This is a genomic window from Rhodococcus sp. DMU2021 (genome assembly GCF_019641445.1).
GTDB classification, from domain to species: Bacteria; Actinomycetota; Actinomycetes; order Mycobacteriales; family Mycobacteriaceae; genus Rhodococcus; species Rhodococcus pyridinivorans.
This window is the reverse complement of the sequence record NZ_JAIFKB010000010.1, coordinates 1-115,343: the sequence shown is the minus strand read 5'-3', so window position 1 is coordinate 115,343 and position 115,343 is coordinate 1. Positions and strand designations below refer to the sequence as shown.

The 115,343-nt window shown below is 70.9% G+C and carries 95 protein-coding genes, 1 tRNA gene, 1 rRNA gene, 3 pseudogenes and 1 riboswitch (1 of these 101 running past the window's edge); of the genes and pseudogenes, 40 read left to right on the top strand and 60 right to left on the bottom strand.

Annotation, left to right across the window (positions count from 1 at the left end):
• The 4 genes and pseudogenes from istA to K3M35_RS15375 all read left to right on the top strand — a co-directional run.
• A pseudogene (gene istA, locus K3M35_RS15390) lies at positions 1-388 on the top strand (IS21 family transposase) (it extends 1,210 nt beyond the left edge of the window).
• Positions 385-1,156 (top strand): annotated as a pseudogene (istB, locus tag K3M35_RS15385) (IS21-like element helper ATPase IstB). The pseudogenes istA and istB overlap by 4 nt, the downstream one beginning before the upstream one ends.
• 516 nt (positions 1,157-1,672) lie before the next feature.
• On the top strand, positions 1,673-2,014 hold the full coding sequence (locus K3M35_RS15380; protein ID WP_019289557.1) for a hypothetical protein: 342 nt from the start codon (positions 1,673-1,675) through the stop codon (positions 2,012-2,014).
• A gap of 595 nt (positions 2,015-2,609) precedes the next feature.
• Positions 2,610-3,071 carry a DUF5994 family protein gene (locus tag K3M35_RS15375; RefSeq protein WP_019289558.1) on the top strand — a complete coding sequence of 154 codons (462 nt, stop codon included), beginning with the start codon at positions 2,610-2,612 and terminating at the stop codon, positions 3,069-3,071.
• Positions 3,072-3,363: 292 nt separating this feature from the next.
• On the opposite strand, the gene K3M35_RS15370 is transcribed toward K3M35_RS15375, so the two are convergent.
• The 3 genes from K3M35_RS15370 to K3M35_RS15360 form a co-directional block, all read right to left on the bottom strand.
• The gene (locus tag K3M35_RS15370) at positions 3,364-3,600 is read right to left on the bottom strand and encodes a hypothetical protein (RefSeq protein ID WP_064062091.1); all 237 of its coding nucleotides are present in this window, start codon (positions 3,598-3,600) and stop codon (positions 3,364-3,366) included.
• An 822-nt stretch (positions 3,601-4,422) separates the two neighbouring features.
• On the bottom strand, positions 4,423-5,886 hold the full coding sequence (locus K3M35_RS15365; protein WP_217579765.1) for an NAD(P)/FAD-dependent oxidoreductase: 1,464 nt from the start codon (positions 5,884-5,886) through the stop codon (positions 4,423-4,425).
• 96 nt (positions 5,887-5,982) lie between these two features.
• On the bottom strand, positions 5,983-6,747 hold the full coding sequence (locus tag K3M35_RS15360) for a precorrin-3B synthase (protein WP_064061908.1): 765 nt from the start codon (positions 6,745-6,747) through the stop codon (positions 5,983-5,985).
• Positions 6,748-6,821: 74 nt separating this feature from the next.
• Here K3M35_RS15360 and K3M35_RS15355 point away from each other — a divergent pair, with 74 nt between their 5' ends.
• The 3 genes and pseudogenes from K3M35_RS15355 to K3M35_RS15345 all read left to right on the top strand — a co-directional run.
• On the top strand, positions 6,822-7,238 hold the full coding sequence (locus K3M35_RS15355) for a PPOX class F420-dependent oxidoreductase (RefSeq protein ID WP_064061917.1): 417 nt from the start codon (positions 6,822-6,824) through the stop codon (positions 7,236-7,238).
• Positions 7,239-7,243: 5 nt separating this feature from the next.
• Positions 7,244-7,744 (top strand): DapH/DapD/GlmU-related protein, encoded by a 501-nt coding sequence (locus K3M35_RS26660; protein WP_217579764.1) that lies wholly within the window; start codon positions 7,244-7,246, stop codon positions 7,742-7,744.
• Between the two features lie 78 nt (positions 7,745-7,822).
• Positions 7,823-8,044, top strand: a pseudogene (locus K3M35_RS15345) (glutathione peroxidase); the annotation flags it as partial.
• 45 nt (positions 8,045-8,089) lie between these two features.
• Here the strand turns inward: K3M35_RS15345 and K3M35_RS15340 are convergent.
• From K3M35_RS15340 to K3M35_RS15330, 3 genes are all read right to left on the bottom strand, one after another.
• Positions 8,090-9,460 carry a metallopeptidase TldD-related protein gene (locus tag K3M35_RS15340; RefSeq protein ID WP_217579763.1) on the bottom strand — a complete coding sequence of 457 codons (1,371 nt, stop codon included), beginning with the start codon at positions 9,458-9,460 and terminating at the stop codon, positions 8,090-8,092.
• On the bottom strand, positions 9,457-10,968 hold the full coding sequence (locus K3M35_RS15335) for a TldD/PmbA family protein (RefSeq protein ID WP_220666649.1): 1,512 nt from the start codon (positions 10,966-10,968) through the stop codon (positions 9,457-9,459). Before K3M35_RS15335 ends, K3M35_RS15340 begins: the two co-directional genes overlap by 4 nt.
• 62 nt (positions 10,969-11,030) lie before the next feature.
• Positions 11,031-11,795, bottom strand: a complete 765-nt coding sequence (locus tag K3M35_RS15330) for a TSUP family transporter (protein ID WP_033098288.1) — start codon at positions 11,793-11,795, stop codon at positions 11,031-11,033.
• Positions 11,796-11,900: 105 nt separating this feature from the next.
• Here K3M35_RS15330 and K3M35_RS15325 point away from each other — a divergent pair, with 105 nt between their 5' ends.
• Genes K3M35_RS15325 through K3M35_RS15310 form a run of 4 tightly spaced genes read left to right on the top strand, consistent with a single transcriptional unit; the run spans position 11,901 to position 16,473 of the window.
• Positions 11,901-12,443, top strand: a complete 543-nt coding sequence (locus K3M35_RS15325) for an FxsA family protein (RefSeq protein WP_006550013.1) — start codon at positions 11,901-11,903, stop codon at positions 12,441-12,443.
• Between the two features lie 18 nt (positions 12,444-12,461).
• On the top strand, positions 12,462-14,072 hold the full coding sequence (locus K3M35_RS15320; protein WP_232512248.1) for an amidohydrolase: 1,611 nt from the start codon (positions 12,462-12,464) through the stop codon (positions 14,070-14,072).
• Positions 14,069-15,697, top strand: coding sequence for an apolipoprotein N-acyltransferase (lnt, locus tag K3M35_RS15315; protein WP_220666648.1), 1,629 nt, complete (start codon positions 14,069-14,071; stop codon positions 15,695-15,697). The genes K3M35_RS15320 and lnt overlap by 4 nt, the downstream gene beginning before the upstream one ends.
• The gene (locus K3M35_RS15310; protein ID WP_006554797.1) at positions 15,697-16,473 is read left to right on the top strand and encodes a polyprenol monophosphomannose synthase; all 777 of its coding nucleotides are present in this window, start codon (positions 15,697-15,699) and stop codon (positions 16,471-16,473) included. The genes lnt and K3M35_RS15310 overlap by 1 nt, the downstream gene beginning before the upstream one ends.
• A 91-nt stretch (positions 16,474-16,564) precedes the next feature.
• On the opposite strand, the gene K3M35_RS15305 is transcribed toward K3M35_RS15310, so the two are convergent.
• The 5 genes from K3M35_RS15305 to K3M35_RS15285 all read right to left on the bottom strand — a co-directional run bounded on the left by K3M35_RS15305 (position 16,565) and on the right by K3M35_RS15285 (position 21,626).
• A complete protein-coding gene (locus K3M35_RS15305) occupies positions 16,565-17,560 on the bottom strand; it encodes a diiron oxygenase (protein WP_006554798.1) in 996 nt (331 codons plus the stop codon).
• Complete coding sequence (locus tag K3M35_RS15300; protein ID WP_217579760.1) at positions 17,557-18,471, bottom strand: prephenate dehydrogenase; 915 nt, start codon at positions 18,469-18,471, stop codon at positions 17,557-17,559. The genes K3M35_RS15305 and K3M35_RS15300 overlap by 4 nt, the downstream gene beginning before the upstream one ends.
• Positions 18,468-20,639: an aminodeoxychorismate synthase component I gene (pabB, locus tag K3M35_RS15295; RefSeq protein ID WP_220666647.1), complete on the bottom strand. Its 2,172-nt coding sequence runs from the start codon at positions 20,637-20,639 to the stop codon at positions 18,468-18,470. Before pabB ends, K3M35_RS15300 begins: the two co-directional genes overlap by 4 nt.
• Before the next feature lie 8 nt (positions 20,640-20,647).
• Entirely contained in the window at positions 20,648-21,028 is a 381-nt protein-coding gene (locus K3M35_RS15290) for a chorismate mutase (RefSeq protein WP_019289573.1), read from the bottom strand.
• A 259-nt stretch (positions 21,029-21,287) separates the two neighbouring features.
• Positions 21,288-21,626 carry an RNA polymerase-binding protein RbpA gene (locus tag K3M35_RS15285; protein ID WP_006554802.1) on the bottom strand — a complete coding sequence of 113 codons (339 nt, stop codon included), beginning with the start codon at positions 21,624-21,626 and terminating at the stop codon, positions 21,288-21,290.
• Between the two features lie 232 nt (positions 21,627-21,858).
• Here K3M35_RS15285 and K3M35_RS15280 point away from each other — a divergent pair, with 232 nt between their 5' ends.
• Positions 21,859-22,200 carry a hypothetical protein gene (locus K3M35_RS15280; RefSeq protein WP_006554803.1) on the top strand — a complete coding sequence of 114 codons (342 nt, stop codon included), beginning with the start codon at positions 21,859-21,861 and terminating at the stop codon, positions 22,198-22,200.
• 24 nt (positions 22,201-22,224) lie between these two features.
• Here K3M35_RS15280 and K3M35_RS15275 read toward each other — a convergent pair whose 3' ends face one another.
• On the bottom strand, positions 22,225-22,812 hold the full coding sequence (locus tag K3M35_RS15275) for a hypothetical protein (protein ID WP_033098325.1): 588 nt from the start codon (positions 22,810-22,812) through the stop codon (positions 22,225-22,227).
• A gap of 541 nt (positions 22,813-23,353) precedes the next feature.
• Here K3M35_RS15275 and K3M35_RS15270 point away from each other — a divergent pair.
• On the top strand, positions 23,354-45,403 hold the full coding sequence (locus K3M35_RS15270) for a non-ribosomal peptide synthase/polyketide synthase (protein WP_220666646.1): 22,050 nt from the start codon (positions 23,354-23,356) through the stop codon (positions 45,401-45,403).
• A gap of 33 nt (positions 45,404-45,436) precedes the next feature.
• On the opposite strand, the gene K3M35_RS15265 is transcribed toward K3M35_RS15270, so the two are convergent.
• Positions 45,437-46,006 (bottom strand): zeta toxin family protein, encoded by a 570-nt coding sequence (locus K3M35_RS15265; protein WP_006552790.1) that lies wholly within the window; start codon positions 46,004-46,006, stop codon positions 45,437-45,439.
• Complete coding sequence (locus tag K3M35_RS15260) at positions 46,003-46,389, bottom strand: ParD-like family protein (RefSeq protein ID WP_220666645.1); 387 nt, start codon at positions 46,387-46,389, stop codon at positions 46,003-46,005. The genes K3M35_RS15265 and K3M35_RS15260 overlap by 4 nt, the downstream gene beginning before the upstream one ends.
• 206 nt (positions 46,390-46,595) lie before the next feature.
• Here K3M35_RS15260 and K3M35_RS15255 point away from each other — a divergent pair, with 206 nt between their 5' ends.
• A complete protein-coding gene (locus tag K3M35_RS15255; protein WP_220666644.1) occupies positions 46,596-47,666 on the top strand; it encodes a methyltransferase domain-containing protein in 1,071 nt (356 codons plus the stop codon).
• A gap of 69 nt (positions 47,667-47,735) precedes the next feature.
• Entirely contained in the window at positions 47,736-48,101 is a 366-nt protein-coding gene (locus K3M35_RS15250; protein ID WP_220666643.1) for an HNH endonuclease, read from the top strand.
• 16 nt (positions 48,102-48,117) lie between these two features.
• Here K3M35_RS15250 and K3M35_RS15245 read toward each other — a convergent pair whose 3' ends face one another.
• The 5 genes from K3M35_RS15245 to K3M35_RS15225 form a co-directional block, all read right to left on the bottom strand.
• On the bottom strand, positions 48,118-48,663 hold the full coding sequence (locus tag K3M35_RS15245; protein WP_217579756.1) for a hypothetical protein: 546 nt from the start codon (positions 48,661-48,663) through the stop codon (positions 48,118-48,120).
• 1,108 nt (positions 48,664-49,771) lie between these two features.
• Positions 49,772-50,704, bottom strand: a complete 933-nt coding sequence (locus tag K3M35_RS15240; protein ID WP_220666642.1) for a TAXI family TRAP transporter solute-binding subunit — start codon at positions 50,702-50,704, stop codon at positions 49,772-49,774.
• Positions 50,701-52,128, bottom strand: coding sequence for a HAMP domain-containing sensor histidine kinase (locus K3M35_RS15235; protein ID WP_220666641.1), 1,428 nt, complete (start codon positions 52,126-52,128; stop codon positions 50,701-50,703). The genes K3M35_RS15240 and K3M35_RS15235 overlap by 4 nt, the downstream gene beginning before the upstream one ends.
• Before the next feature lies 1 nt (position 52,129).
• Positions 52,130-52,786, bottom strand: a complete 657-nt coding sequence (locus K3M35_RS15230; RefSeq protein ID WP_006552782.1) for a response regulator transcription factor — start codon at positions 52,784-52,786, stop codon at positions 52,130-52,132.
• 15 nt (positions 52,787-52,801) lie between these two features.
• Positions 52,802-54,184, bottom strand: a complete 1,383-nt coding sequence (locus K3M35_RS15225; RefSeq protein WP_006552781.1) for an MFS transporter — start codon at positions 54,182-54,184, stop codon at positions 52,802-52,804.
• Positions 54,185-54,369: 185 nt separating this feature from the next.
• On the opposite strand from K3M35_RS15225, the gene K3M35_RS15220 reads away from it, so the two are divergent.
• Positions 54,370-54,588 carry a hypothetical protein gene (locus K3M35_RS15220; protein WP_231912079.1) on the top strand — a complete coding sequence of 73 codons (219 nt, stop codon included), beginning with the start codon at positions 54,370-54,372 and terminating at the stop codon, positions 54,586-54,588.
• Between the two features lie 98 nt (positions 54,589-54,686).
• Positions 54,687-55,178 (top strand): redox-sensitive transcriptional activator SoxR, encoded by a 492-nt coding sequence (gene soxR / locus K3M35_RS15215; RefSeq protein ID WP_016696413.1) that lies wholly within the window; start codon positions 54,687-54,689, stop codon positions 55,176-55,178.
• Positions 55,179-55,188: 10 nt separating this feature from the next.
• Here soxR and K3M35_RS15210 read toward each other — a convergent pair whose 3' ends face one another.
• Both K3M35_RS15210 and K3M35_RS15205 read right to left on the bottom strand, forming a co-directional pair.
• Positions 55,189-56,073: an alpha/beta fold hydrolase gene (locus K3M35_RS15210; RefSeq protein WP_220666640.1), complete on the bottom strand. Its 885-nt coding sequence runs from the start codon at positions 56,071-56,073 to the stop codon at positions 55,189-55,191.
• Between the two features lie 13 nt (positions 56,074-56,086).
• On the bottom strand, positions 56,087-56,320 hold the full coding sequence (locus tag K3M35_RS15205) for a hypothetical protein (protein WP_094980430.1): 234 nt from the start codon (positions 56,318-56,320) through the stop codon (positions 56,087-56,089).
• A gap of 138 nt (positions 56,321-56,458) precedes the next feature.
• Between K3M35_RS15205 and K3M35_RS15200 the strand changes: the two genes are divergently transcribed.
• A complete protein-coding gene (locus K3M35_RS15200) occupies positions 56,459-57,493 on the top strand; it encodes an NAD(P)H-binding protein (RefSeq protein ID WP_220666639.1) in 1,035 nt (344 codons plus the stop codon).
• A gap of 9 nt (positions 57,494-57,502) precedes the next feature.
• Complete coding sequence (locus tag K3M35_RS15195) at positions 57,503-58,246, top strand: VIT family protein (RefSeq protein ID WP_039958188.1); 744 nt, start codon at positions 57,503-57,505, stop codon at positions 58,244-58,246.
• A gap of 72 nt (positions 58,247-58,318) precedes the next feature.
• Here the strand turns inward: K3M35_RS15195 and K3M35_RS15190 are convergent, their stop codons facing one another.
• Complete coding sequence (locus tag K3M35_RS15190; protein ID WP_006552774.1) at positions 58,319-58,525, bottom strand: hypothetical protein; 207 nt, start codon at positions 58,523-58,525, stop codon at positions 58,319-58,321.
• 130 nt (positions 58,526-58,655) lie between these two features.
• Between K3M35_RS15190 and K3M35_RS15185 the strand changes: the two genes are divergently transcribed.
• Positions 58,656-59,852 (top strand): Fic family protein, encoded by a 1,197-nt coding sequence (locus K3M35_RS15185; RefSeq protein ID WP_064852252.1) that lies wholly within the window; start codon positions 58,656-58,658, stop codon positions 59,850-59,852.
• Positions 59,853-59,897: 45 nt separating this feature from the next.
• On the opposite strand, the gene K3M35_RS15180 is transcribed toward K3M35_RS15185, so the two are convergent.
• Positions 59,898-60,122: a DUF2188 domain-containing protein gene (locus tag K3M35_RS15180; protein ID WP_039585957.1), complete on the bottom strand. Its 225-nt coding sequence runs from the start codon at positions 60,120-60,122 to the stop codon at positions 59,898-59,900.
• A 154-nt stretch (positions 60,123-60,276) separates the two neighbouring features.
• On the opposite strand from K3M35_RS15180, the gene K3M35_RS15175 reads away from it, so the two are divergent.
• Together K3M35_RS15175 and K3M35_RS15170 are read left to right on the top strand one after the other, a co-directional pair.
• Positions 60,277-61,317, top strand: a complete 1,041-nt coding sequence (locus tag K3M35_RS15175; RefSeq protein ID WP_094980427.1) for a tyrosine-type recombinase/integrase — start codon at positions 60,277-60,279, stop codon at positions 61,315-61,317.
• A 79-nt stretch (positions 61,318-61,396) separates the two neighbouring features.
• The gene (locus K3M35_RS15170; protein ID WP_094980426.1) at positions 61,397-62,836 is read left to right on the top strand and encodes an NAD(P)/FAD-dependent oxidoreductase; all 1,440 of its coding nucleotides are present in this window, start codon (positions 61,397-61,399) and stop codon (positions 62,834-62,836) included.
• Positions 62,837-62,891: 55 nt separating this feature from the next.
• Here K3M35_RS15170 and K3M35_RS15165 read toward each other — a convergent pair whose 3' ends face one another.
• The 3 genes from K3M35_RS15165 to K3M35_RS15155 all read right to left on the bottom strand — a co-directional run bounded on the left by K3M35_RS15165 (position 62,892) and on the right by K3M35_RS15155 (position 65,215).
• Positions 62,892-63,341, bottom strand: a complete 450-nt coding sequence (locus tag K3M35_RS15165) for a PaaI family thioesterase (protein WP_094980425.1) — start codon at positions 63,339-63,341, stop codon at positions 62,892-62,894.
• Between the two features lie 118 nt (positions 63,342-63,459).
• Positions 63,460-63,945 (bottom strand): hypothetical protein, encoded by a 486-nt coding sequence (locus K3M35_RS15160; protein ID WP_071935079.1) that lies wholly within the window; start codon positions 63,943-63,945, stop codon positions 63,460-63,462.
• Positions 63,946-64,498: 553 nt separating this feature from the next.
• Positions 64,499-65,215 (bottom strand): hypothetical protein, encoded by a 717-nt coding sequence (locus tag K3M35_RS15155; protein ID WP_006552766.1) that lies wholly within the window; start codon positions 65,213-65,215, stop codon positions 64,499-64,501.
• 196 nt (positions 65,216-65,411) lie between these two features.
• On the opposite strand from K3M35_RS15155, the gene K3M35_RS15150 reads away from it, so the two are divergent.
• From K3M35_RS15150 to K3M35_RS15120, 7 genes are all read left to right on the top strand, one after another.
• Positions 65,412-66,830: an iron ABC transporter permease gene (locus K3M35_RS15150; RefSeq protein WP_024101093.1), complete on the top strand. Its 1,419-nt coding sequence runs from the start codon at positions 65,412-65,414 to the stop codon at positions 66,828-66,830.
• On the top strand, positions 66,827-67,963 hold the full coding sequence (locus K3M35_RS15145) for an iron chelate uptake ABC transporter family permease subunit (protein ID WP_019289597.1): 1,137 nt from the start codon (positions 66,827-66,829) through the stop codon (positions 67,961-67,963). Before K3M35_RS15150 ends, K3M35_RS15145 begins: the two co-directional genes overlap by 4 nt.
• The gene (locus K3M35_RS15140) at positions 67,960-68,832 is read left to right on the top strand and encodes an ABC transporter ATP-binding protein (RefSeq protein ID WP_094980422.1); all 873 of its coding nucleotides are present in this window, start codon (positions 67,960-67,962) and stop codon (positions 68,830-68,832) included. Before K3M35_RS15145 ends, K3M35_RS15140 begins: the two co-directional genes overlap by 4 nt.
• Positions 68,833-68,910: 78 nt before the next feature.
• Positions 68,911-69,321 carry a BlaI/MecI/CopY family transcriptional regulator gene (locus tag K3M35_RS15135; protein ID WP_220666638.1) on the top strand — a complete coding sequence of 137 codons (411 nt, stop codon included), beginning with the start codon at positions 68,911-68,913 and terminating at the stop codon, positions 69,319-69,321.
• A 13-nt stretch (positions 69,322-69,334) separates the two neighbouring features.
• Positions 69,335-70,285 (top strand): M56 family metallopeptidase, encoded by a 951-nt coding sequence (locus K3M35_RS15130; protein ID WP_006552761.1) that lies wholly within the window; start codon positions 69,335-69,337, stop codon positions 70,283-70,285.
• A 71-nt stretch (positions 70,286-70,356) separates the two neighbouring features.
• Positions 70,357-71,808, top strand: coding sequence for an NADP-dependent phosphogluconate dehydrogenase (gndA, locus tag K3M35_RS15125; protein WP_006552760.1), 1,452 nt, complete (start codon positions 70,357-70,359; stop codon positions 71,806-71,808).
• Between the two features lie 4 nt (positions 71,809-71,812).
• Complete coding sequence (locus tag K3M35_RS15120) at positions 71,813-72,712, top strand: DMT family transporter (protein ID WP_220666637.1); 900 nt, start codon at positions 71,813-71,815, stop codon at positions 72,710-72,712.
• Here the strand turns inward: K3M35_RS15120 and K3M35_RS15115 are convergent.
• Complete coding sequence (locus K3M35_RS15115; protein WP_051121633.1) at positions 72,666-73,307, bottom strand: bifunctional 2-polyprenyl-6-hydroxyphenol methylase/3-demethylubiquinol 3-O-methyltransferase UbiG; 642 nt, start codon at positions 73,305-73,307, stop codon at positions 72,666-72,668. The two genes, K3M35_RS15120 and K3M35_RS15115, sit on opposite strands and share 47 nt — an antisense overlap.
• Before the next feature lie 304 nt (positions 73,308-73,611).
• Between K3M35_RS15115 and K3M35_RS15110 the strand changes: the two genes are divergently transcribed.
• From K3M35_RS15110 to K3M35_RS15085, 6 genes are all read left to right on the top strand, one after another.
• On the top strand, positions 73,612-75,015 hold the full coding sequence (locus K3M35_RS15110; RefSeq protein ID WP_019289600.1) for a hemolysin family protein: 1,404 nt from the start codon (positions 73,612-73,614) through the stop codon (positions 75,013-75,015).
• Positions 75,012-76,130 carry a hemolysin family protein gene (locus K3M35_RS15105; RefSeq protein WP_006552756.1) on the top strand — a complete coding sequence of 373 codons (1,119 nt, stop codon included), beginning with the start codon at positions 75,012-75,014 and terminating at the stop codon, positions 76,128-76,130. The genes K3M35_RS15110 and K3M35_RS15105 overlap by 4 nt, the downstream gene beginning before the upstream one ends.
• Positions 76,127-77,065, top strand: a complete 939-nt coding sequence (locus tag K3M35_RS15100; protein WP_006552755.1) for a hypothetical protein — start codon at positions 76,127-76,129, stop codon at positions 77,063-77,065. The genes K3M35_RS15105 and K3M35_RS15100 overlap by 4 nt, the downstream gene beginning before the upstream one ends.
• 66 nt (positions 77,066-77,131) lie before the next feature.
• On the top strand, positions 77,132-79,315 hold the full coding sequence (locus K3M35_RS15095) for a malate synthase G (protein WP_006552754.1): 2,184 nt from the start codon (positions 77,132-77,134) through the stop codon (positions 79,313-79,315).
• A gap of 142 nt (positions 79,316-79,457) precedes the next feature.
• Positions 79,458-81,191 (top strand): substrate-binding domain-containing protein, encoded by a 1,734-nt coding sequence (locus K3M35_RS15090; protein WP_220666636.1) that lies wholly within the window; start codon positions 79,458-79,460, stop codon positions 81,189-81,191.
• Between the two features lies 1 nt (position 81,192).
• Positions 81,193-82,350, top strand: a complete 1,158-nt coding sequence (locus K3M35_RS15085) for a metallophosphoesterase (RefSeq protein ID WP_006552752.1) — start codon at positions 81,193-81,195, stop codon at positions 82,348-82,350.
• A 135-nt stretch (positions 82,351-82,485) separates the two neighbouring features.
• Here the strand turns inward: K3M35_RS15085 and gcvP are convergent, their stop codons facing one another.
• From gcvP to K3M35_RS15030, 11 genes are all read right to left on the bottom strand, one after another.
• Positions 82,486-85,338: an aminomethyl-transferring glycine dehydrogenase gene (gene gcvP / locus K3M35_RS15080; RefSeq protein WP_220666635.1), complete on the bottom strand. Its 2,853-nt coding sequence runs from the start codon at positions 85,336-85,338 to the stop codon at positions 82,486-82,488.
• Between the two features lie 162 nt (positions 85,339-85,500).
• Positions 85,501-85,596: riboswitch (glycine riboswitch) on the bottom strand.
• Positions 85,597-85,713: 117 nt separating this feature from the next.
• A complete protein-coding gene (locus K3M35_RS15075; protein ID WP_006552749.1) occupies positions 85,714-86,340 on the bottom strand; it encodes a MerR family transcriptional regulator in 627 nt (208 codons plus the stop codon).
• A gap of 239 nt (positions 86,341-86,579) precedes the next feature.
• Positions 86,580-87,053, bottom strand: a complete 474-nt coding sequence (locus K3M35_RS15070; protein ID WP_220666634.1) for a bifunctional nuclease family protein — start codon at positions 87,051-87,053, stop codon at positions 86,580-86,582.
• A gap of 148 nt (positions 87,054-87,201) precedes the next feature.
• Positions 87,202-87,939, bottom strand: a complete 738-nt coding sequence (locus tag K3M35_RS15065; protein WP_006552747.1) for a MerR family transcriptional regulator — start codon at positions 87,937-87,939, stop codon at positions 87,202-87,204.
• Positions 87,939-88,400: a glycogen accumulation regulator GarA gene (gene garA / locus K3M35_RS15060; RefSeq protein WP_006552746.1), complete on the bottom strand. Its 462-nt coding sequence runs from the start codon at positions 88,398-88,400 to the stop codon at positions 87,939-87,941. The genes K3M35_RS15065 and garA overlap by 1 nt, the downstream gene beginning before the upstream one ends.
• Before the next feature lie 155 nt (positions 88,401-88,555).
• A complete protein-coding gene (gene gcvH / locus K3M35_RS15055; protein ID WP_220666633.1) occupies positions 88,556-88,960 on the bottom strand; it encodes a glycine cleavage system protein GcvH in 405 nt (134 codons plus the stop codon).
• A gap of 42 nt (positions 88,961-89,002) precedes the next feature.
• Positions 89,003-89,764, bottom strand: coding sequence for a DUF881 domain-containing protein (locus K3M35_RS15050; protein ID WP_064061534.1), 762 nt, complete (start codon positions 89,762-89,764; stop codon positions 89,003-89,005).
• A gap of 2 nt (positions 89,765-89,766) precedes the next feature.
• Positions 89,767-90,126: a small basic family protein gene (locus K3M35_RS15045; RefSeq protein ID WP_006552743.1), complete on the bottom strand. Its 360-nt coding sequence runs from the start codon at positions 90,124-90,126 to the stop codon at positions 89,767-89,769.
• Positions 90,123-90,986, bottom strand: a complete 864-nt coding sequence (locus tag K3M35_RS15040) for a DUF881 domain-containing protein (protein WP_220666632.1) — start codon at positions 90,984-90,986, stop codon at positions 90,123-90,125. Before K3M35_RS15040 ends, K3M35_RS15045 begins: the two co-directional genes overlap by 4 nt.
• 4 nt (positions 90,987-90,990) lie before the next feature.
• Positions 90,991-91,593, bottom strand: coding sequence for a CDP-alcohol phosphatidyltransferase family protein (locus K3M35_RS15035; protein WP_024101103.1), 603 nt, complete (start codon positions 91,591-91,593; stop codon positions 90,991-90,993).
• A gap of 111 nt (positions 91,594-91,704) precedes the next feature.
• On the bottom strand, positions 91,705-92,322 hold the full coding sequence (locus tag K3M35_RS15030) for a CoA pyrophosphatase (RefSeq protein ID WP_220666631.1): 618 nt from the start codon (positions 92,320-92,322) through the stop codon (positions 91,705-91,707).
• Positions 92,323-92,519: 197 nt separating this feature from the next.
• Between K3M35_RS15030 and K3M35_RS15025 the strand changes: the two genes are divergently transcribed.
• Complete coding sequence (locus K3M35_RS15025; RefSeq protein ID WP_220666630.1) at positions 92,520-93,545, top strand: phosphotransferase family protein; 1,026 nt, start codon at positions 92,520-92,522, stop codon at positions 93,543-93,545.
• A 40-nt stretch (positions 93,546-93,585) separates the two neighbouring features.
• Positions 93,586-93,981: an MmcQ/YjbR family DNA-binding protein gene (locus K3M35_RS15020; protein ID WP_024101105.1), complete on the top strand. Its 396-nt coding sequence runs from the start codon at positions 93,586-93,588 to the stop codon at positions 93,979-93,981.
• Positions 93,982-94,002: 21 nt separating this feature from the next.
• Here K3M35_RS15020 and K3M35_RS15015 read toward each other — a convergent pair whose 3' ends face one another.
• Both K3M35_RS15015 and K3M35_RS26170 read right to left on the bottom strand, forming a co-directional pair.
• Complete coding sequence (locus K3M35_RS15015; RefSeq protein WP_006552737.1) at positions 94,003-94,419, bottom strand: VOC family protein; 417 nt, start codon at positions 94,417-94,419, stop codon at positions 94,003-94,005.
• 122 nt (positions 94,420-94,541) lie between these two features.
• A complete protein-coding gene (locus K3M35_RS26170; protein WP_259444071.1) occupies positions 94,542-94,763 on the bottom strand; it encodes a hypothetical protein in 222 nt (73 codons plus the stop codon).
• On the opposite strand from K3M35_RS26170, the gene K3M35_RS26905 reads away from it, so the two are divergent.
• A complete protein-coding gene (locus K3M35_RS26905) occupies positions 94,708-94,914 on the top strand; it encodes a hypothetical protein (RefSeq protein ID WP_374107766.1) in 207 nt (68 codons plus the stop codon). The genes K3M35_RS26170 and K3M35_RS26905 overlap by 56 nt on opposite strands.
• On the opposite strand, the gene K3M35_RS15005 is transcribed toward K3M35_RS26905, so the two are convergent.
• On the bottom strand, positions 94,841-95,857 hold the full coding sequence (locus K3M35_RS15005) for a YafY family protein (protein ID WP_220666628.1): 1,017 nt from the start codon (positions 95,855-95,857) through the stop codon (positions 94,841-94,843). The two genes, K3M35_RS26905 and K3M35_RS15005, sit on opposite strands and share 74 nt — an antisense overlap.
• Positions 95,858-95,983: 126 nt before the next feature.
• Between K3M35_RS15005 and K3M35_RS15000 the strand changes: the two genes are divergently transcribed.
• On the top strand, positions 95,984-96,379 hold the full coding sequence (locus K3M35_RS15000; RefSeq protein ID WP_006552734.1) for a RidA family protein: 396 nt from the start codon (positions 95,984-95,986) through the stop codon (positions 96,377-96,379).
• A 516-nt stretch (positions 96,380-96,895) separates the two neighbouring features.
• Here K3M35_RS15000 and K3M35_RS14995 read toward each other — a convergent pair.
• From K3M35_RS14995 to K3M35_RS14910, 18 genes are all read right to left on the bottom strand, one after another.
• Positions 96,896-96,969, bottom strand: a tRNA-Pro gene (locus tag K3M35_RS14995).
• Positions 96,970-97,066: 97 nt separating this feature from the next.
• Entirely contained in the window at positions 97,067-98,497 is a 1,431-nt protein-coding gene (gene der / locus K3M35_RS14990; protein ID WP_019289613.1) for a ribosome biogenesis GTPase Der, read from the bottom strand.
• Positions 98,494-99,156 carry a (d)CMP kinase gene (cmk, locus tag K3M35_RS14985; protein ID WP_039585988.1) on the bottom strand — a complete coding sequence of 221 codons (663 nt, stop codon included), beginning with the start codon at positions 99,154-99,156 and terminating at the stop codon, positions 98,494-98,496. The genes der and cmk overlap by 4 nt, the downstream gene beginning before the upstream one ends.
• Before the next feature lie 32 nt (positions 99,157-99,188).
• Positions 99,189-100,355, bottom strand: a complete 1,167-nt coding sequence (locus tag K3M35_RS14980; protein ID WP_174556323.1) for a pseudouridine synthase — start codon at positions 100,353-100,355, stop codon at positions 99,189-99,191.
• A gap of 10 nt (positions 100,356-100,365) precedes the next feature.
• A complete protein-coding gene (gene scpB / locus K3M35_RS14975) occupies positions 100,366-100,998 on the bottom strand; it encodes an SMC-Scp complex subunit ScpB (protein WP_064061547.1) in 633 nt (210 codons plus the stop codon).
• A gap of 143 nt (positions 100,999-101,141) precedes the next feature.
• Positions 101,142-102,038 (bottom strand): ScpA family protein, encoded by an 897-nt coding sequence (locus K3M35_RS14970; RefSeq protein ID WP_081263487.1) that lies wholly within the window; start codon positions 102,036-102,038, stop codon positions 101,142-101,144.
• 5 nt (positions 102,039-102,043) lie between these two features.
• On the bottom strand, positions 102,044-103,027 hold the full coding sequence (locus K3M35_RS14965; protein ID WP_064061543.1) for a ParA family protein: 984 nt from the start codon (positions 103,025-103,027) through the stop codon (positions 102,044-102,046).
• 134 nt (positions 103,028-103,161) lie between these two features.
• The gene (gene xerD, locus K3M35_RS14960) at positions 103,162-104,133 is read right to left on the bottom strand and encodes a site-specific tyrosine recombinase XerD (protein ID WP_064061544.1); all 972 of its coding nucleotides are present in this window, start codon (positions 104,131-104,133) and stop codon (positions 103,162-103,164) included.
• A 3-nt stretch (positions 104,134-104,136) separates the two neighbouring features.
• On the bottom strand, positions 104,137-104,763 hold the full coding sequence (locus K3M35_RS14955; RefSeq protein WP_006552726.1) for an NUDIX hydrolase: 627 nt from the start codon (positions 104,761-104,763) through the stop codon (positions 104,137-104,139).
• Between the two features lie 5 nt (positions 104,764-104,768).
• Positions 104,769-106,523, bottom strand: a complete 1,755-nt coding sequence (locus tag K3M35_RS14950; RefSeq protein WP_024101113.1) for a CTP synthase — start codon at positions 106,521-106,523, stop codon at positions 104,769-104,771.
• A gap of 159 nt (positions 106,524-106,682) precedes the next feature.
• Positions 106,683-107,633, bottom strand: a complete 951-nt coding sequence (locus K3M35_RS14945) for a copper transporter (protein WP_019289621.1) — start codon at positions 107,631-107,633, stop codon at positions 106,683-106,685.
• Positions 107,630-108,814, bottom strand: coding sequence for a putative cytokinetic ring protein SteA (gene steA, locus K3M35_RS14940; protein ID WP_006552723.1), 1,185 nt, complete (start codon positions 108,812-108,814; stop codon positions 107,630-107,632). Before steA ends, K3M35_RS14945 begins: the two co-directional genes overlap by 4 nt.
• Before the next feature lie 85 nt (positions 108,815-108,899).
• On the bottom strand, positions 108,900-110,669 hold the full coding sequence (gene recN, locus K3M35_RS14935) for a DNA repair protein RecN (protein ID WP_006552722.1): 1,770 nt from the start codon (positions 110,667-110,669) through the stop codon (positions 108,900-108,902).
• A 1-nt stretch (position 110,670) separates the two neighbouring features.
• A complete protein-coding gene (locus K3M35_RS14930; RefSeq protein ID WP_006552721.1) occupies positions 110,671-111,615 on the bottom strand; it encodes an NAD kinase in 945 nt (314 codons plus the stop codon).
• Positions 111,612-112,436, bottom strand: coding sequence for a TlyA family RNA methyltransferase (locus K3M35_RS14925; RefSeq protein WP_064061545.1), 825 nt, complete (start codon positions 112,434-112,436; stop codon positions 111,612-111,614). Before K3M35_RS14925 ends, K3M35_RS14930 begins: the two co-directional genes overlap by 4 nt.
• A gap of 1 nt (position 112,437) precedes the next feature.
• Positions 112,438-112,668 (bottom strand): hypothetical protein, encoded by a 231-nt coding sequence (locus tag K3M35_RS14920; protein ID WP_019289625.1) that lies wholly within the window; start codon positions 112,666-112,668, stop codon positions 112,438-112,440.
• A 52-nt stretch (positions 112,669-112,720) separates the two neighbouring features.
• Positions 112,721-113,752, bottom strand: coding sequence for an HAD-IIA family hydrolase (locus tag K3M35_RS14915; protein ID WP_064061546.1), 1,032 nt, complete (start codon positions 113,750-113,752; stop codon positions 112,721-112,723).
• A complete protein-coding gene (locus tag K3M35_RS14910; RefSeq protein WP_006552717.1) occupies positions 113,749-114,306 on the bottom strand; it encodes a M48 family metallopeptidase in 558 nt (185 codons plus the stop codon). The genes K3M35_RS14915 and K3M35_RS14910 overlap by 4 nt, the downstream gene beginning before the upstream one ends.
• Before the next feature lie 6 nt (positions 114,307-114,312).
• Between K3M35_RS14910 and K3M35_RS26900 the strand changes: the two genes are divergently transcribed.
• On the top strand, positions 114,313-115,200 hold the full coding sequence (locus K3M35_RS26900) for a hypothetical protein (protein ID WP_064061548.1): 888 nt from the start codon (positions 114,313-114,315) through the stop codon (positions 115,198-115,200).
• Positions 115,201-115,247: 47 nt separating this feature from the next.
• Here K3M35_RS26900 and rrf read toward each other — a convergent pair.
• Positions 115,248-115,343, bottom strand: a 5S ribosomal RNA gene (rrf, locus tag K3M35_RS14905); the annotation flags it as partial.

Genomic DNA, 115,343 nt, shown 5'->3' with positions numbered 1-115,343 from the left:
CGAAGACCATCCGCAGGAACCGGGCGGTGCCCCGAAGCCTCCGATCCCGAGGGCCCGTTCGGCGGCCGAGGCCCGGTTCCTCGATCTCGGTCCCGGCGCGCACGCCTGGCTGATCGCCGCCTCGGCGGCCGGCGCGGTCCGGATCCGCGCGAAGATGACCACCGCGGTCGAACTGGCCGCGTTCGTCGTCGTCGGCACCGTCGACGCCGCGTTGGCGGTCGCCGCCGAGGTAGGCCGGTTCGCCGAGTCGGACCTCCCGGCGATCGTCGCCCACCATGCCGACGCCCCCTCCAGTGGGAATGTCGTTGCCGACGAGTCCCATTCGGTCCAACCCGGCACCGGTGCCTGGGCCGGATTCGGCACCACGGCGGCGGGAGCAGGATCGTGAACCCGACTCCGCCGCCGCTGTCCGAGGATCTGGTGGCGGTGCTCAAACGGATGCGTCTGCCCTATCTGCGTGCTGCCGCACCGGAGGTGCTGGCCACCGCGAAGGCGCAGCGGTGGGATCCGGCCGAGGTCCTCAAGGTTCTGCTGGACGAGGAGATCCGGGGCCGGGACGAGGCCACCAGGGCGATGCGCCGCAAGAGCGCCGGTCTTCCCGCGGGCAAGACCTTTTCCTCCTGGCGCGAGACGGATTCGTCGATCCCGCTACCCACCCAGCACGCACTGGCGACGTTGGAGTGGGTGCATCGCGCCGAGAATCTTGCGGTCAGCGGGCCGTCCGGAACCGGCAAGACCCACTTCGTCGAGGCACTCGCGCATGCGGTCATCGACGCCGGGATGCGGGTGTCGTGGTTCAGTCTCGAATCGTTGACCGCGGCGATCGGGCGGGCTGCGGTGGACGGATCGATCACCAAGGCCATCACCCGCATCACCCGGGCCGAGTTGATCGTCGTCGACGACATCTTCGATGCTGCCCTCCGGTCAGGCCGCCGCCGAGGCGTTCTACCGTCTCGTCGATGCTGCCTACGAACGGCGCAGCGTGGTGGTCACCAGCAACCTGCACCCCTCCGGCTTCGACACGATCATGCCGAAAACCCTCGCTACCGCCGCGGTCGACCGACTGCTGCACCACGCCCATGTGGTCATCACCGAGGGCACCTCGTTGCGACTGCAGGACGCCACCGCCGGACGCGGGGTGATGCCCTTGGCCTGACCTGCCGCGGGAGATCAGTTGACCGCCGGCAGGGAGATCAGCTGTCCGCGCACAGGGACGCAACATGTCCGCCTACAGGGACGCCCTCATGTCCCTTGACAAGAGGAACACGCATGTTTCCGATCCACGGTGAGGGGGCACACGGTCGGTACCCAGGCCGGTCTATCCGGAGAGCTCAGCTCGGGGAGGCATCGCCAGTTCAACCCAGCAGCTGGCGATGCCGTCTTCGCACTCGTGCACCCGCACCAGCCTCCTCGAAACCTGATAAACAAACGTGAACTGCTGCGTCCATTCCGACCAGGACGATGAGCAAAAGCAGCATGTGAGCTTTCAGCGAATTCAGGAGTTCATTGCTCACTGCTGCACCTGGTCTCGGCTGATCGGCGAGGCTTCCACGACAGATGATTCGCTCGTACCACTCCCCTTGGTGGTGGGCACCGATGCAGTTCGGAGTCGGAGCCCCGTTCCACGGAAGTCCCGCTTGATCCGGAGATGTTCCACCGACGAGGAGAGACCATGAGTTTGGTGTACTACATCCTTCCCGACGGTCGTGAAGCCGGCTACGGAGTCGCCGCCGAATGCGACGATCCTCAGTGCCATCAGCTGATCGACCGGGGACGCGGGTATCTGTGCGGGGACAATCCCCTCGGGCGTAAGGAGGACGACGAAGCGGGGTGCGGCAACTACTTCTGCCTCGTGCATCTGCCCGACCACCGGTGCCCGGTGCCGGGATGCGATGTGCCCTGCGATGACGCGTTGCCGTGTTCGCTGGTGCGTGGTCACGATCGGCCGCACCGGAACACCACCGCCCGGCCACGCACGCGTACGCGTCGACGCTCACCCCCGAGACACCCGTGACCACCTCACACACCCGCGCTTGTCCCACCTCGATACCTGAGGGCGGTGCCCACACACCGGATCGGAGAATTCGCCGGGCCGCATCCAGCGCCGAGACGGCCGTCGCAGGCGTGGGCCGTCGCTACGGCGCGGGCCGTCGCTACGGTCCTTCCGCCGGTGGTGTCGTCCCCGGACGGGCAGGTCCCGCCGAGGGATGCGACCTGACCGGCTCTCCCGCAGGCCGACGCTGCGCCTTGGCGGTCTGTGCGCTGGCCGCCACGTGGGCTCTCTCGCGGTGTACCGGGCCACGGTGTGCCGATTGCCGACCACGTGACCGTGGTGACGGTAGGCTGAAGGTGCCGGGGCCTGAAGTGCGAGACCATGCCCGGTCTCGTCGGCGCCGTCGATATGAGCAGGCCGCTCTGCGGCCCAGTCAGGAGCGTCGCGATGACGCTGCACCACGCCCGGATCCGCTCGGATCGCTCTTTCTCTCGTTACCCCGCCGGACCTCGGCGACTGCGCGGTGATTGTCGCGAGTACCGGGTCCGGTGGACAGCCGCCACGGACCTCGGATGCCGGCACCGGCCTCCATCCGGACCCGACACGGGAGTATGACATGAGCAGACTTCCGCGGCGCCTGTTCACCAATCGTGACCTGGGGCGTTTCCGCGCTGCCGCCGACGGTGGACAGCCCTTCGACGCCCCGACCCGCACGGTGCGGCTGCTTCTGCGCGACCCCGACGAGCACTCCGCCGGCGTCGACGGCGCCTGGTGGCCGCGGGGCGACAATGTCACCGCCGAACTCCACAACCTGGTCTCCGCACTGACCTCCCGCCTGGGACGAACCGAACGGATCGCCTTCGACTGGAATGCCCTGAGCATCTCCCAGCGAGGTATCGATCCTCCGGACGGTCTCGACTTCGTCGGACCGGCACCGGATCAGCCACGCAACCAGATGTACGTTTTCGGCCGGAACGGAACCTGCCTCCGGTTGTTGATCATCGAGCCCATGCTCGATGCCGATCGAGCGTACGAAGACATGCAGAAGACCGTGGCACCGAATACCGAACAAGCCTGAGCAACCTAGGTGTTCGGTCATCGACAGACCCTCGCGGTGCTGCCGTGTCACCACGACAGGCCTGAATGTGCGTAGCGTTCATCCGGTCCTACCAGCTCCCAGCCGAGGATCACACCCGCACACCGAAGACCACCGGGGATTCGGACCCGCGACGAACCCATCCGCCTCCAGGTGAGGATCTGCACAGCTGAACGAAAGGCGCCGGACGATGCCCATGCTCCCCATGATCGAGGCAGTGCTGCGGACCCATTACCGCCTCCTCCGAGTCCCGCTGGCGGTATTCGAGCAACACCTATCTCGTCCTGCCGGGCAGGGCTCTGCCGTGCATTCGGCCTGCCGACAAGTACTGATCACGTGTGACCGCACGGCCGCGCACGTTCTGCGTGACGGGACGGCCGGCCATGCCGCCGACCGGACCGAGCAGCGCCACACCGCCGACCGCCACGCTCACGCCCGGAAACAACACGACCGAGACCTGCGGGACGCAGCAGTACTCGACGAGCACCGCCGTCGATTCCTCGACAGCCACTACCGGGCTGGACACACCTTGCCACCGGCCCATTCATCGGAGACACCACCGAAAGCCGCCAACGGTAGCGTTGAACAACGATGATCCCCGATATTCGGATGTGCGCTCCGGGGGCCTCCCGCACCGAGAACCGCCAACGATCTGAAGGAATGCGCAGACGAGGGGATCTCCCGTCACGAGATACGGGCAGTGCACCTCATCCTAAAATCCACAAATAGGCTGTAGGTTCTCGCCCAACTTGTCAGTCGTGCAGCAGCGCGTGGACCCGCGGCGTTCCGACTTCGTGTCCGTCAGGGATTCTCGCGAACTTGCCGGAATCCTCAGAAATTCCGACCCCGTCTCGCTGCGCACCTGCCCTGAACTGGGGAAACGCGGAGATGAGGGCGCCCTACCGACACGAAATCTGAAAATGACACGTTCCGGCGTGTGACGTCCTGGTGGTGGTGTCGGTCGGAGCCAGGGAACTACGGGCGTGAAACTAACGGTGAGCAGGTAGGTGGCGGCACCGGCGCATCCGGTGACAGTCACCGCTGTTGATGAGGTCCGTGGCGTCCGCATCACCGGAGGCAACCCGCGCTCATCGTCGGCCCGGGCTCCAACAAGTCGCCGGTCTACGTGCCGAAATGCACGTAGACCGCGGGGACCTGCGTGCCTTCGGCACCGTCGGGGGAGCGCAGGGTGCGGCGCAGCATGTCGTCGGTGTTCTTCGGGATGCGCCTGCTGCCGCGCGCGGTGTGGCGGCGTCTGCCGCGCTGACCGTCGGCGTGCAGTTCTCGTCGCCACGCGGCGTGTCACGACGACAACTGCACGTTCGAGAGGCGGTCAGCTGCGGCGGGATTCGAGCAGCCGCAACCAGATCTCGCTGATGGTGGGGTAGGACGGCACCGCATGCCACAGGGCGTCCAGCGGCACCTTCCCGACCAGGGCGATCGTGGCGGCGTGGACGAGTTCGGCGACCTCCTGGCCGACGAAGGTCGCGCCGACGAGGGTGTCGGTGGCCCGGTCGACGACGAGCGCGGCGTGGCCGGCGTAGTCGTCGCGGGCGAGCGAGGCGCCGGCGACATCGATGTCGGCCTCGAGGACCTCGACGTCGAGTCCGTCGGCGCGGGCCTGCTCGGCGGTGCGGCCGACCGCGGCGATCTCCGGGACGGTGAAGATCACCTGCGGGACCTGCCCGTGGTCGGCGCTCGCCCGGAACCGTGACCCGTCGGTGGGGCGGTTCTCGGCGCGGGCGGCGATGACGTCCCCGCACACCCGCGCCTGGTATTTGCCCATGTGGGTCAGTGCGGCGCGACCGGCGATGTCCCCGACCGCATACAGCCACTGGCCGTCGACCCCGTCGACGGTGAGATCGTCGGCGACGGTCACCTTCCCGTCGGTCAGGCCGACAGTGTCGAGACCGAGCCCGTCCACGGCGGGGCAGCGGCCGGCGGCGACGACGATCTCGTCGACCTCGAGAGTGCTGCCGTCGGACAACTCCACGGTGGCGGGACCGCCGTGGATGCGGCCGACGCCGGTGTCCTTGACGTCGGGGCGCTGCACCGAGCGGATCTCGGTGCCGTAGCGCACATTCAGGCCCTTGTGGGCCATGCGGGTGGCGACGCGTTCGGCGGCGAACGGCTCCACGCGCGGCAGCAACCGGTCGCCGCGCACCGCGAGGGTGAGTTCCTCGACGCCGAGTTGCCGCAGCCAGGTGGCGGTTTCGCAGGCGACGACACCGCCGCCGACCACCAGCACCCGGCGGGGGACCTCGAGCAGATTCGTCGCATCCCGGGAGGTCCACGGCAGCGCGTCGCGCAGACCGGGCAGGTCCGGGATCGACGCGACGGTGCCGGTGGCCAGGACGACGGCGTGCCGGGCCTGCAGGCGACGCTCCCCGTCGGCACCGGAGACGGTGATGGTGCGTTCGCCGGCGAGGCGGCCGCGGCCGCGCACGACGCCGATACCCGCGCCCTCGGCCCAGTCCACCTGGGAACTGTCGTCGCGGTTGTGGGTGAAGCTGTCGCGGCGGGCGAGTACGGCCGGTACCTCGACGCCGTGGGCGCTGATCTTGTCGGCGACGCCGGGCATGTTGCGGGCGGTGGTGAGCACCTGAGTGGGGCGCAGCAGGGCTTTGCTGGGCATGCAGGCCCAGTAGGAACATTCGCCGCCGACGAGTTCGTGTTCGACGAGCACCGCGGTGCGGTCGCTGCCGGCGATGGCGTACTGGGCGGCGTTCTCCCCGGCCGGGCCCGCGCCCAGGACGATCACGTCATAGCTGTCGGATTCCGCTGTCGGACCGCTCATCCGTCCACGATAGGCGCGGCCGAACCGTCGGCGGGCCGGATCGGGGGCGACGGTCCGGTTCGCGAAGTCCGCCCGTTCGTGCAGGTCAGCGGCGGCTCAGCGCAGATGCGGGGAGTCGGCGTCGAAGATCAACCCCATCGGGGCGAGCACCCGCACCACCTGTTCGGCGGTCCACTCGTCGAGATCGCACAGCAGCACCGACCGCCACGGGGTGACGATCACCGAACGTTCGACGGCGGCGAGGAATTCCGCCAGTCGTGCGGGAAGGATCCCGCCGGGCAGCCCGCCGGCGAGGGTGACGGCCCCGTCGGGCTGGTCGAGCCACCCGATCGGTGGCCGCGGCTGCTCCGGTACCGGTTCCGGATCCCCGGTGGGGTCGGTCGGTGGGGTGAGCAGCGCCTCGGCGGCGTCCTGCGGGTCGACGCGCACCCCGGTGTCGGCGCCGTCGCGGATCACCGCGAAGCGGCCGTCGGGGCGGGCGAGGACCGCGACGGTGGGGGCGAGGGCGACGATGTCGCCGGTGCCGTCGTCGAGCCCGAGGACGGTGCCGGCCGCCACGGGCCGGTCGTCCAGGCGCGCGATCACCGTGGCGGTGAGTTCGCGCAGGTCGTGGTGTCCGCCGATGCGGCCGCTGAGCGGGGAGACGAGAAGCCGTGCGCGGGTGGGCACGTCGACGGTGAGACCGGCGGCGGTGACGGCCGCGCTGATCGCGGCGCGGTCGCCGCGCACCCGCAGCTGGGCATGGGCGGTCAGGTGCAGTTCGCCGCCGCCGTGGGTGTGGGCGAGTTCGGCGAGCAGCTGCACCTGCGCGGAGGTCAGGTGCCCGGCGGGCAGGTGCACGTCGACAGCGGTATCGGCCATGACTGCCAGCGTAGAACGCGGCGCCGGGGGGACGAGCGGTGCCGTGAGACCGGGCGGTTTGTAGGGTGGTGGCCATGCCCGAGTCGACGACCCCCACCTTCGCGGACCTCGCCGCCGCCAAGTTCGTGCTGCTGACCACCTACCGCAAGGACGGCAGCGCGGTGGACACCCCGGTGTGGGCGGCGCCCGACGGGAACCGGCTGCTGGTGTGGACGGTCGCCGACGCCTACAAGGTGCGGCGACTGCGCCGCGATCCGCGGGTGTCCCTGGCGATCTGCGACGCGCGCGGCAACCCGAAGTCGGCGGCGGTGCCCGGCACGGGGGAGGTGCTCGACGCCGACGGCTCGGCGCACGCCCGGTCGGTGATCGCCCGCAAGTACGGGCTGCTCGGCCGGGTCATCGTCGGCGCGAGCGTGGTGCGCCGTGGCCGCACCGGCACCGTCGGGTTGGCGTGTGCGCTCGATCCCGCCGACGACACGGCAGGCCGGTAGACGTCGTGGCGCGCTCTCACACCTACCGGTCCCAGGCGATCGCGGTGGCGCTCGCGAGCAACCCGCTGATCTCCGGTTCGAGTCGCTGGAAGTGGTTGCGCCGCGCCGGTGTCGACGCCGCACCGCCGAGCCTGATCCACACCGGCGTGGTGGTGCAGGGCCTCGGCCGGCTCACCCTCGGCGCGGACTCGTTCGTCAACCACGGCTGCTATTTCGACACGGTCGCCGACATCACCCTCGGGCAGCGGGTGTTCCTCGGCGACCACGTGCGGGTGCTCACCAGCAGCCACCGCATGGGCACCGCCGAACAGCGCGCGTCGACGCTGACGGGGGAGCCGGTGACCATCGGCGACGGCGCGTGGATCGGCTCCGGTGCGGTGATCATGCCGGGCGTGAGCATCGGCGCCGGTGTGGTGATCGGCGCGAACTCGCTGGTGACGAAGGACTGTGCCCCACACACGCTGCATCTGGGCAGCCCCGCCCGGCACGTCCGCGACTTGGACTGACCCCGCACCGGCAGCCCCGCCCGGGTCGTCCGATCCCGTAGGGTCCGTGGTGATCTCGGCCTCACCTGCGGGGCCGCGCTCTACCGGCACCTGCGCGCCGAGGCTCCCGGTGATTTCGGGCCGCAGCACGGTTTCCTGTTCGAGCACGTGAGCAAGACCCGCCCCGAGGCGATCGGCACCGACGAGGTGAAGTGGAACTTCACCAAGTTCCTCGTCGACCCGCAGGGCGCGGTGGTGCGCCGCTTCGAGCCGACGGTCACCCCCGAGGAGATCGGCAAGGAACTCACCGACCTGCTCTGAGCCCCTACCGGTCCGGTCGATGGACGTCACCGACCGGACCGGAGGTCAGTGGGCGGCGCTGACCGAGGACATGTGGAAGTCGGGGATGCGCACCGGCGGCATCGCGGTGCGGGTGAACCAGTCCTTCCACTCCGGCGGCAGGGTGCGTTCGGTGGCGCCGATCTCGGTGGCGCGGCCGAGCAGATCGACCGGGGATTCGTTGAACCGGAAGTTGTTCACCGCCGCCCGCACCTGCCCGTCCTCGACGAGATACACCCCGTCGCGGGTCAGGCCGGTCAGCAACAGCACCGCCGAATCGACCTCCCGCAGGTACCACACGGTGGTCAGCAGCAGACCGCGTTCGGTGCGGGCGATCATGTCGTCCACATCGGCAGTGCTGCCACCGGTGAGCAGCAGATTCTCACCCGGCGCCGTGGGGGTGGCCCCGAATTCGGCGGCTGCGGCCCGCGGATACGCCAGCGCGTGCAGGGCGCCGTCGCGGAGCCAGTCGACCCGCGAGGCGCTCATCCCGGTGTCGAACACCGAGACGCTGTCGGTGGAGGCGGTGGCGACCACGAACGGCGCATAGCCCAATCCCGGCGCGGCCGGATCGGACGTCAATGTCACCGGCAGCGCCGCGATCTGCTCGCCGAGGCGGGTTCCGCCGGGCCCGGCCCACACCGACCGGCCTTCCTCGGCGCCGCGCCCGTCGAGGGACCACAGCAGCGGGATCATCAGGTCCGCGACCACCGAGGGTGGCAGCAGCGTCTCGTACCGTCCGGCGGGCAGGTCGACGCGGGTACCGGCCCAGTCCAGCCGCCGCGCCAGTTCAGCACGCAGCGGATCCATCGCGATGTCGGTGAAGTCGACGGTGCCGGCGCCGACCCAGGCGCTCGCCCCGGTCAGGCCGCCGCGTTTGCCGTTGATCTCGAGCGACCCGTCGCGCTGCACCCAGCGGCGCCGCACCCCGGTGGAGGTGCCCAGCCACATCGTCGTGGATTGGTGGTGGGCGAATCCGTAGAGGGCGTCGGTGTCGTCGAAGCCGGCGGCGAGCCCGTCGAGGAGCGGGGCGAAGACCTCGACGTCGGTGCCGACGGCCTCTTCGCCCCACTGCGGGTCGGTGTCGTCGCCGTCGATCAACGGCATCGCATCCGGTGCCGCCGGGGCCTGCTGCGCGGCCGCCCACGCCGCGGCAACCACCGCGCCGATGTCGTCGGCGTCGACGATCGGGGCGCTGACCACCCCGCAGTGTGCGCCGTCGGGGGTGCGGCGGATCGCGAGGATCGTGGCGCCGCGGGCACGGGCGGAGCCGTTGGTGGTCATCGAACTGCCGGCCCACCGCAGCGACGCCTCGGCACTGTCGGTGACCATCACGACGGTCTCGTCGGCAGGGGAGGTCGCCAGGGCGGTTTCGACGAGTCGGTCTCCGGGGATCATCGGCCACCTTCCTGCACCGTGTTGAGCACGTTCACGCCGCGCACCAGCACCGACGGGCAGCCGTGCGAGACGGACGCGACCTGCCCGGGTTGCGCCTTGCCGCAGTTCATCGCGCCGCCGAGCTGCCAGGTCGACGCGCCGCCGACCGCCTCGAGGGCACCCCAGAACTCGGTGGTCGACGCCTGATAGGCCACATCGCGGACCTGCCCGGCGAGCCGGCCGCCGCGGATCCGGTAGAACCGCTGCCCGGTGAACTGGAAATTGTGCCGCTGCATATCGATCGACCAGCTGCGATCACCGACGATGTACAGCCCGTCGTCGACCCCGGCGATCAGATCGGCGGTGCTGCGATCGACGCTCGGATCGGGTCGCAGCGACACGTTCGCCATCCGCTGGATCGGCACGTGATGCGCCGAATCGGCGTAGGCGCAGCCGTTCGAGCGGGCCACCCCGAGCTTCGGGGCGAACGCCCGGTCGAGTTGGTAGCCGACGAGCACCCCGTCCTTCACGAGATCCCAGGACTGGGCGGCGACCCCGTCGTCGTCGTAGCCAACGGTGGCCATGCCGTGCGGTTCGGTGCGGTCGGCGGTGACATGCATGACGTCGCTGCCGTAGCGCAGGCTGCCGAGCAGGTCGGGGGTGGCGAAGGAGGTGCCGGCGTAGGCGGCCTCGTAGCCGATGGCGCGGTCGTATTCGGTGGCGTGCCCGACCGATTCGTGGATCGTCAGCCACAGATTCGTCGGGTCGATCACCAGATCGGTGCGGCCCGGGATCACCGACGGGGCCTGCGCCTTCTCCGCGAGCTGCTCGGGCAGTTCGGCGAGCTCACGGCTCCAGTCCCACCACCGGTCCGAGGCCACATACTCCCAGCCGCGGCCGGCCGGCGGGGCCAGGGTGCGCATCGACTCGAAGGTGCCGGCCGCACGGTCGACGCGGGTCGCGTCGAGGTCGGAGTGGATCCGCACCCGCTGCTGGGTGATCGTCGACCCGGCGAGATCGGCGTAGAAGGTCTGCTCCTTGACCAGGGTCAGATTCGCGGCGACATGGTCGACACCGACGGCGTCCTGCAATCGCCGCGAACGGTCCTCGAGCACCGCGATGCGCTCGGCGGCGGGGACGGTGAACGGGTCGATCTCGTACGGCGAGACCCACACCGCGTCCCGGTGGACCGCTTCGTCGGCCCACTGCACCGGATCCCGGTTCAACGCGCGCAGGGTGCGGGCGACCGCGACGGCGCGGGCCGCGGCGTCGGCGGCGCCGTCCGGGCCGGGCACCGGATGCGACGCGAATCCCCAGGTGCCGTCGAGCAGCACCCGCACCGCCACCCCGCAGTCGCTGTCGTCCACCGCCGCCTGCAGGGCGCCGTCGCGCAGGATGCTCGTCCCGGTCCGGATCCGATGCACCCGCACATCGGCGTGACTCGCACCCGCCGCCCGCGCGACCGTCAGGCCCGCGTCGGCGGCCGCGTGCAACGGCAGGGCCAGGAAATCGTCGTCCACCGCATTCACCCGCCCACGGTAACGCCGGGATGTGCGGCATCGGGGTTGCCGCACCGAGCGTCTCGGGTGGCTCAGCCGAACTGTTCGATGCCGAGGCGGATCACCATGGCGATCACCACGACCAGCAACACCACCCGCACGAACCCGGCGCCGCGGGCGAGCGCCATCCGGGAGCCGAGCACCGAGCCGGCGACATTGCACACCGCCAGCGCCGCCCCGAGCGCCCACCACACGTGCCCGCCGACGGCGAACAGGACCAGCGCCCCGAGATTCGAGCCGAAGTTGAGCACCTTCGCCATCGCCGCCGAGGTGACGAACTCGCTGCCGAGCATCGCCGCGAACACGATGATGAAGAAGGTGCCGGTGCCGGGCCCGAGGATCCCGTCGTAGAAGCCGATCACCGCCGCGGCCGTGACCACGACGGTGGCCAGCCGCAGCGTGGACGGGCGGCGGGTGCTGCCGGTGCCGAGTTTCGGGCGGGCGGTGACGAACACCGCCACCGCGACGAGCACGACCATCACGATCGGGATGAACACCTCCCGGTCGATGAGCGAGACCGCCGCCGCCCCCGCCGCCGCGGCCAGCGCGGCGACCAGGGCGGCGGGGCCGAGCAGCGACCAGCGCAGCGGGATGCGCCGCGCGAAGGTCAGCACCGCCGCGCCGGTCCCGCAGATCGCGGTGAGCTTGTTCGTCGCCAGCGCCGCCTGTGGCGTCAATTGCGGGGCGACGAGGAACAGGGCGGGCAGCAGGATCAGCCCGCCGCCGCCGACCACCGCGTCCACCCAGCCGGCGGCTGTCGCGGCGGTCATCAGCAACGCCCAGTCACCTGCAGTCATGGCGGCCATTCGATCACGCGCCGCATCCGCGGGTCGGGTGCGGGAGCAAAACCGGTGGCCCGTTCGTTGACCGGACAGAAACCGCCGACGGAAGGAAGTCCCGCCGTGTACCCGTTGTTGTTCGTGCTCTACGTCGTGGCGGAGATCGCGGTGCTGGCCTGGCTCGGCTCCACCCTCGGAGCCCTGGCCACCGTGTTGATCTTCCTCGGTGTCAGCGCCGCCGGTTATCTCGTGCTTGCCGCCCTGGGTCGCCGCGCGCTGCGCAACCTCGGTGAGCTGCGCGGCGGCCGGGCGCCGCACGCGAATTCCCCGGAGCGGGTGCTCACCGACGGCGCGCTCATCGGCGCCGGCGCGGCCCTGGTGCTGATTCCCGGCATCGTCAGCACCGTGCTCGGGGTGCTGCTGTTGCTGCCGTCCCGCGCCGCGCTGCGTCCGGCGGTGCGCACGCTGGTCGCGCGGCGGGCCCGCGTCACCGGGTTCTCCGCGCAGCGGCTGGTGGTGGTCGACGGGCAGGTCGTCGATCACAGTGTCGTCGGTGGTGCCCCGCACCTGACCGGTGGTGCGGCCGTGACCGAGCAGGTCGACGACCGTGGCACCGTGCTCGAAGGGGAGATCGTGGAGACCCCGCGCCGCCGCGAGGAGCGGTAACGGGCAGACTGGGCACTCGTGAGCCCTGCACCGCACACCCAGCTTCTCGTCGGCGGCCGCATCTACAGCGCCAGCGCCCCCGATGCCACCGCGATGGCCGTCACCGACGGCACGGTCGTGTGGGTCGGGCAGGACCGGCCCGGCCGCGCCCTGCACCCGGACGCCGAGATCGTCGATCTGCACGGCGCGTTCGTCGCCCCCGGTTTCGTCGACACCCACGTGCACACCACCAGCCACGGCCTGGCGTTGACCGGGCTGGATCTGACCGACGCCGTCGACCGCGACGACGCATTGCGCCGGGTCCGCGCGCACGCCGATGCGCACGACGACGCGGTGATCTGGGGGCACGGCTGGGACGAGACCCGCTGGCCCGACCCGACGCCACCGACCACCGCCGACCTCGATGCCGCCGCCCCGGCCCGGCTCGTCTATCTCGGCCGGATCGATGCGCATTCGGCGGCGGCGTCGAGCGCGTTGCGGGCCGTCGCCGAACCCCTCGACGAGCTGGCCGGCTTCGATCCGCAGCAGCCGCTGACCGCCGCGGCGCATCATGCGGTGCGCGGCGCCGCCCGCCGCGGGCTGACCGCCGCGCAGCGTGCCCGCGCCCGCCTGGCGGCCCTCGACGATTTCGCCGCGCACGGTTACGTCGCGGTGCACGAATGCGCCGGCCCCGACATCTCCGGGCTCGACGACTTCACCGAACTGCTCGGCACCGACCATCCGGTGCAGGTACGCGGCTACTGGGGTCAGGCGGCGCGCACCGGCGAGGAAGCCGCGGAGCTGCTCGCCGAGACCGGCGCCGATGCCCTGGGCGGGGATCTGTTCGTCGACGGGTCGATCGGTTCGCACACCGCCGCGCTGGCCCGCCCGTACGACGATCTGCCGGACTGCTGCGGCACCCGCTATCTGACCGAGGACGAGCTGACCGCGCACGTGCGCGCGTGCACCTCGGCGGGCATTCAGGCCGGTTTCCACGTCATCGGTGACGCGGCGACCACCGCCGCGGTCGCGGCCTTCGAGGCGGTCGCCGCGGAGGTCGGGGGACCGGCGCTCGCCGCGCGCGGGCATCGGCTCGAGCACGTCGAGTCGTTGACGGTCGCGCAGGCGGAGGTGTTGTCGCGGTACGGGGTGATCGCGAGCATGCAGCCGAGCTTCGACGCCCTGTGGGGCGGGGCGGACGGGATGTACGCGCAGCGGCTCGGCGCCGACCGCGCCGCGGCGTTGAACGCGTTCGCGCCGCTGGCAGCGACCGGGCTGGCGTTGGCGTTCGGCTCGGATGCGCCGGTGACGGCGCCGCAGCCGTGGCCGATGCTGCGGGCGGCGGTGCACCACCGCACCGAGGGCAGCGGGATCTCGCCGCGGGCGGCGTTCGCCGCCGCGACCCGCGGGGCGTGGCGTGCCGGTGGGGTGCGTGACGGTCTGGCCGGCACCCTCGATCCGGGTGCGCCGGCGTCGTATGCGATCTGGGAGGTCGGGGAGCTGGTGGTCAGCGCCCCGAAGGATTCGGTGCAGCGATGGTCGACGGATCCGCGGTCCCGGGTGGCGCCGCTGCCGGATCTCGCCCCGGGCACCGCCGATCCGGTGCTGGTGCGCAGTGTGCACCGCGGCCGGGTCGTGTACGCGCGGTGACCGGCCGGCCCCTCGCGACGGTCACCGTGCGGGCGGTGCGTGTCGTCGCGCTGCGCGCGCTGCTGGCCGTCGTCGCGGGAGTGTTGCTGTTCGCGTCGTTCCCGCCGCGTCCGCTGTGGTTCCTCGCCCCCGTCGGGATCGCGCTCCTGGTCGGTGTATCGACTGCAGTACCGCTGCGGCGACGCGCCGGGTTCGGCTACGGCTATCTCGCCGGCCTCGGATTCCTGGTGCCGCTACTGCCCTGGATCGGCGTCTATGTCGGGCCGTTGCCGTGGTTGGCGCTCGCCGCCGCCGAGGCGGTCTTCGTCGGCCTGTTCGGGGCGCTGGTGGTGCACCTGCGGTCGCTGCCGGTCGCGCCGTTGTGGATCGCGGCGGCGTGGAGCCTGACCGAATGGTTGCGCTCGAGCGTCCCGTTCGGCGGGTTCCCGTGGGGTCGGCTGGCCTTCGGCCAACCCGACGGTGGGTTCGTCTCCCTCGCCGTCGTCGGCGGCGCCCCGCTGGTGTCGTTCGCCGTGGCCGCGACCGGCGCCGGGCTCGCCGCCCTCGCCCTGACCGCCTCCCGCCGTCCCCGCCCCGTGCGGGCCTGGACGGTGCCGGTCGCGGTGACGCTGCTCGGTCCGCTGCTCGCCGCGGCGGCGTGGCCGCTGGTGCGCACCGCCACCGACGAGTCGTCGACGGTGACGGTCGCGGCGATCCAGGGCAGTGTGCCGCGCCTGGGCCTGGACTTCAACGCCCAACGCAAGGCGGTGCTCGACAATCATGTCGCCCGCACCCTCGTCCTCGCCGAGGACGTCACCGCCGGACGGGCCCCGGCCCCGGATGTGGTGATCTGGCCGGAGAACGCCTCCGATATCGACCCGCTGCGCAACGCCGATGCCGCACGCGACATCTCCGCCGCGTCCGCCGCGATCGACGCGCCGATCCTCGTCGGGGCGGTGCTCGTCAACGACGACCGGACCACCACCAATTCGGTGATCGTGTGGGACGCGCAGACCGGTCCGGGGGAGCGGCACGACAAGAAGATCATCCAGCCGTTCGGCGAATACCTGCCGTGGCGGTCGTTCTTCCGGTTGTTCTCCCAGTACGCCGACCGCGCCGGCCATTTCGTGCCCGGCGACGGCGACGGCATGGTCACCGCCGGCGGCATCGACATCGGGGTGGCGACCTGCTACGAGGTGGCCTTCGACCGGGCGTTCCGCGACTCGATCGACGCCGGCGCGCAACTGCTGGCGGTGCCGACGAACAACGCCACCTTCGGCGACACCGAGATGACCTATCAGCAGCTGGCGATGTCGCGAGTGCGGGCCGTCGAGCACGGCCGGGCCGTGATCGTCGCGGCGACCAGCGGGGTCAGCGCGATCGTCGATCCGGCCGGTCGGGTGCAGCAGAGCACACCGTTGTTCGTGCCCGATGCCCTGGTGGCGCAGGTGCCCGTGCGCGCAGACGTTACGCTGGCTAGTCGGCTCGGAGTGGCGCCGGAGCTTGTGCTCTGCGCCGCGGCCGTGGCCGCCGCCGGTTTCGTCCTGGTGCGAGGACGGCGGGAGAAGGCCGGTGCGGCAGCTCGCACCAGCACCGGCGCAGCAGGAGCACCGGCCGGTGGCCGGTTCGACAAGGAGGACCTCTGATGGCAGCGGCGACGCCGGCCGGGAACGACAGCGCACCCAGCGCCCGCACCCTGGTGATCATTCCGACCTACAACGAGCGGGAGAACCTCGGTCGGATCATCACGCGGCTGCACGCTGCGCTGCCGCACACCCATGTCCTCGTCGTCGACGACGGCAGTCCCGACGGCACCGGTGACCTCGCCGACGACCTCGCCGCCGCCGACGAGCGCATCGCGGTGCTGCACCGCACCGAGAAGAACGGTCTCGGTGCCGCCTACATCGCCGGTTTCCGGTGGGGGCTCGAGCACGGCTACACGGTGCTCGTGGAGATGGACGCCGACGGCAGCCACGCCCCCGAGCAGTTGCACCTGCTGCTGGAGAAGGTCGACGCCGGCGCTGATCTGGTGCTCGGCTCCCGTTACGTGCCCGGCGGCACGGTGGTGAACTGGCCGTGGCACCGCGAGGTGCTCTCCCGCGGCGGCAACATCTACTCGCGTCTCGCGCTGGGGGTGTCGATCCAGGACATCACCGGCGGCTACCGTGCCTACCGCCGTGAGGTGCTCGAGAAGCTCGACCTCGACGCGATCGCCTCGCACGGCTACTGCTTCCAGGTCGATCTGGCGTGGCGCACCCTGCAGGCCGGATTCACCGTCGCCGAGGTGCCCATCACGTTCACCGAACGGGAAATCGGCGAGTCGAAGATGAACGGCAACATCGTGCAGGAGGCCCTCGTGCGGGTCACCGTGTGGGGGCTGCGCAGCCGTCTCGCGCGGTTGCGGGCACTGCTGGGCCGCTGACTCGGCCCGCGCGGCCGGGATACCAGGCGCTGTGCGGCCGAGGCGCTAGGCGCTGTGCGGCCGAGGCGCTAGGCGCTGTGCGGCCGAGGCGCTAGGCGCTGCGCGGCCACGGCCAGCGGGCGTCGAGTTCCTCCCCGAGCCCCAGTCCCGCGCACAGCCGGCGGATGGCGCTGCAGTCCTGCACCACCGGCCGGCCCTCGGTCACGGCGATGGTGTCGGCGACCAACTCGTCGCCGCCGGGGATGTTCTCGCGCGCGATGATCGCCGCCCAGGTGGAGGTGTCGGCGCCGGTGAACGCCGCGACCGCGGTACCAAGCGCGTCGAGCAGCCGCACCCGATCGGTGTCGTCGAGTTCGGTGAGCACCGCAGTGAGCAGCCCACCCGCGAGGGAGGCGTGGCACAGCTCGTCGCGGCGGTGCACCGCCACCGTCGCGCGGTTGACCGGTTGCAGCTCCGGGTCGGTGGTGAGCAACGCCAGATAGGCGCTGATCGAAGTCTCTGCAACGGTGGTGAACGCCAGCTGCACCAGCGCCGCGTCCCGCGGGGTCTCGGCGTGCGCGACCGCGGCGCGATGCTCGCGCACGGTCGGGCACGGCGGCAGCACCGACTCCTTCAGCGCCCAGCCGCGGCGGCGGCGGGTGAGCACGTTGGCCTGCTGGTGCATGAGGGTGTGGTACTGCTCGTCGACCATCGCCTGGAGCACCCCGGTGACCACCGTGTCGGACGGGCCGATACCGAAGGCGTCCTCGGTGATCAACGCGAAGCCGGGGTTGACGACGTGCTGTTCGATGTCGACGACGCTCTTGTTGTAGGCAATCCACGCCCAGGCCCGCAGCCGCGCCTGTTGTTGTTCGTCGAGCGCGAGATAACGCGGATGCTCGGCGAAGGGCAGCATCTGCTCGGGATAGTCGGCGCGGTCCGCCTCGAACAGCGCGTCGAGGTCGACCTCGGGTTTCTTGACGGCGGCGCGGCGCGGCCACGAGCGGGTCAGCCCGGCGATCACCGCGCTCTCCGCCGGATCGGACGGGTCGTACTGCGGGAGTTCCGGCGCGCGCAGCTGCGGGCCGGGGATGTCGGATTCGTTCATGTCCGGCTCCTTTCCTCGCTCGGACCGCCGACCGCGCCCGGATCGCGGGGCAGTGCCGCGAACAGCTGCCCGCACAGCTGCGCGGCGGCCGGTTGCCCGTCGCCGAGCGCGGCGCGGGCCCGGTCGAGCAGCGCCGCGAAGTCGGGCAGGGCGTCGGTGGCGGCGTCGAGATCGGCGACCGCGCCGGCGAGGGCGCGGCGGGCGGTGGCGGCGTACGGGTTGGTGAGCTGGATGTCGTGGTAGACCTCGGCGGTGCCACCGGAGACGCGGGCGAGCAGCGCGCGCAGCACGGTGTGCGGGGGCGCGGCGACCCGCGCGGCGGCATCCGGCACGTCGAGCCGGTCGAGGGCGATACCGAACGCGAGGATCGCGGCGTGGGTGAGCACCTGCACGGCGGCGGTGATCCGGTCGTGTTCGTCGGCGGTGGTCTCGACCACGGTGGCACCCCAGTCGCGCAGCGCCGCGACGAACTCGGTCACGACCGGTGCGTCGTGGTGACGCACCGCCACCACGGGCCGGCCGGGCAATCCAAGATCGGGGGCGAACATCGGGTTGATGCCGAGCGTGGGGGCGCCGGGCCGGTAGGTGTGCAGCGCCGCGGCGATCGGGGTCTTCACCGACAGCGTCTCCACCAGCAGGGTGTGCGGGGGCAGCAGCCGCGCGAGCACCGGCAGGGCGGCACCGGCGACGGCGTCGGGGACGGCGAGGACCACGATGTCGGCGCCGTCGAGTGCCGCGGCGAGGCGGGTGTCGGGGGCGGTCAGATCGGCGCGCAGCATCCCGGGTGCAGCCGGGGCGGCGGCCGGGTCGACGACGAGCACCTGACGGCCGGCCTCGCGCAACGCCGCGGTGAGCAAGGCGCCGACGGCGCCGCATCCGCCGGCGACGATCACCCGGCCGGGCGTGGTCACGGCCCGGCCCGCCCCGGCAGCACCGGTGGCCCGTCGACGAGATCGTCCGGGTCCGCGGAGCCGACCGCCCCGGATCCGTTGGTCGGGGTGGTGTCGCGGGCCGCGGCGAGGCAGCGGCGCATCACCACGGATTTGACGAGGGTCTCGTCGAGTTCGTCGTCCGGATCGGACAGCGCCACGATCGCCCCCCCGATCCCGAAGGTGACCTCGTGGGCGGTGGCGACGAGGGTGCGGATGACCACCGACAGGTCGGCGGCGCCGGTCGGCGACAGATATCCGATGGCCCCGGAGTACACCCCGCGGGGGCCGTCCTCGAGCTTGTCGATGATCTCCATGGTGCGCAGCTTCGGGGCACCGGTCATCGATCCGCCGGGGAAGGCGGCGCGCACACAGTCCACCGCCGAGACGTCCGGACGCAGCGTGCCGCGCACCGTGGACACCAGCTGATGCACCGCCGCATAGGTTTCCACCGCGAACAGTGCCGGCACGTGCACCGAGCCGGGCACGCACACCCGCGACAGGTCGTTGCGCACCAGATCGACGATCATCAGGTTCTCGGAGCGGTCCTTTGTGCTGGCCCACAGTCCGTCCCGCAACGCGGCGTCCTCGCCGGGGGTCCGGCCACGTGGGCGGGTGCCCTTGATCGGTTTCGATTCGACGGTGCCGTCGGCGTCGATCCGCAGGAACCGTTCCGGGGAGGCGCTGAGCACCGCGACCTCGGGGAAGTCGAGCAGCGCACTGTAGGGGGTGGGGCTGATGCGGCGCAACGCCCGATAGGTGCTCAGCGGGTCGATGCCGCCGTCGACGGTGACGGTGTTCGTCAGACACACCTCGTAGGTCTCGCCGCTGCGGATCTCGTTCTGACACTGGGCGATCAGATCGAGATAGCGCTGCGGGGAGTGCCGCAGCCGCAGTTGCGGGCCACCGTCCGCGCCGATCAGCGGCACCGGGATCTGCTCGTCGGTCACCGGTTCGGGCAGCGCCGACAGGATCGCGGCGGTCGCGTCGAACCAGGCGAGGGTCTCGGGATCGTCGGTGTCCTCGGTCAGGGCGAGCAGATAGCAGCAGCGGTCGTCGTGGTCGACGATCACCGCCCGGTCGGCGAAGACCAGCGCGGCGTCGGCGTAGGGGGAGGTGTGCACGAGTTGCGCGCCGGCGTCGGCCTTGAGTTCGTAGCCGAGATACCCGACGTAGCCGAGCGCGAACCCGAACGGCAGGTCGTCGCGGGCGGCGGCGCGGCGCTCCGCGAGGCGGGCGGTGAGATGGTCGAAGACGGGTCGGCGGTGTTCCTCGACGGTGCCGTCGGCGCGGTGTTCGCGCACGATGCCCTCCCCGACCCGGTAGGTCAGGTAGTCGGCGCGGGGTCCGGCGCCGTTGCCGAGGACGGTGAACCGCGACTGCGGCTCCAGCGCGGCGCTGCCGTCGAGCCAGAAGCCGTGCGGGCCGGCGGCGAAGAGCGCCTCGTACACCGCGGACGGGTCGGGGTGCAGCGGCAGCCGGCGGCTGGCCAGCAGATAGCGCGGAGCCGGTTCGGGTACCGGTTCCGGATCGACGGGGGCGGTGACGGTGATCGGGCTGCGCGGCGGGGTGGCGTCGCGGAAGTTGGCGAGCAGTTGCGCGCCGTGGGCGGTGCCGATCGATTCGGGATGGAACTGCACCCCCCACAGCGGCCGGTGCCGGTGCGCGACGGCCATGAGCAACCCGTCCGGGGTGTGGGCGGTGGCGACCAGCTCGTCGGGGACGGGGTCGGCGATCAGCGAGTGGTAGCGCACCGCCTCGAAGGGCGACGGCAGCCCGGCGAACAGGCCGGTGCCGTCGTGCAGGATCGGGCTGGTGCGGCCGTGCACCGGTTCGGGGGCAGTGATCACGGCGCTGCCGAACAGCTGGCACAGCCCTTGATGGCCCAGGCACACCCCGAGCAGCGGCACTTCTGCGTCGGTGAGGGCGCGGGCGCTGATCCCGAAGTCCCTGGCCCGGTCGGGTCGGCCCGGGCCGGGGGAGATGACGATGTTGTCGAACGGTTCGGCGACGAGCTCGTCCCAGCTGCGATCGTTGGTGAGCACCCGCGGCGGGATGCCGTTGACGCGGGTGATCAGGTCGTAGAGGTTGTAGGTGAACGAGTCGTAGTTGTCGATCAACACCGTGCGGATCGGTCGGGGCGCGGACACGACGGGCCTCAGTTCGTGCCGTCGCCGCGGCGACCGGAGCCGACCCGGTCCGCGGGGGCGCCGCCGGAGACGATGCGGTCCTCGACCCGGCACGCCTCGTCGATGAGCAGGGTGTACAGCGAGCGCACGAAGTCGCCCGACAGGCCGTGCCTGTGCGCGTAGTCCTGGGCGCGGCGGTGCACGACCTCCATGCGGCCGGGTTGCAGCACGTCGAGGCCGTGGCGTTGCTTGAGTTCGGCGACGCGTCCGCACACCTCGAGGCGGGCGCGGATCCCGTCGAGCAGAGTCCGGTCGATGTCGTCGAGTTCGGCACGCAGGTCGGCCAAATCGGCGGCGGCCTGTGTCGACGGCGCGTCCGCCGCAGTGTGGTGACGGTCGGTCACGGACATTCACCCCCTTGCAAGCGACCCGCCGGAGCACCGGCGCGAAGGTCGTGGATCGGGCGTGCCGATCATGATCGATCGGCGTGCGATCATGATTGCACGCACCGTCCGGCCGATATCGACGATTGATCGATTCGTGGCGGGGCCGCAATCGAATTCGCGGAACCACCGTCCCGTCGGGCTGCGCTTGCGGGGTCCGTAACGACGTGTGCCGCCCCGGACGATCGTCCGGGGCGGCACACGTACGTGTTCGGCGGCGCGGGTGTCAGGCGCCGCGGCGCTTGGCCTTGAGCAGGTCCAGGCGCTCCTTGAGCAGGTCCTCGAGTTCCTCGACGGAGCGACGCTCGAGCAGCATGTCCCAGTGGGTGCGCGGCGGCTTGACCTTCTTCGGCTCCGGTGCGGCGCCCTCGACCAGGGTGCCCTCGAGGCCGTTCTTGCAGATCCAGGTGCCGGGGATCTCCGCGTCGTCCGCGAACGGCACGTCGTATTCCTCGCCGTTGTCGCAGCGGTAGCGCGCGATTCGCCGCGGCGCCAGATCGTGGTCGCGGTCGGTTTCGTAGCTCACCGCCCCGAGTCGGCTGCCTCGCAGTACACGATCTGCCATGGTGGTGTCCTTCCTTGTGTGCTCCGCCCGGGTGACGATGCCGTGCGGCATCGACACCGGGCTCGACGTCCACTGTGCTCAACGTCTGCGGAGCCGATTCCGTTCCCGCGGCCCACCGAGGAGCCGAGGGACCAGTCTACCGACTCGCCGCACCGCCGCGCGCACGGCGCCCGCACCGGCCCGTGCGTCCGGGGTTCCCGCCGCCCCGCCGGGGGTGCAGGTGGGCAGTACAGTGACGCTCGTGACCGGACGTGACACCCGAGCGAGCACGTGCCTGTGGTGCGGGCGCCCGGTACCGGAGATCGGCACCGGGCGGCGACGCCGCTACTGCCGCCAGTCGTGCCGGCAACGCGCCTACGAGCAGCGCAGCAGCGCCCGCCGCGCCGGACTGCCCGAGGATTCGGTGGTGCTCACCGCCGGCGAGGTCGAGGCACTCGCCGACCGCGCGTTCCGGGCGCGCTGCGCCGCCGAGGACGTCGCCACCGCGGTCGCCGAGGGCGCCGCGGCCGACGAGCTGACCGCCCTGTGCGCGGAGCTGCTCGATCTGGCCCGCGACGCCGAACGACTGCGTTGACCGCCCCGATCGGGGAGCGCGGGCTCAGGCGAAGAAGCCACCCATGGTGTAGATCACCTGGCAGAACGCACCGTTGGCGTACTGCAGCGAGCCGAACAGGGCGCCGAGCACCGCACCGGGACCGCTGTCGATCACTGTGGACTGCAATCCGCCGCCGTTGTTGTCGAGGGTGGCGACCCCGGCCCGGATGTTCTCCATGTTGATCCACACGAATTTCAGGTCCGAGGCGGTCACCGGCGCACCGGCAGTGGGTTCGACGATCACCTCGATCGACCCGAACGGCACCTGACCGTGCGGGCCGGGATGCACCCACGCGGTGGTCATCGCGAACGGCACGAAACCGCCGCCGCAGCCCGGACCGACGGTCGGTGCGGGTGACGAGAACGGCTGCGGGATGTTCTTCGGTGGCGGCGCGAACGGATCCGCCGAGCCGGAGTCGGCGACGAGCCGCTCGAGCGCGGCGAGGGTCTCGGGGGAGTCGGCGACCTCCGCGCGCAACTGATCGAGCGGCACCCCCGGCGGGGCGGTGTCGGCGGCGGCCTGGGCGGGGGCCGCGAGCAGGGCCGCGGCGAGCAGGGCGGTGACGAGCGGGGCGGATCGGCGACGCAACATCTCGGGCTCCTTCGAATCGGGTCGAGCGGGCGGGACGAGACGATCCGGTCGCGATCCGATCACGCACGGGTCGCGGCACGGGGGCACGAAGGTGACGGCCGCTTCGAGAATAAGGAGAGCTGTCCGGTTTCGGGGCGTTTCCGGCGAGCCCGATCCTGCTTCGACGCCGACCTCATTCGTCACTCCGGTCACGAACAGGGCATTCCTCCCGGCCGTCGGGAAAACGTTATCGAAACGCGACCGATCCCCTGCACGGGAACGATTTCCGAGGTCACTCGCGGTTCCGTACCGGTCCTGTCGCGGCACGGGCACGGCCTCCGGGGCGCATCGGCGGGTAGTGGTGCGGTCGTCGCCGCAATCCGGTCGTACCGGTCGCACAGGTGGTCTAGCTTGTTGTGTGGTCCCGGTCACACGGGATCACACGATCGAACGGGGGTCCGATCGCGGCGCCGCACGCCCAGCGGCACCGGGGTCGGCCCCTGCATGCGATGTCGGGGGACACACGCCGATCACGGCCAACAACATCGCTTTCGGAGGGGACATGTCGCTGCGACACCGTCGTCCGCAGATACCGGCCGGCGCTTTCCCGCTGTCGTCCGCGCAACGGGCCATCTGGTTCGCGCAGCAGCTCGCACCCGAGGTACCCGTGTGCATCGCGCAGTATGTGGATCTGCGCGGCGCCCCGGACCTGGATCTGCTGCGTCGCTGCGGATATCGCGCCGGTGCCGAGTTCCGGTCCGCCTATCTGCGGGTCGTCGACGTCGACGGTGAACCCGTCCAGTACGTCGACCCCACCGTCGAGGACCGCAACGGGATCCCGCTGCTCGACTTCCGCGGCGAACCCGACCCGATGGCCGCGGCGCACGAGTGGATGACCGCCGACTACGCCACCCCGGTGGACCTGGCGAACGACCTGCTGGTGAACATGACGATCCTGCAGGTCGCCGACGACCGGTTCCTCTGGTACGCCCGCATCCACCACGTCGCCCTCGACGGATTCGCGGCGATGACCATGGTCAACCGCATCGCCGCCCTCTACACCGCGGAGATCGACGGCCGCGAGCCGGAACCGTCGAAAGCCGCCGACCTGCGCGCCCTGTACGACTGGGACCGCGAGTACCGCACCTCCGAGCGCTACCGCACCGACCGCGACTACTGGATCGAGCGGGTCGCCGGACTCGAGGACGGCTCGACTCTGGCGCAACGCGACGCCCCCACCGCGGCGGTGTCGCTGCTGTCGAGCCACACCCTCCCCGACGACCTCGTCGACGCGCTGACCGCGGTCGACGACGAACCGGGACTGTCCTCGACGGCGGCGGTCATCGCGGCGTTCGCGTGCTATCTGGCGCGGATGACCGGCCGCGACGACGTGATGATCAACCTGCCGGTCTTCGCCCGCACCACCGCCATGGCCCGCCGCTCCGGCGGCATGCTCGTCAACACCGCGCCGCTGCACATCTTTCTCGAACCGGACGACACCCGCACCGACCTGGTGCGGCGGGTGCAGCTCGAACTCACCGGGGCGCTGCGCCACCAGCGATTCAGCCTCGAGGACATCCGCCGCGAGACCGGCGCCGCCGGCGACCCGTACCGCTATGCCGGGCCGATGGTCAACGTCATGCTGTTCCGGCAGGAGATCGTGCTCGGCGACATCCGCGGCGAGTTCCACATCATGACCTCCGGTCCCGTCGAGGACCTGCTGGTCAACATCTATCAGAGCGGCGACCCGGCCCGGACCTTCCTCGACTTCCGCGGCAACCCGCACCGCTACGACGAGGACGAACTCCGTGCCCACCACGACCGGTTCGTCGAACTGCTCGACGATTTCCTGCGCAGCGCCCCCGACCGCGCGGTCGCCGTGATCCATCCGGCCAGCGTGACCCTGGGCGAGCAGCGCCGCCGCGCCGCCGCCGACGCCGGTTTCTGGCGGCAGCAGCTCGCCGACGCCGCCGAACGCCTCGAACTGCCCCGCCCCGTCACCGCCCCCGCCGACGACACCCCCGCCGACGTCGAGGACCGCCTGGCGGTCACGGCCGCGGCGCTCGCCGCGCGTTTCGCCACCACCGAGGGCGACGCCCCGGACACCACCGTCGCCGCCGTACTGCACGCCGCCACGGCGGCTCTCATCGCCCGGCTCACCGGTCACGACGACGTCCTCGTCGGCGTGGCCCGCGACGGGCGGGTGCTGCCGCTGCGCGTCGAGCTGGACCCGGCCGAGCCCTTCGCCGAGCTGGTGCGGCGCGTGCGCACCCTCGGCGCCGATCTCGCCGCCCACGCCGAGGTCGACCCGGCCGTGCTCGCCGGCCTCGCCCCCGCCTGCCCGGTGGTGCTCACCCTCGACGACCCGACCTCCGCCCCCGCGGACGCGGTGCTACGCGTGACGATCGACACCACCGGCACCGCCCTGCAGGTCCGCACCGGCTACCGGCCCGACCGGGTGGACGCGCACACCGCCACCACCACCGGCCGGCGACTCGGCCGCGCCCTGACCGCGGTGCTCACCGACCCGCACCTGCCCATCGGGGATCTGCCGTTCGTCGGCAGCGACGAGGTCGCCGGTCTGGTCCCGGCGCACGGCGACCCGGCCCGCTCCGCGCAGACCCTGCCGGAGATCCTGTGCGCGGTCGCCGCGGTGGTGCCGGACACCGAGGCGGTGGTGTGCGAGGACCGGCGCATGACCTACGGCGAACTCGACGCCTGGTCCAACCGGCTCGCCCGCGTCCTCATCGACGCCGGCGCCGGACCGGAGACCTTCGTCGCGGTCGGCATCACCCGCTCCCTCGAATCGGTGGCGGTGATCTGGGCGATCGCCAAGTCCGGGGCCGCCTTCGTGCCCGTCGACCCGAAGTATCCGGCCGAACGCATCGAGTACATGCTCACCGACTCCGGGGCGATCCTGGGCCTGACCACCGCCGCGCACCGCGACGAGCTGCCCGACACGGTGCCCTGGCTCGTCCTCGATCCGGATCTCGACGCGCGGATCGCGCAGGCGAGCGATGAGCCGGTCACCGACGACGACCGGCCGGCCACCCTGCTGTTCGACCATCCCGCCTACCTGATCTACACCTCCGGCTCCACCGGCCGCCCCAAGGGTGTGGTGGTGCCGCACCGCGGCCTGGCGAACCTGTCGGCGACCCTGCACACCCGCCTGGCCCCACCCCCGGCGGCCCGGGTCTCGCACTTCTCCTCGCCGAGCTTCGACGCGTCGATCTTCGAGTACATGACCGCCTTCGCCATCGGCGCGACCCTCGTGGTGGTGCCCGCCCACATCTACGGCGGCGACGAACTGGCGGCGCTGCTGCGCCGCGAACAGGTCACCCACCTGTTCTCCACCCCGGCCGCGCTGGCGTCGGTGGACCCGACCGGCGTCGAATGCGAGGCGGTCACCGTCGCGGGCGAGGCGTGCCCACCGGAACTGGTGGCGCGCTGGGCACCCGGCCGCCGGATGTACAACGCGTACGGGCCCACCGAGACCACCATCGTCTGCAATATCACCGACATGCTGGTGCCGGGGGAGACCGTCACCATCGGCCACCCGGTGTGCGGTATCGACGAGCTGATCCTCGACGGCCGGTTGCACCCGGTGCCGGTCGGGATCGCCGGGGAGCTGTACATCGCCGGGCCGGGCGTCACCCGCGGCTATCACGACCGGCCGGGCCTGACCGCCACCCGTTTCGTCGCCGACCCCTTCGGCCCTCCCGGATCGCGCATGTACCGCACCGGTGACGTCACCCGCTGGCGCATCCGCGACCCGCACCGTCCCGCCCGCTCGGTGACCGTCGAATATCTCGGCCGCTCCGACTTCCAGGTCAAGATCCGCGGGTTCCGCATCGAACTCGGCGAGATCGACGCCGCCCTCAGCGACCGCCCCGACGTCGCCTTCGCCGTCACCCTGGGCCGCGCCGCGCCCTCCGGGGAACAGATGCTCGTGTCCTATGTGCTGCCCGATGCCGGCTGCACCCTCGACCCGGAGCAGCTGGCCGCGGCGCTCGCGGCGCGGTTGCCCGCCCACATGGTGCCCGCCGCGATCATGGTGCTCGACGAGATCCCGCTGACCGCCGTCGGCAAACTCGACCGCACGGCACTGCCCGAACCGGTCTTCGCCGGCGCCGGTGGGGCGGCGGCGATGTCGCCCACCGAGACCGCGCTGGCCGCGATCTTCGCCGACCAGCTCGGCGTCGCCGAGGTCGGCGCCGACGACAGCTTCTTCGAGCTCGGCGGCAACTCGCTGGTCGCCACCCGGGTGATCTCCCGCATCAACGACGCCTTCGGCACCGATCTGGGGGTGCGGTCGCTGTTCGAGGCCCCCACCGTGCGGGCGCTGGCGGCGAACCTGCCCGCCGGTGACGACGTCGACCGGCCCGCCCCGGCGCCGGTGCTGCCGCGCCCGGACCGCATCCCGGTCTCCGCCGCCCAGCAACGCCTGTGGTTCGTCGACCAGCTCGACCCGTCCTCGGCCGCCTACAACATCCCGATCGCGCTGCGGCTGCGCGGCGCCCTCGACCACGCGGCGCTGGTCGCGGCGACCCGCGATGTGCTCGACCGGCACGAGGCGCTGCGCACCGTCTACCCGGCCACCCCGGCCGGGCCGATCCAGCAGGTGCTGCCCGTCGACGCGCTCGCCCTGGATCTGACCCCCACGGTCACGGACGATCTCGACGCGGACGTCGCGGCGGTGGTCGCGGCCGGTTTCGACGTCACCGTCGACCCGCCGCTGCGGATGCGGCTGTTCCGCGTCGCCGGCGACGAGCACGTGCTCGCCGTGGTGGTGCACCACATCGCCGCCGACGGCGCGTCGCTGGCACCGCTGTCCCGGGATCTGGTCACCGCCTACGCCGCCCGCGCCGCGGGCACCGCCCCGGACTGGGCGCCGCTGCCGCTGCAGTACGCCGACTACACCCTGTGGTTCGCGGATCTGCTCGGCGACGTCGACGACCCGACCTCCCGCGCCGCCCGGCAACTCGAGTACTGGCGCGAGATCCTCACCGGCGCCCCCGACCTGCTGGCGCTGCCCACCGACCGGCCGCGCCCACCGCAGCAGTCCTTCCGCGGCGCGAGCGTCGACGTCGAGATCGCCCCGGAGCTGTACGGGCGGATCCAGCAGCTCGCCCACGCCCACACCGCCACCGAGTTCATGGTCGTGCACGCCGCCCTGGCGGTGCTGCTGGCCCGCCTGTCCGGCGGCGACGACATCGTCGTCGGCACCCCCGTCGCCGGGCGCAGCCACCGCCACCTCGACGACCTGGTCGGCATGTTCGTCAACACCGTCGCGCTGCGCACCGCCGTACCCGCCGACCTGTCCTTCGCAGACTTCCTCGCCGCGGTGCGCGACACCGACCTGGCGGCCTTCGCGCACACCGACCTGCCGTTCGACCGGCTCGTCGACGCCGTGGTGCCCGCCCGCTCGGCGGCCTACTCGCCGCTGTTCCAGGTGATGCTCGCCTTCTCCGACACCACCGGCGCGCACCTGACCCTGCCCGGCCTGGACGTCGACATCGCCGAAATCGACACGCACACCACCAAATTCGACCTGCATCTGCAGCTCGGCGCGGTCGCCGACGGCGACGGCCGCACCCACGCACTGCGCGGCGCGCTGTCCTACGCCACCGACCTGTTCGATCCCGCCACCGCCGCCGCGATCGGGCAGCGCCTCGTGGGGCTGCTCGAGACGGTCACCGCGGATCCGGCGGTGCCGGTCGGCGACGTGGAACTGCTCACCGCCGACGAACGCCGCACCGTCCTCGACACGTGGAACGCCACCACCGCCGACACCGGACCCGCCACCACCCTCGGGGAACTGGTCGCCGCGCAGGTCGCCGCGACCCCGCACGCCCCGGCCGTCACCGTCGACGGCCACACCCTCGGCTACGCCGAATTCGACGCGGTCACCAACCGACTCGCGCGGCGGTTGCTGCGCGCCGGCGCCGGACCGGACCGGGTGATCGCCCTCGCCGCGCCGCGGTCGCTGGATCTGCTCGTCGGCATGTACGCGATCGTCAAGAGCGGTGCCGCCTACCTGCCGCTGGATCCGGAGCATCCCGCCGAGCGGCTGCGCTACGTCCTCGACACCGCCGCCCCGCGCGCGGTGCTCACCACCAGCGATGTCGCCGACGCCCTGCCCGACACCGGCGCCGAGGTGCTGCGCATCGACCGCCTCGACCTCGCCGACGAATCCCCGGCGGCCCTCACCTCGGCGGATCGACCGGAGCCGACCGGCGCGCATCTCGCCTACGTGATCTTCACCTCCGGCTCCACCGGCCGCCCCAAGGGGGTGGCGGTGCCGCACGCCGCGATCGCCAACCGGTTGCGCTGGATGCAGCACACCTATCCGCTGACCGCCGACGACACGGTGGTGCAGAAGACCCCCGCCACCTTCGACGTGTCGGTGTGGGAGTTCTTCTGGCCGCTGCAGGTCGGGGCGCGGCTGGCCGTCGCCGCCCCCGGCGGGCACCGCGATCCCGGTTACCTGCTGCGGCTGTTCGCCGAGGAGCGGGTCACCGTGGCGCATTTCGTGCCGTCGATGCTCGCGGTGTTCGTCGACGCCCTGCACGGCCGCGGCCGGGAGCCGCTCGTGCTGCGGCACGTGTTCGCGTCGGGGGAGGCGCTGCCCGCCGAGACCGCCGCCGCGCTGCGGGAGGCGCTGCCGCACACCGCCCTGCACAATCTGTACGGGCCCACCGAGGCCGCGGTGGACGTCACCGCCTGGACCACCACCGACACCGATGCCGGGTCGGTGCCGATCGGGTTGCCGGTGTGGAACACCCGCGCCTACGTGCTCGACGCGCGGCTGCATCCGGTGCCCGCCGGCGCCGCCGGCGAGTTGTATCTGGCCGGGATCCAGCTCGCCCGCGGCTATCTCGACCGCCCGGGACTGAGCGCCGACCGGTTCGTCGCCGACCCGTTCGGGGCGCCGGGGGAGCGGATGTACCGCACCGGGGATCTGGCCACCCGCCGCGCCGACGGTGCCCTGATGTACTTGGGGCGCACCGACTTCCAGGTCAAGATCCGCGGTCTGCGCATCGAGCTCGGGGAGATCGAGCAGGTGTTGCGCGCCCGCGAGGAGATCGGGCAGGCGGTGGTGCTCGTCCACCACGGCGCCGACGACCGGCTCACCGGCTATCTCGTGCCCACCCCGGGCCGCAGCATCGACACCGCCGCGGTCACCGCCGATCTCGCCGCGCACCTGCCGGATTACATGGTGCCCGCCGCCCTCGTCGTCCTCGACGCGCTGCCGGTCGGCCCCAACGGAAAACTCGACCGCAACGCGCTGCCCGCTCCGCCGGCACCGACCGCCGCCGGTGGCTACCGGGCGCCGCGCACCCCCACCGAACAGCTCGTCGCCACCGTCTTCGCCGACCTGCTCGGCGTCGACCGGGTCGGCGCCGACGACCACTTCCTCGACCTCGGCGGCACCTCCCTGCTCGCGATGCGCGCCGCCGCCCGGCTCGCCGCGGACACCGGCGGTGAGCTCGGCATCCGGGAGATCTTCGATCATCCGGTCGTCGCCGATCTCGCCGCGCATCTCGACCAGCCCGACCGCACCGGCGCCGGGCGCGGCGCCCCGGTGGCCGGGCCGCGCCCCGACCCGGTCCCGCTGTCCCCGGCGCAGCAGCGGATGTGGTTCATCAACCAGTTCGACACCACCTCCCCGGCCTACAACATCGCCGTCGCGCTGCGCCTGAGCGGCCGGCTCGATCAGGCGGCGCTGCAGCACGCCATCGGCGACGTCGTCGCCCGGCACGAATCGCTGCGCACCCGCTATCCGCTCACCGACGACGGGCCCGTGCAGGTCGTGGTGCCCACCGGCGCCGCCGTCCCCGATCTGGTGATGCTCACCGTCGACGACGGCACCGACCTCGACAGCGAGCTCACCCCGATCCTCGCGGCCGGATTCGATGTGGCCACCGAGATCCCCACCCGCATCCGGGTGCTCGCCCTGGCCGAGGACGAGCACGTGCTCGTGCTCGTCGCCCACCACATCGCCGCCGACGGTTTCTCCATGGGGCCGCTGGCCCGCGACGTCATCGCCGCCTACAGCGCCCGCCACGCCGGGCAGACCCCGCAGTGGACCCCGCTGCCGGTGCAGTACGTCGACTACACCCTCTGGCAGCACCGGGTGCTCGGCGACGACACCGACCCGACCTCCCTGGCCGCCGAACAGCTCCGGTTCTGGCGCGCAACCCTCACCGGCGCCCCGGAACTGCTCGAACTGCCCTTGGATCGGCCGCGCCCGGTGCAGCCGTCGCGGCGCGGCGCCCGCATCCCGTTCACCCTCGACGCGGCCGCGCACCGCCGGCTGCTCGACATCGCCCGCGCCCACGACGCGTCGGTGTTCATGCTGGTGCACGCCGCACTGACGGTGCTGCTCGCCCGCCTGTCCGGCAGCGACGACATCGTCGTCGGCACCCCCGTCGCCGGGCGCGGCCACCGGGCCCTCGACGACCTGGTCGGCATGTTCGTCAACACCGTGGTGCTGCGCGCCCGCGTCGACGACGACGAGCCGTTCACCGCGCTGCTCGACCGCATCCGCACCGGCGACCTGACCGCCTTCGGGCACACCGAGGTGCCCTTCGAGCGGCTCGTCGAGGTCCTCGACCCGCCCCGCTCGACCGCCTACACCCCGCTGTTCCAGGTGCTGCTCGAATTCCAGGACACCGAACGCCCCGAGATCGAACTGCCCGACCTGTCGGTGCGGGTGATCGACCTCGACCCGATGCTGGCGCTGTTCGACCTGCAGCTGTCCATCGCCGAGACCACCGACGCCGACGGCCCCGCCGGCATCCGCGCGTCGTTCACCTACGCCACCGACCTGTTCGACGCCGCCACCGTCGCCTCGTTCGCCGACCGGTTCGTGCGCATCGTCGAGGCGATCACCGACACCCCCGACATCGCGGTCGGCAACATCGACATCGTCACCGACCGGGAACTGGCCGACCTGACCCCGGCGCGGGGCCTGCCACCGGTCTCACCGCAACTGTGGCCGGAACTGCTCACCTCGATCGCCGCGATCCTGCCCGACGCGGTCGCCCTGCGCTTCGCCGACCGGCAGATCACCTACGCCGAACTCGACGCCTGGTCCACCCGCGTGGCGCGGCTGCTCGTCGACGAGCACCGGATCGGCCCGGAAACCGTCGTCGCGCTCGCGCTGACCCGCTCGCTCGAATCGGTCGCGGTGGTGTGGGCGGTCACCAAGACCGGCGCGGCGTTCGTGCCCGTCGACCCCGCCTACCCACCGGAGCGGGTGAGCTACATGCTCACCGACAGCGCTGCCGCCCTCGGCATCACCACCGCCGCGCACCGCGACGCGCTGCCGGTGCAGGTGCCGTGGCTGGTGCTCGACGACGACGCCGTCGCCGCCCGGATCGCCGCGACGAGCGACGCACCCATCACCGACGCCGACCGCACCGCCGCGCTGCACTTCGACCACCCGGCCTACCTGATCTACACCTCCGGCTCCACCGGCCGCCCCAAGGGCGTGGTGGTCACCCACCGCGGCATGACCAACCTCAACGCCGAGGTGCGCAGCCACTTCACCATCACCCACCAGGCTCGCGTCTCGCACCTGGCGTCGCCGAGCTTCGACGCGTCGATCTTCGAGTTCACCAAGGCGTTCTGCGCCGGCGCCACCCTGGTGATCGTGCCGCCGGACATCTACGGCGGCGACGAACTCGCCCGGCTGCTGCGCGAGGAGAAGGTCACCCACGCCTTCATCACCCCCACCGCGCTCGCCTCCCTCGACCCCACCGGACTCGACGACCTCGAGGTCCTCGTCGTCGCCGGCGAGGCCTGCCCACCGGAACTGGTGGCGCGCTGGGCGCCGGGACGGCGCATGTTCAACGGCTACGGCCCGTCCGAGGCCACCATCGAGACCAGCGTCAGCCCGCAGCTGCGGCCCGGGCACACCGTCACCATCGGCGGCCCCGCCGTCGGCTTCCACCAGACCGTCCTCGACGACCGACTGCGGCCCGTCCCCGTCGGGGTGGCCGGCGAGCTGTACATCGCCGGGCCGGGCGTGGCCCGCGGCTACCATCGCCGCCCCGACCTCACCGCCGCCCGGTTCGTCGCCGACCCCTACGGCACCCCCGGCGAACGCATGTACCGCACCGGGGATGTGGTGCGCTGGCGGCACGACGGCACCGTCGAATATCTGGGCCGCTCCGACTTCCAGGTCAAGGTGCGCGGCTTCCGCATCGAACTCGGCGAGATCGACGCCGCGCTCACCGCCCACGACGCGATCGCCTTCGCCCACACCATCGGGCACCCCGCACCCAGCGGCGACACCGTGCTCGTGTCCTACATACTGCCCGACACCACCGACACCACCGCCACGCAGATCGATCCGCGGGCACTGCGCGCCTGGGCCGCGGCGCGGCTGCCCGGTCACATGGTGCCCGCCGCGGTGGTGGTGCTCGACGAGCTGCCGCTGACCCCGGTCGGCAAACTCGACCGCCGCGCCCTGCCGGTGCCGGACCTGACACGGCTCGGCGGCGACTACCGTCCCCCGAGCACCGACCTCGAGGCAACCGTCGCCGAGATCGTCGCCGAGGTCCTCGGGCACCCGCAGGTCTCCGTCGACGACAACTTCTTCGATCTCGGCGGCAACTCGCTGATCGCCACCCGCGTCGTCGCCCGCCTCAACGCCGCGCTCGGCACCGACGCCGGGGTCCGCGCCCTGTTCGAGGCGCCCACAGTGCGGGCGCTCGCCGCGCGGATCCTCGACGATCACGGTGGGCACGGACGGGTGCCGCTGGTCGCCGCCGACCGGCCCGAACGGTTGCCGCTGTCCCCGGCCCAGCAACGCATGTGGTTCGTCAACCAGTTCGACACCACCTCCGCCGCCTACAACATTCCGCTCGCCATCCGCCTGTCCGGCCGCCTCGACGTCGCGGCACTGACCGGAGCGGTGCGCGACGTGCTCGACCGGCACGAGAGCCTGCGCACCTGGTATCCCGGCGACGAACAGGGCCCGCGCCAGGTCGTCGTCGACACCGACCGGGTGCTGCCGGCGCTCACGGCGCGGCCGGTCACCGGCGACGACCTGCCCACCGACCTCGCCGACTTCATCGGTGCCGGTTTCGACGTGGCCGCGGCGGTGCCGGTGCGGCTACGGCTGTGGCGCCTGAACGAGCACGCCCATGTCCTGGCGGTGGTGGTGCACCACATCGCCGCGGACGGCTCGTCGATGGCGCCGCTGGCCCGCGACCTGATGCTCGCCTACACCGCCCGCACCGGCGGGACGGACCCGGATCGGTCGCCGCTGCCGGTGCAGTACGCCGACTACGCCCTGTGGCAGCGCCGGCTGCTCGGCGACCCGGACGACCCGACCTCCCTCGCCGCCGCGCAGCTGCGGTTCTGGCGCGACACCCTCGCCGACGCCCCCGAACTGCTGCCGCTGCCCACCGACCGGCCGCGCCCCACCCAGCGCAGCTTCCACGGTGCCCTGCACCGCTTCACCGTGCCCGCCGACGTGCAGCGGCGCCTCGAGGCGCTGGCCGCCGAGCACGACACCACCGTGTTCATGGCCGTGCACGCAGCGTTCGCGGCGCTGCTGGCCCGCCTGACCGGCACATCCGACATCGTCATCGGCTCCCCGGTCGCCGGTCGCGGCCACCGCGCCCTCGACGACCTGGTCGGCATGTTCGTCAACACCGTGGTGTTGCGCACCCCCGTCGACGGGGCGCTGTCGTTCACCGACCACCTGCACCGCACCCGCGAGATCGACCTCGCGGCCTTCGGGCACACCGAGCTGCCCTTCGAGACCCTCGTCGACGTGCTCGCCCCGGCCCGCGAGACCGACCGGTCCCCGCTGTTCCAGGTGGTGCTCGAATACGGCAACACCGAACGGGCCCACCTGGTGCTGCCCGAACTCGAGGTCGACGCCCTCGACCCGGAGCTGCCCGTCGCCAAGTTCGACCTGCAACTGACCCTGCAGAATCCAGACCCGACCGGAACAGGGGAGAGCGACGGAATGCCCGCGGCGTTCACCTACGCCACCGACCTGTTCGATCCCGACACCGTCGCCTCCTTCGCGCAGCGGCTGGTGCGGCTGCTCGACGCGGTCACCGCCGACCCGCACCGCCCCATCGGCGACGTCGACCTGCTCACCGACGACGAACGTCCCACCGCCCCGGCGCCGCTGCGCCCGGCCACGGCGAGCGTGCTCGGCTCCGCCTCGGCGTCGCTGCTCGATCTGTACGCCCGCGGCGCCGGACTCGACCCGGCGGCGATCGCGGTCACCGCCCCCGACGGGACGCTGCGCTACGACGAGCTCACCGACCGGGTGCAGCGCCTGGCGCGGCTGCTCGTCGAGCACGGCGCCGGACCCGACCGGCTCGTCGCCGTCGCCCTGCCGCGCGGCACCGACCTGATCGTCGCGCTGCTCGCCGTATTGCACAGCGGCGCCGCCTATCTGCCCATCGACGTGGCGTTCCCCCCGGACCGGCTCGCGTACATGTTCGACGACGCGGCCCCGGTGTGCCTGCTCACCACCGCCGACCACGCCACCGCTCTGCCCCCGCACACCCCACCGATCGTGGACCTGCACGACCCGGCCGTGCGCACCCGCCTCGACGAGATGCCCAGCGGCGGTGACGGATTGCCACGCGTGCACCCGGAGGCAGCGGCGTACGTCATCTACACCTCCGGCTCCACCGGCCGCCCCAAGGGCGTGATGGTCCCGCACCGCACCGTCGTCACCCTGCTCACCGACACCACCGAGATGTTCGGTTTCGACGCCTCCGATGTGTGGACACTGTTCCACTCCTACGCCTTCGACTTCTCGGTGTGGGAACTGTGGGGCGCCCTCGCCCACGGTGGCCGGCTCGTCGTCGTCGACTACCACACCGCCCGTAACCCGCAGGAATTCCTGGCACTGCTGCGCCGCGAACGGGTCACCGTGCTCAACCAGACCCCGACGGCCTTCTACCAGCTCATCGACGCCGACCGCGCCGCCGGCACCGACCTGCCGGCGCTGCGCCGGGTGATCTTCGGTGGGGAAGCCCTCGACTTCGGGCAGCTCGACCGCTGGTACCGGCGCCACGACGACACCGCCCCGACCCTGGTGAACATGTACGGCATCACCGAGACCACCGTGCACGTCACCGCCCGCACTATCACCCGCGAACTCGCCGCCACCGCCGCGGCAAGCCTGATCGGCCCACCGTTGCCGTCGCTGCGCCTGCACATCCTCGACAACCGGCTGCATCCGGTGCCCACCGGGGTGATCGGCGAACTGTACGTCTCCGGCGCCCAGCTCTCCCGCGGCTACCTGCACCGCCCCGATCCGACCGCCACCCGGTTCGTCGCCGACCCGCACGGCGCCCCCGGCGACCGGATCTACCGCACCGGGGACCTGGCGCGCCGCACCCGCGACGGCGAGATCGAATATCTCGGCCGCGCCGACTTCCAGGTGCAGCTGCGCGGTTTCCGCATCGAGCTCGGCGAGATCGAAGCGGCGCTGCTGCGCGCCCCCGGTGTCGGCCGCGCCGTGGTCGTCGTCCACACCGACCCGGCCTCCGGTACCGACCGGCTCGTCGGCTACGCGGTACCCGAACCCGGCCACGACCTCGACGTCGACGTGGTGCTCGAGCATGCCGCCGGGGAACTCGCCGCGTACATGCTGCCGTCCACCCTGATGGTGCTCGACACGCTGCCGGTCACCGCAACCGGCAAACTCGACCGGCGCGCGCTGCCCGCCCCCGACTTCGCCGCCCGCACCACCGTCTCCCGCGCCCCCGCGCGCGGCCACGAAACGGTGCTGGTGGAACTGTTCGCGCAGGTCCTCGGTCTGCCGACGGTGGGGGTGGACGATTCGTTCTTCGCCCTGGGCGGCGATTCGATCATGTCCATCCAGCTGGTCTCCCGCGCGAAGGCCGCCGGCCTGGACCTGACTCCGCGCGAAGTGTTCGAACACAAGACCCCCGCCGCGCTCGCCGCCGTCGTCGGCACCGCCACCCCCACCGAAACCCTCGCGGAGCTGCCCGGCGGTGGGGTCGGGGACATGCCGCTACCGCCGATCGCGCACTGGATGCTCGACCGCGGCGGCAGCATCGGCCGCTACTCGCAGGCGCTGCTGCTGCGCCTGCCCACCGGCCTGGACGCGGCGACGCTGCGGGCGATCGTCACCGCGGTCCTCGACCGGCACGACATGCTGCGCGTGCACCTGCACGCGGTGCCGGACGTCCCCGGCGGACACGTCCTGCACGTGCCCGCCCCGGGCAGCGTCGACGTCGACACCGTCATCCACCGGGTGCCGGTGACCAGCGCCGCGGACAGCGACGACTTCTTCGCCCTGGCCGCCGCCGAACTCGACGCCGCCGCCGACCGCCTCGACCCGCACAGCGGGCGGGTGGTGCAGCTGGTGTGGTTCGACGCCACCAGCGGCGCCGGCCGACTGCTCATCGTCATCCACCATCTCGCCGTCGACGGGGTGTCCTGGCGCATCCTCGTCCCCGACCTGGCCGCCGCGTGGGCGGCCGCCGCGGCCGACGGCGCCACGAGTGGTGCGCTGCTGCCCCCCCACACGGGCACCAGCGTGCGCCGCTGGGCCCACGCCCTGCGCGACGCCGCCCCCACCCGCCGCACCGAACTCGACTTCTGGCGCGCCACGCTCGACGGACCGAACCCGCCGCTCGGGCACCGCCCCTTCGATCCGGTCCGCGACACCAACGCCACCGTCATCACCGTCGCCACCGAACTGCCCACCTCCGTCACCGAGGCGCTGCTCACCGCCGTGCCCAACGCCTTCCACGGCGCCGTCGACCACGGCCTGCTCACCGCACTCGCCCTCGCGGTGGCGGCGTGGCGCCGCGACCGCGGCCACCACCCGGCCCAGCTGCTGCTCAACCTCGAAGGGCACGGCCGCGACAGCAATGCCGCCGCCGGCGCCGACCTGTCCGGCACCGTCGGCTGGTTCACCACCATCCACCCGCTGCGCCTGGACCTGACCGGCATCGACCTCGACGACGCGCTCGCCGCCGGCCCGGCCGCCGGTCGCGCCGTCAAGACCGTCAAGGAACACCTCGCCGCCGTCCCCGACCACGGCACCGGCTTCGGGCTGCTGCGCTATCTCGACCCCGACACCGCCACCGAACTCGCGAACGCACCGACGCCGCAGGTCAGCTTCAACTATCTCGGCCGCCCCACCGCCGGGGTCACCGACACCGACACCCCCTGGCTGCCCATCGCCGGCTTCCCCCACGGCGGGGCACAGAGCCCGAACATGCCCGCCGCCGCGGTGCTCGACATCAACGCCGTCACCACCGACACCCCTACCGGGCCGGTACTCGAGGTGCACTGGTCGTACCCGGCCGGGCTGCTCGACGACACCGACGTCACCGCCCTCGCGCACCACTTCGCCACCGCCGCCACCGCACTGACCCGGCACACCCGCAGCCCGCACGCCGGTGGCCTGACCCCCTCGGATCTGCCGCTGGTGCGACTGCACCAGGACGTCATCGAACGCCTCGAGCAACGCTACGGGCCCCTGGACACGGTGTGGCCGACCGCGCCGCTGCAGACCGGGCTGCTCTTCCACGCCCTGCTCGCCGGGGACCGCCCCGACGCCTACATCGTGCAGCTCGTCCTCGACCTGCGCGGCGAGGTCGACGCGAGCCGGATGCGCCGCTCCCTGCAACTGCTGCTCGACCGGCATCCGGCGCTGCGCGCGGCGTTCCCCGCCGCCGGCGACGGACACGTCCAGGTCATCCCCACCCACGTGGAGGTGCCGTTCACCGTCGCCGACACCAGCGACGACCCCGACCCGGACGACGCCGCCGCGCAACTGCTCGCCCTCGATCGACGCACCCGCTTCGACACCGAGACCACGCCGCTGCTGCGCGCGACCGTCGTGCACACCGGCCCGGGCCGGCACCTGCTGGCGTTGACGAACCACCACCTGCTGCTCGACGGCTGGTCCACCCCGGTGCTGATCCGGGAACTGCTGATGCTCTACGCCACCGACGCGGACCAGCGGGCACTGCCCCCGGCGCCGCACTACGGCAGCTACCTCACCTGGCTCGCCGACCGCGACCCGGAAGCCTCCCCCGACGCCTACCGCCGCGCCCTCGCCGGAGTGGACGAACCGACCCTGCTCGCCCCGCAGCACCGTCCCGGCACCACCGCCGGGATCTCCGAGGACCTCGACCTCGACCTGGACACCGCTCTGTCGGTGCGGCTGCACGACACCGCCACCGCCCGCGGCGTCACCGCCAACACCCTCGTGCAGACCGCCTGGGGTGTGGTGCTCGGCGCCCTCACCGGCCGCACCGACGTGGTGTTCGGGGCGACCGTCTCCGGGCGGCCACCGCAGATCCCCGGCATCGAGGCGATGGTCGGGTTGTTCATCAACACCGTCCCGGTGCGCATCACCGTGCGGCCCGACGACACCGTCGGTGCGCTCATCGACCGGGTGCAGGCCGAACAGGTCGCCCTGCTCGATCACCACCATCTCGACCTGGGCACCCTCGACCGGCACCTCGGGGCCGCCGTGCGATTCGACACCCTCACCGTCTTCGAGTCGTACCCGGTCGAACGCGCCGGTCTCGACCGCGACACCGACCTCGGCGGCATGCGGGTCGCCGACATCACCGGCCGCGACGCCGCGCACTACCCGCTGTCGGTGGTCGTGCACACCGACACCGCGGTGCACCTGCGCATGAAATACCTGCCGGAGGTCTTCGACCGCGACGCCGTCGCCGCGATCGCCGCGCGCATCACCGCTGTGCTCGACGCACTCACCGGCGACCCGGCCGCCCCGATCACCGCGCTGCCGGCACTCACCGCCACCGAGCAGGACGCGCTGCTGCCGGTGCACGGCCCGGCCGGGGGCAGCGACGTCGCCCTGCCGCAACTGCTCGCCGCGACCGCCGCCGCACACCCGGACCGGCCGGCCCTGCGCGAGGGGGAGCGGGTGCTCACCTACCGCGAACTCGACGAACGCTCCACCCGGCTGGCGCGGGTGCTGCTGCGCCGCGGCGCCGGACCGGAGACCTTCGTCGCCCTCGGCATCGCCCGCTCCGTCGAGTCGGTGACCGCGATGTGGGCGATCACCAAGACCGGGGCGGCGTTCGTGCCCGTCGACCCGCGCTATCCGGCCGAACGCGTCGCATTCATGCTCGACGACTGCGGCGCCACCGTCGGTGTGACCACCACCGCACACCGCGACCGGCTCCCGGACACGGTGCCGTGGCTGCTGCTCGACGACCTCGACCGCGACGCCGCGGGCGAGCACACCACCACGATCGACGACACCGACCGCCCCGCTGCGCTGCGGCTCGATCATCCCGCCTACCTGATCTACACCTCCGGCTCGACCGGCCGCCCCAAGGGTGTGATCACCACCCACCGCAGCCTGGACAACTTCGCCCGCGACCAGCGCAGCCGCTTCGGTGCCGGACCCGGCGCGCGGGTCATGCACGTCTCGTCGCCGAGCTTCGACGCGTCGATCTTCGAGTACCTCCTGGCGTTCGGGTCCGGCGCCGAACTGGTGATCGTGCCCCCGCACATCGTCGGCGGCGCCGAACTCGGCGCGCTGCTGCACGAGCAGCGGGTCACCCACGGGTTCATCACCCCCGCCGCGCTCGCCTCCCTCGACCCGGCGGATCCGACCGACCTCACCGATCTCGCGGTCGGTGGGGAGGCGTGGCCGGCGGACCTGCAGGCCACCTGGGCGCCCGGGCGGCGTCTCGTCGACGCCTACGGGCCCACCGAGACCACCATCATGGCCGCGATCAGCGACCCCCTGGGCGTCGACGACCCACTGACCCTCGGCGGTCCGCTGCGCGGGGTGCACGCCGTCGTCCTCGACACCGCGCTGCGACCCGTGCCGTTCGGTGCCGTCGGTGAGCTGTACCTGGCCGGCTGGGGCCTGGCCCGCGGCTATCACGCCCGGCCCGCGCTGACCGCCGCCCGGTTCGTCGCCGACCCCTACGGCGCCCCCGGCGAACGCATGTACCGCACCGGGGACCTGGTGCGCTGGGTCGGTGACCTCGACCGGCGGGATCTGCGCATCGAATACGTCGGCCGCAGCGACTTCCAGATCAAGATCCGCGGCTTCCGCGTCGAACTCGGCGAGATCGACGCCGTGCTCGCCGCCCACCCGGCCGTCGGATTCGCCGCCACCGTCGCGCATCGCGCCCCGAGCGGGGAGACGGTCCTCGTCGCCCACCTGCACCCCGCACCCGGCGCCGACATCGACCCTGCCGCAGTGAAATCCCATGTCGCCGAGCATCTTCCGGCGCACATGGTGCCCACCGTGATCAATGTGCTCGACGAGATCCCGCTGACCCCGGTCGGTAAACTCGACCGCGCCGCCCTGCCCGCCCCGAACCTGACCGCCGGCACCGGCGACCGTCCGGCACCCACCGACCCGCTCGAGTCGCTCGTCGCCGACGAACTCGCCGAGATCCTCGGCCTCGACCGGCTCGGCGTCGACGACAACTTCTTCGACCTCGGCGGTAACTCACTGCTCGCCACCCGCGCCGTCGCCCGCCTCGGCGACCGGCTCGGCCGGCCCGTGCCGGTGCGCGCCCTGTTCGAAGCCCCCACCGTCGCCGCGCTCGCCGCGCATCTCGACGACCGGCCCACCACCGAGGTCGAGGAACCCACCGCCGGCACCACCTCCGGCCCGGTCGCCGGACCGCGCCCCGAGCACATCCCGCTCTCCCCGGCGCAGCAACGACTGTGGTTCATCAACCAGTTCGATCCGACCTCCGCCGCCTACAACATCCCCCTGGCGATCCGGTTGTCCGGGCATCTGTCCCCGGCCGCGCTCGGCGCCGCCCTGCACGACGTGCTGGCCCGGCACGAGAGCCTGCGCACCATCTACCCGGCGTCGGCGGCCGGACCGCACCAGCGGATCCTCGCCGCCGCCGACGCCCCGCTGCCGCTGGACGTGGTGCCCGCCGGAGAGGACACCGTGCACACCGCCATCGCCGACTTCCTCGGCGCCGGATTCGACGTCACCGTCGACATCCCGGTGCGGGCACGGGTGTTCTCCTTCGGCCGCGACGACCATCTCGCCGTGCTGGTCGTACACCACATCGCCGCCGACGGCGGCTCCACCGGCCCGCTGGCCCGCGACCTGATGATCGCCTACGCCGCCCGCAGCCGCGGCGAGACCCCGGCGTTCGGACCGCTGCCGGTGCAGTACGCCGACTACACCCTGTGGCAACTCGACCGGCTCGGCGACCCGGACGACCCCGGCACCCTCGCCGCCGACCAGACCACCTACTGGCAGCAGCGCCTCGCGGGGCTGCCGGAGGTGCTGCCGCTGCCCACCGACCGGCCCCGGCCGCCGCAGCAGTCCTTCCGCGGCGACATCACCCGCTTCACCGTCGACGCCGATCTGCTCGCCCGGCTGCAGCAGCTCGCCGCCGTCCGGCACAGCACCGTGTTCATGACCGTGCACGCGGCGTTCGCGGTGCTGCTCGCCCGCCTGTCGGGCAGCGACGACATCGCCGTCGGCTCGCCGGTCGCCGGTCGCGGACACCGCGCCCTCGACGATCTGGTGGGCATGTTCGTCAACACCGTCGTGCTGCGCACCCCGGTGCCCGCGCAAGCGTCGTTCACCGAGCTGCTCACCGCCGTCACCGACAGCGACCTCGATGCCTTCGCGCACGCCGACCTGCCCTTCGACCGGGTCGTCGACGCGCTCGCCCCGACCCGCTCGACCGCACACTCACCGCTGTTCCAGGTCTCCATCGAATTCCACACCGCCGAACTGCCCGCGGTGGAACTGCCGCACCTGAGCGTGCAGGGCGTCGCCCTCGACCCGACGGTGTGCAACTTCGACCTCGAACTGCTCATCGGGGAGAACGCCGAAGGTGGCCTCGACGCCGCCTTCGTCTACGCCACCGACCTGTTCGACGCCGAGACGGTGCGTGGCTTCGCCGACCGGTTCACCCGGCTGCTGCACGCGATCGCCGCCGACCCGCACCGTCCCGTCGGCGATCTCGACCTGCTCACCACCGCAGAACACACCGCGCTGGTGCCCGCCATCGGACCGCAGGCCGAACCGGCGGTGCTGTGGCCGCACCTGCTCGACACCGCCGTTGCCACCGCCCCGGACGCGGTCGCGGTCATCGACGACGACCGGCAGGTCACCTACCGCGAACTCGACGCCCGCGCGCACCGGCTCGCGCGGCGCCTGCTCGACCGCGGCGCCGGACCCGAACAGGTGATCGCCCTGGCGATCCCGCGCTCGCTCGAATCGGTCACCGCGGTGTGGGCGACGGTGCGCAGCGGCGCGGCATTCGTGCCGGTCGACCCCACCTATCCGGCCGACCGCATCGCCTTCATGCTCGACGACAGTGCCGCGCGCATCGGCATCACCGTCGCCGCGCACCGCGACGCGCTGCCCGACGAGGTGGACTGGCTCGTCCTCGACGACCTCGACCTCACCGCCGGGCCGCTCGCACCGATCGACGACGCGGACCGGCCGACGGTGCTGCGCCCGGATCATCCGGCCTACCTGATCTACACCTCCGGCTCCACCGGCCGCCCCAAGGGCGTGGCGGTCACCCACCGCGGCCTGGCCTCCCTCGCCCGGGAGGAACGCGACCGTCTGCAGGTCACCGCCGCGGCCCGGGTGTCGCATCTGGCGTCGCCGAGCTTCGACGCGTCGATCTTCGAGCAGATGATGGCGCTGTGCGCCGCGGCGACGCTGGTGATCGTGCCGCCGCACGTCTACGGCGGCGACGAGCTCGCCGCGGTGCTGCGCGCACAGCGGGTCAGTCACGCCTTCATCACCCCCACCGCGCTGGCCTCGCTCGACCCGCACACCGTCCCCGAACTGCACACCCTGCTCGTCGCCGGCGAAGCACTCCCACCGGAGCTGGTGGCACGCTGGGCGCCGTCGCGGCGGGTGATCGACGCCTACGGTCCCACCGAGGCGACGATCATGACCTCCCTCGGCGAGCCGCTCACCGTCGGCGAACCCGTCACCATCGGCACCCCCAGCCGCGGTTTCCACGCCCTGGTCCTCGACGGGCGGCTGCAACCCGTCCCGGTCGGGGTGGCTGGGGAACTATATGTCGCCGGGCCGGGTCTGGCCCGCGGCTACCACGACCGGCCCGCGCTGACCGCCGCCCGGTTCGTGCCCGATCCCACCGGCACGGGGGAGCGGATGTACCGCACGGGGGATCTGGTGCGGTGGACCACCGATCATCGCCTCGACTACGTCGGCCGCACCGACTTCCAGGTCAAGATCCGCGGCTTCCGCGTCGAACTCGGCGAGATCGACGCCACGCTGACCGCGCACCCGCAGGTGGTCTTCGCCCACACCCTCGGCCACACCGCCCCGTCCGGGCAGACCGTGCCGGTGTCCTACCTCCGCCTCGCCCCCGATACCGACATCACCGCCGCCGAGGTGAAAACGTTCATCGCGCAGCATCTTCCGCCGCACATGGTGCCGGCGGTGATCACCGTGCTCGACGACATCCCGCTCACCCCGGCCGGCAAACTCGACCGCGCCGCGCTGCCCGCCCCGGATTTCACCGCCCCGGTCGGGGACTACCGGGCGCCGCGCACCGACCTCGAAAAGCTCGTCACCGACCTGTTCGCCGAGCATCTCGGCCTCGACCGGGTCGGTGTCGACGACGACTTCTTCGACCTCGGCGGCACCTCGCTGCTGGCGACCCGGTTGCTACCGGCGCTCGGGGAACGACTCGGGCGGCGGGTGCCGATCGCGTCGATCTTCACCCATCCGACCCCGGCAGAACTCGCCGCACACCTGAGCAGCGGCGAGTCCGAGGAGAGCAACGGCATCGACGAGGCGTTCCGGGTGCTCGTGCCGCTGCGCCCCGGCACCGGCACCGCGCTGTTCTGCATCCATCCCGCCGCGGGGCTGGCCTGGCCGTACAGCGCCCTCGCGCACCGCCTCGACGACGACCGGCCGGTCTACGGTCTGCAGTTGCCGGCCCTGTCCGGTGGTCCGCGGCACGACACCATCACCGCGCTGGCCCGCCACTACGTGCGGGAGATCCGCCGGGTGCAGCCGCACGGCCCATATCACCTGCTGGGCTGGTCGCTCGGCGGGGTGGTCGCGCACGCCGTCGCCGTCGAACTGCGCCGCGACGGGGAGATCGTCGACACCCTCGCCCTGCTCGACAGCCACCTGATGGTCGGGGCGTCCCCGGCCGTCGGCACCCGCGACATGCTGCGCGATCTCGGGCTTCCCGTCGACGACGGTGAGCCGAGCTTCGAACACGCCGCCGCGGTGCTCGACGAGGCGTTCGGGGGCGGCACCGGCCTGACCGCCGCCCACCTCGAACGGCTGCACGCCGGGTCGACCGACACCGCCCGCGCCGCGCGGCGGCACGAACCGGACACCTTCGACGGGGACGCGTTGTTCTTCACCGCGGCCCGCTCGGAGACCCCGGTCCCGGCGGTGGCGGCCTGGCACAACGTGATCGCCGGCGAGATCCACCAGTACCGGCTCGACTGCGATCACCACGAGATGGTGAGTGCCCGGGCGGTGGAGACGATCGTCGCGGTGCTCTCGGCCCGGCTGACCGAGAGCGACGCGGCGCTGCGCCGGTGGGGACGAGTCGCGGTGCAGGTCGCCGGACGCAACGGGGACCGCCGGAACTGACCTCGACGCATCCGCTCACCGGGCCCGGATCTCTCAGCCGAGCCCGGTGAGCGCCGCCGGCGCCCATCCCGGCCAGCGCACCGCACCCACCGGCACCCCGCCGGCGAACCGCGCCACCACCACCGGGGTCCCGGACGCCGTGTCGTACACCGACGCCTGATCGGCGCGGCCGATCGCTTCGGTCACCAGCGGCCACAACCGCCGATAGCGCGCCCGGATCTTGTCCTCGGGCACCGCATGCCCACCGGAGGCCACCCGGTGCTGTACACGCAGCACCGACATCGCCTCGGGCACCAGCATCACGTGCAGCACCACCGTGAACCCCACCTCGTGCGCGCGGTCGATCAACTCCAGCTTCGACGGATGCGAGAACACCGTCTCCGCAATGAACGACCGGCCCTGCCGCAGCAACCGGTCCCGCGCCGCCGCGGCGAGTTGCGCCGCCTCGTACGACATCTCCTCCGCCCGGTCGGGCCAGCGCTGCCGCGCGATCACATCCGCATTGACGAACACGCTGCGCGGCAGCAGGGGAGCGAGGGACAACTCGACGAACGTCGACTTGCCGGAACCGTTGGGACCGACGATCAGATCCAGACGCCTCATGCGTCGTCGAGCACCTGGCGACTACCGTCGGGACGCTGCTCGACCAGCCGGCCTTCGTCGTCGAGCACCACCGTGGTGGCCCCACGCGCGGCGAGAATCTCGGCGTAGTCGGTGCGGGCCAGCCCGTCCGCCAGGCGCGCATCGATCTCCGCGTCGAACAGCCGTCCCTCGGCGGCGGTGAGCTCGCTCAGCTCCCGTGTCCCGGCCAGCGCCTCGTGCACCCGGTGCAGGGAGGCGGTCTCGTGGGCGGTCATCGCGCGGCCGATGCGGGCCCAGTATTCGAGTTGCTGGCGTCCGGTGCGGTTCTGGCGGCCGCCCTCGGCGATGGCGCTGTCGACGAGTTCGGCGTCGAAGCGGGTGACCTTGTCGGTGGATGACGTCATGACGGCCTCCTGATGTTGCAGTCTGCTACAAGCGTAGCTGTCTGCAACACGCCACGCACCCCCGAATCCTCCCGCCACCACCCGGTTCGTGACCTCCCGCTACGCACCGCCACCCGGATCGACACCCGATCGAACCCGAGCCGTCGCCGCGGAACCGGCCACGCGACCTACCGTGAGCGAGTACTCCCATCGCCAGGAGGTGCGTGATGACCACGGAGATGCACGAACCCGACCAAGCACGACTCGAGCAGACCCTCGGACAACTCGTCGTCGACATGGGTGCGGCCATGAACGGCGCACTGGTGCTCATCGGCGCCGAACTCGGACTGTGGCGCGCGCTCGACGAAGCCGGCCCGGTCAGCAGCGAACAACTCGCCGACCGCACCGACATCCGCGAACGCTATCTGCGCGAATGGCTCTCCGCCGAGACCGCCAGCGGCTATCTCACCTACGATCCCGACGCCGGAACGTTCAGTCTGGCACCGGAACACGCCATGACCCTCGCCCGCGAGGACAGCCCCGTCTACCTGGCCGGCGGCTTCCACCTGATCGGCTCCGTGTACAAGGACCGCGGCCGCATCGCCGAACGCATCCGCAACGGCGAAGGTTTCGGCTGGCACGAACACGATCCCGAACTGTTCGTCGGCACCGAACAGTTCTTCCGCCCCGGCTACCGCGCCAACCTCGTCGACGTGTGGCTGCCCGCCCTCGACGGGGTCGTCGACACACTGCGCGCCGGCGCCACCGTCGCGGACATCGGCTGCGGCCACGGTGTCTCCACGACCCTGCTCGCGCAGGCGTTCCCGCAGTCCACCATCCGCGGCTTCGACTACCACGACGCGTCCATCGCGCGGGCGACGGAACTGGCCGCGGAGGAGGGCGTCGACAACGCCACCTTCACCGTCGCCTCGGCGACCGACTTCCCCGGATCCGACTACGGCCTGATCTGCTACTTCGACTGCCTGCACGACATGGGCGATCCCGTCGGCGCACTGCGGTACGCGCGCGGCGCGCTCGCCGACGACGGCGCGGTGATGCTCGTCGAACCGTTCGCCCGCGACAGCCTGCCCGAGAACCTCAACCCCGTCGGCCGGATGTACTACGCCGCATCGACGGTGCTGTGCACCCCGTCGTCCCTCGACCAGCCGGTCGCGCTCGGGCTCGGCGCGCAGGCCGGGGAGCGACGGCTCGCCGATGTCGCGGCCGAAGCCGGATTCGGCACCTTCCGCCGCGCCACCGAAACACCCTTCAACCTCGTCCTCGAAGCACGCCCCTGAAACAGTCTCCGGGACACCGGATCGGACTCATCGGCGACTACGGCGGCGCCGATAGGCAACGATCGGAGAATGGACCGCGTCACCCGACTCTCGCTCGCCCTGGACCGTCAGGACGGGCGGTGCCTGTGGTGTGGACGGGAGTTCGGGCAGCTGATCACCCCGACCACCGATCATCTGGTGCCGCGCCTGAAGGGCGGGCCGAGCATCACCGCCAACGAGGTCGCCGCGTGCCGACGCTGCAACGCCGACCGCGGACACATCGCGCCGGTCGAATGGCTCGACCGGTGCCGGCAGCGCGAGGGCTGGTCACCCGACGAGGAGCTGCTGTCACGACTGCTCGAGGAGCTCGCCGACGAACTCGTCCGGGTCGGTGGTCATCGCCGTGCCCGGGATTATCTGTCCGCGCAGTTGCGGCGGTTGCGGCGAGCGCCATAATGCACGGGAGGCGAGATTAATACGTCACTGTGACGTTTCTGGGTTTATCGTCCGAGGCAGAGGAGGGGAGTCCGCACCCTCGACCCGGCGGGATGCGACCCGCAGACAGGTCAGGACGAGCACGGCGACCCCGACGGCCACCGCGGACGCGACAGGCGAGCAGATCCCGCTCGCCGCCAGGAGCGTCCACCGTCCACCCGAGTTCCTCGCACACCGTCGCAACGAAATACGCACCGGCGACCGCCACGAGGGAGACCGAGATGCCGGACGGACCGGTACCGGCGACCACGATGGATGCGACCAGCACCAGCGCAGCTGATACAAACAGTGCGACGATCAGCCACAGCGCGCGCGGCAGCGTGCACATGCGCCGCCGGGCCGACTCGCGCCCGCCGCCGGCGGCGAGGGCCGCAAGTGCCGGGCAGGCGAACATCAACGCACTGACCGGCAGACGCGCACCGGTGATGTCGAATTCACCGTCGGTGAGTGCACCCCAGAGATAGAACGGGACGGTGGTGATCGCGAAGACCACCCAGGAACGCAGGAGCCGTGGTTGCGTCACGGTCGACCGTCCCGGATCGCGTTGTCACTGCCGCGCCGATGATATCGACGCAGATAGGTGTCCACAGTGGGACCCCGATTGACCACGTGAAAACGTCACTGTGACGTTTTCACGACGGCTGGGCGGACAGGCAGGGGGCGAGGGCGGCGGGCCCGGAAGGTCGTATCGGGCGTCCGAGGCGGCGAACCGACACCAGGCGGCGGACCGGTCCAGGCACGGCGAATGCGCGGCAAGCTCGAGCGCCGGGAGCGCGTCGTGCGGCGCGGTTCGCACGTCGCACGAGGCGGAGGGAACAACGCGCGCAGGACGGCACGTCGCACGACGCGATGCAGTGCGTGCGACGACGGCTCGAATCTGCGGATCAGGGACGTCACTCGGCGGCATCGGGATTATCAGCGCCGAACCCCAGGTCACCGCCCATATCCAAATTGCCGATAATCTACATTATGTTAACTATAGTGGAACCGGACCTCCTCCGGACAGGTGCGGCAGGGCGTCCGAGGCGTTCGGAGATCCCTGGTTCGTCCCGGATCGATGCGATGGGCCCCACCGCCTCTGGCTCGAGTCCGGCTCACCTCCGGACTGCGACCGGCCTGCCGGCGCCCGTGCCGGATCGAGCCGCCGATCCGCTCGACGCGCGTTCGGCTGCTCATGTATCGGGTGCCATGCCGCAGCGACGCGCACACTGCACCGACCCACGGTTCACCGATGCGGCGTTGCGGCAGCACCGTGTGGTCGTCTCGCGTGCGCGTTGCGCGCCGCAGATCGCGCGGACGATGCGCATGTTGGTGGCGCGGGATCATCCCGTCCCCCGGGGTGCTGCGACCACCGATCGCCCCTTCTCGCCTCTTCCACATTTGATGGATAATCACCGTTATCCATGAATCGTGTTGGCTGCCAACGAATTTCACGCACACAGAGGTGAACGGTTCCATTGTGCCCCGCGCATGTCCCCTGCACAGCCGATCCGGTTCCGATCTCCTCGAACCTCGAGGGCGAGCCCGATCTCCGCACCGCATCCCACCGACACCAGCGCATGCCTTCCACCCCACTATGTGCCTGGGTCGGCACGATTCAGGGGCCCCTTCTCCCCTGTCCGCCCGTCTCGTCAGCCGTGATGGCGCCGGTACGCGGCCACCGCTCCCGGATGCAGCGGGACACCGGCGGTGACGATCAGCGACTGCCGGTCGAGGAACTGACTGCCGGTGGCCTGGGCCGGCACGAGTTCGGAGGCATGGTCGACGAGCAGATCCACCAGTGCGGCGGCGGCCTCGTTCGACACCGAGGCTCCGGCGAGCAGCAGGTTGCCCAAGCCGATAGTGGCGACGGCGTCCGGCTGCCCGTAGGGGCCGGGCTGGATGAGCACCGGTTCGTATCGCGAACCGAATCGGGCCCGCAGCGGTTCGAGGAGCACGGACAGATCGATCAGCCGCAACGGCACGCCCAGGTTCGCAAACGACGGGGTAGGAACACCACCCGCCCACAACACCGCGTCGATCTCGCCGTCCACCAGCGCGCGACCGGCGTCGGCCATCGACAGGTGCACCCGGGTGACGGCTCCCGGCTCGGCGAGCCCGGCGGCGTCGAGGATGCGTTCGCCGGTGAACTCGGCCCCCGATCCGGGGGCTCCGAGGCTGATCCGTGCGCCCCGCAACTGGGCGATCTCACGGATCGGCGAGTCCGCACGCACGGCCAACTGCATGTAGTTCTCGTAGACCCGCCCGATCGCCGTGAACTGCGCGCCCTCGTCGTGGGCCCGCACCGCGACGTCGGTGAGGGTCAGCGCCAGCTCCGCGTCCCCCGCCGTCAGCGTGGCGAGATTGGTGACCGACCCCGGCGTGCGTTCCGGCACTATCGCGATGGGCAGGCCCGCCCCGTCGGCGGCGGCCGCGGTGAGTTCGGCGAACTCCCAGAAGAACCCACCCTCCTCCCCTGCCGCCAGGATCAGTTCCTCACGCTCTCCGGTGCGCGTGCAGCCGGCGACGGCTCCGCCCACCGCGAGCAGCGCGACGGACCGCAGGAGATCGCGGCGGGTGATCATGATGCCTCCGCGCGGGAGTCGGCGGGCAGGGTCAGGGTGACGGCCAGTCCGTGCGGGTCGGCGGCGGCGAGGTCGAGGGTGCCGCCGCCGGTCTCGACGAGCGCGACCGCGATGGACAGCCCGAGGCCGGTGCCGGGCCCGTCGGCTCGGGACCCGCGGAAGAACCGGGAGGTGAGGGCGCCGAGCTCATTGGGTGCGACTCCGGCGCCGTCGTCCTCGACGCGGATCCGGATGGTCCCGTCGTGGTGTCGGGTGGTGATGCGGACCCCGGTGGCCGCGCGGGCGTACTTGCTCGCGTTGCTGAGCAGCACATCGAGCACCTGAGCGAGATGGTCGGCGGAGAAGCCGGCCTGCAGGCGCTGCCCGGACGGTTCGTCCACGCTGACGGTCATACCGGCCTCGGCCAGGGCCTCGGACCAGGCATCCGCGCGGTCGGCGACGACGGCGCCGACATCGCACCCGTCGTGCCCGTCCGTCTCGGTGATATCGGTAGGTGATTCGGCGGTGGCGAGGGCGAGCAGGCCGTCGAGGATGCCGCCGAGCCGGTCGACTTCGACGGCCGTGCGCCGATAGGTCTCCACGCCGGTGGCGCCGACGTGCGGTTCGAGGGAGTCGAGTCGGATGTGCAGGGCGGCGAGCGGGTTCCGGAGTTGGTGCGCGGTGTCGGCGATGAGCTGTCTCTGGGCGCGGGTGGACGTGCGGACCGCCTCGGACATGGTGTCGAAGGCCTGCGTGAGTTCCCGGACCTCCGGGGGGCCGTGATGCCGGACCGAGGTGGTGGTGTCCCCGGTCCGGGAGCGTGGATGCAGCGCCGGGACGCTGTCGGTGAGCGCCGCGACCCGCGCGGTGAGCGCGGTGAGCGGGCGGACCGTCCACCGTGACAGGGCGGTCGCGAGGATGGTGACGAGCACGAGCGCCGCCGCTGTGCCGGTGACGATGAGCAGCCACGAGGTGCGGATGTCGTGGCGGGCGGCGTCGGTGGACACGTCGACGACGACGGCTCCTTCGACCTGGGCGCCGGTACCCACCGGCACGGCGAGCAGTACCCGGTGCGGGGACCACGGGGTCAGCGGACCGCCGATGCCCTGTTTCTGGTTGCGCAGACCGGCGGTGATCGCCTCCGGCACACCGGGGTCGGTCGGGGTCAGGCCCGCGCTCGCGCGGGGTGCGCCGCGCGCGTCGACGATGAGCACGCCCTCGTCGTAGAGCCGGTGGTAGCGGGTGACCTCCTCGTCGAGCAGGGCGGTGCTGCCGGGGGCGCGCGTCTGGACGGCGAGGGTGGCGAAGTGGTGGGCGTCGGCTTCCCGGTTCGCTCCCAGGACGGCGGTGCGGCCGGCGCTGGTGGCGAGGGCGAGCGGGACGGCGAAGGCGACGACGGCGACGGTCGCGAAGACGAGCAGCACCGCCAGGACGCGTCGCTGCATGTCAGCCGCCCCACCGGTAGCCGTAGCCGCGGATGGTGGAGATGAGTCCGGGGCGGGCGAGTTTGGCGCGCAGCCCGGTCATGTGCACGTCGAGCGACCGGGAGATCGCCACATAGGCGTCGCCCCACACGGCGTCCATGAGTTGTTGGCGGCTGACCGCGGCGCCGGGGCGGGCGACGAGGACGGCGAGCAGGTCGAATTCCTTCGGGGTGAGGGTGACCGGTTCGCCGCCCACCTCGACTTCGCGGGCGTCGAGGTCGACGACGACGTCGCCGGCGCGGACGATGCGGGAGGACTCGGACAGCGCGCGGCGCCGTTGGGTGACGACGTCCACGCGGGCGAGCAGTTCGGCCAGGCGGGCCGGTTTGACGAGGTAGTCGTCGGCGCCGCCGCGCAGGCCGCGTACCACCGAGCGTTCGTCGCCGCGCGCGGTGAGGATCACGACGGGGACGTCGTTGACGGCCCGCAGCTGCCGGAGCACCTGCAGGCCGTCGGCGTCGGGCAGGCCGAGGTCGAGGATGACGACGTCGAGGTCGCGGTGTCCGAGGAGCAGGTCGGCGCCGCGCCGCATGCGGATCGGCCGGTGGCCGTGGGAGGTGAGGGCTTCGACGAGGGCGTCGCCGACGCCGTCGTCGTCCTCGACCACCGCGATCTGCACGTGGGTCCCTTTCGGTCAGTGTCGCGAGGTGGCCAGGTCGGCGTGCTCGTCGGGGGTGTCGGTGTGGGTGCTCGTGCGGTCGGTGCTCGTGCGGTCCAGGGGTGAGCCGTCGGAGGTCTCCCGCATGAAGAAGTACACGACGAGCGAGACGGCGATGCAGCCGGTCACGTAGTAGAAGAATAGCGATTCGTGGCCGGCGCGCTTGAGCGCGAGTGCGACGGTTTCGACGGTGCCGCCGAAGATCGCCAGGGTCAGCGCGTAGGGCAGGCCGACGCCGAGCGCGCGGACCTTGGTGGGGAACAGTTCGGTCTTCACGATGGCGTTGACCGAGGTGTAGCCGGTGACGACGGTCAGGCCGAGCATCATCAACCCGAACGCGATCAGCGGGTTCGTGGTGCTGCCGAGGATCGTCATCAGCGGGACGGTGAGCACGGTGCCGCCGACCCCGAAGAAGATGAGCAGTTTGCGGCGGCCGATGCGGTCCGACAGGGCCCCGCCGATGGGTTGCAGGACGATGAACACCAGCAGGGCGGCGAAGTTGATCCAGGCGACGGTGTCCTTGGAGATGCCGGAGGTGTTGATCATGTATTTCTGCATGTAGGTGGTGTAGGTGTAGAACGCCACGCAGCCGCCGAGGGTCAGCGCGCACACCAGTAGGCATTCGCGGGGGTACTGCAGCAGCATCCGGATGCCGCCCTGCTCGGGCGTGCTCTCCGGCCGGTCGGTGGCGCTCTTGGCCGCGACTTCCTCGGTGAACGCTTCGGATTCGTCCATGGTGCGGCGCAGCCACATCACGGCGACGGCGGCGACGGCGCCGATGACGAACGGGATGCGCCAGCCCCACGCCTGCATGGCCTCGGCGGAGAGGGTGAGCTGCAGGACGATCTGGACGCCGAGGGCGATGAGCTGTCCGGCGACGAGGGTGACGTACTGGAAGCTCGAGTAGAACCCGCGGCGTCCGGGTGAGGCGACCTCGGCGAGATAGGTGGCGCTGGTGGCGTATTCACCACCGACGGACAGTCCCTGCATCATGCGGGCGAGGACGAGAAGAAGGGGTGCGGCGAGTCCGATGGTCGCGTAGTCCGGGGTGACGGCGATGATGAGGGAGCCGACGGCCATGACGGTGACCGATAGGGTCAGCGCCGAGCGCCGTCCGCGCCGGTCGGCGTAGCGGCCCATGATCCAGCCGCCGATCGGTCGCATGAGGAATCCCACGGCGAAGATCGCTGCGGTGGACAGCAGTTGGGCGGTGGGGTCGCCTTCGGGGAAGAACTCCTTCGCGAAGTAGACGCTGAACGCGGCGTAGACGTACCAGTCGTACCACTCGATCAGGTTGCCGACCGAGCCTTTCAACACGTTGCCGATGACTCGGCGTTCGCCCGTCGAGGTGGTGCTCACCCGGGACTCCTTTCGCTGCGTGGATCTGTGCGCTCCCCACAGTGGTTCGGGTCACAGTGGTTGCGGAAGGGTCTGTGGCGGTTCCTAACACTCCCTTAGGAATGTGGTCGGGACGGGTGGGATCGGCGTGGCGCGCGGGGTGCCGCTCCCCCGCTGTGCCGGTCGGAGGTTCTACGGTGGTCGACGTGACGATCCCCGCATCGAGTTATCTGTTCCAGGCCCGGACGTTCGTGAGCGGTTCCCGTAAGTGGCGGTTCGAGGCGGCGTTGGCGACGGCGCGGGTCTGCGAGCGGTTCGAGCGGCCGTACCCGAAGTCGGTGCGGACGCTGGCGCACACCGCGTACGACATGTTGCGGATGGATGCGCCGGAGGTCGCTGCCGAGTTCGGGCCGCCGTCGTTCTGACCCCGGGCGCTCACGCGACCCGGGTGCCCGGTGCCTCCGGTGGCCGGTACTGTGCAGCACAACTCGATCACGATGTCTGCGGGGCGAGGAGGGGGCCGATGAACCCTGCGATATGGCTGACACCCGGGCAGTTGGCGGACCGTTCCGGGGTGGCGGTCTCGGCGCTGCACTACTACGAGTCGCGTGGTCTGATCACCAGTCGCCGCACCTCGGGCAATCAGCGGCGTTATCGTCGCGACACGCTGCGCAAGGTGGCGTTCATCAAGGTCGCGCAGGGTGTGGGGGTGTCCCTGGACGAGATCAAGGAGGCGTTCGATTCGTTGCCGGACAGTCGTGTGCCGACGACGGAGGACTGGGCGCGACTGTCGCGGGCGTGGCACGACCGGCTGACCCGCCGCATCGAGGATCTCACCGCGTTGCGCGACAGTTTCACCGATTGCATCGGCTGCGGGTGCCTGAGTTTGGCGTCGTGTCCGCTCGCGAATCCCGGTGACGTGCTCGGGCAGCAGGGTCCGGGTCCGCGTCGGCTACCGGTGCACGACGACGATCCGCCGGTGGAGGCGGCGCCGCGCGCGGAGTCGTCCGGCTGAGGTCATGCGGTCAGGTGCGCGCGGCTTCGATCTGCTGCACGAACCGGGCGGTGGCGTCGGCGACGTCGCGGGGATGGGAACGCGGCGACCAGTGCCCGGCGTCGAGTGGGTGGATGCGCAGGTCGGTGACCCAGCGGGAGGTGTCCTCGTAGCCGACGGGGCGTACGGCTCGGTCGCGCAGGTTCTGGATCAGCTGGACCGGGACGTCGGTGCGCCGCTCGCGGGGTCGGGTGAGACGCGCGCGGATGTTCGCCCGGTACAGGGACAGTCCGTGCACCATGTCATCGGCGAGGGTCGGGGCGACCGGTGCGATCGCGGTGGGATCGATGCGGTCGAAGAACCCGACGAAGGCCGGCCAGTGGTGGGCGAGCCAGCCGCGCAGCACCGGATTCGGCAGAGCGGGGATCTGGAAGGCGAGGGTGTAGGCGGAGGCGAGAGCCTGTTCGGCGGGGCCGAGTGGGCGTTTCTGTCGGAGACGACGGCGCATCCACAGGCCGAGATGGTCGAGGTTGGGGCCGGAGATCGAGGTGTAGGAGGCGATGCGATCGCCGGCGTCGGGTTCGCATACCGCTTCCCAGCACAGCACCGCGCCCCAGTCGTGGCCGAGCAGGTGGACCGGTTCGTTCGGGGCGAGGGCGTCGATGACGGCGTGCAGGTCGGCGGCGAGGTGCTCGAGCCGGTAGTGCGCCACCGCGCGGGGGACGGTGGAGGCGCCGGCGCCGCGGTTGTCGTAGCGCAGGATGCGGAAGTCGTCGGCGAGCAGGGGTACGACGCGGTCCCACAGGGCGTGGGTGTCGGGCCAGCCGTGGACGAGGACGAGGGTCGGTCCGTGCGGGTTGCCTTCTTCGACGGCGTGGAGTCGGATAGGCCCGTTGGGGACGGTGTGGGTGGTCATGGTTGTCCTGTGGTCATGGTTGTCCGGGCGTCTCGGGGGCCTGTGGGTGGCCGCCGGTGGGGCGGGTGAACAGCGTGCGGCGGCGCAGGCTGCTGGCGATGGCGAAGAGGGATTCGGAGACGGAGGTGGGCCGGCCGTGGCGGCGCTGGACGAGATGTCCGAGGGCGGACAGCAGTCCGGCGCCGAGGGGGACGGCGAGGACGAACAGGATCCGATGTCGGAGTGGGCTGCCGCGCAGCATCGACATGGGGGGCCTCCTTCGATACCGGCCACTGTATTTGTGACCAACGGTAACACTATTTCCGGTGATGGGAACCACTCCTGATGTTTCGCGACGGTCCCGCGCGTGCATCCCTCCCGAAGGCGACAAGGGACGGGACAGCGCATGAGAGTTCTCGTGATCGGTGCCTCCGGCTACGTCGGCAGCCGGGTCGTCCCCGCCTTCCTCGCTATCGGCTGCACCGTGCGCGCCGCCGCTCGGAACCCGACGGCCTTGCGACGCTTCTGGTGGCACGACCAGGTCGAGACCGCGCGAGTGGACGTCACCGCCGCGCACACTCTCCCACCGGCGTTCGACGATGTCGACGTCGTGGTCTATCTCGTGCACGGGATGCGCTCGGCGCACTTCCGGGACCTCGACCTGGCAGCGGCCCGCACCGTCCGGCACGCGGTCGATGCCTCTCCGGTGACGCGTGTCGTATACGTCTCCGGGTTCGTCCCCGAGTGTGCGCCGGACGCGCTGTCCGAGCATCTGCTCTCGCGTTGGGAGGTCGAGCAGGAACTGTCCCGCTCCCGCCGCACGGTGATCACGCTGCGAGCCGGGATGGTGCTCGGCTCCGGGTCGACGAGCTTCGAGGTGCTCGGCCAACTCGCGGGGCGCCTACCCGTCACCGTGGTACCGGATTGGATGGAGTCGCGGGTCGAGCCGATCGCGGTCGTCGACCTGGTCGCCGCGGTGCTCGGGGCGGCCGTCGCGGACACTCCCACGGACTCGTTCGATGTGGGCTGCGGACAGTCGCTGCGTTATCCCGAGTTGCTCCGCCTCTACGGGCAGGTCACCGGCATGCCGCGCGCCCAGGTCACCGTCGCCGGATTGCCGGGCGCGGTGATCCGCCGGTTCGGCTCGTGGATGACGGAGGTGCCGTCGGGAACCGTGGCGGCGTTGATGGAGAGCCTGCGGCACGACATGACGGCCCGCGATCGTCGGTGGATCGGCCGCCTGGCCCCGGCTGCTCATCGGCCGTTGGGGATCGTGCAGGCGCTGCAGCGCGCAGTGCTGCCCACCGATGCGGGTGTGCCGTGCGCGCAGCGGGACCCGATGGGCGCGCTGCCCGGAGACCCGGAGTGGGCGGTCGCCGCCGCGGAGGCGCGCCGATACTCCGCCGTGGGGATCCCCCCACGCCGCCGTCCGTCGGTGTAGCTTCACGACATGCCCCGTCCGGATCCGGCGTCACCGAACGATTCCCGCAGGCGGCACGAGGACCACGAACCGCACACCGCCGGATTGGCGAGCAGACTCAACTGGTTGCGGGCGGGTGTTCTCGGCGCGAACGACGGCATCGTCTCGACCGCGGGACTGGTCGTCGGTGTCGCGGCCGCGACGGCGAACGAGGCGGCGATCCTCACCGCCGGTGCGGCTGGGCTGGCCGCGGGGGCGGTGTCGATGGCGCTGGGCGAGTACGTGTCGGTGAGCGCCCAACGCGACACCGAGCGCGCGGCGCTGTACACGGAAGGTCGTGAGCTCGCCGCCATGCCGGAGGCCGAACTCGACGAACTCGCCGCCCTGCTCGAGGGCAAGGGATTGTCGGCGGTCACGGCGCGTGCCGCGGCGGAGGAGTTGACGGCGCGGGATCCGCTGGCCGCGCATGCCGAGGTGGAGTTGGGGATCGATCCGACCGAACTCGCGAATCCGTGGGTGGCGGCGTTGTCGTCGGCCGTGTCGTTCACCCTGGGCGCGCTGGTGCCGCTGCTGATGGTGGTGTCAGTGCCCGACACGGCGCGGATCCCGGTGACGTTCGTGGCGGTGTTGTGTGCGCTGGCGGCGACGGGATCGATCAGTGCGTGGCTCGGCCGGGCCCGGCGGGGCCGGGCGGTGATGCGGGTGGTGTTCGGTGGTGCGCTCGCGATGGTGGTGACCTACGGGGTCGGCCAGTTGTTCGACACCGTCGTGTAACGGGGCGCAAGCGCGGCGTCCCCGCTCCGCGGGCCGTGCCGGTCCGCGAGGCGGGGTGTACCGAGCGGTGCGTCAGTCGACCGGGCCGAGCGCGGGAGCGGTCACGAAGCTCAGCGCGTCGTTGCCGGCGAGATGGTTGTCGATGATGCGCTCGATGGCCTGCCGCCATTCCTCCCGCACCGTCCCGGCGTCGTCGCCGGCATCGAGTCTCTGCAGGATGTTGTGCTGCGCAACGTGATAGGCCATGGGCGTGTCGATGTCGAAGGTCGGTAATGCCATGGCCCAGCACCCTACGTCCGAACCACCTGTGGCCCAAACCTCCGGTTCCGGCCGTGCACAACGGCCGGAACCGAACCCACCCCCGATCCATACCATCGGATAATCGACTATCCGATGGTATGTTCCGGGGATGGCATCGGTTGACGTCGCGCCCGGCTGGCCCGCGGTCACCTACGAACAGCACCCGTGGGTGAGCAGCGATGCCTACGGCTCGCGGCGGGAGAAACGCCTGACCACCGGCCCCTACCGCGCCGCGGTCCCCCCGTTCATCGCCCACCGGCCCCTCCCGCTCGACGGCGAACTGCAGGCCCTCACCGAGGAAGCCGCGACGGAACTGACCCGCTTCGATGTCGAGGTCGGGCACATCACCGCCCCGTTCGCCTCCATCCTGCTGCGCACCGAGAGCGCGTCGAGTTCGGAGATCGAGAACCTCTCCAGCGGGGCGCGGCAGATCGCGCTCGCCGAACTCGGCGAACACGCCTCCCGCAACGCTCGCCTGATCGTCGGCAACGTGCGGGCGATGCGCGCGGCGCTCGAGCTGTCCGATGCGATCGACGCCGCCGCGATCCTGCGGATGCACCACGCGCTGCTCGAGTACGACGATCCGACCATCGCGGGACGGTGGCGCACCCAGCAGGTGTGGATCGGCGGGGGCAGCCTGGGCCCGCACACCGCACAGTTCGTGCCCCCGCACCACGCGCGGGTGCCCGAGCTGATCGACGACCTGGTGGCCTTCGCCCACCGGGTGGATCTGCCGGTGGTCGCGCAGATCGCGGTCGCGCACGCCCAGTTCGAGACCATCCACCCGTTCCCGGACGGCAACGGCCGGGTGGGCCGCGCGCTGATCCAGGCGATGTTGCGCGGCGGGCAGCTCACCCGCAGTGTCGCCGTGCCGGTCTCGGCGGGCCTCTTGCACAACACCGGGGAGTACTTCGATGCGCTCGGCGCCTACCGCGCCGGGGACATCGGGCCGATCGTGCACTCGATCGTCGACGCGTCGTTCGCGGCGGTCGCCAACGGCCGCACGCTCGTCGCCGATCTCGAGGCGGTACGCGAGCTGTGGCGGTCCCGGGTGACGGCGCGGCGGGATTCGGCAGTGCACCGGCTCTCGGACGTACTGCTGCGCCAGCCGGTGATCGACAACCGGTCGGCCGCCGCGGCCTTGTCGGTGACCGGCGCCAACGCGCAGATCGCCATCGATCGGCTGGTGGACGCGGGGATCCTCACGCAGATCACCGAGGGGCGCCGCAATCGCATCTGGCAGGCCAAGGATGTGGTGCGGGTGCTCGACGAGTTCGCCGCGCGCGCCAAGCGGCGCCGCGACTGACCTCCTCGGTATCGATCGCCCCGGCGACGGTCGGTTCGGGGTCGATCAGCCCGGGATGTCGCGCGGGTCGTGACCGTAGGTGTTGCGTTCGCCGATCGTCCCGTCGAGGTTGTGGACGAGGTGTTCGACCTTGCGGCGGCGCGCCTCCTCGCGGCCGGCGGCGACGGCCTCCTCGCGGGTGGGATAGGTGCCGAGCAGGTCGCTCGAGCCCTCGATGCGGTTGTGCCAGGATCCGTCCTGGTGGAACGTCTCGACATCGCCTGCGGGCATGGGGTGCTCCTCTCCACGAACGGTCGGTTGTCCATCGCGTACCCGGCGCCGGTCTCCCCGAATCCGGACGCGGTCCCTGCTGTCCCGTCGGTCCCTGCTGTCACACTGGACTCGCACATCTGTACGAGCGGATCTTCACGGGAGGGGCATCGTGGTGGGCAGCGCGACCGAGCCGGGATTGTCGGACTGGATCGGGTCGTATCTGGAGACCTTGCAGACCGCGAAACGGTCTCCGCACACCATCAAGGCCTACCGGCTCGACCTGCACGCGGTGCGCGCGCATCTCGCGGCGACTGCCGCCGTGCCGGAGGACGCGTTGACACTCGGGGACGTGACGGTACGCGGGCTGCGGTCGGCATTCGCGGCGTTCGCCGCCGAACGGCAACCGGCGTCGGTGCGCCGCGCCTGGTCGGTGTGGAACAACTTCTGCAACTTCCTCGTCTCCGAAGGGGTGTCGGAAGGCAACCCGATGGCCTCGATCGCGCAGCCCAAGAAACCACAGCACACCCCGAAAGCGTTCTCCCCCACCGCGATCAACCAACTCGTCGACACCGTCACGATGGAGGCGCAACGCCCCGCGGAGTCGGCGCGGGACTGGCCGCAACGCGATCTCGCGCTCATCGCGACCCTGCTGCTCACCGGGATCCGCTCCGACGAGTTGATCCGGCTCGATGTGGGCAGCATCCTCGGTGGCTGCCGGGCACCGGTGCTGCGGGTGCTCGGCAAGGGCGCGATCGAACGGGAGATCCCCCTCGAAGACAGCTGGACGGCGATCGTCACCGCCTATCTCGAGGAACGCTACGCCCGCTTCCCCGCCGCGCGGCGCCGCACCCGCGACCGCGACGAGTTGCCCGTGTGGGAGTGGCACGACCCGGCCGACCCGCTGTTCGTCGGCGCGGACGGCAAACGCATCACCCGCGGCACCCTGCAGTACCGGGTGCGGCGCATCTACCGCCGCGCGGGTATCGAGTCCGAACGCAAACGCGGTGCGCTCGCCCACGCGCTGCGGCACACCTTCGCGACGAGCCTGGCCGACAGCGGCGCAACGATGGTCGAGTTGCAGCAGCTGCTCGGGCACCGGTCGTTGCAGACCGTGCAGGTGTACACCTCGGCGACCAACGATGCGGTGCGGCACGCCGCCCGGCACAACCCCGTCTACGGGCTGCTCGGGTCGCTCGGCGACGGGCCGGGCTAGCTCGTCGGTTGCGCTGTGGGCGGGCGCGGCAACTGCAAGACTGGGGACAAGATCCATCCGGCAACGTGAAGGAGCATTCATGAGCGTCGAGCAGACCGAACCCCGCCGTCATCGTGTGGTCGTGATCGGATCCGGTTTCGGTGGGCTGTTCGGGACCCAGGCCCTGGCTCGTGCCGATGTGGACGTCACGCTCGTGGCGCGCACCACCCATCACTTGTTCCAGCCGTTGCTGTACCAGGTGGCCACGGGCATCCTGTCGGTCGGCGACATCGCCCCCGCGACCCGCATGGTGCTGCGCAAACAGAAGAACGCGCAGGTGCTGCTCGGGGACGTCGAGAGGATCGACCTGGAGAACCGGACGGTGACCTCCCGGTTCCTCGAGCGCTACACCACCACGCCCTTCGACAGTCTCATCGTCGCCGCCGGCGCCGGCCAGTCCTACTTCGGCAACGACCAGTTCGCCGAGTTCGCGCCGGGCATGAAGACCATCGACGACGCCCTCGAGCTGCGCGGCCGGATCCTCGGGGCGTTCGAGCAGGCCGAACTGTCCCACGATCACGACGAACGCGCCCGGTTGCTGACCTTCGTGGTGGTCGGTGCCGGTCCGACCGGGGTGGAGCTGGCCGGGCAGATCGCCGAGCTCTCACGCCGCACCCTCAAGGGCACCTTCCGCAACATCGATCCGACCGAGGCGCGGGTGGTGCTGCTCGACGGCGCCTCCGATGTGTTGCCGGTCTACGGCGGTAAACTCAGCCGCAAGGCCCGTAACACCCTCGAGCGGCTCGGGGTGGAGATCCAGCTCGGCGCGATGGTCACCGATGTCGACGCCGACGGTCTCGTCGTCAAGGAGAAGGACGGTTCGCAGCGGCGCATCGAGTCGCAGTGCAAGGTGTGGTCGGCGGGCGTGTCGGCCAGTCCGCTCGGCAAGCAGCTCGCCGAGCAGTCCGGGGCGCAGGTCGACCGGGCGGGGCGGGTGGAGGTGCTGCCTGATCTGACATTGCCGGGGCATCCGAACGTGTTCGTCATCGGCGACATGATGTCGCTGAACAAGCTGCCCGGTCTGGCGCAGGTGGCGATGCAGGGCGGCAAGTACGCGGCCCGGCAGATCATCGCCTCCCTCGACGGCGCCGACCCGACCCATCGGGAACCGTTCAAGTATTTCGACAAGGGCAGCATGGCGACCATCTCGCGGTTCAGTGCGGTCGCGAAGGTCGGCAAACTCGAGATCAGCGGGTTCCTCGGCTGGGTGGCGTGGTTGTTCATCCACCTGCTGTATCTGGTGGGGTTCTCGTCGAAGCTGTCGACGCTGTTGTCGTGGGCGCAGGCGTTCTTCTCCACCGGCCGCAACGAGATGGCCGCGACCGAGCAGCAGGTGTTCGCGCGGATCGCGCTCGAGCACATGCGCGCGAACGAACCCGACGGCGACTCGCAGAACGGCGAGAGCGCGACGAAGGGCGGGGACCGCTCCGCACAGGCGCCGGCCGGGCAGGGCCGCGGCGGGACGCAGGCTGCGGGCTGACCGTCGGCGCTCCGGCCGGGCGCGGTGTCCCGGCCGGAGCCGCCCGGCTACAGGGTCAGTGCCCGATGCGGTCCGCGTTCGTGATGTTCGCCAGGCGCACCTGTCCCTGCGCGACGAGACGGTCCTGCTCGTCGACGATCTCCACCCGCCACACCTGCTGGGTGCGGCCGCGGTGGACCGGGGTGCCGGTCGCGGTGAGGACCCCTTCGCGGGTGGCGCGGAGGAAGTCGGTGTTGTTGTTGACCCCGACGACGTTGCCCTTGTCCCCCAACCAGTTGGCGCCGGCGACGCTGGCGACGGTCTCGATCACCGCGCAGTACACCCCGCCGTGCACGATGCCGTAGGGCTGGTGCTGCGTGGGGGTGATCGTCCACCGGGCTCGCGCGAGATCGGGTCCGAGTTCGACGAACTCGAGGCCGAGGGCAGTGTTGAAGCCGGTGTCGTTGACGGCGTTGATCGCATGCACGTCGTGCTGGGCCGGGGCGGAGGTGGACTGGTCGCTCATACGGGCTTCCCTTGTTCGTGCGTGGTTTCGACCGGCCGCCGGGACAGGTGGCCGTCGAACGATGGTAGGACATGGCGGTTTTCGGCCGGCCCACCTCCGACCGTGGCAAGCGGGGTGGTCACTGCAGGGTCACCAGCAGCGCGTAGGCGACGATCGAGTAGCCGTCGGGGATCGGCCCGAACCGGTGCACGGTCCGCGGACCCTCGTACTCGACGCCGTACCAACCCGCGTCCGCGGTCGGAATCCTCCTGGTTCGTTGGATCACCGGATGCCGTTCGGCGACCCGGGCGCGCCCGTGCGGTCGGATGCGGTACAGCATCCACAGATAGCGGTCCCACACCAGATGCCCCGTGAGCACGACGTCGCCGAGGGTGTCGAGCTGCGGTGGCAGCACGGTGGTGAAGCCGTGACCGAGATGGGCGAGCAGCTCGACCCGATCGTCGACGGTGATCTGCTCGACCCGGGCGGGCACGTGCCGCGCGAGTTCGCGGATGCAGTCGCTCGCGCCCGGTGTGATCCAGGAGGTGGTCGGTTCACACACCTGGCCGGGAGCAGGCGGGTCGGGCCACGGTTCGAGGTCTTCGATCATCCACAGGGTGGTCATCTCTCGGTGCTTCCCAGGACACGGTCGAGAAGATGCTCGACGAGGTCGAGCGGTGTCCGTGAGGTCGAGTATCCCTGCAGCATGCCCTGCGCCAGTCCCCCGCTGCCATGACGACGAGATCGGCGCCCGCTTCCGGATCACCGGCGTCCTCGCCGGTGCGTGTCCGCCGGAGTTGGTCGGCGACGATGGTCGCCAGGGCGCGCGGCGCCGCGAAGGTGTCCTCGGCGGTGATGCCCCCGCCGGTGATCGCGGACCATCCGAACGCGCCGAGCACCGGGGTCTCCTCGCGTCGTTGCTCGTCGAGGGCAGCAGTTCCGTCAGGACCGCGCGGATCGCCTCACGGGGGGTGGCGTCGGGGCCGAGTTCGCTCCGGCGTCGTGTGAAGCGGGCACCGGCGTCGTCCATGACCGAATTGCCGTGCACGCCGGGCGCGGGGTGCTCCGGACACACGACGGCGGGCCCCACATGGATGTGAGGCCCGCCGCGGGAAGGGACCGGGAGTCACTGCAGCCCTCAGGACTCCGCTGCGGTCCGGCAGTCGGAACGGATTCGATTATAGGGAAGGCTGCCCTAATCCGGCAAGGCCTCGGACGGGATAGCCGGCGGCGACGAAGGCGTCGAGCAATGCCTGACCGCGGCGCGCGGCGGTACGGCGGGAGGCACCACCGAGCACGGGTAGCTGGGCGGCGCCGGTGACGACGGTGCGCCCGACGATCGCCCAGAAGCGGTTCCGGTCGAGCGGGACGAGGGACCGCAGCGCGAGATGGACGGCATCGAGAGCGGTCGCGGCGCGGTGCGCGGTCCACACCGCCATCGCCTGCTCGCACGGCAGCACCACCACGTCGCGTTCCCCGACGGCGCGGTCCTCGGGCAGCACCCGCAGGGTGTCGTCGGCGAGACCGGCCCAGTCGATGCAGCCGTCGCTGTCCTGGTGCAGCCACAGATTGTCCAGACCCGGATCCCAGACGCGGCCCTCGAGGGCGTAGGGGGCGAGGACGCGGCCGACCACGGCGTGGATGAGGGCGCCGGCGACCTGCTCGACGGCGATGCGCGGGTCCTCGGTGTCGAGCAGGGCACGGTCGTAGAGCGCCTCGATGCGCTGCTGGCGTTCACCGCCGCCGAGGAACCACCAGCGGCGGCGGGGTTCTTCGTCGATACAGGCCACCGCATACACGCGCGGGGCTCCCGCAGCGAGTGCGCGCAGCCGAGCGCGCGTGTCCTCGAACGGGCGGACGGGTGCCGCCGTGGGCGGCAGCAGCAGCGTCGTCATCCGACACCTCCTGATCGACGGTGAATCTTGATTAGGTAAGCCTAACCATTGCATCCGGGGGTGGTGTGCGCAACCCCATCCCCTACTCCCGTCGGCACATAGGATTCCGTAACCTAACTCCGAAGGCCTTCGCGTTCCCCACGATCCGCGACGACCCGAACCGCACCACCGCCTTCCCGAGGAGCACCCCGCGCCCGTGACCGTCACCCCCCACGCCCCACCGGACGCCGACCCGACCGCCCCGCCCCGCCCGGGACGCCGGATCGCCGCCGTCCTGTGCGACCTCGCGCTCCTCGCCATCCCCCTGCTCATCGGCGCCCTCGTCGTCGACACCCTCGCCGACGCCAACGGCGGCGGCCAGACCGACCGCATCGTCTTCGGCGGCGCCGCCCTGGCCGCCGCCGCCGGACTGCTGTGGTGGAACCACGGCTACCGCGCCGGCCGCACCGGCCAAAGTCTGGGCCTGCAGTGGACCGGGCTCGTGCTGCGCGACCGCGCCACCACCGGACCGGCCGGCACCCGCCGTGCCCTGCTGCGCCGCGGCACCGAGATCGTCACCGAACGCCACGCCCGCCACGACGAGTTCACCCCGCGCCCCACCGACGGCAACGTCGCCGCCCTGCGCCGCCGGCGCCTGCTCGGCCTGGCCGCGCTGCTCGTACTGCTGGTGCTCGGCGCGCTCGCCAGCATCGCCGTCGGCGCCCGCCCGATGACCTTCGCGGAGGTCTTCCACGCCCTCGTCGTCAACGACGGCTCCGAAACCGACGTGATCGTGCATTCGCTGCGCATCCCCCGCACCCTGCTCGCGCTGCTGGTCGGCACCGCGCTCGGCGTCGCCGGCGCACTGATCCAGGGGCACACCCGCAACCCGCTCGCCGACGCCGGTCTGCTCGGCATCAACGCCGGCGCCGCCTTCCTGGTGGTGCTGTCGATCTACCTGTTCGGGCTCTCCACCCCGGCGCAGTATCTGTGGTTCGCCTTCGCCGGGTCCGCGCTTGCCAGCATCGTGGTGTTCGGATTCGCGTCCATCGGCAACGGCGGCTCGAGTCCGCTCAGTCTCGCGTTGGCGGGCGCGGCGGTGGCGTTCTTCCTGCAGGCGATGATCCAAACCATCGTGCTGCTCGACCAGACCAGCCTCGACGGCTACCGCTTCTGGGTGGTCGGCTCCGTCGCCGGCCGCGGCATGGACGTCTTCTGGCAGGTGTTGCCGTTCATCGTCGTCGGACTGCTCATCGCGCTCGCCTCCACCCCGGCCCTGAACCTGCTCAGCCTCGGCGAGGACGTCGCCCGCTCGCTCGGCACCAACGTCGTCACCACCCGGGTGATCGGCATCGCCGCGATCACCGTGCTCACCGGCGCCGCCACCGCCGCCTGCGGACCCATCGCCTTCGTCGGATTGATCGTCCCGCACATCGCCCGCGCGGTCACCGGCCCCGACTACCGCTGGCTCGTGCCCTATGCCGGGCTGCTCGGCGGGGCACTGCTCGTCCTCGCCGACGTCGTCGGCCGCATCGTGGTGCGCCCCGGCGAACTGCAGGTCGGCATCGTGCTCGCCCTCATCGGCGCCCCCTTCTTCATCGCCCTCGTCCGTCGCCGGAAGCTGGTGGCCTTGTGAACGACACCCCCACCCCGTCCCTCGACACGAACGAGCCGACGACGGACAAGCGCCGCTCACCCGCGCAGGTCTCCACCCGCGTCCCGGGCCGGCCCGCCTTCCGGCTCGGCTCCGTCTCCGTCGTCTGGCGTGCCCGCATGGTCATCGTGTGCGCACTGATCGTCGTCGCCACCGCGGTGCTGCTGTCGATCTCCCTCGGCCGCGGCGACTACCCGCTCAGCCCCCTGCAGGTCGTCGAGGTGCTCCTCGGCGGCGGGGAACGCCTCGACCGGTTCATCGTCTTCGACCTGCGCCTGCCGCGCGGGATCGCCGCCGTGGTCGTCGGCGCCGCCCTCGCGGTCTCCGGCGCCATCACCCAATCGGTGTCCCGCAACGCCCTGGCCAGCCCCGACATCCTCGGCATCACCGCCGGCGCCTCCGCTGCCGCCGTGGCCCTGATCGTCGTCACCAGCGGCGGTTCCATCGTCGGACTGCTCGCCACCCTCGGATTGCCGATGTCGGCGCTGCTCGGCGCGCTGCTCACCGCCACGGTCATCTATCTGCTGGCCTGGCGGCGCGGCGCCGACGGCTTCCGGCTCGTGCTCATCGGCATCGGCATCAACGCCATGCTCATCGCCCTGACCCAGTGGATGCTCGTCTCCGCCGACATCAACGACGTCAGCCGCGCCCAGGTGTGGCTGACCGGCTCGCTCAACGGTGTCTCCTGGAGTCAGGTGGTGCCCGCCGCGATCGCGCTGCTGCTCGTCGGCGGCTGGGCCGCGACCGCCTCCTTCACCGTCGGGGCGCTGCGCCTCGGCGACGACACCGCCCGCTCCCTCGGCGTGAAGCTGCAGACCCAGCAGGCGCTGCTGCTCGTCGCGGCGTGCGCGCTCGCCGCCGTCGCCACCGCCGCCGCCGGCCCCATCGGCTTCGTCGCCCTCGCCGCCCCGCAGATCGCCCTGCGCCTCGTCGGCTCGGCGGGCAGCCCGATCATCGCCTCCGCCCTGACCGGGGCGCTGTTCGTCGTCGCCGCCGACCTCATCGCCCGCACCATCCTGCCGGTGCCGCTGCCCGTCGGCCTGGTCACCTCCGCACTCGGCGGCCCCTTCCTGCTGTACCTGCTGGTGCGTTCCAACCGAAAGGTCTCCCGATGACCGACACCCATCTGCCCCCCGCCCCGGCCCCCGGCCCGATCGAGCACGCGGCGCCGCGACTGGTCGCCGAGCACATCAGCCTCGGCTACGGCGAACGGCTCATCGTCGACGACCTGGACCTGTCCATCCCCACCGGGGTCGTCACCACCGTCATCGGCCCCAACGGCTGCGGCAAATCCACCCTGCTGCGCGCGCTGAGCCGGCTGCTCAAGCCCCGCACCGGCACCGTGCTGCTCGACGGGCACGACATCACCACCATGCGCACCCGCGAGGTCGCCCGGGTGCTCGGCATGCTGCCGCAGGCCCCCGTCGCCCCCGAAGGGCTCACCGTCGCCGATCTGGTCTCCCGCGGCCGGCACCCGCACCAGTCGTGGTTCCGGCAGTGGTCCTCCGACGACGAGGACGAGGTCGCCATCGCCCTCGAACGCACCGGCATCGCCGACCTCGCCGACCGGCCCATCGACGAACTGTCCGGCGGGCAACGGCAACGCGCCTGGATCTCCATGGCGCTCGCACAGGGCACCGACATCCTGCTGCTCGACGAACCGACCACCTATCTCGACCTGGCGCACTCGGTGGAGGTCCTCGACCTCGTCGACCGGCTGCACAGCGAACTCGGTCGCACCGTGGTGATGGTGCTGCACGACCTGAACCTCGCCGTGCGCTACAGCGACCACCTCGTGGTGATGAAAGACGGCCGCGTCGTCGCCTCCGGGGTGCCCTCGGAGGTGATCTCCGTGGAACTGCTGCGCGAGGTGTTCGACCTCGACGCCTCGGTCATCGACGATCCGGTGTCCGACCGGCCGCTGATCGTGCCCATCGGCACCCGCCACGTCTACGGCGCCGCCGGAGGTCCCCACCGGAGGTGACGATGGTCCCACCGCAGGTTAGAACCTACGACTAGGGGTAGTACGCACATTCGTCGGAGAAATCCGTAGAATCGACCCATGGCAGCACTCGGCGAACTCGAACGCGCAGTGATGGACCACCTGTGGTCCACCCTCGAACCACAGACCGTCCGGCAGGTCCACGAAGCCCTCTCGGCTCGACGCAACCTCGCGTACACCACCGTCATGACGGTCCTGCAGCGCCTCGCCAAGAAGAACCTCGTCATCCAGCAACGCGACGACCGCGCCCACCGCTACCTGCCGGTGCACGGCCGCGACGAACTCGTCGCCAGCCTCATGGTCGACGCCCTCGACCAAGCCGACGAGACCGCCGGCCGCGCCGCCGCCCTCGTCCACTTCGTCGGCCGCGTCGGCGCCGACGAAGCCGCCGCCCTGCGCGCGGCGCTGGCGAAACTCGAAGCGCAACACGGCGACGACAGCACCGGCCACGACACCGAGCGGGCCAGCTGACACACTCGATGTCATGAACGCGACCACGGCGCTGTTCTTCGGAACCACAGCGCTTCTCCTCGCCGGTCCGGTGCCGGGGCTGCTCGCCCGCGCCACCTGGCCGCACCGCAACCCCCGGGCCGCCCTCGTGCTGTGGCAGTCCGTGGCCCTGGCGGCGGTGCTCTCCGCGTTCTCCTGCGGCCTGGCCATCGCCGCCCGCCTCCTCGCACCCGGCGCCGACGGCCGACCCACCACCGGGCCCCTCGAAGAGATCGACGCCCTCGGTCTGCCCCTGTGGCTGACCTACGTCATCGTCTTCGCCCTGACCGTGTTCATCGGTGCCCGCCTGACCTTCTCCATGCTGCGCGTCGCGGTACGCACCCGCCGCCGCCGCTCCCGCCACCGCATGCTCGTCGACCTGCTCGACCGCCGCGAGAGCGGCGCCGCCGTCCGCCACCACCCGCACGTGCGGATCCTCGACACCGCCGACCCCATCGCCTACTGCCTGCCCGGGCTGCGGCACCGGGTGGTGCTCAGCGAAGGCACCCTCGACAACCTCGGCGACGACGAACTACGCGCGATCCTGCGCCACGAACACTCCCACCTGCGCGCCCGCCACGACCTCATCCTCGAGGCGTTCACCGCCGTCTACGAAGCGTTCCCCCGCGTCGTGCGCTCCGGCTCGGCGCTCGGCTCGGTCAAACTGCTCGTCGAGCTGCTCGCCGACGACTCCGCCGTCCGCAAGACCGGCCCCGCACCGCTGGCCCGCGCCCTCGTGGCCTGCGCCGGCGCCCACACGCCCACCGGCGCCCTCGCCGTCGGCGGACCGAGCACCGTGCTGCGCGTGCAGCGCCTCACCGGACCGGGGCCCAACCTCGGCATTTCCGCCGCCGCCTACACCGCCGCCGCCGCCATCCTCGTCGTACCCACCATCGCCGTGGCGGTGCCCTGGCTCACCGAACTGTCCCTGCTGCTCGGCCTCTGAGCCGCGACACGCCGCACCGTTCGGCCCGCCCCGATTTCGATCGGCCCCCGTTTCGGGGGAAGCTGTAGACCATGACCGTCGAACGCACCGAAACACCGCAGGCCCAGATCGGCGTGACCGGACTGGCCGTGATGGGCTCGAACATCGCCCGCAACTTCGCCCGCCACGGCTACACCGTCGCCCTCCACAACCGCAGCATCGCCAAGACCGACGCGCTGCTCGCCGAGCACGGCAGCGACGGCACCTTCGTCCGCACCGAAACCATCGACGAATTCGTCGCCGCCCTCGAAAAGCCGCGCCGCGTCCTGATCATGGTCAAGGCAGGCGACGCCACCGACGCGGTCATCAACGAGCTCGCCGACGCGATGGAACCCGGCGACATCATCATCGACGGCGGCAACGCCCTCTACACCGACACCATCCGCCGCGAAGCCGCCCTGCGCGCCCGCGGCCTGCACTTCGTCGGCGCCGGCATCTCCGGCGGCGAGGAAGGCGCCCTCAACGGCCCGTCCATCATGCCCGGCGGCCCCGCCGAATCGTACGAGGCGCTCGGCCCGCTGCTCGAAACCATCGCGGCCCAGGTCGACGGCACCCCCTGCTGCACCCACATCGGCCCCGACGGCGCCGGCCACTTCGTGAAGATGGTGCACAACGGCATCGAATACGCCGACATGCAGCTCATCGGCGAGGCCTACCACCTGCTGCGCGACGCCCTCGGCTACGACGCCGGGCAGATCGCCGACGTCTTCGCCGACTGGAACACCGGCACCCTCGAGTCCTACCTCATCGAGATCACCGCCGAGGTGCTGCGCCAGACCGACGCCGCCACCGGCAAACCCCTCGTCGACGTCATCGTCGACGCCGCCGAACAGAAGGGTACCGGCCGCTGGACCGTCAAGGCCGCCCTCGACCTCGGCGTCCCCGTCACCGGCATCGCCGAAGCCGTCTTCGCCCGCGCCCTGTCCGGCTCCCGCGACCAGCGCGCCGCCGCCCGCGGTCTCGCCGCCGGCAACCTCGGCGCCGCCCCCACCGACGCCGCGCAGTTCACCGAGGACATCCGCGCCGCCCTGTACGCGTCGAAGATCGTCGCCTACGCGCAGGGCTTCGACCAGATCGCCGCCGGCAGCGCCGAATACGGCTGGAACGTCGACCGCGCCGCGCTCGCAACGATCTGGCGCGGCGGCTGCATCATCCGCGCCCAGTTCCTCAACCGCATCAAAGAGGCCTACGACGCCGACCCGGCCCTGCCCAGCCTGATCCTCGCACCGTACTTCCGCGACGCCATCGAGATCGGCATCGACAGCTGGCGGCGCGTCGTGGTCACCGCCACCCAACTCGGCATCCCCGTCCCGGCCTTCGCGTCGTCGCTGTCCTACTACGACGGGCTGCGCGCCGACCGGCTGCCCGCCGCCCTCACCCAGGGCCAGCGCGACTTCTTCGGTGCCCACACCTACGAGCGCACCGACAAGCCCGGCAAGTTCCACACCCTGTGGAGCGGGGACCGCTCCGAAGTGCAGGCCTGACCCGATGACGGGCACGGCAGTCGCCGTCCTGTGCGCACTCGCCGCCGCCGCGCTCATCGCGGTCGGCAGTGTCGCGCAACAGACCTCGGCCGCTGCCGTGCCCGACACCGACTCCTTCGTCGGCTCGCTGCTGCGCAGCCCCCGCTGGTGGGCGGGCATCCTCGGCGACGGCGGCAGCTACGTACTGCAGGTCATCGCGCTCGTCTTCGGATCGGTGCTGCTCGTCCAGCCCCTGCTCGTCGCGTCACTGCTGTTCGCGTTGCCGCTCGCCGCCGCCACCACCGGCCGCCGCGTCACCCGCACCACCTGGCTACTCGCCGGCGCACTGTGCGCGGCGCTGGCGATCTTCCTGCTCGCCGGCAACCCCAGCGAAGGCACCGGAGATGCCGCCGCCGCCCGCTGGGCGCTGCCGCTCGGAACGGTGCTCGCCGTCACCGCCGCCGCAGTCGTCGTCGCCCTACTCTCCCCGCGACGGCGGGCACTGTCGTTCGGGATAGCCGCCGGCGTCCTCTACGGCGTGACCAGCGCGTTCACCAAACACGTCACCGACCTCGCCGAACACGGCATCCCGCAGCTGCTCGGCTCGTGGCAGACCTGGACACTCGTCGCCGCCGGCGCCACCGCGATCTACCTGCAGCAACGCGCCTTCCAGGCCGGATCGCTCACCGCATCGCTGCCCGCCCTGACCGTCGGCGAACCGCTCGCCGCGATCGTGCTCGGCATGACGGTGCTCGGCGAACACCTGCGCACCGACGGCTCCGGACGGATCCTCGTCAGCGCCGCCGTCGTCGTGATGCTCGTGACCACCGTGGCGCTCTCCCGCGCCCAGGCCGCCGACACCCCCGCCGACGCCGCGGCTACGCCCGCCCCAGCACCGCCACCAGAAACTCCGCGTCATCGCTGAACGGCCGCAGATCCCAGGTCGACAACCGCACCTGCACCGCCAGACCCGCCTGCTGCGCGTCGGCGAAGAACTCCTCGAACGGATACTCACGGCCCGCCCCGAAACCGATTACCCCCCGGCCCTGCGGCGCCAGATGCGCCGCGAAATTGCGCAGCACCGCCACCCGGGTCGACGGCGCCACGAAGGTCATCACATTCCCCGCGCACACGATCACATCGAAATCGGCGTCGACACCGCGGGCCGGCAGATCCAGCTCGGCCAGATCCCCCACCAGCCACCTCGGCCCCGGATGATCCTCCTCCGCCGCCGCGATCAGCACCGGATCGACATCCACCCCGACCACACTGTGCCCGGCCCGATGCAGATAACCGCCGAGCCGGCCCGGCCCGCACCCTGCGTCGAGAATCCGCGCCCCACGCGGCACCATCGCATCGATCAACCGGGCCTCCCCGACAGTGTCCTGCCCCCGGGCGACCATCGCACGGAACCGTTCGACGTACCACGACGAATGCGCCGGATTCTCCGCCACGATCTCCTCCCACCGGCTCGGCACCCGCTCGCCGCCACCGTGTTCCGGACCCTCGCCGCCGCTCATCCACGCTCCTTCGTTCCACCGGGACACCTGCTCGATCCCCACCGTAGGCGCCGCGCCGTCACCGGCACCGCAACACACGGCAACCACCCTCAGTAGAATCGGTACCCGTCGAAACCACTTCCGGCAAGCAGACACCGTCCGCGACCGGACCCGACGAGAGGACACCGGTGCCCGCGGCACCCACAGCCACCCCACCGCCCGACACCTCCTCCCCCTGCACGGAGTGCGACTCCGGGCCGGAAGGATCCTCTATCGGGCCGGGGCACCACCCCGGCCACCACCCCGCCCGGCAGGACCGCCTCTGATGTCCGTCCTGCTCGATATCGTCGCGCTCCTCGGCTTCGTGGCGCTCACCGCAGGCACCGCCCTGTTCGTCGCCGCCGAGTTCTCCCTGACCGCCCTCGAACGCAGCGCCGTCGACGCGCACGCCCACGACGGCGACCGGCGCGCCCGGCAGGTCCAGCACGCGCACCGCACCCTGTCGTTCCAGCTGTCCGGCGCCCAGCTCGGCATCACCATCACCACACTGATCACCGGCTATCTCGCCGAACCGATCCTCGCGCAGTTCTTCACCCCGCTGTTCGACGCGATCGGATTGAGCACCTCCGTCGCCTCGACCGCCTCGCTGGTCCTCGCGCTGCTCATCGCCACGTCCTTCTCCATGGTCTTCGGCGAACTGGTCCCCAAGAACATCGCCATCGCCCGGCCCATGGGCACCGCCCGCGCCACCGCCGGTCTCCAACTGGCGTTCTCCCTGCTGTTCCGCTGGGCGATCCTCGGACTCAACGGCGCCGCCAACCACATCGTGCGGCGCTTCGGCATCGAACCGGCCGAGGAACTGCGCTCGGCGCGTTCCCCGCAGGAGCTCGGTTCGCTGGTGCGCGCCTCGGCCCGCAGCGGCACCCTCGACGAGCACACCGCCCGCCTGGTCTACCGATCCCTGCAGTTCGGGGACCGCACCGCCGAGGACCTCATGACCCCGCGCAGCACCGTCGAGAGCCTCGACCGCAACGCCACCGTCCTCGACCTCATCGAACTGTCCGCCCGCACCGGCTACTCCCGCTTCCCGATCGTCGACGGCGACCTCGACGCCCCGCTCGGCGTCGTGCATGTCAAGCACGCGTTCACCGTGCCCGGCCCGGCGCGCGGCACCACCGCCGTCGGCGCCCTCGCCCGCCTCGTGCCCACCGTGCCGACCAGCCTCGACGGCGACACCGTCATGGAACGGGTGCGCTCGGACGGCATGCAGGTCGCGCTCGTCGTCGACGAATACGGCGGCACCGCCGGACTGATCACCATGGAGGACCTCGTCGAGGAGATCGTCGGCGACGTCCGCGACGAACACGACGAGACCGAACTCGACGCCCACCGCGACGGAGAGGGCTGGTCGTGCACGGGTCTGCTGCGCACCGACGAGCTCGCCCAGCTCACCGGCTACCGCGCCCCCGACGGCGACTACGAGACCCTCGCCGGGCTGATCCTCACCGAACTCGGCCGCATCCCCGAGGTCGACGACGAGATCCAGCTGCCGCTGCGCCGCGGCGAACGCGACCTCACCTGGTACGCGCGCATCCTCGAGATGGACGGGCACCGCATCGACCGGGTGCTGCTCGTGCCCGGCGCCGCCCCCGACCCCGAGAACCCCGACGGCGACAACGGTGACAGGGACGACGCCCCGGCCGCCGACGAGGGGGGTGCGCAGCGATGAGCGACTGGTTCGGAATCGTCCTCGCCGTTCTGCTGCTCGCCGGCAACGCCTTCTTCGTCGGCGCCGAGTTCTCCCTCATCACCGTCCGCCGAGACCGGCTCGAGACGCTGCTCGCCCAGGGCAAGACCCGGGCCCGCACCGTCATCCACGCCGGCGAACACCTCTCGCTCATGCTCGCGGGCTCCCAGCTCGGCATCACGATCTGCTCGATCCTGCTCGGCCGCGTCGCCGAACCGGCCATCGCGCACCTGATCGAGGTGCCGCTGCATGCGGCCGGGGTGCCCGACGCGCTGCTGCACCCCATCGCGTTCACCATCGGGCTCACGATCGTGGTGGTGCTGCACATCCTGCTCGGCGAGATGGTGCCGAAGAACATCGCCATCGCCGGCCCGGAACGCGCCGCGATGCTGCTCGTCCCGATCCACCTGCTGTTCATGCGACCCGCCCGGCCGGTCATCGCCTTCTACAACCTGTGCGCCAACGCCACCCTGCGCGCGGCGCGCATCGACCCGAAGGACGAACTCGACACCTCCGTCTCCGCCGTGGAGCTCACGGAGATGATCGGCGAATCCCGCTCCGAGGGGCTGCTCGACGAGGAGGAACACAAGCGCCTCACCCGCGCCCTGGCCACCGGCAACCGCACCGTCGCCGACGTGATGATCCCGCTCGCTCGGGTACGCACCGTCCCGCACACCGGCGCGGGCCCGACCCTCGGCGACGTCGAGCACGCGGTCACCACCACCGGCTTCTCCCGGTATCCCACCCGCCGTCCGGACGGCACGATCACCGGCTATGTGCACATCAAGGACGTGCTCGATCTGGTGCGGGAACAGTCCACCGGTCCCGAGACCGTCATCCCCGCCGCGGTGATCCGGGAGCTGCCGACCATCGGGATCGGCGACGGTCTCGACGAGGCGCTCGCCGCGCTGCGCCGCAGCAACGCGCATCTGGCCGGGGTGACCGACACCACCGGAGCACTGCGGGGCATCGTCGCGCTCGAGGACCTCGTGGAAGAGTTCGTCGGAACGGTCCGCGACGCCACCCACCGGGTCGCGGATCCGCTGGGCAACCGCCCCCGCACCACCGCACCCCGATCGACCGAACGAGAACCATGACCCGCTCCCTGTCCGTGACCGACCGCCCGGCGATCCTCACCGAGAACGAGTGGACCGCGCGGCGCGACGCCCATCACGCCGCCGTGGACGAGCTGCTCGCCGGGCATCTCGAACGACGCGCCGCCGGCCGCACCCATCCCGTGCACGACTTCCTGTTCACCTACTACAGCCTGCGGCCGAGTCAGCTGCGGCGCTGGCATCCCGGCTACGGCACCGTGCTGCTCGGCGCGGCCGCGGTGCGCGGCTACCGCGACCATCCCGGCTACGAACGGGCCACCGTCGACGGGCAGCCGGGGGTGCGGGTGAGCCGGGAGGTGCTCGACCGACGCGCCGACACCGTCGACTTCGTCGCGGGGCTGCTCACCGCGACCTCCTCCCGTCCGCCGCAGCTCGGCTGCTTCGGATTGCACGAATGGGCGATGGTGTACCGGGCGGGAGCCGACGGGGTGCGGCACTCGTCGGTGCCGTTGCGGCTCGGCCACACCGGAACCGACACAGTGGTGGAATCAATGCAGCTCCGATGCACCCATTATGATGCGTTCCGGTTCTTCACCCCCGACGCCGTCCCACGCAACGCCACCGAACTGACCCGCGACCAGCAGGTACGCACCGAACAACCCGGCTGTCTGCACGCCGGCATGGATCTGTACAAGTGGGCCTACAAGCTGCTGCCCCTGACGGATTCGGAGCTGACGGTGCGGTGCCTGCGACACGCGTCCGCAGCCCGTGAATTGGACATGCGGGCGAGCCCGTATGATCTCGAGGACTACGGCTACTCGCCCATCAGGATCGAGACTGCCGCAGGACGCGCACAGTACGTCCGCGAGCAGTCGGCGCTCACCCGTCGCGCCGCAGCTCTGAGAGAAGAGCTGGTGAATCGATGTACCGTCCTGCAGACGCACAGAACCACTGCGTCCGTTACTACCGGCGGGTAACATAATCGACGATTCCGTGTGGCCGGGACGTTTCCGGCCGCACAGCAACCGGAAAGAGTGAGGGTGATGACAGAACGCGTGCAGGTCGGCGGACTCCAGATCGCGCAGGTTCTCTACGACTTCATCAACAACGAGGCCATCCCCGGCAGCGGGGTCGACGCGGACACCTTCTGGGCGGGTACCGACAAGATCGTCCACGACCTCGCCCCCAAGAACCGGGCACTGCTCGCCAAGCGTGACGACCTCCAGGCCAAGATCGACGGCTGGCACCGCGACCGCGCCGGACAGCCCCACGACCCCGTCGCCTACAAGGCCTTCCTCGAAGAGATCGGCTACCTCGTCCCCACCCCCGAACCGTTCACCATCGGCACCGAGAACGTCGACACCGAGATCGCCGAGACCGCCGGTCCGCAGCTCGTCGTGCCCGTCCTCAACGCCCGCTTCGCGCTCAACGCCTCCAACGCGCGGTGGGGATCGCTCTACGACGCGCTCTACGGCACCGACGTCATCCCCGAAGAGGGCGGCGCCGAGAAGGGCACCGGCTACAACAAGGTCCGCGGCGACAAGGTCATCGCCTGGGCCCGCGACTTCCTCGACAAGGCCGCACCCCTCGCGCAAGGCTCGCACGCCGACTCCACCGGCTACAGCATCGACGGCACCGAACTGAAAGTCACCCTCGAGGGCGGCACCGTCACCGGACTCGCCCAGCCCGACAAGCTCGTCGGCTACCTCGGCGACAAGGCCACCCCCTCCTCGGTGCTGCTGCGCAACCACGGTCTGCACATCGAGATCCAGATCGACCCCGAATCCCCCATCGGCAGCACCGACGCCGCCGGCGTCAAGGACGTCGTCCTCGAATCCGCCGTCACCACCATCATGGACTTCGAGGACTCCGTCGCCGCCGTCGACGCCGACGACAAGGTCGTCGGCTACCGCAACTGGCTCGGCCTCAACCGCGGCGACCTGTCCGAGTCCTTCGACAAGGGCGGCAAGACCCTCACCCGTAAGCTGAACCCGAACCGCGTCTACACCGCCCTCGACGGCAGCGACCTCGAACTGCACGGCCGCTCCCTGCTGTTCGTCCGCAACGTCGGGCACCTCATGACCAACCCCGCCATCCTCGACCGCGACGGCAACGAGGTCCCCGAAGGCATCCTCGACGCGCTCATCACCAGCCTGTGCGCCATCCACGGTCTGCACATCGACGAGGACCACGGCCCGCTCGCCAACAGCCGCACCGGCTCGATCTACATCGTCAAGCCCAAGCAGCACGGCCCCGAGGAATCCGCCTTCACCACCGAACTGTTCGGCCGCGTCGAAGAGGTCCTCTCCCTGCCCACCAACACCCTCAAGGTCGGCATCATGGACGAGGAGCGACGCACCACCGTCAACCTCGCCGCCTGCATCAAGGCCGCCTCCGACCGCGTGGTGTTCATCAACACCGGCTTCCTCGACCGCACCGGCGACGAGATCCACACCTCCATGGAGGCCGGACCCGTCGTCCGCAAGGCCGCCATGAAGCAGCAGCGCTGGATCGCCGCCTACGAGGACTGGAACGTCGACACCGGCCTCGCCTGCGGCCTGCAGGGCAAGGCCCAGATCGGCAAGGGCATGTGGGCCATGACCGACCTCATGCGCGACATGGTCGAGCAGAAGATCGGCCAGCCCAAGGCCGGCGCCAACACCGCCTGGGTACCCTCACCCACCGGAGCCACCCTGCACGCCACCCACTACCACGAGGTCGACGTCTTCGCGGTCCAGAACGAGCTCCAGGGCAAGAGCCGCGCCACCGTGGACGACATCCTCACCATTCCCCTCGCCGAGAACCCCAACTGGTCCGCCGAGGAGAAGCGCGAAGAACTCGACAACAACTGCCAATCCATCCTCGGCTACGTCGTGCGCTGGATCGACCAGGGCGTCGGCTGCTCCAAGGTCCCCGACATCCACGACGTCGCGCTCATGGAGGACCGCGCCACCCTGCGCATCTCCAGCCAGCTCCTCGCCAACTGGATCCGCCACGACGTCGTCACCGCCGACGACGTCGTCGCCTCCCTCGAGCGCATGGCCCCCGTCGTCGACCGGCAAAACGAAGGCGACCCCGGCTACCGGCCGCTCGCCCCGAACTTCGACGACAGCATCGCCTTCCAAGCCGCCAAGGAACTCATCCTCGAAGGCACCACGCAGCCCAGCGGCTACACCGAGCCGATCCTGCACCGCCGTCGCCGCGAGTACAAGGCCAAGTACGCCTGACCCGCACACCGACACCACAGGGCCCCGATCCACACGGATCGGGGCCCTGCCCGTCCCCGCACCGCGCGGCGGAGCCGGATCACATCCCGCCCCTCACTAGACTCGACCATCGGATCGACGAACGAAACGAGGCGGACACGACGTGAGCGGGCGACATCGCGGTAGCGGACGACGAGGAATCAGCACCAGCGTCATCGTGGTCACCCTAGGCGTAGTACTCTCCCTGCTCGCCGTCCTCGGCTGGTTCCGCCTCCGCGACAACATCGACAACCAGGCCACCGCCGCCGCCGAAACCTGCGTCGAAGGCGACACCGTCCTGCACATCGCCGCCGACCCCCTCATCGCCCCCGCCCTCACCGAACTCGCCGAACAATGGACCGACGGCGGCGTCCGCGTCATCCGCGACCACTGCGTCACCGCCGAGATCACCACCGTCGACAGCCTCGCCGCCGCCGACACCCTCGGCACCGACGCCTGGGATCCGACGCTCGGCCCCGAACCCGCCCTGTGGGTACCCCTCGACACCCGTATGAGCGCCCGCGCCGCCGACGCCATCGACGGCACCCCCCGATCCCTCGCCACCTCCCCGGTCGTGCTCGCCGTCCCCACCGACCTCGGCCGCGCCCTCACCACCGCCACCGTCCGCTGGCAGGACCTGCCCCGACTCCAGAACGACCCCGCCGCCATGCGCGAGAGCGGACTCGACATCTGGGGCACCCTCGGCCTCGCCCTGCCCACCGGCACCGAGACCCACGCCACCACCCTCGCCCTCGAAGCCGTCACCGCCGCCACCACCGGCATCGGCGCCGGACCGGTCACCCTCGAACAGGCCGCCACCCCCGCCGCCATCACCGCCGTGAGCACCCTCGCCCTCGGCGCCGACACCCTCGGCGCGGTCGGTACCACCGCCGACACCCTCGCGGCGCTCGGCACCCACCCCGACACCGCGGCCCCGATCCACGCCGTGCCGGTCATCGAACAGCAACTGCACCGCGCCCTCACAGATGGACAGGTCCGCGGCCTCACCGGCCACCTGCCGATCGGCGTCGCGCCCGTCGTCGACTTCCCCACGGCCGTCGTCGACGCCCCCTGGGTCGACGAGACGCTCGCCCGCGCCGCCGCGGAGTTCACCGACTACGCGCGGCGCCCCGAGCAGGCCGGCATCCTCACCGCCCACGGTTTCCGCACCGCCGACGCCGTCCCCGAACCCGCCGGGGAACTTCCGCTGCCCCGCGTCGACACCGTCCTCGCCCCCGCCGACCCCACCGTCGACGACGTCCTCGTCGCACTGCGTCTCGCCCCGGTGTCCCCGCGCAAGGTCACGATGGTCGTCGACACCTCCACCTCCATGGGCACCCCCGCCGGCGACGGCACCCGCCTCACCGCGACCGCAGGCGCCGTACGCGAGGCCATGCGTCGCGCGTCCATCAACTCGGTGATGGGCATGTACGTCTTCGCCGACACCCCCGAGGGACACCGTGTCGCCGTCATCCGCGACGGACTCACCGCAGCCAAGCGCGCGGCGATGTCCTCGATCCTCGACGACATCGATCTCGTCGACCGCGAACCCGTCTACGCCACTCTCACCGCCGCCTACCGCGACGCCGTCGACAACTACGACCCGGGCCGACCGAACTCCGTACTCGTCGTCGTCGACAGCGACGACCCCGACGAAGCAGCCGCCCGCGACCTGCGCGCCGCGATCGATGAACTCTCGTCCCCCGACACCCCCGTGCGGATCGACGTCGTCGTCCTCGGCGACCGCGCCGACCTCGTCCTCGAACAGGCCGCCGAAGCTACCGACGGCAGCCTCACCGTCGTCGACACCACCGACCCCGCCGATCTCACCGACCTCCTCCGAAAGCTGACGTCCTGACGTGCTCCGACTTCTCGTCGTGGGGGTCTTCCTTGCCCTCCTCACCTACCTGCTGCATCGACGACTCGTCCGGGCACCCGGCCTGCCGCGACCTGCCGCACTCGCCGCCGATCTCGTCCTCGTCGTCCTGTTCGTGCTCACGCTCGGCGCCTCCGGGGTGGGCACGGTGCTCGATCCTGCCTGGGCCCGCCCCATCGGGTTCCTCGGCTGGAGTTGGTTGGCGGTGGTGCTGTACCTGATGCTCGGGCTCCTGCTCATCGGAGTCGCGTTGTTCGTCGCCCGCCTCGCCCGACGCGGGCAACCCCGGCCGATCACCGAGGACGGCACGGTCGAGACCCCGGGACGGGGGCTGCGTATCGCGACCGCCGTGCTCGTCGTGGCCGCGGTCGCCGCCGTCGGATACGGCACGATCGAGGCCGACCGGCCGCAGATCGTCACTGTGCCCGTCGCCCTGCAGGACCTGCCTGCCGGCTTCGACGGTGCCCGCATCGCGCTCGTCACCGACCTGCACGTCGGACCCTCCCGCGGAGCCGACTTCGTGCAAGGTGTCGTCGACCTCGTCGCCGAGGAGCAACCCGACCTGATCGTGCTCGGCGGCGACCTCGCCGACGGCACCGTCGAACTCGTCGGCTCCGATCTCGAACCGCTCCGGCAACTGCAGGCCCCGCTCGGGGTGTACGGCGTCAGCGGCAACCACGAGTACTACTCCGACGACGCCGAATCGTGGCTGAACCACTGGGAGACGCTCGGTGTACGCACCCTGCGGAACGACCATGTCGTCCTCGAGCGGGACGGCGACGTCGTCGCGCTCGCCGGCGTCCACGACTACACCGCCCCCGAACCGCACCACCCCGACATGCCCGCCGCCCTCGCCGGCATCGCGGACGGTACCCCGGTGATCCTCGCCGCCCACCAGCCGCGGCACGTCGACGAGGCACGCGAGCTCGGAGTCGACCTGCAACTGTCCGGGCACACCCACGGCGGACAGATGTGGCCGCTGCGGCCGTTCGTCTCCCTGGCCAACCCGACCGTCACCGGACTCGACCGCTTCGGCGACACGCAGATCTACACGTCCCAGGGCACCGGCGCGTGGGGACCGCCCGTGCGGGTCGGCACTCCACCGGAGATCTCCGTCCTCGAGCTGACCGCCGCGAACTGACGGCCTTGTCTTAGTGGCTTGGTGAGTTTAGTTGTGGACGGGGGACAGTTCTGGATTTCTATAATTTCCGTATCGTTCGGAGTTATCCCATCGATGACGATGGCCGACGGACGTGTCCGTCGGCCATCCCCGGCATCAGCCGCTGTACGCCTCCAGGGGCGGGCACGCGCACACCAGGTTCCGGTCGCCGTGTGCGCCGTCGATACGCCGCACCGCCGGCCAAACCTTGGCTCGGCTCTTCCCCATCGGGAACACCGCGATCTCCCGCGAATACGGGTGGTTCCACTCGCCCACCAGGCATTCCGCGGTGTGCGGAGCGCCGCGCAGCGGATTGTCGTCCACCGGCCACTCCCCTGCCCCGACCCGGTCGATCTCACTGCGGATCGAGATCATCGCGTCGATGAACGCGTCGAGTTCGGCGATGTCCTCGCTCTCGGTGGGCTCGACCATGAGGGTGCCGGCCACCGGGAAGCTCATCGTCGGCGCGTGGAAGCCGTAGTCGGCCAGACGCTTCGCGACGTCGTCGACCGTCACCCCCGTCGCTTTCGTCAGCGGACGCAGATCGAGGATGCACTCGTGGGCGACCATGCCGGTCTCCCCCGTGTACAGCACCGGGAAGTACTCGTCGAGACGACGCGCGATGTAGTTGGCCGACGCGATCGCCGTCAGCGACGCGCGACGCAGCCCCTCGGCACCCATCATCTTGATGTACGCCCAGGTGATCGGCAGGATCGACGCCGATCCGTAGGGCGCCGCCGAGACCGGTCCCGCTCCCCCGAGTCCCGGCTCCGCCGGATGGCCCGGCAGGTACGGGGCCAGATGCGAACGGACGCCGATCGGGCCGACACCCGGACCGCCGCCACCGTGCGGGATGCAGAACGTCTTGTGCAGGTTCAGGTGGCTCACATCGCCCCCGAACTTGCCCGGCCGCGCCAGACCCACGAGAGCGTTGAGGTTGGCACCGTCGATGTACACCTGACCGCCGGCGTCGTGCACGGCACCGCAGATGTCGGCGATGTCGTGCTCGTACACACCGTGCGTGGACGGATAAGTGATCATGATCGCGGCCAGGCGCGCACCGTGGTCGGCGATCTTGGCGCGCAGGTCGTCGAGATCGACATCCCCGTTCGGGCGGCACGCGACGACCTCGACACGCATGCCCGCCATCACGGCGGATGCGGCATTGGTGCCGTGCGCGCTCGACGGGATCAGGCAGATGTCCCGATCGGTGTCGCCGCGATCGAGGTGGTAGTGACGGATCGCGAGCAGACCCGCGTACTCGCCCTGGCTGCCGGCGTTGGGCTGCAGGCTCACGGCGTCGTACCCCGTCACCGCGGCGAGCCAGTCCTCCAGGTCGGCGATGAGACGGCGGATGCCGCCCGTCTGGTCCGCCGGCGCGAACGGGTGCAGACCCGCGAACTCGGGCCAGGTGATGGCTTCCATCTCGGCGGCGGCGTTGAGCTTCATCGTGCACGAGCCCAGCGGGATCATCGTCCGGTCGAGGGCGAGGTCCTTGTCGGACAGGCGCCGCAGGTAACGCATCATCGCGGTCTCGGTGCGGTAGCGGGTGAACGCCGCATGCTGCAGGAACTCGCTGGTGCGGGCAAGAGCCTGCGGCAGCGCCGTTCCCTCGGCGGCGTCCCCGGCGGTGACGCCGAAGGCGCGCAGGACCGCGTCGACGTGCGCCGCGGTGGTGGCCTCGTCGCACGAGATCGACACGTGCTCGTCGTCGACCCGGTGCAGGTTGATGCCGGCCTCGAGGGCGGCGGCGAGCACGGCGTCGACACGCCCCGGGACACGCACGAGGACGGTGTCGAAGAACTCATCGTGGACAACCTCGACGCCACCGGCGCGCAGACCGTCGGCGAGGCGGCGGGCGTGCCCGGCGACGCGGCGGGCGATGCCGGTGAGGCCTTCGGCGCCGTGGTACGAGGCGTACATGGCCGCGAGCACGGCGAGGAGCACCTGGGCGGTGCAGATGTTGCTGGTGGCCTTCTCACGGCGGATGTGCTGCTCACGGGTCTGCAACGCGAGGCGGTAGGCCGGGTTGCCGTCCGCGTCCACCGAGACACCGACGAGGCGTCCGGGCAGGGTGCGGGTGTGGGCGCTACCGACGGCGAGGTAGCCGGCGTGCGGCCCGCCGAAGCCCATCGGCACACCGAACCGCTGGGTGGTGCCGAAGCACGCGTCGGCACCCTGCTCCCCGGGCGGGGTGATCAAGGTCATGGCCAGCAGGTCGGCGCCGATGGCGACGAGCGCGCCGCGGCCGTGGGCCGCCGCGATGATCGGAGCGGCGTCGATGATGCGGCCCGAAGCGCCGGGCACCTGGAGGACCACGCCGAAGAACTCGCCCTCGGGAAGTCCGTCGGCAGCGAGGTCGACGGTGACGATCTCGATACCGAGCGGTTCGGCGCGGGTCGCCAGCACCGCGGCGGTCTGCGCGAACAGGTCGACGTCGACGACCAGGCGCGGGCTCTTGGACTTGCGGTTTGCGCGGCGCAGCAGGGTCATGGCCTCGGCAGCGGCGGTGGCCTCGTCGAGCATCGACGAGTTCGCGATCTCCATGCCGGTCAGGTCGGCGACCATGGTCTGGAAGTTCAGCAGCGCCTCGAGGCGTCCCTGGCTGATCTCCGGCTGGTAGGGGGTGTAGGCCGTGTACCAGGCGGGGTTCTCGATGATGTTGCGCAGCAGCACGGGCGGCGTGAGCGTGTCGTAGTAGCCGTGGCCGATCATCGACGTCGCCACGGTGTTCTGCGACGCGAGTGCCTTCAGTTCGGCGAGTACGTCGTGCTCGGAGCGGGGCGCGTCGAGGACGTCGAGGCCGGTCGGCACGTTGTCTGCACGGTCGTCGAGGATGGCGGCCGGCACCGCGGCGGTGGCGAGGGCGTCGAGGGAATCGACTCCCACGACGTCGAGGATCCGGTTCAGGCCGGCGGTGTCGGGGCCGATGTGGCGATCGGCGAAGTTCGAGGTGACGGCATCTGTCATCGCAGCTCCCGGGCTGGTCGGCGAGGTCCACATGCGCGCGGTCGCGCGAGGTGGTTCCTCCCCCTCTGTCGTGAGCTCGCGGAGCGAGCGCCTGAGAGATTCGGCCGGCCAGAGCCTTTCCCCGTGGGCGGGCGGGTGCTCCCGCCACTTTCCAGAGACGTCGGAGCTCACGCGGTCCCGGTTGCCTGAGAGATTGACGGGGAGGTGCTGCTCCTTCGGCGCCCGGCTCGGTGTCCGGGTCTCTCCCGCGTGATGGCGACGCGTCTTCGAGTCTAGTTCACGTCGCGGGGGTCGAAATACCGCAGGTGCGGAAAGTGCCGCCGGCGGTGGAGTGGAGCGGTCATGTGGTCGGCCGATGCGACATCAGTGGTGTGGTCAGCCGATGCGGCGGTTGATGCGTTCGCGGCGACGCGACGCCAGTTCGTCCTCGGGGCGTTCCTCGACGCCGCCGCCGTCGGCGCGTTCGGCGGGGAAATCGGCGATGCTGCCGGTGAGCTCGCGCATCGCGCCGCTCACCGCGATCCCGAAGACGCCCTGCCCGCCCTGCAGCAGGTCGACGACCTCTTCGGGCGACGTACATTCGTAGACGGTGGTGCCGTCGGAGAAAAGAGTGATCTTCGCGAGGTCGCCCACCCCACGGCTGCGGAGATGGTCGACGGCGACGCGGATGTTCTGCAGCGAGACGCCGGTGTCGAGCAGGCGCTTGACGATCTTGAGGACGAGGATGTCCTTGAACGAGTACAGCCGTTGGCTACCGGAACCGGCAGCCCCGCGGATGGACGGTACGACCAGATTCGTGCGGGCCCAGTAGTCGAGCTGGCGGTAGCTGATTCCTGCGATCTGGCAGGCGATGGGCACGCGGTAGCCGACGAGTTCGTCGGGCGCCGAGTTGTCCGGAAACAGGCCCGGTTGGATCTCGTCGGTCTCGTTCGTCCGCGGCGCCGGATTCGAGCGATCGCCGGAATCGACGCCGAGTGGCTGTCCCTTCGTCCGATCTCGCACTACTGACTCCCTCTCGCGCGCCCAGTTCTGCCTCGCAACGATCGATTGGTGGATCCCCCGACCACATCCGATCATCGAGCCCTCCCAGGCTCACCGAGTCATCCCTGGCGGATCAACTCAGCGTACGCTCCGGTGTTGGGCGTCGGGCTGCGACACGCCGACCGGAAGGCAACGTTCGACATTACTACCGTCACGGCCGACGCGCGCGCCAACGCTCGTCGCCGTGCGACGGACGGCGCTCAGCCGTCCGTCGCCTTGAAATCGTCGGGCGAGACGGAGTCGAGGAACTCCTTGAACTTCTCGACCTCGTCCTCCCGTTCGTCGGGCATGACCAGTCCTGCCTCGGTGAGCACCGGTTCCTCGACGTGGACCGGCGCGCCGATGCGCAAGGCCACCGCGACCCCGTCGGAGGGCCGGCAGGAAACACGCATCCCTCCGTCGAAGACCAGATCCGCGTAGAACGTCCCTTCGCGCAGGTCGACGATGCGCACCTCGCGGAGGTTGCGACCGAACGCCTCGAGGAGGTTCTTGATCAGGTCGTGGGTCAGCGGCCGTGCCGGTTCGACCCCCTGCTGTTCGAGGGCGATGGCGGTCGCTTCGTTCTGCCCGATCCAGATCGGCAGATACCGATCGCCGGCGACCTCCCGCAGCAGGAGGACAGGCTGGTTCTGCGGCTGTTCGATACGAATCCCTACTATCCGCATCTCGCTCATCGCGATGCCTCCGTCCTGCTGCTCGTCGGTGGTGGGATCACCCGACAGGTACTGCCTGGAATTCTAGTGTCCTCCAGCGCATCCGTCAGGTGCCGTAGGTCACCACCTGACGGAGGGCCGTGGTCGCACTCGACGACGAATTCGTCGCCTAACGGTCGAGGGCTCCTTGCACCGCCGCTTTCACCAGGCAGGTGTGCAATGTCAACGACAGTGCGGCCAGTTCGCGCACCATCTCCTCGGCGCGCTGCCGTGCCCCGGCGTCGCGGCCCTTCGCGATCGGGCCGGCGATCTGCGCGACGAGCGCGGCCTCGCGGTCGGCGGCGAGCTTGAACGCCCGCAGGTGCCGAACCTCGAGGCCGAACTCCGCCATCGCCTTCGCCGTGCGGGCGAGCAGCACCGCGTCCTCGTCGAAGAAACCGGCCGGGCCCGGCTTGAGCAGGCCCGCCCCCACAAGCTCGGTGAGGAAGGCCGCGTCGATCCCGGCACGGGTGCACAGATCCTCGCGGCTCACCCGGATCTCGCGATCGGTGCGCAGATCCTCCGGCGAGACCTCGCCGCGGGCCACCGCCAGCGGACGCGGCCGGGTGATCCGGGTCTCGACCGATCCCACCGTGGCGGCGCCGCGGTCGATCGCCTCGAGCTGCTCCTTGATCACCTTGAGCGGAAGGTACTGATCGCGCTGCGCGGTGAGCACGTACCGCAGACGCTCGCAATCGGCGATCGAGAAGCGGCGGTAGCCCGAGGGTGTGCGTTCCGGGCTGATCAGTCCCTCGGCCTCGAGGAACCGGATCTTCGAGATCGTCACGTCCGGAAATTCCGGACGCAGGCGGTCGAGCACCGACCCGATCGACATTCCGGCCGGCGCCGGCTGGCGGGCCGCGGTCATCAGCTACCTGCGCCCTGGTTACCTCGCGGACCGGTCAGGAACACCAGCCGGAACTTGCCGATCTGCACCTCGTCGCCGTTCGCGAGAACGGCGGAGTCGACCGGCTCGCGGTTGACGTAGGTGCCGTTGAGGCTTCCCACGTCGACGACCTGGAATTCGCCCTCGTCCTGGCGGAACTCGGCGTGCCGACGGCTGACGGTCACGTCGTCGAGGAAGATGTCGCTGTCGGGATGCCGACCCGCCGAGGTGGTGGGCTGGTCGAGCAGGAAGCGCGATCCTGCATTGGGCCCCCGCTTGACGACCAGCAGCGCCGATCCGGCGGGCAGGCCCTCGACACCCGAGACGGGCGCTTCGGTGGTGGCCGAACCCGCGCCCTCCACTTCGTTCAGGAAGTCGGCGCGAAATACCGAAGTGGTCTCTGCAGGAGTCTCCTCGTAACCCGCGTTGCCGTTCTCGCTCACCGTTTCTCCTTATCCGTTCGACCACCCGGGTGATCCCGGACGGTCGCTGATTCGTTCGCCCCGTTCAGGTCCGACACGGCACACGCCATATCCGACCGTACCCCGCTCGGGGGTACTGACGCAGACAGTCGCGGTCACGTTACCTGTCGGGTCCGTCAGCCTTCCGTGATCCCGCGGTAACCTTCCGCGGCGAGCGTCTCCGCGAGCGCCTCGTCGAGGTCGTTCTCGCTGCCCATCTCCACGTCGACGAGCCAGCCGTCCTCGTACGGGCTGCTGTTCACCAGTTCGGGATTCGCGTCGAGTTCCATGTTGACGGCGGTCACCTTCGCGGTCAGCGGCGCGAACACGTCCGACACGCTCTTGGTGGACTCGACCTCTCCGAAGGACTCGCCGGCGGCGATCTCGGCGCCCGCCTCGGGCAGCTGCACGAAGACCACGTCGCCGAGTTGGGACTGTGCGTAGTCGGTGATCCCGATGCGCACGGTCGTCGCGCCCGTCCTGCGCACCCACTCGTGCTCGGGGGTGTACCGCAGATCCTCGGGTGTCGCGAAATCGGTCAAGACTGGTCCTTTCGGAGACGACGTTCGACCGGAACGTCGGATTCAGTTACCGGGCTGAGAGTATTGGCGTGGCTCGATCTCCCGCAAGGCGGACACCTCCACCTGCGGAGACTGTTCTACGGACAATGATCCGCCCGCACGGGCGACCGTGTCGACCACTCCGCCGGGAATGTTCAGCGCGGCGGCGAGAGTCGGTCCGTCACCGATGGCGGTGACGGTGTACGGAGCATCGAGTCGGCGGTCGTCGACGACGATGTCGCCGCCCGGTCCGGTGACCCACGAATCGACCCCGATGCGCACGGTCTCACCGTTCGCCCCGGCGATCTGCATCGTGTCGGCACCCGCCGCGCGCAGCTCCTGGATCATGTCGAGCAGCACCTCCGATCCGACACCCTCGCGCGGATCGTCGACGGTGAGAACCACTCCGGGCCCGGTGGCGGGTTCGGTGCCGAGTTGCGCCGACAGCGTGTACAGGCGCGTGCGGGCTTCCTCGAGTGCCGCTTCCGAGCCTTCCTGTTCGAGACTCGAGAGCGTGCGCTCGAGTTCGGTGATCTCCTGGCGCAGAGCGGCTTCGCGGCGATTGAGGTTGTCGAGCAGCACGAGCAGGTCCGCAGGGCGCGCCGAGTCGAGGTCGTCGCCGGTATCGGTCGTACGCACCTGGGTGGCGATGCCGGCGCCGAGCAGGACGACGAGAATCGCCGCGAGGACGAGGAAGACGCGTTGCGATCGGGTGGCGCGCGCAGTGCCGGTTTCGGGCGTTGCGCCGGTGTCGGGTGCGGGGCCGGGTTGTTGCGGTTCGGTCACGGTCAGGCCCCGAACAGGCGACGACGTAGGGCTGCAGCGTTTCCGAAGATGCGGATGCCGAGGACGACGATGACCGCGGTCGACAACTGGGTGCCCACGCCGAGCTGGTCGCCGAGCCACACGATCAGGGCGGCGACGAGGACGTTGAAGACGAACGACACCACGAACACCTTCGCGTCGAAGATGTCGTCGAGATAGGCGCGCAGACCGCCGAAGACCGTGTCGAGCGCGGCGACCACCGCGATGGGCAGGTAGGGCTGTACGACATCGGGTACCTGTGGGCTGAACACGATTCCGGCGCCGATCCCGATCGCCAGTGCGAGCACCGCGTAGAGCGCGTGACCGTGTTCGAGTCGCTTCACCTGTACCCCGTTTCTCCACTGCTGCCGAGTCTCCGGACCGTGGCGGCCGGAAACTCGAGATCGTCCTCCTCTGCGAGGGTGAATCCCACCCCGTAGAGCTGCTGTATCCCCGCGATGCGCAGGTAGGCGTCGCTGACGACGAAGGTCGTCTGCAGTCGGGAGGGAGATCCCACCGCCGAGACCGTGTACGGGGAGAATACGGGCCGGTTGTCGACGAGCATCGCTCCCCCGGCCTGCCGGATGGTCACCCCGGGACCCACCCGCACGCCCCCGACCTCTACGGCCTCCGCACCGGCCGCCCACAGCGCGTTGACGACCGACTGCAGGTCGCGGTCGAGGACGAGCGCGGTGGGTCGGTCCTCGATTCGCGCCGCATCCGACAGGTTCGGTCGCGCGGTGGGTTCGGTGAGGGTGACCGTGATCCCCGGACCGCGCACCGGTGTTGCCGCGGCTGCGGCCTCGGCGTCGCGGAGTCGGTCGAGGATGGTCGCGCCGTCGCCTCCGTCGGAGAACAGGGTGGTGCGTCGTTCGTCGACCGCGGCACCGAGTTCGTCCCGCTGTGCAGTGAGCGCGGTGATGCGTTCATCCCCTGCCCGGAGGGAGTCGAGGATCTCGGCGCGGGTGCTGTCGGTGCCGGCCTGCACGTCGGCGTTGTGCGCGTACGCGATGCCGATCACGAGGCCGGCGAGGAGAACTCCGGCGCCGAGCCACGCGCGCGACGCGCTCGGAGAGGTGCTCGAGCGCCCCGCAGCCCGGTCCGCGGCGGACGCAGCGTAGCCGGGGTCGAGATGATCCTCGAGGAGCGACTTCAGGAGCGAGGGCACCGGATTGCGCCGGATGCGTTCCCACGCGCGGCTCATCGGATCACCGCCCGGCCGGCACGGTCCGTGCCGTCACGACGGCCTGCCCGAGGTACAGCAGGCCGGTCCACACGTACAGGACGGTCCCCCAGATCAGGGCGGCCCAGCCGAGCGGTCCGGTGATCGGCTCCGAGGCGGGCACGGCGACGGCCCCGAGCATCAGCGGCAGCGCGCACATGAGCAGGAAGGTGGCGCCCTTGCCGAGGTAGAGCACGTCCGGCGGGGACAGTTCCCGGCGCCGGTAGACGGCCAGGGTCGGCGCCAGGACGAGTTCGCGGCCGACGAGGATCACCGCGATCCACCAAGGCACGATGTCGCGCGCCACGAGGGCGACGAGGGTGGCCACGATGTAGAGGCGGTCGACGGCGGGATCGAGAAGGGCTCCGAGGCGGGAGGTCTGGTCGAGCAGCCTGGCGAGTTTGCCGTCGGCCCAGTCGGTGATGCTACTCGCGGCCAGCAGGATCAGCGCCCAGACGTCGGCGTGGGCGACGAGGATGAGATAGAGGAAGACGGGCACACCCAGCAGCCGGACGAAGCTGAGGACGTTCGGCACGGTGAGGATGCGGTCCGATCCGCGCGCGTCGGCGGTTCCGGTCGCATCGGTCATGGTGGGGCCGCTCCGTGTTCTCGTGAGGTCGTTCTCGTGATGCCCCGCCGGAGTTCCGTTCGGGCGCGGAGTCCAGCCTTCCACAGCCGCGCGAGCGGAGATTCCGGGGTGTCAGCGCCAGGTGAAGACCGGCTGCTCGAGACCGTCGATGCGGGTGGCCCGCCGGCGCAGCACGACTTCGCGGAATTGGTAGACCACCGCGGCGGTCGGTGCGTGCACGAGGTGACCGCGGAAGGTCCACTGGATCACCGGCTTGTCGGATTCGGGGATGGTGACGAAGCGCGGGTCGACGTCGAGTTCGTCGGTGGTGACGGCGAAGAGTACGTCGACCTCGTCGGGGCTGGGCTTCAGATCGCTCACCGCGGTGTCCGACCACACGACGAACGGTGACATGACGTAACCGGAGCGGGTGATGTAGTCGTCGAGCCGGCCGAGGACGGACTCGGGGCCGAGGTCGATTCCGAGTTCCTCGTGCAGCTCGCGCAGGGCGGCCTCCTCGGGCTGCTCCCCCTCGTCCAGACGTCCGCCCGGCAACGCGAACTGGCCGGGATGTGCCCGCAGACGGGTCGGTCGCCGTGTGAGGGGCATGACGGGGTTACCGTTCCCGTCGTCGAGCACCGCCACGACGACGGCTGCGTGCCGGCGGCCGTCGAGCGGCAGTCGGCGCGAATCGAACGCGTCCAGCGCGTCGCGGACGTTGTCTCTGTCGAGAGGGTGAGCAGCGGGCATGGGTCGACAGTAGTTCGTCACAACTGCCCCGGCGGCTAGGCGCATGCCCTGGCCGGTGTCGGTGACACCGGCCTCGAGGGGGGGAGTTCTGGATATTTATGGTTTCCGTGCAGTCCGGATTATCTGCGTGGGGTGGGAGTTCTCCGAACACGGATCCCCACCCGCGGTCATAGTGGGAGCCGACGGAAAGGAGCTCGATGAACGACGTGCCCGCCGGCCTCGACCTCGATGCGCTCGATGCCTATCTGCAGACCTCCGCCCCCGACCTGTTCTCCGGTCCCCTCCGCGCGCGCCTGATCAGCGGCGGACGCTCGAATCTCACCTACGAGGTGACCGACGGCGATCTGCGGCTGGTGTTGCGCCGTCCCCCACTCGGACACGTCCTCGCGACCGCCCACGACATGGCTCGCGAGTACCGCGTCATCTCCGCGCTCGCCGGCACCGCGGTACCGGTCCCCCGCTCGCATCTGCTGTGCGAGGACGATTCGGTGCTCGGCGCGCCCTTCTATCTCATGGATCTGGTCGTGGGGACGCCCTATCGCACCGCGGAGCAACTCGAACCGCTCGGCGCCGAGCGCACGCGCGTGATCTCCGAGCGGATGGTCGACACCCTGGCCGCCCTGCACGCGGTGGACCCGGCGACCGTGGGACTCGAGGACTTCGGCCGCCCCCAGGGCTTCCTCGAGCGGCAGGTGCGGCGCTGGACCACCCAGCTCGAGAACTCGCACAGCCGGGACCTCGACGGCGCCGACGAGCTGCACCGGCTGCTCGTCGACAATCTGCCGGGCGACGGCGAGGTGGGCATCGTGCACGGCGACTACCGGCTCGACAACGTTCTCGTCGACGACGACAAGGTGGTCGCGGTGCTGGACTGGGAGATGGCCACGCTCGGCGATCCCCTCACCGATGTGGCGTTGCTGCTGGTGTACCAGCGGCTGGCGCGGGAGAACACGGAGTTCCCCGTGTCGACGGTGTCCCGCGCTCCGGGCTTCCTCGGCGACGACGAACTGCTTGCCCGGTACGAGGCCGCCGGTGGACGCGACCTGTCGGACATGGCGTTCCACCTCGCCCTGGCCTACTACAAGCTCGCGGTGATCCTCGAGGGCATCTACTTCCGGTTCCGTCAGGGCAAGACGGTCGGCGACGGGTTCGAGGAACTCGGCCGCGGCGTCGAGCCGCTGTTGCACGCCGGTATCCATGCGCTGACGAGTCGGAAGAGTTGATCTCGCGACCGTTGTCGTAGTCGCTCGGTACGCTCCGCTCATGCCGCATCCGGTGATGTTCGACGAGGCGGATCCCCTGCTAGCTCGTGTGCGCTCGCTCGCGCTGGCCCTGCCCGGCGCCTCCGAGAAGATCTCGCACGGCCGTCCGTTCTTCTCCACCCGGACGGCCTTCGCGGTCTACGGAGGCGGCGAGAAGGGCACCCGCGCACCGTTTCCCCGCTCCCTCATCGTCAAGCCCGACGAGGAGGAGCGCCGCGCGCTGCTCGAGGAACCCCACACCTATGTGCCGATGTATTTCGGGCCGTCCGGGTGGGTCGGGTACGACCTCGCCCGTCCGGAGGTGGACTGGGACGAGGTCGCCGAACTGCTCGACATGTCCTATCGGCAGACCGCGCCACCGAAACTGGTGCGCGAGCTCGACGCCCGCCTCGGCTGACGGGCGCCGAGCGGCGCGGGTTCAGCCCTGCTGGTCGCCGATGCTGACCATCCACGACACGCCGAAGCGATCGGTGCACATGCCGAACAGATCGCCCCAGGGGGCACGCTCGAGCGGCATGTCGACGCGACCGCTCTCGCTCAGCGCGTCCCACCAACCCCGGAGCACGCTCTCGTCGTCCCCGCTGAGCGACAGCGAGAAGTTCGTGCCGGGCGTGTAGTCCATGCCGTTCGGGGTGTCCGAGGCCATGAGCACGAAGCCGCGGTCGGTGGTGAGCATCGAGTGCATCACCTTGTCGTCCTCGCTCGGATCCTGCGAGGCGTTCATGTCCGCGAATCTGCTCACCGTCAGTTCGCCGCCGAACACCGACCTGTAGAACTCCATGGCCTCGCGCGCGGAATCGCGGAATGCGAGATAGGGATTGAATCGTGTGGTCATCGTGGTCCTTTCGCGGGTGCCGCAGGGCACGGATGGTGCCGCACGGAGAGTGACCGTCCGCCGACGCATTTCTCATCGTGGACGGTGCGCACCGGATCCGGGAGTGTTCGGCGCGATCCGTGTCAGGAGACCGCCACTGTGGCGCCGGCGCACTCGGGTCGGTCGATCAGGTCGGCCAGCACGGGCCCGACCGCACGTCGCGGGACCGCCCACGACGAGACGTCGCCGTCGGACACCGTTGCCTCGGCGTCGTCGCCCTTCGGGCAATCTCCGATCGCGTACCCGACGATGCTCCGGACGGAGCGAATGGCAGCATGTCTGCGCACCACGGCTGCGCCGATCACGACGATCGCTGAGCGGGTGGGGTGGGGCGATCCGAACTTCGCTGCCCGTCAGTTTCGCCGTAGCGTGGGCGTCACTCCTAGTGGCTGTCGGGCGTTGAGCTGCGCGAAGGCTCCGCAGGTGACCGGGCAAAGCTCTCGTATCTGGCATTGAGGGTTGCCGCCCGGTCGCGGAGGGCCGCACGCAGCGACTCGGGTGCGAGGACTTCGGCGGCGGTGTCGAGCGGCCAGATCGCCCAGACAGCGTGCCGCAGGTCCTCGAAGGTCACGTCGAGACGCACCCAGCCGTCTTCCTCCGGTTCCTCGGCGCGGACAGCTCGCGCGGTGTTCAGCAACTCCTCACGTCGCGTGGGTTCGACCCTGACCAGCACAGGGATGTGGTTCTTCGACAAGAACTGGGCGCTGCGCTCGGCCCAGATGCGGTCGAGGTCAACCTGCGCGGGACGCTCGGCCAGTTCCGGAAGCTCCTCGGCGGTCACCATGCGCGAGAGCCGGTACGTCCGATCCTCTCCCGACTTGGTGGCCAGCAGGTAGGTGCGGCCGCGAACGGTGACCAGACCGATCGGATCGACGGCGTGCCAGCGGGGTGCCTTGTCCGGTGCGGTGTACTGGAAGCGAAGCTTGTGCCCGGTGAGCACGGCATGGCGGACTACGCCCATCACGCCACTCGCCACGTCCTCGGTGACCAGCCGTCGTGAGAGCAGGTCGGTGTCGGGCTCGACCAGGAACCGCCGGGCCGCATCGTCCAGGCTGGTGCGGTGGCCTTCGGGCAGCGCATCGACCACCTTGCGCATCGCGGAAGCGAGCGCGGTGCCGAGGCCGAAGACCTTCTCGCCGCGGCCCGACCCGGCGGTCAGCAGCGCGAGGGCTTCGTCATGGTTCAGTCCGGTCAGCTCCGTGCGGAAGCCGGGAAGCAGGGAAAACCCGCCGTGTCGCCCGCGATCGGCGTAGACCGGGACGCCGGCAGTGGACAGCGCCTCGATGTCGCGCAGCACCGTGCGGGCGGAGACCTCCAGCTCGCCGGCGAGCTCGTCCGCGGTCATCCGACCCCGCTGGCGCAGCAGCAGCACCAGTGAGACCAACCGATCGGCTCGCATAGTTTCATTCCTATCAAAAATCATGACACAAGATGTCGCGTTTTGTTGGGAGGCTGAGTTTGCGGGCGTTGAGGACGGCGGCCACCCGGCCGCCGGGCGCTCGCAGTCGCAACGATTGGAGTGGCAATGGAACGAACAGCGGTCAACCCGGTGACATGGTCGCAGGAGATGGGATTCAACCAGGGCGAGGTCGTCGCAGGGCACACCCGGACCCTCTACATCTCGGGGCAGACCGCGATGAGCAAGGACGGCCGGCCCGAGCACGACGGGGACATCGCGGCCCAGCTCGCGCTGGCCGTGGACAACCTCGAAGCCGTGCTCGCCGAGGCCGGCATGTCCCTAACAGACCTCGTCAGGCTCAACGTGTACACCACCGACGTGGACGCGCTGTTCCCGCACTACGGCGTGCTCGCCGGGCGGCTCGGCGCCGCGGGCGTCGCGCCCACAACCACGATGCTCGGGGTGACGCGGCTGGCGATCCCCGGTCAGATGATCGAACTCGAAGGAACCGCTGTCGCGTAACGCGGCCTTGCCACTCCTGCTGCTCGTGCCGGTCTCGCCGGCGCGAGCAGCAGGAAGATGGGGAGCATACGATGCTCACGATCATGACGATCGGGGTCTATGGCTGCGATATCGGCGCCTTCTTGGAGCGGCTGCGGGAAGCGAACGTCCGCCTGTTGCTGGAGTGCGCCAGCGCCGGGGTGTCCAGGGACCCGAGTACGCCTGGACCAACTCGCTCAGGCTCCAGGCCGCCCTCGCCCAGGTGAAAATCGACTACCGGCAGGCCAATGCCCTTCTCAGCAGATCGTCTCGCGGTGCCGCGAAGTCCAAGGCACCGCGAGCCCGGCAGGGGCGCAGGCTGTGACCGCCGATCGACCGCTTCGCTGCGGCTCTGGTCCCCTTATCCACAGGAAGCCGCCGAGCCAACGTCGCGCACCGCACCGACGCGGCTGCTCGGTCGGCCGGGGGACCAGGCAAAACGCCCCCGGGACATGACGAAGCCCAGGCGAGAAACTTACTCTCACCTGGGCGTTTACGTCGGGCTGACAGGATTTGAACCTGCGACCACTTGACCCCCAGTCAAGTGCGCTACCAAGCTGCGCCACAGCCCGTCCGCGCTCTCTCCGAGCGCTCTCAGAGATTACAACAGGAACGGACCGAAACACTAATCGGCTGGTCAGCGCGTTTTCACGACCGGACGTCGGGAGCTCACTTGCGGCGGTCGCGCTTCTCCCGCACGCGCACCGAGATCCGCACGGGACTGCCGTCGAAGTTGAACTCCTCCCGCAGGCGACGCTCGAGGAAGCGGCGGTAGCCGGCCTCGAGGAAGCCCGTGGTGAACAGCACGAAGGTCGGCGGCCGCGTGGCCGCCTGGGTGGCGAACAACACCCGGGGCAGGCGACCGCCGCGCATCGGCGGCGGAGTCGCGGCCACGACCTCCTTGAGCCACGAGTTCAGGCGTCCGGTCGAGATGCGCTTGTCCCACGACTCGAGGGCCGTCTCCATGGCCGGGACGAGCTTCTGCACGGCGCGACCGGTCTTGGCGGAGATGTTCACCCGCGATGCCCACGGCACCCGCAACAGGTCGCGGTCGATCTCGCGGCCGAGTTCGTAGCGGCGATCCTCGTCGACGAGATCCCACTTGTTGAACGCGATCACCAGGGCGCGCCCGGACTCGACGACCATCGTGATGACCCGCTGGTCCTGCTCGGTGATGGGCTGCGAGGCGTCGATGAGCAGCACCGCCACCTCGGCCGCGTCGATCGCACCCCGCGTGCGCAGGGAGGCGTAGAACTCGGCGCCGGACGCACTGTTGACGCGCTTGCGCAGACCAGCGGTGTCGACGAAGCGCCACGGCTTGCCGCCGAGCTCGACGATCGAGTCCACCGGGTCGACGGTGGTGCCGGCGATGTCGTGCACCACCGACCGTTCGTCGCCGGCGAGCTTGTTGAGCAGGCTCGACTTGCCGACGTTCGGCTTGCCCACCAGCGCGACGCGGCGAGGCCCTTCCCCACCGGTACCCTCGCGGGGCGTGGCCGGCAGCTTGGCGAGCAGCTCGTCGAGCAGATCACCGGTGCCGCGACCGTGGGTGGCCGATACCGAATAGGGCTGGCCGAGTCCGAGGGACCACAGTGTCGCGGCTTCGGATTCGACACGGTCGTCGTCTACCTTGTTCGCCACGAGCAGCACCGGAGTCTTCGACCGACGCAGCACCTTCGCGACGGCCTCGTCCACGCTGGTGGCGCCCACGGTGGCATCGACGACGACGAGGATCGCGTCGGCGGTGCGCATCGCGACCTCCGCCTGGCGGGCCACGGACTGCTGCATGCCCTTCGCGTCGGGTTCCCATCCGCCGGTGTCCTGCACCATGAACCGGCGGCCGTTCCACGACGCCTCGTACGAGACGCGGTCGCGGGTGACGCCCGGGACGTCCTCGACGACGGCTTCCCGTCGGCCGATGATGCGGTTGACCAGGGTGGATTTGCCGACGTTCGGTCGGCCGACCACGGCGACGGTCGGGACCGGGACGAACTCCTCGAGGTCGCCGCCCTCGGCGAATTCGATGTCCCAGTCGCCTTCTTCCGACCACGTTCCGTCGCCGTCGAACCCGGTGTAGTCGGTACTCAGGTCGTCGCTCACAGCTTCGCTCCAGTCTGCTCGGCGACCACCGCGAGCAGCGCGGCGATCACCTCGTCGATGTTCATGTCGCTGGTGTCCACGACGACCGCGTCGTCCGCCGCACGCAGCGGGGACACCGCGCGGGTGGAGTCGAGGTGGTCGCGGCGCTGCACCGCGGCGAGGACCGCCTCGTAGTCGTCGCCGCGACCCTCGGCGATGTTCTGGTTGTTGCGCCGGTGCGCGCGGGCCTCCGCCGAAGCGGTGAGGAAGATCTTCACGTCCGCGTCGGGGAAGACGACGGTGCCGATGTCGCGTCCTTCGATCACGACGCGGTGCTCGGCGCGGCCGAGCCGCTGCTGGGCCTCGACGAGCAGGGTGCGCACCTCGGGCACGGCGGAGACCGCGGAGACCGCGGCCGTGACCTCGGCGCCGCGGATGACCTCGCGCACGTCGTCCCCGTCGAGGCGGATGTCCTCGACGGTGGGGTCGGTGCCGATCGACCACGGCAGGCCGGCGGTGACCGCGGCGATCGCGGCCGGATCGGTCAGATCGGTGCCGCGGCGCAGGGCGTGCAGCGTCGCGATGCGGTACATCGCGCCGGTGTCGAGATAGGCGGCACCGAGATGCTGCGCGAGACGCTTGGAGACGGTGGACTTGCCCGTGCCGGACGGCCCGTCCATCGCGACGACCAACGCGTCGGCCGGTGCGCCCGTCACAGCTTCACCGCCTGGTACAGGCCCCCGACCTCGTTGCGGCCGAGGACACGGAGGGTGCCGGGACGCTGGTCGCCGAGCGCCACGGGACCGATGTTGGTGCGCACGAGCCGGATCACGGGGAACCCGACCGCATCGAGCAGACGTCGCACGATGTGCTTGCGCCCCTCGTGCAGCACGAGCCGCACCAGCGACTGGCCCTCGTGGACCTCGAGCAGCGAGAACTCGTCGACGGAGGCGGGTCCGTCCTCGAGTTCGATGCCTGCCTTGAGCTGCTTGCCGACACCGCGGGCGAGCACACCCTTGACGGTCGCCAGATAGGTCTTGGGCACCTCGAAGGACGGGTGCATCAGCCGATGGGCCAGTTCGCCGTCGTTGGTGAGCAGCAGCAGCCCTTCGGTGTCGGCGTCGAGACGACCGACGTGGAACAGGCGCTGCCCGGCGGCGACGCGTTCGGAGACGATGTCGCCGACGCACGGACGGCCGAGATCATCGGACATCGTGGACTGCCAGCCGCGGGGCTTGTTCAGCACGAGGTGCACGAGATCCTTGTTGATGACGACGCGGACGCCGTCGACCCGGATCACGGCGTTCTCCGGGTCCACGCGCAGGCCCTGCTCGACGACGATGTTGCCGTCGACCTCGACGCGACCCGCGGCGATGAGTTCCTCAGCGGCGCGGCGCGAGGCGACGCCGGCCTGGGCGAGCACCTTCTGCAGCCGCACGCCTTCACCGGCGGGCAGCTGGGCGGGGCCGGCCTCGCGATGCTGGTGCCGCGCGGGACGGGCGTTGCTCACGGTCGGAACGACGCGCTGCGCGACGCGCTTGGCGGCAGGCTTGGAGGGCTTACCGGTCGAGGTGCCCTTGCGGTGCGGTTTGCGACCTCCGGCCGACTGTGCCGGTTTGCGACCTCCGGCCGACTGTGCCGGATTGCGGCCCCCGGCCGACTGGCCGGGAGTGGCCCGGCGATCGGAGCGGGGTGAGTCGGTGCGCTCCCCCGAACGGGGAGCCCCTGCGCGCCCCGAGCGGGGAGCTTCGGTGCGTCCTCCGGAACGCGGTGCTTCCGCGCGTCCCGAGCGGGATCCCCCGGTGTTGCGCGTGTTCGCGCTACGGGGATTGTTTCTTCTACGGTCCGGTGTGCCATCACGGCGAGCGGGTGTATTCACTTGGTTCCTGTCAGTTCTCTGGATCGAACTCCGCGGGCGAGAGAGTCTCGGGACGCGCGTTCCTACCCATTCTCTCAAATCGTGGGTCCGACTCGAGACTGTCGGCGATGTCGTCGATCACATCGACATCGGGCAGAAGCGGCGCAACGGGCGGCAGATCCTGCAGAGATGCCAGGCCGAGGCGTTCGAGGAACAGCTCCGTGGTGACGTAGAGCGTGCCGCCGGTCTCCGGATCGGTGCCCGTCTCGGCGATCAGATCGCGCGCGAGCAGGGTGCGCATCACCCCATCGACGTTGACGCCGCGCACGGCACCGACACGGCTGCGGGTCACCGGTTGCCGGTAGGCGATCACGGCGAGCGTCTCGAGTGCGGCGCGGGTGAGCTTGGTGCGCGCGCCACCCTGCAGCAGCTTCTCGACGTAGGGCGCGAAATCGCGGCGCGTGTAGAAGCGCCAGCCGTCGCCCGCGAACCGCAGGTCGATGCCGGATCCGCGCGCGGTGAGGTCCTGTGCGAGACGCCGCAGCGCGGCCTCGGCGCGGTCGGCGGTGACCCCGATGGCGGTCGCGAGCTGCTCGGTCGGCGCGGGGGTATCGACGACGAGCAACAGTGCCTCGAGTGCCGCAGTGAGTTCGTCGGCGGCGATCTCGAGAAGTTCACCGTCCCACGCGCGTTCCGGCGCAGCAGTGTCTTCGTCACGTTCCCGCGCGGTGTCGTCCGTGCTCCCCGGCGCAGCGTCACTCTCGGGCGCAGCATCGTCCGCGTGCTCCCGCGCGACGGTGTCGTCGCTCACCCGTAGTCCTCCTCGAAATCGATGGCCTCCCCGTCGGTCTCCCCCGTCCACGCGACCTGCAGATGTCCGAGCGGGTCGGGTTGTTCGAAGGTGACGGCACGTTCGCGGTAGAGCTCGAGCAGCGCGAGGAACCGGGCGACGACGAGCAGTCCGAGATCGCAGTCGGCGACGAGTTCGTCGAATCCGACCCAGACGCCGGCGCCGCGGGCGCGCAGCAGACCGAGGATGTGGGCGGCCTGTTCGGGAACCGACACCTTCGGAGTGTGCAGGTGGTCGAGGCCGACGGTCGGTGGTGGTTTCGGCCGGAACGCCGCGGCCGCGATCTCGGCGAAGCGGTGCGCGTCGACACCGAGCACGACCTCCGGTACGAGATTCTCGTAGCACTCCTCGAGCGACACCGCGCGCGGATAGCGGCGCAGGGCGGCGGCCTCGAGGGCGGCGAACTGTTCGGCGATCTGCTTGTAGGCCCGGTACTGCAGCAGACGCGCGAACAGCAGGTCGCGGGCTTCGAGCAGGGCGAGGTCCTCGGGGTCGTCGACCTCGCCCGCGGGTAGCAGCCGGGCGGCTTTGAGGTCGAGCAGGGTCGCGGCGACGACCAGGAACTCGGTGGTCTGATCGAGGCCGAGTTCGGGACCGAGTTTACGGGTGTAGGCGATGAAGTCGTCGGTGACCTCGTGGAGAGCCACCTCGGTGACGTCGAGGCGACGCTGCGAGATGAGGGTGAGCAGCAGGTCGAACGGGCCCTCGAAGTTGCGCAGGCGCACATGGAAGCCCGAGGTGGTCTCCTCGACCTCCGGCCGGTCCGGTTCGGTGGGTTCCTCGAGGACCACCGCGTCGGCCCCCGCTTCGGGTGCCGTGCCGGTGTCCGCGGTGTCGTGAACGGGAGCGTGCACGGGGCTCAGCGACCGCTCCGGTGGATCACTTCCCGCGCGAGTGCGCGGTACGATTCGGCGCCGGCAGAGGTGGGCGCCCAGCGGGTGATGGGTTCGCCGGCGACGCTGGTCTCGGGGAACTTGACGGTGCGGTTGATGACGGCGTCGTAGACGAGATCGCCGAAGACCTCCACGACCCGCGACATCACCTCACGACCGTGCAGGGTGCGCTGATCGAACATGGTGACGAGGATGCCGGCAACGGTCAGCTTCGGGTTGAGCCGGTCGCGGACCTTGGCGACGGTGTCGTTGAGCAGTGCCAGGCCGCGCAGGCTGAAGAACTCGCATTCCATGGGGATGAGCACCGAGTCGGCGCAGGCGAGCGCGTTGACGGTGAGCAACCCCAGCGACGGCTGGCAGTCGACGAGGATGTAGTCGTAGCGGTCGAGCATCGGGTACAGGGCGCGGCCCAGGGCCTGTTCGCGGCCGACCTCGGAGACGAGCTGGATCTCGGCCGCCGACAGGTCGATGTTGCTCGGCAGCAGGTCGAGGCCCTCGACGTGGGTGCGCACGAGCACGTCGTCGGTGGACACCCGCGGTTCGACGAGCAGGTTGTGCACGGTGAGATCGAGATCGTGGTGGGCGACACCGAGTCCGGCGGACAGTGCGCCCTGCGGGTCGAGGTCGACGAGCAGGACGCGGCGCCCGTACTCGGCGAGGGACGCCCCGAGGTTGATGGTCGAGGTGGTCTTGCCGACCCCGCCCTTCTGGTTGCACATCGCGATGATGCGGGCCGGTCCGTGGGTGGACAACGGCACCGGTTCCGGGACGGGACGGCGTGGCCGGCCGGTCGGTCCGAGATCGGGCTCGGCAGCGGTTCCGGAGGTGGTGGAAGGCTCGGTGGTGGACGTTCTGTCGGTGTCCTCGCGGCCGTGTGCGTCGACCGGGACGGTGTTCGACCGGAGGTGCTCCGGCTCCGTGTACGTGGCGGGTGGCCGAGGTGTGCCCACGTTCGGTACTCCCCCTGTCTTGCGACCCGGATGTCTTCTCGTCGACCCGTCGGGTGACCCGGCGGCTCGTCCCCAGAACGCTACCGCTTCGTCGGCAGGATCACCGCACGGACACGCGTCCCCTGCGGAGTCGGTCATCGTGCCCGCGGATGCGCCTGCGCCCATACCTCGCGGAGGGCACCGGCGGTGACCAGGGTGTATATCTGCGTGGTCGTCACAGAAGCATGCCCCAGTAACTCCTGTACCACGCGTACCTCGGCGCCACCGTCGAGCAGGTGCGTCGCGAAGGAGTGCCGCAGCGTGTGCGGCGACACCCCGACGTCGACTCCGGCGCGCTCGGCGGCGGTCTGCAGCACCTTCCACGCGCTCTGCCGCGACAGGCGGCCGCCGCGCGCGTTGAGGAAGACCGCGGCGGTGCGGCCGGTTGTCAGGGCGGGTCGTCCCCGCACGAGATAGGCGTCGAGCGCGCCGAGCGCCGGGCGTCCGACCGGGACGAGTCGCTGTTTGCCGCCCTTGCCGCGCAGCAGCACGGAGCGTGATTCGGTGTGGATGTCGTCGACGTCGAGCCCGACGGCCTCGGAGATGCGGGCGCCGGTGGAGTACAGCAGTTCGAGCAGGGCGCGGTCGCGCATGCTGCGGGGTCCGTCGGCGTCGCGGCCGGCGGCGTCGAGGATCGCGGTGACCTGGTCGACGGTCAGCGCCTTGGGCAGGCGACGCCCGGGCGCCGGGGGTTTGACGGTGCGGGCGACGTCGACCGGGGTCTGTCCTTCGGCGGCGGCGAAGCGGTGGAGGCCGCGCACGGCGATCAGGGCGCGGGCGGCCGAGCTCGCTGCCAGCGCCGGGCGGTTGCGTTCCGGGTCTCCGCGGCGCAGGCTCGCGGCGAAGTCGCTGATGTGGTGTTCGTGCACGTCGGCGAGGTCACCGATGTGGATGTCGGTGAGGTGTTCGACGTAGCGCAGCAGGTCGCGGCGGTAGGAGGCGAGGGTGTTCGTCGCGACCCCCCGTTCGACGGTCAGGTGCGCGAGATAGGCGTCGAGTTGCCCGGTGAGTGTCGGGGACGGCTGCGGAGCGACCTGCGTGGCGGGACGCTCCTCACCGGGCAGCACTGCTCACCCCTCCGCGCGCGTGCGGGCGAAGGTGGTGGGCCGGTCCGGCCACGGCGCGTCCGGTGCGCGGGTCGCGGTGCCCGTCGCGCGGGCGGTTGCGAACGCGAGGAGACCGGACACCGCGGTGGCATTGACGATCTCCCCGCGCAGCACCATCGCCACGGCCTCGTCCACCGGGACGCGGCGGACCTCGAGATCGGCCTCCTCGTGCTCGGGTTCGGGCCGGTCGACCTCGCTCAGGCCGCGGGCGGCGAAGACGCGCACGGCTTCGTCGGTGAATCCGGGTGAGAGCGCGATGTCGACGAGGAGTTCCCAGTCGGCGGCGGCCAGGCCGGTCTCCTCGGCGAGTTCGCGGCGGGCGGTGTCGAGGGGGTCCTCGCCGGGTGCGTCGAGCAGCCCGGCGGGCAGTTCCCACAGTCGCCGGCCGAGCGGGTGCCGGTACTGGTGCACGAGCACCACCCGGTCCTTCTCGTCGACGGCCACCACCGCGACCGCACCGTGGTGTTCGACCACTTCGCGTTCGGCGGTGTGCCCGTCGGGCATCGCCACGTTGTCGACGCGCAGCGACACGATGGCGCCCGTGTAGATCCGCCGGCTGTCCAGGGTGCGGAAGTCGTGTCGCTGCGCCATGTCGACTACTCGGCGTCGCCGGCGGTGGACGTCGACGCGGTCGAGCCGACCGATTCCTCGGAGGTGCTGTTCTCGCCGTGGATGTCGACCGGGAGTCGCTCGGCCGCCTTGTACTGCAGTGCCGCGGCAACGAGGCCGGAAAACAGCGGGTGCGGGCGGGTGGGCCGGCTCTTGAGTTCCGGGTGCGCCTGGGTGGCGACGAAGAACGGATGCTGCTCGGCCGGGTACTCGACGAACTCGACGAGCCGCCCGTCCGGGGAGGTGCCGGAGAACACCAGACCGGACTTGGCGATCTTGTCGCGGTAGGCGTTGTTGACCTCGTAGCGGTGCCGGTGCCGTTCGGAGACCTGCTCGCTGCCGTAGGCCCTGGCCACGACCGAGCCCTTCTTCAGCGTGGCCGGGTAGGCACCGAGACGCATGGTGCCGCCGAGATCGGCCTCACCGGCGACCGCCTGTTCCTGGTCCGCCATCGTGGAGATCACCGGGGCGGTGGTGTCGGGATCGAACTCGGTGGACGACGCGTCCTCGATGCCGACCGACCGCGCGGCCTCGATGACGACACACTGCAGGCCCAGGCACAGGCCGAGCAGCGGGATCCGGCGGGTGCGGGCGAACCGGATGGCGCCGAGCTTGCCCTCGATGCCGCGGATGCCGAAGCCGCCGGGGATCAGGACGGCGTCGACGTCGCCGAGGTGCTTCTCGGCACCGGCCTCGGTCTCGCACTCGTCGGAGGCGACCCAGCGGATCTTGACCTTCGCGCGGTGCGCGAAACCGCCGGCGCGCAGCGCCTCGGTGACCGACAGGTAGGCGTCGGGCAGGTCGATGTACTTGCCGACGAGCGCGACCTCGACGGTCTCGCGGGGGTTGTGGACCCGCTCGAGCAGGTTGCCCCACACGGTCCAGTCGACGTCCCGGAAGGGCAGGCCGAGCTGGCGCACGACGTAGGCGTCGAGTCCCTCGCTGTGCAGCACCTTCGGGATGTCGTAGATGCTCGGCGCGTCGGGGCAGGAGATGCAGCCGGCGACGTCGACGTCGCACATCAGCGAGATCTTCGCCTTGAGCGAGGCCGGCACGTCGCGGTCGCAGCGCAGTACGAGCGCGTCGGGCTGGATACCGATGTTGCGCAGCGCGGCCACCGAGTGCTGGGTCGGCTTGGTCTTCAGCTCACCGGACGGCCCGAGATAGGGCACGAGCGAGACGTGCAGGAAGAAGCAGTTGTCGCGGCCGACCTCGTGGCGCACCTGGCGGGCGGCCTCGAGGAAGGGCTGCGACTCGATGTCGCCGACGGTGCCGCCGATCTCGGTGATCACCACGTCGGGGGTCTGGCCCTCGGAGTCGGGTGCGGCCATCGCGAGGATGCGGCGCTTGATCTCGTCGGTGATGTGCGGGATGACCTGCACGGTGTCGCCGAGATATTCGCCGCGGCGTTCCTTGGCGATGACCGTGGAGTACACCTGCCCGGTGGTGACGTTCGCGTCGGCGGACAGGTCGCGGTCGAGGAAGCGCTCGTAGTGGCCCACGTCGAGGTCGGTCTCGGCGCCGTCCTCGGTGACGAAGACCTCACCGTGCTGGAACGGGTTCATCGTGCCGGGGTCGACATTGAGGTACGGGTCGAGCTTCTGCATCGTCACGCGCATGCCGCGTGCGGTGAGCAGAGTGCCCAGGCTCGACGCTGTGAGCCCCTTGCCGAGAGAGGACGCGACGCCCCCGCTGACGAAGATGTGCTTGGTAGGGGTACGCGAGTGGCGTGACTGTGGCAAAGAAGCTCCCGTGACGTCAGGTGCAGGACTTTTGGACTGATGCGATACAGCTGGGGCCTGCCGACCCACGGAACTTCACGGTAACACCTCCGTGGGCGGGCGCGTACCCGACTCGCGATTGCCGACCCCCGGTGCAATCGACGTCACAGGCGGCGACGCTCAGCGGGCCGGGGAGCCGACGGTGACGGCGGTGGCGCTCGGCCCCGTCCCGTACCGGCCGGTGCCCCCGTCGTACTGCTCGCGCAGCGCCAGAACCGTCGTCAGGCGCCCCGATTCGCGGTCGAGATTGTCGACCGTGGACAGGCCCGCGGCGAGCGCGGCGTCGGCCCGCACGACGGCGATCGGTCCGTTGCCCTCCGCTGCCCCCGTGCGGCCGGCGAGCACCGCGCCGGCGCCGCGGCCGTCGACGACTCCGGCGAAGCGCGCGATGAGCGACCCGCGATTGCCGGCGCGTTCGGCGTTGCCGCTGTGGTCGCCGGTGACAACGAGGGCGCTCTGGGCCGGTTCGACCTGACCGTCCTCGTAGGTGACGAAACCGCCGCTGCGCAGCGTGGTCAGGGCGAGGGCGCGTTCCTCGGGAGTGCTGCGCGGTTGCCCGGTGCCCGGATCGACGAGCAGCACCGCGCCGAGCAGATCCCCGGCGAGACTGCCCGGGTCGACGGCGCCGGTCTGCAGTTCCACGCCGGCGGGCACGACGTTGGTGACGGTTGTGCGGAGCTGGTCGGTGCCGGAGGCGTCGACGAACGAATCGGTCAGCGCGATCCGGGCGGTGACCCGGCCGCCGGCATCACCGACGGACCGCACGACGGCGTCGACGTCCTCGGGTGCGGCGTCCGGGGTGGTCACGAGAAGGACGGTGCGGTCGAGGAGTTCGTCGCGCACGATCCGCGGGCCGACGGTCGAGTCGAACCCGTCGGCGGCGAGCAGTTGTGCCTCGAGCCGGCTGCCGTGGTCCTCGGCCTCCTGGATCTCGCGGCGCAGCTCGGCCTTGTCGTCGCGCAAGCCGGAGACGACGCTGTCGGCCAGCAATCCGGAGCCGAGCACGATCCCGACCGCCAGGCCGAGGAACACCGCCACCAGGGAAACGACGTGATGGCGCATCGAGATCACGCGCGCAGACCCCGAATCCACTCGACGGCGGAGTCCCACCACTGCCGGGCGAGTTCGACGACGTCGGCACCGAGATTGGACACGGCGAGTGCGGCGATCACGGCGATGAGGGCCGCGAAGACGAGCAGGGCGATCACGCCGCCCGAGACGCGGCTGCGGTAGAGGGTGGCCACCGCCTTCGCATCGACGAGTTTCGGCCCGACCTTCAGACGGGTCATCACCGCCGACGGATTGGTGTCGCGACGGCCGTGGTCGAAGAACTCGTCGAGCGAGACAGTGCTGCCGACGGTCACCACCAGCGCCGCACCGTGATGCTCGACGAGCAGCAGCGCCAGGTCGGTGGGGGTGCCGACGGCGGGGAAGGTCATCGCGCCGATGCCGAGATCCTGTATCCGCTCGAGACCCGGGGCGTGGCCGTCCGGGTCGGCGGGCAGCACCACTTCGGCGCCCGATTTGAGGGTGGAAGTGCCGATCTCGTCGGGGTCGCCGACGATGAGGTCGGGGCGATAGCCCGCCTTGGAGAGGGCGTCCGCGCCGGGGCCGACGCCCACCAGGATCGGTGAGTACTCCTTGATGAACGGCTTGAGATCCTTGAGGTCCTGCACATGCCCGGGGCCGTCGGAGACGACGACGACGTGCCGGTCGCGCAGGTCCAGGTCGATGTCGGGGATGCCGACGCCGTCGATGAGCAGCGGGCTCTCCGAGCGGATGAACTCGATGGTGTTGCCCGAGAACGCCTCGAGATGATCGACGAGCCCGGTTCGCGCCTCGATCATGCGGTCGGAGATCTCGATGTCGGTCTGCTCGTCGCCCTCGATGAGCAGCTTCTCCCCCGCGTACACGCCACCCTCGTGCACCCGGACCTTCGCGCCGTCCTTGATCTTCTTGAAGACCTCGGTGCCGACGTTGTCGACGAGCACGATGTCGTGCGCGACGATCACTTCGGGACCGAGATTCGGGTACCGGCCCGAGATCGACGGGGACGCGTTGATCACCGCGGTGACGCCCGCCTCGACGAGCGCGTCGGCGGTGACACGATCGAGGTCGATGGCGTCGAGGACGACCACGTCGCCGGGACCGATCCGGCGCAGCAGCTTCGCGGTGTTCCTGTCGACCCGGGCAATGCCACTCACTCCGGGCAACGTTTCGTTGTTACGGGACAGCAGCGCCGGCATCTTCATGCAAGAGATGATGCGCCGGTATACGAGTGAGGTTGTGGAGGCGCGCCGGTAGTCGTGTGAACATCACCCCGGCGCGCCGGGCGGGTCAGCCGGTGCGCTCGGCGTGGGCGACGGCCAGCAGTTCCTCGGCGTGCGCACGTCCGGTCTCGGTATCGTCGAGACCGGCGAGCATGCGGGCCAGTTCGGTAACCCTCTCCTCCTCGCTGAGGGTGCGCACCCCGCTGCTGATCACCCCAGCCCGGTCGTCGACCTTGTCGACGACGAGATGGGTGTCGGCGAACGCCGCGACCTGCGGCAGGTGCGTGACCACGATGACCTGGTGGGTGCGCGACAGGCGCGCGAGACGCCGGCCGATCTCGACGGCGGCGCGGCCACCGACCCCGGCGTCGACCTCGTCGAAGACCATCGTCGCGCCGCGCTCGGAACCGGCGAGCACCACTTCGAGGGCGAGCATGACGCGGGAGAGCTCACCGCCGGACGCGCTGCGGGCGAGCGGGCGGGCCGGGGCGTCGCTGTGCGGAGCGAGCCGGAACTCCACCTCGTCGATCCCGGATTCGCCGGCGTGCAGGAGCCGGTCGCCGACCGACAGCGGGGCGGTGTCGCTCACGGTCGCCGCGCGGTCGGCGATGTGCACGTCGAGCACGGCGCGCCCCATCGCGAGGCCGGACAGTTCCTTGCTCACGGCCTTCGCGAGTTTGCCGGCGACCTTGTGCCGCGCCGCCGACAGCGCGGTGGCGGTCTCCGCGGTCGCGGCGGCCTCCGCGTCGACCTCGGCGGCGAGCTTGTCGATCGCCTCCGCGGAGACGTCCAGTCCGGACAGGCGTTCGCGGGCCTCGCGCGCCCACTCGAGCACGCCGTCTATGTCGGCGGCGTACTTGCGGGTGAGGTTCTTCAGTTCCGCCTGCCGGTTGAGCAGGGTCTCGAGCGCGCTCGGGTCGGACGGCAGGTCGGACAGATAACCGGAGATGTCGCCGGTGACGTCGGTGACCACCGCGATCGCCTCGCCGAGGCGGGGCCCGAGCTCGCGCAGGGCGGGATCGTCGCAGCCCTCGAGGCGGGCGCGGGCCTCGCCGAGCAGGTCGAGTGCCGCCGAGTACGCGTCGGCGTCGCCGCTGTCGTCGCCGGCGAGGGCGTTGTGCGCGACGGTGGCCGCCTCGCGCAGCGAGTCGAGGTCGGACAGGCGCCGCACCTCGTCGACGATGCGGGTGTCCTCCCCCGGTTCGGGTGCGACGCGGTCGATCTCGTCGAGACCGAAGTGCAAGCGATCGGCCTCCTGCGCGAGCTCACGCGACCGTTCGGTGCGTTCCTGCAGTTCGGCGCGGGCCTCGAGCCAGCGGCGTCGCCGGGTTCGGTAGCGGTCGAGCAGACCGGCGACGGTCTTGCCGCCGAACCGGTCGAGCGCGGCGCGCTGCTCGTCGGGACGCAGGAGCCGCAGCTGGTCGTTCTGGCCGTGCACGGTCAGCAGCGGCCCGGTGAATTCGGACAGCACCCCCACCGGCACGCTGCGTCCGCCGAGGTGGGCGCGGGAGCGGCCGTCGCTACCGACGGTGCGCACGGCGATGATGCTGCCGTCCTCGTCGCGCTGGGCGCCGGTGGCCTCGAGCAGTTCGGCGATCTGCTGTTCGATGTGGCTGGGCGCCGGTTCGATCTCGAAGCGTCCTTCGACCACGGCGCGGTTGGCGCCGACCCGTACCCGGGAGGGGTCGGCGCGCACCCCGGAGAGCAGATGCAGGCTCGTGACGACCATCGTCTTGCCGGCACCGGTCTCGCCGGTGAGCACCGTCAGTCCCCCGTGGAAGCGCGCGTACGCCTCGGAGATCACACCCAGGTTGTCGATCCGGATCTCTGCGAGCATCTCAGAGTTTCCTTCCCCGCCAGCCCTTCACCGGAAGTTCGAACTTGCGCACCATCCGATCCGCGAACGGTGCCGAATCGAGCCGCACCCAGCGGACCGGATCGCATCCTCGCACCACTTCGAGCCGGGCCCCGGCCGGGACGTCGATGATGCGGCGACCGTCGCAGAAGACCACCCCGTCGTGGCCGCCGGCGAGGGTCTCGACGGCGATGATCGACTCGGGGCTGGTTACCAGCGGGCGCGCGAACAGAGCGTGTGCGTTGCTCGGGATCACCAGCAGCGCTTCGAGTTCGGGCCAGACGATCGGTCCGCCGGCCGAGAAGGCGTAGGCCGTCGATCCCGTCGGGGTGGCGACGAGGACACCGTCGCAGCCGAACGACGAGACCGGACGACCGTCGACCTCGAGCACCACCTCGAGGACCCCGAGCCGCGACTTGTTCTCGAGACTCGCCTCGTTGAGCGCCCACCCGCGGTCGAGGACCTCGGCGTCCATGCGCACCGTCACGTCGAGCGTCATGCGTTGTTCGACGCGGTACTCGCGGCGCACCACCTGCATGAGCGCTTCCTCGAGGTGTTCGGCCTCGGACTCGGCGAGGAAACCGATGCGGCCGAGGTTGATCCCGAGGACGGGCACCGCCGAGTACTGCGCGAGTTCGGCGGCCCGCAGGAAGCTGCCGTCGCCCCCGAGGACGATCACCATCTCGCAGCCGGCGGCCGCCTCCGGTCCCGGTTCGACGACGCTGATGAAACTGCCCGGCAGGGCGAGGACGCCGAGTCCGTTGCTCACCGCCTCGTCGTCGAGGGTGCGCAGACCGATACCGGCCTCACCGAGCATCTTGGCGACCCGCAGCGCGGTGCCGGCGATCTCGTCGCGCCCCGAATGGGAGACCAGCAGGATCTCCCGGCCCGATCGCACCGCGCCCTCCGCGGCGGTCTCTTCGCTCACTGTGGTCCTTCCTGCACCGCACGCTCGATCAGTTCGACCACCGCAGGGTCGAGTTCCGCCGGCCCCGGCTCTCCGGCCCGCAGCCACAGGAAGTACTCGACGTTCCCGGACGGTCCGGGCAGCGGACTCGCCACCGCTCCGAGGGTGAGCAGACCCTGGCGTTGCGCTTCGCGCGCGACGTCGAGCACCGCCTCGGTGCGCAGCGCCGGATCGCGCACCACGCCACCGCTGCCGACGCGGTCCTTGCCCACCTCGAACTGCGGTTTGACCATCGGCAGCAGGTCGCCGCCGGGGGCGACGCAGGCGACGAACGCCGGCAACACCAACTTCAGCGAGATGAACGACAGGTCCGCGACCACCAGGTCGACACGCCCGTCGATCGTCTCCGCGTCGATGCTACGCACATTCGTTCGATCGATCACGTGGACACGCTCGTCGGACTGCAGGCGCCAGATCAGCTGGCCGTAGCCGACGTCCACTGCGACGACCTCCGCGGCACCCTCGTGCAGCAGGACATCGGTGAAACCGCCGGTTGACGCGCCGGCGTCGAGGCAGCGACGCCCCGACACCTGCAACCCCTGCGGCGTGAACGCCTCGAGGGCGCCGAGGAGCTTGCGGGCACCGCGGGACGCCCAGGAGACCTCGTCGCTCCCCTCGGTGACGATCAACGGCGTGTTCGGTTCGACGGCGGTCGCCGGTTTGGAGGCCACGGTGCCGGCGATCAGCACCCGACCTGCGGCGATCAGTTCGCTGGCGTGCTCGCGTGAGCGCGCCAGACCCCGCCGCACCAGTTCCGCGTCGACGCGTGCCCGGCGTGCCACGTCAGATCTTGTCCACGGTCGACAAAGCCTGCACGAGGACCTCGTGGGCTCGTTCGAGCAGGTCGGCCTGCTCGAGCAGCACGGACTGATCGGCGCTCTCGGCACCGGGGACGGATGCGCCCTCGCGGACACGCGCCAGCAAAGCGTCGACCTCCTCGCGGACGTGTGCGGGATCGACGGTGGGGCGTGCGCCGGGAAGGTGTTCGCCCGGACGTGGAATCGGCGTGCTCATCGCCGTCCACGCTAGTCGATGGATGCGACCGGGCTACACCCTCCGGTGCGGATCAGACCGTCGCCGCCCACGCGTCCACGACGGACCGCGCCCGCTCGTCCACCGGACGGACCTGTCCGAATCCGGGGTTGGCCCAGGCGATGTCGAGCAGACCCCGCAGCGCCTCCATCGGATCGGCGGCCGACGGCGCGGCGGCGAGGTGAAGATCACCCCCGACGACCGTGACGTCCCACGAGTCGTGCGATGCGACACGGAGCCGGTCGGCCGGCTGATCGAGACTCGTGAGCGAGGCCGCGACGTAGGTCGGGCGCTGCTCGGCCGGAGCCCGCAGCAGATCGTCGACGGTGCTGACCCCGGTCAGCACGAGCAGGGAATCCGCACCGACGGCGTTGGCGCCTTCGATGTCGGTGTCCAACCGGTCACCGATGACGAGGGGACGACGGGCACCGCCGCGACGGATCGCGTCCTCGAGCAGCGGAGCTGCAGGTTTGCCCGCCACGATCGGGGTCGCGCCGGTGGCGTTGTGCACCGCCGCGACCATCGACCCGTTGCCGAGGACGAGTCCGCGCTCGGTCGGCAGAGTCGAGTCCACGTTGGTGGCCACCCACAGAGCGCCTGCGCGGACGGCGAGCGTCGCCTCCGCCAGGATCGCCCATCCGGTGTCCGGGGAATGCCCCTGCACCACCGCCACCGGATGCGCGTCCGCGGACCGAACCGGGGTGAGGCCGACACCGGCCACCTCCTCGGCCAGGGCCTCGGTGCCGACGACGAGCACCGGAACGCCGGCCGGGAACCGCTCGGCCAGCAGGCGCGCAGCGGACTGCGAGCTCGTCACCACCGACGAGTCGTCGGCCGGGAAGCCGAGTTCTCGCAGGTGCAGGGCGACCTCCGACGGCCGGCGGCTGGCGTTGTTCGTCACGTACAGAACGGTGTCGTCACCGGCGGCCAGCGCCTCGCGGGCACCCGGGACGGGTTCGGCGCCCCGGTAGACGGTGCCGTCGAGGTCGAGCAGCAGGACGTCGTAGATCCGACGCAGACTGTCGCTGGAAGCCGTACTGCCGGAAACGTCGGTGCCGTCGGTCACGGCGACTCTCCGGTGAGCTCCTCCACCCGCTCCTCGGCGTCGGTGACGCCTTCGATGTCCGCGCCTGCGGAGTGCAGGAACCATTGCAGGCCTTCTTCGGTCCGCCCGGCGGCGACGAGAGCGTCGGCGTAGGCGTAGAAGAGACGGGCAGCCGGTGTACCGGTCCGCTCGGGGTCGAGATCGGGCGTCTGCAGGGTGACGACGGCCTGGTCGTACTGACCGAGATCCATGCGGGCACCGGCGAGGACAATCCGCAGCTCTGTCGCCTCGTCGCCGGTCAGCTTGCGAGCTTCCTCGCTCCGGCCCAGTTCGAGCGCCTTCTCGGGGCGACCGAGACCGCGTTCGCAGTCGGCCATCACGGCGAGCAGTCCGGTACCACCGGACATGCGACGTGCTGCGCGGAGTTCGGACAGCGCCTCCGCCCACTCCCCGGCGTGGTAGGCGGTGATGCCGGCGGCCTCGCGGACGACCGCGATACGGCCGGCGCGCTGACGGGCGGCGCGAGCATGGGTGAGCGCGGCGCGAGGATCGTCGTCGAGCAGACGACCGGCCATCACCAGATGCCGGGCGACGGAGTTCGCGTTCGACTTGTCCAGGCTCAGCAGATCGCGGCGGATCGTCGGGTCGAGCTCGGATGCCTCGACGTCGTCGGGGATGTCCGGCTCGTCCGGACGTGCATCGCGACGCTGCGGTGCGACGCCATCGCGCCCGCGACCCGGACCGAATCCACCTTCACCGCCACGACGACGGGGTGCTCCCTCGCCACGACGGTCACCGGACTGGGGGCCACGGCGGTCGCCGGAATAGCCTCGCCGGTCGCCGCCACCTCGCTGGTCACTGCCTCGCTGGTCGCCGCCACGACGATCGTCGCGGTTGCCGTAGCTGCGCTCACCGCCGGGACGGTCCGAACCCTGACGGGGACGGTCGCCGTACTGCCGACCACGCTCGTCGCCGCGGCTCGACCGGTCATCGCTGCGGCGGGGGCGGTCGTCGCCTCCGGAACGTTCGCGGTAGGGACGGTCGCTGCGACCGGAACGAGCGTCGTCGCGGCCGCGATCCCGGCGGTCTCCGCCCTGGAAGGAACGGCGGTCGTCGCCACGCTGGGAGCGCTGATCGTCACTGCGCTGGGGGCGCCGATCGTCACTGCGCTGGGGGCGCCGATCGTCGCTCCGGTGCGGGCGCCGATCGTCACCGCGCTGCGGACGGTCGTCTCGTCCGGACGAACGTCCGGCGGATCCGTAGCCACCCTGCCGGCGGTCGTCGCCGCGTCCACGCTCGTCGCGGTCGCGGGGTGCGCGCTCGTCGCGGTCGCGGGGTGCGCGCTCGTCGCGGCTGTCGCCGGCGCGTTCCTCGCGCTCGTTCTTGCGGCCCGACCACGGAGTGGATCCTCCACTCCTGAAGGACCGACGTTCACCGTTGCCGTCGGACACAGAAAAATCCTCTCATGAAAACACGAAAGGGGACCCAAACGAGTGGGTCCCCTTTCGGAACGGGTGTTCGGCGGTGTCCTACTCTCCCACACCCTGTCGAGTGCAGTACCATCGGCGCAGACAGGCTTAGCTTCCGGGTTCGGAATGGGACCGGGCGTTTC

What these genes read in the sequence shown, in the direction of transcription:
- K3M35_RS15285 (WP_006554802.1), bottom strand. Translation starts at nt 21,626, where the DNA reads ATGGCAGATCGTGTACTGCGAGGCAGCCGACTCGGGGCGGTGAGCTAC.
- K3M35_RS15115 (WP_051121633.1), bottom strand. Translation starts at nt 73,307, where the DNA reads ATGAGCGGCGGCGAGGGTCCGGAACACGGTGGCGGCGAGCGGGTGCCG.
- K3M35_RS15070 (WP_220666634.1), bottom strand. Translation starts at nt 87,053, where the DNA reads ATGAGCGAGATGCGGATAGTAGGGATTCGTATCGAACAGCCGCAGAAC.
- K3M35_RS15205 (WP_094980430.1), bottom strand. Translation starts at nt 56,320, where the DNA reads ATGTCGATGCTGCGCGGCAGCCCACTCCGACATCGGATCCTGTTCGTC.
- K3M35_RS15020 (WP_024101105.1), top strand. Translation starts at nt 93,586, where the DNA reads ATGCCGCATCCGGTGATGTTCGACGAGGCGGATCCCCTGCTAGCTCGT.
- K3M35_RS15015 (WP_006552737.1), bottom strand. Translation starts at nt 94,419, where the DNA reads ATGACCACACGATTCAATCCCTATCTCGCATTCCGCGATTCCGCGCGC.
- K3M35_RS15155 (WP_006552766.1), bottom strand. Translation starts at nt 65,215, where the DNA reads ATGACGACGCTGCTGCTGCCGCCCACGGCGGCACCCGTCCGCCCGTTC.
- K3M35_RS15100 (WP_006552755.1), top strand. Translation starts at nt 76,127, where the DNA reads ATGACCCGCTCCCTGTCCGTGACCGACCGCCCGGCGATCCTCACCGAG.
- K3M35_RS15195 (WP_039958188.1), top strand. Translation starts at nt 57,503, where the DNA reads ATGCCCCGTCCGGATCCGGCGTCACCGAACGATTCCCGCAGGCGGCAC.
- K3M35_RS15305 (WP_006554798.1), bottom strand. Translation starts at nt 17,560, where the DNA reads ATGAACGAATCCGACATCCCCGGCCCGCAGCTGCGCGCGCCGGAACTC.
- K3M35_RS15120 (WP_220666637.1), top strand. Translation starts at nt 71,813, where the DNA reads ATGACGGGCACGGCAGTCGCCGTCCTGTGCGCACTCGCCGCCGCCGCG.
- K3M35_RS15265 (WP_006552790.1), bottom strand. Translation starts at nt 46,006, where the DNA reads ATGAGGCGTCTGGATCTGATCGTCGGTCCCAACGGTTCCGGCAAGTCG.
- K3M35_RS15025 (WP_220666630.1), top strand. Translation starts at nt 92,520, where the DNA reads ATGAACGACGTGCCCGCCGGCCTCGACCTCGATGCGCTCGATGCCTAT.
- gcvP (WP_220666635.1), bottom strand. Translation starts at nt 85,338, where the DNA reads ATGACAGATGCCGTCACCTCGAACTTCGCCGATCGCCACATCGGCCCC.
- K3M35_RS15140 (WP_094980422.1), top strand. Translation starts at nt 67,960, where the DNA reads ATGACCGACACCCATCTGCCCCCCGCCCCGGCCCCCGGCCCGATCGAG.
- K3M35_RS15340 (WP_217579763.1), bottom strand. Translation starts at nt 9,460, where the DNA reads ATGATCCCCGGAGACCGACTCGTCGAAACCGCCCTGGCGACCTCCCCT.
- K3M35_RS15355 (WP_064061917.1), top strand. Translation starts at nt 6,822, where the DNA reads ATGCCCGAGTCGACGACCCCCACCTTCGCGGACCTCGCCGCCGCCAAG.
- K3M35_RS15210 (WP_220666640.1), bottom strand. Translation starts at nt 56,073, where the DNA reads ATGACCACCCACACCGTCCCCAACGGGCCTATCCGACTCCACGCCGTC.
- K3M35_RS15250 (WP_220666643.1), top strand. Translation starts at nt 47,736, where the DNA reads ATGGACCGCGTCACCCGACTCTCGCTCGCCCTGGACCGTCAGGACGGG.
- K3M35_RS15105 (WP_006552756.1), top strand. Translation starts at nt 75,012, where the DNA reads ATGAGCGACTGGTTCGGAATCGTCCTCGCCGTTCTGCTGCTCGCCGGC.
- cmk (WP_039585988.1), bottom strand. Translation starts at nt 99,156, where the DNA reads ATGGACGGGCCGTCCGGCACGGGCAAGTCCACCGTCTCCAAGCGTCTC.
- K3M35_RS15290 (WP_019289573.1), bottom strand. Translation starts at nt 21,028, where the DNA reads ATGTCCGTGACCGACCGTCACCACACTGCGGCGGACGCGCCGTCGACA.
- K3M35_RS15005 (WP_220666628.1), bottom strand. Translation starts at nt 95,857, where the DNA reads ATGCGAGCCGATCGGTTGGTCTCACTGGTGCTGCTGCTGCGCCAGCGG.
- K3M35_RS15360 (WP_064061908.1), bottom strand. Translation starts at nt 6,747, where the DNA reads ATGGCCGATACCGCTGTCGACGTGCACCTGCCCGCCGGGCACCTGACC.
- K3M35_RS15235 (WP_220666641.1), bottom strand. Translation starts at nt 52,128, where the DNA reads ATGCAGCGACGCGTCCTGGCGGTGCTGCTCGTCTTCGCGACCGTCGCC.
- K3M35_RS26900 (WP_064061548.1), top strand. Translation starts at nt 114,313, where the DNA reads ATGCCGGGCGACGGAGTTCGCGTTCGACTTGTCCAGGCTCAGCAGATC.
- K3M35_RS15110 (WP_019289600.1), top strand. Translation starts at nt 73,612, where the DNA reads ATGTCCGTCCTGCTCGATATCGTCGCGCTCCTCGGCTTCGTGGCGCTC.
- K3M35_RS15160 (WP_071935079.1), bottom strand. Translation starts at nt 63,945, where the DNA reads ATGACCACCCTGTGGATGATCGAAGACCTCGAACCGTGGCCCGACCCG.
- K3M35_RS14920 (WP_019289625.1), bottom strand. Translation starts at nt 112,668, where the DNA reads ATGAGCACGCCGATTCCACGTCCGGGCGAACACCTTCCCGGCGCACGC.
- K3M35_RS15365 (WP_217579765.1), bottom strand. Translation starts at nt 5,886, where the DNA reads ATGAGCGGTCCGACAGCGGAATCCGACAGCTATGACGTGATCGTCCTG.
- K3M35_RS15000 (WP_006552734.1), top strand. Translation starts at nt 95,984, where the DNA reads ATGGAACGAACAGCGGTCAACCCGGTGACATGGTCGCAGGAGATGGGA.
- K3M35_RS15170 (WP_094980426.1), top strand. Translation starts at nt 61,397, where the DNA reads ATGAGCGTCGAGCAGACCGAACCCCGCCGTCATCGTGTGGTCGTGATC.
- K3M35_RS15065 (WP_006552747.1), bottom strand. Translation starts at nt 87,939, where the DNA reads ATGACCGCGGCCCGCCAGCCGGCGCCGGCCGGAATGTCGATCGGGTCG.
- K3M35_RS15330 (WP_033098288.1), bottom strand. Translation starts at nt 11,795, where the DNA reads ATGACTGCAGGTGACTGGGCGTTGCTGATGACCGCCGCGACAGCCGCC.
- recN (WP_006552722.1), bottom strand. Translation starts at nt 110,669, where the DNA reads ATGCTCGCAGAGATCCGGATCGACAACCTGGGTGTGATCTCCGAGGCG.
- gndA (WP_006552760.1), top strand. Translation starts at nt 70,357, where the DNA reads ATGACCGTCGAACGCACCGAAACACCGCAGGCCCAGATCGGCGTGACC.
- K3M35_RS15270 (WP_220666646.1), top strand. Translation starts at nt 23,354, where the DNA reads ATGTCGCTGCGACACCGTCGTCCGCAGATACCGGCCGGCGCTTTCCCG.
- K3M35_RS15190 (WP_006552774.1), bottom strand. Translation starts at nt 58,525, where the DNA reads ATGGCATTACCGACCTTCGACATCGACACGCCCATGGCCTATCACGTT.
- K3M35_RS15040 (WP_220666632.1), bottom strand. Translation starts at nt 90,986, where the DNA reads ATGAGCCGCGCGTGGGAACGCATCCGGCGCAATCCGGTGCCCTCGCTC.
- K3M35_RS15275 (WP_033098325.1), bottom strand. Translation starts at nt 22,812, where the DNA reads ATGTTGCGTCGCCGATCCGCCCCGCTCGTCACCGCCCTGCTCGCCGCG.
- K3M35_RS15375 (WP_019289558.1), top strand. Translation starts at nt 2,610, where the DNA reads ATGAGCAGACTTCCGCGGCGCCTGTTCACCAATCGTGACCTGGGGCGT.
- K3M35_RS15240 (WP_220666642.1), bottom strand. Translation starts at nt 50,704, where the DNA reads ATGATCACCCGCCGCGATCTCCTGCGGTCCGTCGCGCTGCTCGCGGTG.
- K3M35_RS26905 (WP_374107766.1), top strand. Translation starts at nt 94,708, where the DNA reads ATGCTCCGGACGGAGCGAATGGCAGCATGTCTGCGCACCACGGCTGCG.
- K3M35_RS15310 (WP_006554797.1), top strand. Translation starts at nt 15,697, where the DNA reads ATGGCAGCGGCGACGCCGGCCGGGAACGACAGCGCACCCAGCGCCCGC.
- K3M35_RS15255 (WP_220666644.1), top strand. Translation starts at nt 46,596, where the DNA reads ATGACCACGGAGATGCACGAACCCGACCAAGCACGACTCGAGCAGACC.
- K3M35_RS15185 (WP_064852252.1), top strand. Translation starts at nt 58,656, where the DNA reads ATGGCATCGGTTGACGTCGCGCCCGGCTGGCCCGCGGTCACCTACGAA.
- K3M35_RS14955 (WP_006552726.1), bottom strand. Translation starts at nt 104,763, where the DNA reads ATGGCGCAGCGACACGACTTCCGCACCCTGGACAGCCGGCGGATCTAC.
- K3M35_RS15095 (WP_006552754.1), top strand. Translation starts at nt 77,132, where the DNA reads ATGACAGAACGCGTGCAGGTCGGCGGACTCCAGATCGCGCAGGTTCTC.
- K3M35_RS15200 (WP_220666639.1), top strand. Translation starts at nt 56,459, where the DNA reads ATGAGAGTTCTCGTGATCGGTGCCTCCGGCTACGTCGGCAGCCGGGTC.
- steA (WP_006552723.1), bottom strand. Translation starts at nt 108,814, where the DNA reads ATGAAGATGCCGGCGCTGCTGTCCCGTAACAACGAAACGTTGCCCGGA.
- K3M35_RS15260 (WP_220666645.1), bottom strand. Translation starts at nt 46,389, where the DNA reads ATGACGTCATCCACCGACAAGGTCACCCGCTTCGACGCCGAACTCGTC.
- soxR (WP_016696413.1), top strand. Translation starts at nt 54,687, where the DNA reads ATGAACCCTGCGATATGGCTGACACCCGGGCAGTTGGCGGACCGTTCC.
- K3M35_RS15130 (WP_006552761.1), top strand. Translation starts at nt 69,335, where the DNA reads ATGAACGCGACCACGGCGCTGTTCTTCGGAACCACAGCGCTTCTCCTC.
- K3M35_RS14910 (WP_006552717.1), bottom strand. Translation starts at nt 114,306, where the DNA reads ATGGCCGGTCGTCTGCTCGACGACGATCCTCGCGCCGCGCTCACCCAT.
- K3M35_RS15030 (WP_220666631.1), bottom strand. Translation starts at nt 92,322, where the DNA reads ATGCCCGCTGCTCACCCTCTCGACAGAGACAACGTCCGCGACGCGCTG.
- K3M35_RS15380 (WP_019289557.1), top strand. Translation starts at nt 1,673, where the DNA reads ATGAGTTTGGTGTACTACATCCTTCCCGACGGTCGTGAAGCCGGCTAC.
- K3M35_RS15180 (WP_039585957.1), bottom strand. Translation starts at nt 60,122, where the DNA reads ATGCCCGCAGGCGATGTCGAGACGTTCCACCAGGACGGATCCTGGCAC.
- K3M35_RS15135 (WP_220666638.1), top strand. Translation starts at nt 68,911, where the DNA reads ATGGCAGCACTCGGCGAACTCGAACGCGCAGTGATGGACCACCTGTGG.
- K3M35_RS15035 (WP_024101103.1), bottom strand. Translation starts at nt 91,593, where the DNA reads ATGACCGATGCGACCGGAACCGCCGACGCGCGCGGATCGGACCGCATC.
- K3M35_RS15165 (WP_094980425.1), bottom strand. Translation starts at nt 63,341, where the DNA reads ATGAGCGACCAGTCCACCTCCGCCCCGGCCCAGCACGACGTGCATGCG.